Below are 113,802 nucleotides of genomic sequence, written 5' to 3'. Positions count from 1 at the left end.
TCATCGCCTCGACGCGGTCCTCGAGCAGCTCCCGCTGGGTGTCGGCCTCCCGCAGGTGCCCGGCGGACCGGGCCCGGGACCCCGAGTCGAGGATGGACTGCGCGGCGCGGCGCAGCGGCGTGCGGTGCAGCGTCATGTCCGCGGCGCGGGCGGCCACGTACCGGGCGGCGCCGGCGATGTCGACCTTCGCCATCTCCTTGCCGTAGTCGGTGAGCAGCCGCTTGCCGACGAGCTGGAGCAGGACGTTGTTGTCGCCCTCGAAGGTGACGTAGACGTCCATGTCCTGGCGCAGACCGACCAGGCGGTTCTCCGCCATGAACCCCGCCCCGCCGCAGGCCTCGCGGGCCTCCTGCAGGGTCTCGAGCGCCAGCCACGTGTTGATCGGCTTGGCGGCGGCGGCGAGCGTCTCGAGGTCCTGGCGGTCCTCGTCGGTGTCGTGCTCGCCGGAGAAGACGCCGTGGAACCGCTCGAGCAGCTCAGCCTGGGCGAACGTGGCGGCGTAGGTGCGGGCGAGCAGCGGCAGCAGGCGCCGCTGGTGCTGCTGGTAGTCGAGCAGGACGACCTCGCTGTGCTCGTCCGCGCCGGTGAACTGCCGGCGCTCGGAGCCGTAGCGGACCGCGACGGCGAGCGCCATCTTGGACACGCTGACGGCGGCGCCGGAGAGCGACACCCGGCCCTGCACGAGGGTGCCGAGCATGGTGAAGAACCGGCGGCCGGGGCTCGCGATGGGCGAGGAGTACGTGCCGTCGGGGGCGACGTCGCCGTAGCGGTTGAGCAGGTTCGTGCGCGGCACCCGCACGTGGTCGAACCACAGCCGACCGTTGTCGACGCCGTTGAGGCCACCCTTGTGGCCGTCGTCCTCCCCCGCCACGCCGGGGGAGGAAGCGCAGGCCGCCCTCGCCGTCGTCCTCGCGCAGGGGGACGTAGAAGGCGTGGACCCCGTGGTTGACGCCGCGCGTGATCAGCTGGGCGAAGACCACGGCGGCGCGGCCGTGCACGGCCGCGTTGCCGATGTACTCCTTCCGGGCGGCCGTGATCGGCGTGTGGACCACGAACTCCTCGGCGTCGGCGTCGTACGTGGCGGTGGTCGCGATGGAGGAGACGTCGGAGCCGTGGCCGATCTCGGTCATGGCGAAGCAGCCGGGCACGGACAGGTCCATGATCCCCGGCAGGAACCGCCGGTGATGCTCCTCGGAGCCCAGGTGCAGCACCGCGGAGCCGAACAGCCCCCACTGCACGCCGCCCTTGATCTGCAGGGAGGGGTCGGCGACGGCCAGCTCCTCGAAGCCGGCGATGTTGCCGCCCGGGTCGTCCTGCCCGCCGAGCTCGACGGGGAACGCGCGCAGGACCTCTCCCACCTCGACCAGCCGGTGCAGCTGGCCGAGCACGCGCTCCCGGTGCTCCGCCGTCGGCAGACCCTCGATCTTCTGCAGCTCGGGGTCGAGGGCGAGGTCGCGGGCCCGGCGGCGCAGCTGCCACCAGCGCCCGTCGAGCAGCCGGCCCAGGGCGGTGACGTCGAGGCGCCAGCCACACGGCGGTGCGGTCGCCAGCGGACCAGCGGCCGAGCGCCGCGGCGCCGAGCAGTGCGGCGCCGAGGCCGAGCAGGCAGGCCAGGGCACCCGCGCCGAGCCGTGAGCGTGACGCGTACGCCCGTCCGAGAACGTCGAGCGCCTCGCGCCGGAGCGGGGCGACGGTGTCGTTCGGTGACAGCGGGTCGACGACCTGGGCCGTGGAGAGGTAGGTCCGGGCTGGCTGCGGCACGAACGGCACCGACTGCCCCTCCTTCCCTGTCGTTTCCCGGGCCGACGTCCACGTCCGGCGACGGCGGCGGGCACGGCCCACCGTCCGTGCCTCTGCGGCTCGGGAGGCGGGCTCGCCGGACCGGACGCGAGACGACCGGGGCGGACGGTCCGTAGCTCCCCCTGCGTGCCACGAGTACCGCCCGGCCCCGGCCGGCCGCCTCTTCGCCGTGCGGGTCGCGAGGGTGTCTCCGCGCCCCTGCGCGCCCGACGCCCCGACCGGCCGGTCAGATGCCGGCGGCGAGCTGCGCGTCGGTGTCCGCCAGCGCCTGCGCGGCGTTGGTCAGGTACTGCGAGAGGTCCTGCAGACCCTCGATCGTCTGCTGCGCCCCGGTGGTGAACTGCTGGTAGGACTCGTTGAACCGCACCGAGGCCTGGTCCGTGACGAACCCGGACTCCACCAGCCCCTGGATCTGCGCCTGCAGCCGGTTCAGGTCCGCGATGATCTGGTCCTTCGCCGTGACCAGGTTGTTGGCCTCGCGCTGCATCTCGTCGTAGGAGACGTTGATGTTCGACATCGTGCGTCACTCCCCCTCGTGGGATCGAGGACCCGCCGCCTGCCGGCGGGATCCGCTGGGAACATTCCTACCGGTCCGAAATGCGCCTTGTCGCCCACCGACCATGGGGACAACTCCCCTACCGCCCCGCTCGGGCGGGGAGAACTCCCCCGCGCCTCGTCAGGTGGGCGTGGCGAAGACGGACGCAGCACGACGATCGCCGCACCGGTCGCGCACCGCGGCGACGAGCGCGGCGGCCGGTGCGACGGCGAGCCAGGCCCAGAAGGCGGCCGGCGGGCCGCGCTCACCCGAGCAGCGGCACCTGGACCTTGCGGACCTTGCCCTTGGCCACGTACATGCCTCGCCCCGGGGGGAACTCCTTGCGCTGCACCCGCGGGAACGAGGTGCGGAACAGCGAGTCGCCCTCGACCGACTCCGGCTGCAGCGCCAGCCCGCGCCGGCCGTTCCGGACCTCCGCGAGCAGCGGCCAGGACGAGCCCCAGGTGGACGTCTCGCCGTCGGCGATCACGAGGTGCTCGTTGCGCTTGACGTTCTGGATCAGCTCGGTGACCGGCTTCTCCGCGGGGCTCGAGAGGAAGTCGGACAGGTTCTCGATGACGAGCACGACGCCCGGCTGTCCACGCTCCGGCGGCGCGGCGAACAGCGGCAGCACCTCCTTGGCGAGCTCGGCGACGTCCGCGGCGCCCGTCGCGGTCCGCTCCCACAGGTCCTGGCCGGCGAGCACGGAACGCCGCGCCCCGAGGTAGACGAACCGGGTGGCCGGCTCGGCCTCGGCGAGCGCGTGGGTGAGCCAGCGCAGCGCGTTCGTCCGGCCTGACTCCGCCGGGCCGGCGAGCAGGAACGTGCCCACGGGCTCGAACCCGACGGGTCCGAGCGTGTCGTCGGCCAAGCCCAGCGCCGGCAGCCCGTCGACGTGGGCGGGCATGTCCTCCGAGGGCACGACCTCGGGCAGCCGGCGCACCGGCGGCGCCTCCGGCGTACCGGTGCGGCGAAGCGTGCCCGCCAGCTTCTCGATGGCCCGGACCTGCTCGGCCAGGCTGGACGTTCCGCCCAGCACCGCGATCTGCATCTCGAGTCCCGACGGCGTGATGGCCCGTCCGGGCGCGGACGCGGCGTCCAGGACGTCCTTGGGCGCGCCGAGCTGCTGGTACGCGTTCTCGTCGGCCAGGCGCATGATGACGCGCCTGGGCAGCGAGCCGGTGACCGAGGTGGGGATGGCGCCGGGGCGGTCGGCCGTCACGGCCACGTGCACGCCCACCGAGCGGCCGTCCACGAGCAGCTGGAGGAAGAGCTGGTACCACGGCGCCCGCCCGATCACGGTCTCCCACTCGGCGCGGAAAGCGGCGAAGCCGTCCACCAGCAGCAGGATGCGGGGCTCGTCGGCGCGACCGGTGATGTCGCGGTACTCCGCGACGTTCCCGGCACGGGCCTCGGCGTACCGCACGGACCGCTCCTCCACGAGGTCCCGGAGCATCCCCAGCAGGCGCTGGACGCGTTCGCCGTCGTCACCGTCGATCACCGCGCGACGTGCGGCAGCCCGGCGAGCGGTGCCAGACCGCCGGAGGAGAAGTCGAGACCGTAGACGTGGACCGGCCCGCCCTTGGGGGTGATGCCCGCGCCGACGGCGAGGGTGCGCAGCGCGGTCGACTTGCCCGAGCCGCCCGCGCCGTAGAAGACGATGTTGCCGTCGGTGTCGGGCCGGTAGAACGTGGTGACCTGGCGCTGGTGGGCGGGGTCGTCCACGACGCCGAGCACGAGCGCGGAGTCCGTGCGCGGCCGCAGCGCGGAGAGGTCCTGGACCTCGGCGAGCGTGGGCAGCCACGGCTTGCGGGCGCCGGCACCCCCGCGACGTCGGCGGCGGCGCGCACGCAGGAGACGATGCGCGCGATGTCGGTGGGCCCCTCGTCCCCGCGGTCGGCGGCACGCTCCTCCTCCGGCCGCTCGGGCGCTCCCACCGGACCCCGGCGCCCATGGCGAGGGTCTCGACGTCGACCTTGGACCTGGGAGCGGCGTCGGTGGTGCGGCCGCCGGCGTAGCCGGCCTGGAACATCGTGATCCGGCCGGGTCCCGTGCGGGCGGCGCCGCGGCCGGGTGTGCCGGGGTCGAAGTGCGCGGCCATCGGCAGGCCGAGGACGTCGGACGAGTCGTTCTCGTCGGCCATGCGCAGGGCGACGCGCAGGTTCGTGTTGGCGCGCAGGTTGTCCTTGATGACGCCGGCGGGCCGCTGCGTCGCGAGCACCAGGTGCAGCCCGAGCGAGCGGCCGCGCTGGGCGACGTCCACGACGCCGTCGACGAACTCCGGGACCTCGGTGGCCAGCGCGGCGAACTCGTCGACGACGATGATGAGGCTCGGCGGCGCCTCCGGGTCGCCGGTGCGCTCGAGGGTGACGAGGTCCTTCGCGCCCTTGCGGTTCAGCAGGTGTTCGCGGTGGTGCAGCTCGGCGCGCAGCGAGGTCAGCGCGCGCCGGACCAGGTGCGGGGAGAGGTCGGTGACCAGCCCCACCGTGTGCGGCAGGTGGACGCAGTCGGCGAACGCGGAGCCGCCCTTGTAGTCCACGAACAGGAAGGTGACCCGGTCGGGGCTGTGCGCCGTCGCCATGCCGAGCACCCAGGACTGCAGGAACTCCGACTTGCCGGCGCCGGTCGTCCCGCCGACGAGCGCGTGTGGGCCCTGGGTGCGCAGGTCGAGCGTGAACGGCTCGGTGGCGCCCTGGCCGATGAGCGCCCGGAGGTTCGCGTCGTGGCGGCGTCGCTGCGGAGGGCGTCCGTCGCGCGGGGTGAGGGAGCCGTTCTCCTGCCAGCGCTCGAGGATGCCCTGGGCGCCCTGGGCGACCTCCGGGCCGACGAGCGCGAGGTAGGAGACCCGCCCGGGCAGGTCGGAGGCGTCGTCCACCGGGGCGCCGGCGTCGCTGACCGCGGCGAGATGCGTGGCCAGGGCGGCGACCTCGCCCTCCCCGAGGGTCTCGCAGGCCATCGGCGTGACGGCGGTGCCGTTCCTGACGTAGCCGGCGGCGCCCGAGTCGGTGGAGCCCGTGACCGCCACGAAGGTGCGGCACACGGCGGGCAGCCGCTCGACGGCGCCCGCACACCAGATCACGTGGACCCCGGCGGAGGGCCCCTCCTCGGCGAGGCGCACGAGGCGTCCACGCTCGATCGGGGCGTCGTCCTCGACCAGCAGCACCACGACGGGCAGGTGCAGCGTCTCGGCGGACCGGCGCGCGGCCCGCCGCTCGTCCACGAGACCCTCGAGGCGAGAGACCAGCTGAAGGACCCCGGCCTGGTGGGAGCCGATGTGGGGGCCGTCCAGCGGCGAGTGGACGGAGCCGACGTGCGGCAGCCACTTCGTCCAGTCCCACCGGGCGGCGCTGGCCGCGGACGTGGCCACGGTGAGGACGAGCTCGGCGGGCGAGTGCACGGCGACCAGCTGGGCGACGACGGCGCGGGCGGCGTCGTCCAGGACCTGCCTGGGGCCGGCGAGCCCGACCGCCCCGCACTCGCGCAGGTCCGCGGTGACGGGGACGCCGTCGACCATGAGCATGTCCTGCCTGAGCGCGGTGACCTGGTCCCAGAACTCGTCGAGGGTGTTGCCGCGGTTGGGCACCTTGACCTCGGTGCGCGAGGGCACGGTGCCCACACCCAGGCGCAGGGTGAGGAACAGGTCGTGCTCGGGCCGGCGGGTCCACAGCAGCGGCTCGAGATTCATCGCGGCCCGGTGCAGCTCGCCGGCCGCGGGGTGCTCGGCCAGTCGCATGGTGCGCTCGGTCTCGCGCCGGGCGTCGAGGTCGGCGCGCACGGAGGCCATGGTCCTCCCGAACTGCTCGACCTCGGCCCGGAAGTTCCGCCGGTTGGTGACCCGCTGGTCGATGTACGTGCCGATGACCATCAGCGGCATCATCGCCATGAAGGCGAGCATCATCGGGTTGCGCCCCATCATGAGGAAGATCGGCACCATGATGAGCGGGACGAGGAGGATGACGATCGGGAACTTCGCCGGCTTCTCGGGAGCAGGAGGCTTGGGCGCCTCGACCTCCTCCCCCACGAAGACCGGTGCCAGGCGCGGGGACCGGTTGAACTCCACGACCGCGGCGTCGGGCCGGGCGTGACGGGAGGCGGCGATCCGCTCGACCCGGATCGTGGTGTCGCCGAGCGTCACCTCGTCCTGCGGGAGCAGGACGGCGCGCTGGACCTGCCCCTCGCCCATGAGCAGACCGTTCGCGGAGCGCAGGTCGGCGATCTCGACCACGTCGGTCACCGAGAGCCGGGCGTGCTCCTTGGAGACGGTCGGGTCCGCCAGCCGGACGTCGCACCCCTTGCCGCGCCCGACGATCGTCGTGCCCTCGGGCACGTCGACCACGCGTCCGGCCTCGGGCCCCTCCGTGACCGTGATGCGGGCCACGGGCGGCGCCTGGGGGTCGCGTCGCTCGAAGCGCTGCGTGGCCTGGGCGAGGGAGACGACGGTCCCCGGACGGACCGTCTGCGCGGCAGGGGCGTCCGGGTCGAGCAGGCGGGTGTGCTCCGGCGCTCCCCCGCGGCCGTGCCGGCGCAGCGTGAGGTTCGCGACCTCCGGCGCGCTGAGGGTCGCCGGCACGGGGTCCGCCTCGTAGAGGTTCCGGGCGACGTCCGCCACCGTGGCGGTGCCGTCCACGGTCACCGCCAGGTCGACCGGCTCGGCGCTGGTGCGCAGGAGCGTCAGCTTGATCCGCACGCTCAGTCCTCCGAGGAGGGCCAGCAGCGAGACGAGCGCCCACCTCGCCGGGCCGGCGTCCCGTGCGGCCGCGAGGAGCGCCGCGACCTCCTCGCGCGAGAGCCCGATGAGGCGCGTCTCGTCGCGGCGCACGACCGGCACGACGAGGCGGCGTGCCGGGGACTCGTCGACGAAGCCCTCCTCGGCGGCGTACCTGTAGAAGGCCCGCACGCACCGGAGCCGCGCCGCGACGGTCCCCCGGGCCGTTGCCTCGCTCCTTCTCGAGGTAGTGACGGAACAGGTCCAGGTGCACCCGGCGCACGTCGAGGGGGTCGAGCTGCACGGTCCGGCACCAGCCGAACAGGATCCGCAGGTGCTGGGAGTAGATGACGAGCGTCCGGCCCCGGAACTGGGCGAGGTAGCCGGCCGCCGCGAGCTCGGCGCCGCCGGGGATCCGGGCCGGCGGCGTCAGCTCCGCGGACATGCGAGCTCCTCTCCCCCCGCGGCCCCGGGTCGGTCGCCGCCGTGGCGGTGAGGTTAGGGCGGCGGGGGCGCCGGGCGTTCCGCGCATCCCCAAATCGGGGCGAGCTCCGGCGTCGTCCACAGCCGCCCGGGGAACGCAGCAGCCCCCGGCCGCAACGGCCGGGGGCTGCTGTCGCCGAGCTTCTCAGCGCAGGCCGAGCGCCTGCTCGATGGGCCCGATGGCGAAGTAGACGACGAACAGCACCGCGACGATCCACATGAGCCAGTGGACCTTGCGCGCCCCGCCCTTGCGGGCGGCGGAGAGCACGACGTAGGCGATGAAGCCCGCGCCGATGCCGACGGTGATGGAGTACGCGAACGGCATGAGGATGATCGTCAGGAACGCCGGGATCGCGATGGCGGCGTCGCGCCACGGGATGTCCGTCACCTGCATCATCATCAGGAAGCCGACGATCACCAGCGCCGGGGTGGCCGCCTCGTAGGGCACGAACGCGGTCAGCGGGGAGAGGAACGTCGCCAGCAGGAACGCGATGCCGGTGACGATGGAGGCGAGACCGGTGCGGGCGCCGTCGCCGACGCCGGTGGCGGACTCGATGTAGCTGGTGTTGGAGGAGACGCCCGCGGCGCCACCGGCGGCGGCGGCGATGGAGTCGACGACGAGGATGGAGCGGGTCCGGGGCGGGTTGCCCTCCTCGTCGAGCAGGTTCCCCTCGGCGCCGATGGCGACCATCGTGCCCATGGTGTCGAAGAAGTCGGCCAGCATGATCGAGAAGACCAGCAGGATGGCGGCGATCGGGCCGAGCTTCTCGAACGCGCCGAAGAGGGAGAAGTCGCCGAGGGTGCCGAAGTCCGGGGCCTGCACCGGCGAGCCGGACAGCGCCGGGACAGTCAGCGCCCAGCCGCCGACGTTCGCCTCGGGGTCGGCGGCGCCGACCTTGGCGACGGCCTCGACGATCGCGGCCATGACCGCGGCGACGACGATGCCGATGAGGATGGCGCCGCGCACGCCCTTGACCATGAGGAAGGCGATGACGAACAGGCCGACGACGAACACCACCGCCGGCCAGCCGGTCAGCGAGCCGTTGACGCCGAGCTGCAGCGGGGTGCCGCCGGGCCGGACGATGCCGGCGTTGACGAGCCCGACCAGGGCGATGAACAGGCCGATGCCGACGGAGATGGCGACCTTGAGGGAGTGCGGGACCGCCTTGAAGACCGCCTCCCGCAGGCCGGTGAGGACCAGGACGAGGATGACGAGGCCCTCGAGGACCACCAGGCCCATGGCGTCGCCCCAGGTCATGCCGGGCAGGTTGACCACGGTGAAGGCGAGCAGGGCGTTGATGCCCATGCCGGCGGCCAGCGCGAGGGGGTAGTTCGCGACGGCGCCCATGAGGATCGACATGAGGCCGGCGACCAGCGCGGTGCCTGCGGCGACGGCCGGCAGGTTCGGCTCGGAGCCACCGCCGAGGAACGCGCCGGTGGAGTCCGGCGTAGACAGGATCAGCGGGTTGACCACGAGGATGTACGACATCGCGAAGAACGTGACCAGGCCGCCGCGGATCTCGCGGCCCACGGTCGAGCCGCGCTCGCTGATGCGGAAGGTCCGCTCGAGCCAGCTGTCAGAAATCCTGGGGGGGCGCGCTCTGCGCAGGAGTGCTCACAGAGGCGGATTGTCGCAGAACGTCCGCCTGACGGGAACCAATATCTCATTACGGACGTTGTCCGAGATCACGTCCGGTGGAGCACCGTTCTCGTCAGCCGCCGACGGTGGTGTCGAGCACCCCATAGGTCTGCGCGATCCACGGGAAGACCCACGTGAAGAGCGCCCAGACGACGGCGAGCGCCAGCACCAGCGCCTCGACCGCCTTGAACCAGCGCGGCCCGGGCAGGAGCCGCCAGATCGCTGCGTACATCAGCTCACCTCCAGGAGATCGGCGGGCATGCCCTCGCTGCGCGGCACCCAGCCCACCAGCTCGGCGTGGGTGATCCACCGGTCCTCGGTGCCCCACAGCGGGTGGCAGGTGGTGAGGGTCAGCAGCCGGTCCGTCGGCTGGGCCTCTGGCTGGCGCGGCACCGGGGCGATGACGTCGGTCTCGGTCTTGTGGACCACGTAGTCGTCGAAGACCTCGTAGACCAGCCACGCCTCGCCGGTCTCGACGACGATGCGGTCGCCGTTCTCGAGCTTGTCGACGTGCCGGTACGCGGCGCCGTAGGACATCCGATGGGCGGCGGTGGCGAAGTTGCCGACGGCGCCCGGCATCGCCGTCTCCGGGTAGTGCCCGATGGCGCCGGTGTTGAGGACGTCCCACATGCCGACGCCGCTGAGCACCGGCACCTGGTAGTCGGCGCCCCACCGCGGCACCCGCAGCGTGGCGAACCCCTCCCCCTCCGCGACCGGCTCCAAGGCGGGCGGGTCGTCCGTGCGGAGCTCGGCCTCCTGCTCGACCACCGGCTGGTCGAAGCGCTCCTGGATCTCCGACACCGCGGAGGCCTGGTCGTCCCGCACCGCGACGTCGGTCCAGAACACCTGCCAGACGACGAAGAGCCCGACGAGCACGCCCGCCGTCAGCAGGAGCTCTCCGACGACGCCCGCGATCCGGGCGCCGACGGTGGGACGACGGCGCCGCGCGGCCCTGCGTCGTTCTGACCGCCCCGCGGGGGTGCCCGCCGGCGCGTCGAGGGTGTCGGTGCTCACAGGGGTGGACTGACTCACATGAACAGCGCGGCGACGAGCACCACGGTGGCGATGACCATCGCGCCGAGGGCTACGTACTCCACCCGTCGCCAGTAGCGCTGACGTTCGCTGTACGACATCTTCTTGCGGGCCATACCGGCATCCTCCCAGACGGCGAAGACTCGCCGCCACGACAACCTACCGGTCGCGAGCGTGACCTGCGTGTGTTTCGGAACGCCGGAGTACGAATCAGAGGGCACGCTCTACCGCCTCTGGCTTCGAGCGCCGATTATGGGAGACTGGCGCAGGCTATTGACCAAACGGGGGACGTCCGTGGAACTGAACGAGTACATCAGCATCCTGCGCAAGCGCTGGATCAGCGTGGCGATCATCGCCCTGGCCACGCTCGCGGCGACCGCCGCGGTCACCCTGCTGATGACGCCGAAGTACAGCGCCACGAACCGGATGTTCTTCGCCGTGGAGGCGGGCGAGTCCGTCTCCGACCTCGCCCAGGGGTCCACGTTCACCGAGAAACAGATCACCTCCTACGCCGAGGTGGCTACCACCCCGCTAGTTCTCGGGCCGGTCATCGACGACCTCGGCCTCGACACGACGCCCACCGGCCTGAAGTCAGCTCTCACCGTCACCGTCCCGCCGGAAACGGTCATGGTGGACATCACCGCCACGGATGAGCAGCCCGAGCGGGCGGCCGATATCGCTAACGCCGTCGCCGAGCAGCTCAGCGTCGCCGTCGGTGAGCTCTCCCCCGAACGGCAGGACGGCGCGGAGGCGGTTCGCGCCACCGTCACGACCCCGGCCGCCGCCCCCGACTCGCCCTCGTCCCCCAACGTCACCCGCAACCTCGCGCTCGGCCTTGTCCTGGGTCTCATGCTCGGCGTCGGCGTAGCCATTCTCCGCGAGATGCTCGACACCAAGGTCCGCAACGAGAAGGACATCAACGCCGTGACGGACAGCTCCGTCATCGGGACCGTGGGCTTCGATCCCTCGGGGGATCGAGCATCCCGTGTTCATGTACGACGACCCGACCGGCCAGCGCGCCGAGGCCGTTCGCCGGCTGCGCACCAATCTCCAGTTCGTGGATCTGGCCGACCGGCCGCTCGATCGTCGTCGCCTCCTCCGTGCCGGGCGAGGCAGTGACGGCCTCGAGCACCGCGCCGGGCACCGCGTCGGCGACGCCGAGGGCCGTGCGCAGGGCCGCCGTGGTCGGGGCCCAGGTCCGCGCGAGGAGGTCCCCGGCCGCGCGGACGGGAGCCGGGCGTGCCTCGGCACGGAATTCCTTCATCACCTTGCCGGTGTCGATGCCCACGGGGCACGCGGTCACGCACAGCGAGTCGGCGGCGCAGGTCTGGACGGCCTGGTAGTCGTACTCGCGCCGGAGCGCCGCCCGCCGCTCCGGCGAGGACAGCGCCATCTCGCGCAGCAGCACGATGCGCTGGCGCGGCGTGGTGGTGGTGTTGCGGGAGGGGCACACCGGCTCGCAGTAGCCGCACTCGACGCACCGGTCGAGCTCGGGATGGGCGGCGGGGAAGGTCTTGAGGTGCTTCAGGTGCGCCTCGGGGTCGTCGCCGAGGACCACGCCGGGGCTCAGGATCCCGGCGGGGTCGCACAGGCGCTTGATCTCGCGCATGACGTCGTACAGCTCGTCGCCGAACTGCCGCCTCACGTACGGGGTCATGATGCGGCCGGTGCCGTGCTCGGCCTTGAGGGAGCCGTCGGCGCCGAGGATGAGCTCGACGAGGTCCTCGGTGAAGGCGGCGAACCTGCCGAGCTCGGCGCGGTCGTCGAGCCGCGGGTTGATCTGGAAGTGCAGGTTGGCGTCCTTCGCGTGGCCGAAGATCACCGCGTCGTCGTAGTCGTAGCGGCGCAGCAGCACGCCGAGGTCGCGGACGGCGCCCGGTAGCGCGGGCGGGGGGACGGACGATGTCCTCGAGCAGCGCCGTCGTCCCCTCGGGGCCGCGCGCCCGCGACGGCGGCGTAGAGAACCTTGCGGGTCACCCACATCCGGGCCCGGGCGGCGGCGTCCGTGGTGAGCTCGGCGGGCGCGGCGAGGTCGAGACCGCCGACGACGGGACGCAGGCGGTCCGCAGCAGTGGCGAGCCCCTCGGCGGTGGCGTCCTGGACCTCGACCAGCAGCGCGGTGTGCTCACGCACGTGCAGCGCCCGCATGAGGTCAGGGGCCTTGGGGTCGCGCTGGGAGACCCGCAGCGAGGAGGCGTCGAGGAGCTCGACGGCGACGGCGCCCGCCTCGGTCAGCGGGATGATCGCGTCGGTGGCCCGGTCGATGGTGTCGAAGACGCACAGGGCGGTCGCGGCGTGCGGCAGCGCGGGCACGGTCCGCAGCGTGACCTCCGCGACGTAGGCGAGCGTCCCCTCCGACCCCACGACGAGGTGGGCGAGGATGTCGGCGGCGGAGTCGTGGTCCAGGAGGGCGTTGAGGGCGTAGCCCATCGTGTTCTTCATCGAGAACTGGTGCTCGATCCGCGCGCGCAGGGCGGCGTCGCCGCGCACGCGGTCCCGCAGCCGGAACAGCCCGGCGTACAGCTCCGGCTCCAGGGTCCGCAGCAGGTCGTCGGCATCGCGGCGGCCGGTGTCCACCACCGTCCCGGACGGCAGGACGAGCACCATCGACTCCAGGGTCCGGTAGGCCGTCGCGACCGTCCCGGACGTCATCCCGGAGGAGTTGTTCGCGACGACGCCGCCGATCGTGCAGGCGATCTCGCTCGCCGGGTCGGGGCCGAGGCGGCGCCCGTACCGGGTGAGGGCGGCATTGACGCGGCGCAGCACGGCGCCCGGCTCGCAGCGCACGCGGGCGCCGTCGTCGATGACCTCGACCCGGGCGAGGTGGCGGCGCACGTCGAGCAGCACGCCGTCGGTCACCGCCTGCCCGGACAGGGACGTGCCGCCGGAACGGAAGGTGACGGGGGTGCCGCTGCGGGTCGCGGCTGCCAGCACCGCGGCCACCTGCTCGGTCGGAGGTCGGCGGGTGAGCGACGGCGGCGGGCGTGAGCAGGAAGTGGGAGCGTCGTGGGCGAGGCGGGCACGGTCGACGACGGCGGTCGAGACGTGGTCCCGACCGGCGGCCCTGGTCACGGCGGCGAGGCCGGCTGCGCCCGCGGCGCCGCCCGGGTGGGGTGGGTTGGTCACGGTGTCGTGGGCACGAAAGGTCGCGGGCTGGGCCGGGGTGCGGACGGTCATGGATCCCTCTCGGTGCTCGCCTCGTCGCGTCGACGCCCACTCTGCCACCCACGGGCGGCCGGTGAGCGTCCGGATCAGGCCTGATGCCGCCTATCCGCGTCTTCTTATCGCTGCGGCGGGATGGGTGACGGGGGCCGGTTCTGAAGGACGACGCCCCGCTCGTCCCCGACCGACAGGATCGTGTGGGCGTCGAGGTTGAGAGTGTCACCGGGATGCAGGTTGTGGGTCGCGCCGGTCCGGCGCACCCCGTTGATGGCAATGAGATAGGAGAGGTTGACGCAGAAGCGCTCGGCGATGAAAGCCCCCACGTCGCCCGCGGACACGGTGTAGGCCACGGGGGGTGCCGTCATCGTCCACGCCGGCCGTGCCGGTCGCGAACTTCCGAGGTCCGGCGTCCACGGGAGTCTGCTGCCTCCAGCCGGCCACCGCCTCCGGATCCCCCGGATCCGCGTACTCCAGGTCCGGGCACTCGCCGCCCTCAGCCGCCGGAGCCCTCGTGGCGGGCGCCGCAGACGAGGGCTCGGGCCGGCTCGCAGCCGGTGCCGGGTCGGGGGTGCTCGGTGCCGCACTGGTGGCCGGGGCACCGGTGTCCGGGGCGGTGCAGGCTGACAAGACGAGCGCAGCGGCACACACCAGCGAGATGCACGTCAGCCCTGGGCGCATCCGATCTCCCCGGCCCTCCGATCCGTATCAAACGACAGGTTCAGTATTTCACGAGCGGGACACTTCTGCGTCACTGCTTACGCTGACTCAGGGGAAACTGCTCAGCGATTTCAGCACCTCGCCACCGCCCTTTTGCAGAAGGCACTGACGTCACGGGTGCAGCAACAGCGGCCTCCCTGCTGATGGAACTACCATGCTGAGAAATTTCCTGCCGGGTATCCCGGAACAACGGAACTGCGGCACCGGTTCAGAACCTCCACTGGCATCACTTATTCCACGGTGCGAGACATTGTTGAGGCTAGCCGGTAATGTTCCCGCCACCAGGCGATGACGACTGAGGATGGGGTGTCCGGCTATCTTGCTCAGGAAGACGAAGGCAATCCCGGCAGCTGGGATCGTTCTTGCGGTATTGCTCGGCGGGTGCTCCTCCTCGGCTCCGTCGGAGCCCCCCGCAGGTGGCAAGGCCGATGCGCTGACCGATGTGGACGTGTCGGACGCGTCGGCGGAGCAGGCCGCGGAGATCAGTGACCGGATGGCGACGGCGGATGAGTACCGGGCGGCGTTCCAGCGGTACCGGGAGTGTTTGAGCGCGGCCGGTTTCGAGCTGACGGACCTGGATCCCACGGGCTCCGTGTACGAGTACGCAGTGCCCGATGCGGCGGTGGAGGACGGCGCCGACGCCGAGTGCTACGACGCGGAGTTCAGGTACGTGGACATGCTCTGGCAGACCGCCGAGGACGTCCAGAACAGCTCCGATACCGCTCAGCTCCATCGGGAGTGCCTGCAGGAACGCGGCATCGAACCGGCAGACACCCTGGAGCAGATGAGCGAGCAGCTGCGAGAAGCGGGGATCGAGCTGCCCGAGTGCCTCTCGTGAGGCGTTGCCCATGACCCGTGGCGTGCACCGCTGGTGAAGGGCGCGAATGGTGAGGGCCGGCGAGGGCGGCGGGTCGATTTCTCGGGTCGGCCCGTGGATACGGCTGGTGGCGTTGCGGGCGGTGACGGTCCGGGTCGCGACCGGCGCCGCTCGCCGGTTCGCCACCATCCCGGACCAAGGTTCCCGGGCGCACGAGTCCGACTTCCCGACCGTTCCCGGGTGCTCCCGGAAGACTCCCACCGGGTTCCCGCCGACGGCCGGAGCGTAGGGGGATCTCAGGGGTAGCCGTGGCCGTTCGAGGGGATGATCCGCAGCGTCGTGGTCCGGCCCGGAGGGCGATTGTGGTGACCCGTGCGCACGACTACCGTTGGAGTGACCGGGGGATCACCGAAGCGTTGAGAAACTGTCACGCTGGAGCCGAGATGGTGTCCGAGAGCGTCCGGGGCCCGAAGCAGCTGACCGAGCTGAGGTGCCTGCCCACCTTCGAGCTTCGGGTCGCGGGCCAGGCGGTACCGCTCGCGCACCGTTCGCAGCGCGTCCTCGTGCTGCTCGCCGTGCGCGGCGGCCCGGTCGACCGGGCGGAGCTGGCCGGCACCCTGTGGCCGGACGTGTCGGCGTCCCGCGCCTACTCCAGCCTGCGCTCGACGCTGTGGGGGCTGGCACGGATCGGCCCTAGCCCGGTGACGGCCGTGGGCACGAGCGTGCAGCTCAGCCGGGACGTGCGGGTGGACGTGGAGACGGCCCGCCGCCTGGCGATGCGCATCATCGACCGCGGCCCGGGCAAGATCTCGGCGTCGACGGCGCTGGCGACGCTCCGCCACGACTTCCTGCCGTCGTGGTCCGAGGAGTGGCTCACGGCCGAGCAGCACCACTACCGCCAGCTGCGGCTGCACGCCCTGGAGGTGCTGAGCCGGTACCTGAGCGAGCGCGGGGACCATGCCCACGCCGTCGAGGCGGGGTTGCTCGCCCTGGCGGTCGAACCCCTTCGCGAGAGCGCGCACCGCACCCTGATGCTCGCTCACCTCGCGGAGGGCAACAGGGCGGAGGCCATCTGGCAGTACCACCGGTGCCGGGACCTGCTGGAGACCGAGCTCGGCCTGGCGCCCAGTCCGGAGATGCAGGCGCTGCTCCAGAAGGCACTGCAGCACGGCCCGGTCGACCTGACGGACGGCGGAGGCGGCGGGCCCGCGGGGACGAAGCAGCGACCGGCCCGGTCGCCGGACGACCGGGCCACCGGCAGGGCCGGTGCACCGTCCGGCGAGCGTCCTCGGGCCGACGATGCAGTCTCCGGCGACGACGGCCCGGAGCAGGCGGCCGCCGCAGGGGGCTAGAGGCCGGGACCATGGACATGCTCTGGACCCCGCCGCTCTCGGACGCGAGGCCGTGTCGAAGGCTCTTCTGTCGCACAAGGATCGGGGCGACGGGTTCCGAGGTCCCCGCACGACGCCACCCAGGCTCGAGCGGCGGATCTCACCGCCGCCGACGACCGACAGGTCCGGAACTGCCCGCGGCTGGTGCCTGTGCTCAGACGTCCTTGAGCGCGGAGACCACCTTGGTCAACGACTCCTTCGCGTCCCCGAAGAGCACCTGGGTGCGCTCGGCGAAGAGCAGCTCGTTCTCGATGCCGGCGAAGCCCGGCCGCATCGACCGCTTGAGGAAGATCGTCTGCCCCGCCTGGTCGGCGTTGATGATCGGCATCCCGTAGATCGGTGCCGAGGGGTCGGTGCGGGCGGCGGGGTTGACGACGTCGTTCGCGCCGACCACCACGACCACGTCGGTCGACGGCATGGCGGCGTTGACGTCGTCGGCCTCGACGAGGAGCTCGTAGGGCACGTTCGCCTCGGCGAGCAGCACGTTCATGTGCCCCGGCATGCGCCCGGCCACCGGGTGGATGCCGTAGACGGCGTCCACGCCCCGCTGACGCAGCGCGGTCACCAGCTCGGCCACCACGTGCTGCGCCTGCGCGACGGCCAGCCCGTAGCCCGGCACCACGACCACCCGGTTCGCGTACGCCAGCGTGATCGCGACGTCCTCGGCCTGAGCGCGGCGCACCGGACGGTCCGAGACCTGGGTGGAGCCGGCGGTCGAGCCGCCCTTGAGGGCCCCGAAGAGGATGCCGCTGACGGACCGGCCCATCGCCGTCGCCATCGCGAGGGTCAGGATGGTGCCGGAGGCGCCGACGAGGGTGCCGGCCACGAGCAGCAGCGTCGAGCCCATCGCCCAGCCGGAGGCCGCGACGGCCAGCCCGGTGAACGCGTTGAGCAGCGAGATGACGATCGGGACGTCCGCGCCGCCGACGGGCAGCACGAGCAGCGCGCCGAACCCCAGCCCCAGCACGGCCAGGACGACGCCGAGCCGAACGTCGGCGGTCAGCGTGACCGCGACCGCGGCGCCGATGCCCGCCCCGAGCGTGGCGACCATCAGGACCCCGGCCCCGGGCAGGACGACCGGCCGGGAGGTGATGGTGCCCTGCAGCTTGCCGAACGTCAGGAGCGAGCCGAGCAGCGAGGTGGAGCCGACGAACACCGCGAAGGCGGTGGTGCCGGCGACGACGAGGCTCATGTCGCGCCCGGCGTGCTCGGCGAGCTCCATGACCCCGACGATCGCGGCCGCACCGCCGCCGACGCCGTTGAAGATCGCCACCAGCTGGGGCATCTCGGTCATCTTCACGCGCCGGGCGGCCGGGACGGCGACGACGGAGCCGACGCCGACCGAGCCGAGCACGACGGCGAGGTTGGCGCCGGCGAAGTCCGTGGACAGCAGCACCGTGACGACGGCGACCGCGGCGCCCGCGGCGCCGAGCAGGTTGCCCCGGCGGGCGGTGCGCGGGGAGGACAGCCCCTTGAGGGCGAGGATGAAGCAGACGGCGGCCGCCAGGTAGGCCAGCTCCGTCACGGCGGGGGGCAGGACGTTCATCGCCGGTCGCTCCCCACCGGCTCCTGGGCGCTCCGCGCCGGCTTCCTGCCGGAGAACATCTCGAGCATCCGGTCGGTGACGACGAACCCGCCGACGAGGTTGACGGTGGCCAGGAGGGTCGCCAGCGCGCCGAGCACGAGGATCACCGGGGAGGTGGCGTGCGCGGTGACCATCACGGCGCCGACGAGGATGATGCCGTGGATCGCGTTCGCGCCCGACATCAGCGGGGTGTGCAGGGTGGAGGACACCTTGGACACGACCTCGACGCCGACGAACGCGGCGAGCACGAAGATCGTGAGGATGGTCAGCCCGGTCATCGCGACCCCTCCGCGTAGCTGTGGGTGGGCAGCTCCGCCGGTTCGCCCGGCGGAGGTTCCCCGTCGTCCCCGTCCTCGCCTTCGTCGTCGTCCGGGTCCTGCACGACGGCGGGCGTCACGGGTCGTCCCGCGGAGTCCCGGGTGACGCCGCCGTGGGTCAGCGCCATGCCGGCCACGATGTCGTCGTCGAGGGGGACGACGAGGGCGCCGTCGTCGCCGGTGAGCAGGGCGACGACGTTGGCGACGTTCCTGGCGAAGAGCCGCGAGGCGTCGGTGGGCAGGTCGGAGGCGGCGGAGGCGAGGCCGACGACGGTGACCGTGCCGCCGCCGCGCGCGCTCGGCACGGTCACGTCCATGCCGGGCGTCGAGCCCTCGACGTTGCCGCCGGCGCCCGCGGCGAGGTCGACGACGACGGAGCCGGGCCGCATCGCGGCGACCATGTCCGCGGTCACCAGCCGCGCGTCGTCGTCGGGCGCGGCCCCCGGGGCGGACGCCTCCGGCCCGGGGCGGGGCGGCGGACGGGAGGGGAGCGGTCACAGGGAGTGGACGAGCTCGACGACGCGGGTGAGGACCGTCGGGTCCGTCGTCGGCGGCACGCCGTGGCCCAGGTTGACCACGTGGCCGGGCGCGGACCGGCCCCGCTCGACGACGTCGCGCACGTGCGCCTCCAGCACCGGCCACGGGGCGGTGAGCAGGGCGGGGTCGATGTTGCCCTGCAGCGGGGTCTGCCCGCCCAGGCGGCGGTTCGCCTCGTCCAGCGGGATCCGGTAGTCCACGCCGACGACGTCCGCGCCGGCGTCCCGCATCGCCACCAGCAGCTCGCCGGTGCCCGTGCCGAAGTGCACCCGCGGGACGCCGAGGTCCTCGACGTGGCCCAGCGCCCGCGCGCTGAACGGGGCGGCGTGCGCCTCGTAGTCGGCGAGCGAGAGGGAGCCCGCCCAGGAGTCGAAGAGCTGCGCCGCGCGGCGCCGGCGAGGACCTGGGTCCGCAGGAAGTCGCCGGTGAGGTCCGCGGTCCAGCGCATGAGGCGCCGCCACGTCGTCGGGTCGGCGTGCATGAGGCCGCGCGCCGCCAGGTGGTCGCGGGAGGGCCGGCCCTCGACCAGGTACGCGGCGAGCGTGAACGGGGCGCCGGCGAAGCCGATCAGCGGCGTGGCCGCGCCGAGCTCGTCGAGGATGATCCGGATCGCCTCGACGACGGCGGACGGGTCGCCCGGGCGGTGGGTCAGGAGGCGGTCCACGTCGCTCGCGGTGCGCACGGGCTCCGCCACCACGGGGCCCACGCCGGGGACGATCTCCACCTCGACGCCGGCCAGCTTGAGCGGCACCACGATGTCCGAGAACAGGATCGCCGCGTCGACCCCGTGGCGGCGCACCGGCTGCAGCGTGATCTCGGCCGCGAGCTCGGGGCGCAGGCACGCGTCGAGCATCCCGACCCCCTCGCGCAGGCTCCGGTACTCCGGCAGCGAGCGGCCGGCCTGTCGCATGAACCACACCGGAAGGGTGTCGGGTCGGTCACCACGAAATGCCCGGAGCAGCGCGGGGGCGGGCATTTCCACGGATACGTCGGCGGGGGTGGTCGAATTCGTCACGGGGGCCATTGTGCCTGGCCGCCGGCGGAATGGTTCAATGTGGGTCTTGTGGTGCTTCTGATGCTCTCCGCCAACCACCACGACCTGGACCTCGCCGACATCGACCGCCTCAGCTCCGGTGCGAACGCCCTCGGCCGTCAGGTCGTGGCGGAAGACCCTGCCGTCAACGGGGCCGTCGTGCTGGCCACGTGCAACCGCTTCGAGGTCTACCTCGACGCCGACGAGGCCGGGGGCGAGGCCGCCGCCACCGCGGCCGCCTACCGTGCTGTCGCCCGCACCTCCGGCGCCGACGTCGACGAGGTCGCCCGCCTCATGCGGCCCGCGAGCGGCGAGCAGGTCGTGTCCCACCTGTTCGAGGTGGCCGCCGGGCTGGACTCGATGGTGGTCGGCGAGCGCGAGATCACCGGGCAGGTCCGGCGCGCGCTCGCGGCGGCCCGCGCCGAGGGCACCACCTCCCCGTTGCTCGAGCAGACCCTCCAGCACGCCACCCGCACCTCCCGCAGGTCGCCGTCGCCACCGACCTCGCCCGCGCGGGCCGCTCCGTCGTCTCCGTCGCCCTCGACCTCGCGGCGGCGCGCTTCGCCGCGTCGGCCTGCGAGCGCGACGTCGCCGGCCGGCCCGCCGACCCGCACGGGCGCCGCACCGCCCCGCGCAGGCCCCCCGACCCCGGCGGCGCTGATGACGCTCTGCGAGGAGCTGGCGCGTGCGGCGGGCGACCACGTGCGCGCCCGCACCGGCGACCACGGGGGCGTCGCGCGCACGAAGTCCTCCGCCGTCGACGTGGTCACCGCCGTCGACGAGGAGGTCGAGGCGCTGCTGCGGGCGAGGATCGCGGCCGCCCGCCCCCACGACGGCGTCCTGGGCGAGGAGGAGGGGGTCGCGGCCGGCACCTCCGGACTGACCTGGGTGGTCGACCCCATCGACGGCACGGTGAACTTCCTCTACGGCATCCCGTCGTACGCGGTGTCGGTCGCCGTCGTCACGGGAGGTACCGACCCGCTCGGGTGGACCCTCCAGGCCGGGTGCGTGCACGCCGTGCCTGACGGCACCACCTGGACGGCCGGGCGCGGCCTGGGCGCCTTCCGTGACGGGGAGCGGCTCGGCCCGCGCACCGCGCCGCCGCTCGGCGAGGCGCTCGTCGGCACGGGGTTCGGCTACACGGTCGACGAGCGCACCCCGGGAGGCGGCCGTCGTCGCGCGCGTGCTTCCCCAGGTGCGCGACATCCGCAGGATCGGGTCGGCCGCCATCGACCTGTGCCTGGTGGCGGACGGACGGCTCGACGCCTACTACGAGAGCGGCCTGAACCCCTGGGACATGGCGGCCGGCTCGCTGGTCGTCGCCGAGGCGGGCGGAGCGGTCCAGGGGCTCGACGCCGGACCCGCCTCGCGCGCCATGACCGTCGCGGGCCCGGCGGCCCTCGTGGACGAGCTCGCCGCGGCCCTGCGCCGCGCCGGCGCCTGACCCCTGTGAAGTCGGTCACCGACGGCCCCGGAACGGGGGAAACGCCTGTGCGTGCGCGCGGTCCGTGGTGCACAATCCGTTGACCTCGGGAACAAACGTGCCGTCCGGACGTTGACCCGGGGGACGCGGCCGCACGGCCGACGACCACCCATGACGATTCGAAGAACCGGAGCGTGACGCCGAGATGGCGACAGACTACGACGCACCGCGCAAGAACGAAGAGGACCTCTCCGAGGACTCGATCGAGGAGCTGAAGGCTCGGCGCGCGGAGAAGAACTCCCCCTCGGTCGACGAGGACGAGGCAGAGGCCGCCGAGGGGTTCGAGCTCCCCGGCGCCGACCTGTCCGGCGAGGAGCTCTCGGTGCGTGTCCTGCCGCGGCAGGCGGACGAGTTCACCTGCGCGAAGTGCTTCCTGGTGCACCACCGCAGCCAGCTCGCGTACGAGGACCAGGGGCAGCTCGTCTGCTCCGAGTGCGCGGCCTGACCCCTCAGCGCCCGCCCAGCACGGCCAGGAGCCGGCTGGGCCGGCGCGTGCACACCAGCCAGTAGGGAGTGGGGTCCCGCTCGTCGACGACGGGCAGCCGGACCGCCGAGCGGACCCAAGCCCTGTGACACACGTAGGCGCGGACGTCCGCGTCCGGGCCCAGCGCCGAGCGCAGCTGCTCGCCGTCCAGCGCGACCCCCCGTGCCGAGGGCGTCGACCGGCACGAGCGTGCGGTCCGCGGCCCGCAGCCGGAGCGCGAACGCGAGTGACTTCTTGCCCTCCCCCCAGCTGGTCGCCGGTGTAGACGTCGAAGAGACGCACCTCCTCGGCCAGGTCCCCGGCACCCTCGACGACGGCCGCGAGCACGTCGGCGGCAGGCACGGAGTCGTCGACCACGAGCGCGACGTCCTCCTTCGCCAGCGGGAACGTCGAGACCGGGTCCACCTGGACCGGCTCGGCCGGGCCGGCGGCGAGGACGGCGTCGAGGTCGAGCTCGAACGCCACGGTCCGCTGCGGCAGCTCCAGCGCCGCGCTCACCTTGGGGTGCAGCTCGCCGGCGTGGCCGACGACGGAGCCGCCCACGACGAGCTCCGCGCAGCGGCCCGGGTGCCACGGCGCGGAGTCGCCGGCGCGCACGGTGAGCTCGGCGCAGCGATCCTCCGGCCGGACGGCAGGGTCGTCGTCGGGCTGCCCAGCCCGCCCGTGCACCTGGTGTCCCGGCCCGTCCTGCACGCGGCACTGCTCGACGGCCTGCCCGCCGGGACGGTCGAGTGGAGCACGCCCGTCCGGGACCTCGCGGACCTCCCGGAGGCCGACGTCGTCGTCGGCGCCGACGGCATCCACAGTGTCGTCCGCGCCGCCGTGACCCCCGTGGCGCCACGCCCGCTGGGAACGGTCGCCCTCCGGGGAACCGTGCCGGGTGCTGTCGCCTCCGTCACGGAGACGTGGGGCAGGGGGCGGATCTTCGGGATCACCCCCCAGGCGCCGGACAGCACGAACTGGTTCGCCTGCTTCCGTGCAGACCTGCTCGACCGCCGCCCGGCCGGGCTGAGCCAGGCGCAGTTCCTCGGAGAGCTCTACCGCGACTGGCACCCCGCGGTGCGCCGCGTCGTCGGCGCCGTCACCGACGACGGGATCGACCGCCGCACCCTGCTCGACCTCCCGCCGCTGCCCACCTACGTCGACGGGCGGCACGTCCTGGTCGGTGACGCGGCCCACGCCATGGCGCCGAACCTCGGCCGAGGAGCCTGCGAGTCGCTCGTCGACGCCGTCTGCCTGGCCGACGCCCTCGCTGCGGCCTCCTCCGTCGAGGAGGGCCTGCGCCGGTACGACAGCCTGCGACGTCGTCGCACCCGTCCCGTCGTGCGGCTCTCGCGCCTGCTCAACAGGGTCAGCACCACTCGGCTCCCCGGGCGCCGCGGCCCGGTCCTGACCGGAGTGCCCTGACCGACGCGCCGTCGCCGTCGCACCCGCGGGTCACGGGGTGGTCGGCGGCTCCGGAGGAAAGAGCCGGGGAAGGACGATCAGGCTCTTGCGCGCGTAGGCCTCGCGGCCGGACCCGACGCCGTACGCCAGGTCCTCGAGCAGGCCGCACCGGGCGTAGAAGCGGGCGCGCCCGCGCAGACCGTCGGCGTCGGTGCGGGCGTCCGCACCCTGGCGGGTGCGCATTGCCGCGAGCGAGGCCTCGAGGCCGTCGTCGCCGAGGTCGCGGAGGATCAGCCCCAGGTCGCGCGCCGGGTCCACCAGGGCCGCGTCGGCCCAGTCGATGACGCCCGTCACCTCGCCCGTCGCCCGGTCGACGAGCACGTGCTCGATCCCGAGGTCGTTGTGCGAGAGAACCCGGCGCGCCGCCGCCGGCGGCGGCGGCGCGTCGAGGAAGGCCTCGACGGCGCCCCGGCACGCCGCCGGGATGCAGGACGCCACCTCCGCGTAGGTCTCCTGGGCCTCCTCCAGCCAGGCGGTGGGCGGGGTGTCGTCGTCGTCGACGACGTCGCGCCAGTCCTCCGGCGGCTGCTCGTGGAGCACCGCGAGCAGCTCGCCGAGCGCCGCGCCGACCGCCCCGGCGCGCACGGCGGTGTCCGGAGCGCCGAGGAGCGGATCGCCGGGGAGCTTGCGGTAGGCGAGCAGACCGCCGTCCGGGTCGGTGAGCAGCGGCACCGGTACCGGCAGCGGGCTGATCCGGGCGACGCGCCGCAGCAGCTCGGCCTCCCGGCGCACCTCGCTGGACCGTTCGGCCCGGTCGGCGTCGGTGGAGAGCCGGACGACGAGGTCGCCGTCGACCTCGAAGGCGGTGTGGTCCAGCCCCGACCCGAGCGGACGGACCGACCGCGGGTGGTGGCCGTGCCCGGCGAGCAACCGGTCGATGGCCTCCCGCGCGTCAGTCACGTCTCAGCTCCCGCCTCGCCTCCGTACCAGCATGGCACGTGGCGCGGCGCGGACGACGACGATCCGCGCGGGCCCGCGGCTGCGCCCGTCCGCGCACGGGTGCGCCGACCAGGTCGACCTCCTCGCGCGGGTGCTCGCGGGCGCCCGGGTGTGACGCATCTCCGGTCCTGCGAGTGGCGGACGGAACTGCCTGCACCCATCGTTTTCGGATATACCGGGTGAACCAGCCCGCCTGACGTCGAAGGACCAGAAGGATGACCGACCCCACCGCCAGCATGCACGTCCACACGACGCCCGACGGTCACCACTACCTCGTCGACGGCCCCGAGGAGACCTGTCCCGCCGCGGAGCACAGCAGGCTCGGCGCCGCGCGGCGCCGGAAGGCCGCACGGACTGCGGGAGCGGGCGGACGCAGGCGGTCCCACGCCGTCGTCGAGATCGCCGCGATCGCGCTGGTCACGTACGCCGCCGCCCGGGGGCTGATCCGCGTCGGCACCGCCATGTTCGGCGACACCCGGAAGCGTTAGGCGCGGCTCAGCCCCGCAGGCGCGCGACCGCCGCCCGGAGGAGCATCCGGCCCACCGCGGCGGGGCTGTGGCGGACGCCGTTCTCGTACGGGCCCTCGCCGCGCAGCACCGCGTCGGCGCCGCCGTCGACGAAGAGCACCTGGCCCGTCATGGAGGCGTTCTCCTCGGCGAGCGTCCAGGCGATCGCGCTCGTCACGGCGCGGACCGGCCCCGGCATGCCGAGCGGCTGGGGCAGCCCGAGCGCGAGGAACTGCGCCTGCGTGGCCGTGCCGGATCTCGTGCCGGCGGGGGAGTCGACGACGCCGGGCGCGACGGCGTTCAGCGTGATGCCGGCACTGGCCCACCGGGTCTCCGCGGCCTGGCGGCGGACCCAGCGGTTCAGCGCGATCTTCGTCGACCGGTAGACGACGCTGCCGCGGCCCTGGACGACGGCGACCCCCGCGGAGGCCCTCGCCGTCGCCTCGTCGCCCGCGAGGCAGGCGTCGACGATCTCCAGGTCCCCGGCCGACAGCGCGGCGGCCGAGGTGACCACCGTGGCGCGAGGCGCGGGCCGGCGGGCGAGGAGCGGACGGAGCCCCTCGAGCACCGCGACGGTCCCGAAGTAGTTCACGGCCACGCTCGCCGGACCGGGCGTGTCGGTCTCCGCCACCAGGGCAGCGCCGTCGAGGCCCTCGGGCGCGAGCCGCGCGACCGCCGCCACCAGCGAGGCGCGCCCGCGTGCGGTCCCCAGCTCGGCGCGCACGTCCACCGCGTCGCCCGTCCCGCACGTGATCACCCGGTCCCCGGCGGAACGGAGCAGCTCGACCAGATCGGCCCCCCACCGCCGAGTCGGCGCCGGTGACGACGTGCGTGCGGACGGGTGCGGCGGGGACGGCGAGGTCGGTCACCGTCCCACCCTCTCAGCCCCGTCCTCGCCCGTCGAGCGGTCGGCCGGTCCTCGGCGCACGCAGAGGGACGGGCCACCAGTGCGCGACGGCGGGTGCCGTGGTCGGAGCACCCGGCCCGGTTTCGCCCCCGAAACCGGTTGACCCACGGACGCCGCACCAGGAGCATGCCGCCGTGACGTACGAGTTCGACGCCGACCTCTGGCAGTGGGAGGCCCGGCGCACCGACAGCTGGACGTTCGTGTCCGTGCCCACCGACGTCGCCGACGAGGTGCTCGAGCTGACCGCCCCGTTCGCGCGCGGCTTCGGGTCCGTGCGGGTGGAGGTCACCGTGGGCGGGACGGTCTGGCGCACCTCGATCTTCCCCGACAGCAAGCGGCGCACCTACGTGCTGCCGATCAAGAAGGCCGTGCGCACGGCCGAGCGGCTCGAGGTCGGCGACAGCACCCGCGTGCGGCTCACGCTGGTCGACGTCGGGCCGGACTGACAGCATGCGGGGATGAGCGACGACGGCGGGACCCACCGCAAGCGCATCGGCTTCCTCTCCTTCGGGCACTGGCAGCCGGTGCCCGGCTCCCGGACCAGGACGGCCGCCGACGCGCTCCTGCAGACCGTCGAGCTCGCCGTCGCGGCGGAGGAGCTCGGCGTCGACGGCGCGTACGTGCGGGTGCACCACTTCGCCCGCCAGCTCGCCTCCCCGTTCCCGCTGCTCGCCGCCGTCGCGGCGCGGACGAGCCGCATCGAGATCGGCACCGGGGTGATCGACATGCGCTACGAGAACCCGCTGTACATGGCCGAGGAGGCGGGGGCCGCGGACCTGATCAGCGGCGGGCGGCTCCAGCTCGGCGTGAGCCGTGGGTCCCCGGAGACGGCGCTTCGCGGGTACGAGTCGTTCGGGTACGTGCCGGGGGAGGGACAGACCGACGCCGACATGGCGCGCGGGCACACCGAGATCTTCCGCGCCGCGATCGCCGGCGCCGGGGTGGCGCGCGCCGATCCCCGCCGGACCGGCACCGACGCGCCGCTCGCGGTCCAGCCGCTCTCGCCGGGCCTGCCGGACCGGATCTGGTGGGGCTCCGGCACGCGCGCCACCGCCCGGTGGACCGCGGAGCAGGGGATGAACCTCATGAGCTCCACGCTCCTCAGCGAGGACACCGGCGTGCCGTTCGACGAGCTGCAGGCCGAGCAGATCGAGGTGTACCGGAGCACGTGGCGCGACTCGGGCTGGGAACGGGAGCCGCGGGTCTCCGTCAGTCGCAGCGTCATCCCGATCACCACCGACCTGGACCGTGCCTACTTCGGCGACCGCGACGACGAGCAGCACGACCAGGTCGGGATGCTCGAGGGCGTCCGCGCCCGGTTCGGCAAGAGCTACTCCGGGGAGCCGGACGTCATCGCGGAGGAGCTGAGCAGGGACGCCGCCGTGCTCGCCGCGGACACCGTCCTGCTGACCGTGCCGAACCAGCTCGGGGTGGAGTACAACGCGCACCTGCTGGAGAGCATCGTCCGCCACGTGGCGCCGGCGTTCGGGTGGTCGCCGGCCGGCGCGCTCTAGCTCGGCGCCACCAGCCGGGACTCGTACGCCAGCACGACCGCCTGCACCCGGTCGCGGAGCCCCAGCTTGGCCAGGACGTTGCTGACGTGGGTCTTGACCGTGGTCTCGCTGACCACGAGGTGCGCGGCGATCTCCGCGTTCGACATGCCGCGCGCGACCAGCAGCAGCACCTCCCGCTCGCGCTCGGTGAGCTCCGAGAAGTCGGGGGCCGCCGTCGGGGCGGCGGCGGAGGGGAGGTGGTCGGCGAACCGGTCGAGCAGCCGGCGGGTGACGCTCGGCGCCACGATGGCCTCGCCCCGGTGCACCACGCGGACCGCCTCGACGAGGTCGTCCGCCGGGACGTCCTTGAGCAGGAAGCCGGACGCGCCGGCGCGCAGCGCCTCGACCACGTACTCGTCGTGGTCGAACGTCGTCAGCACCAGCACCTTCGGCACGGAGCCGGCGGCGGTGATCCGGCGCGTGGCCTCGATCCCGTCCATGTTGGGCATCCGGATGTCCATCAGCACGACGTCGGGCTGCAGCGCCCTCACCTGGGCCAGCGCGACCGCGCCGTCGGCCGCCTCGCCGACGACCGTCAGGTCGGGCTCGCACTGCAGCACCATCGAGAACCCGGTCCGCAGCAGCGGCTGGTCGTCGACGAGCAGCACCTTGATCACATCTGGCTCCGTCCTCGTGAGGTGTTCGAAACTGCTCCGGCGGCGGCCGGGACGGCGGCGGTCACCACGAATCCTCCACCCCGCCGCGGCCCCGCCGTGAGCTCCCCGCCGTAGGACTCGACCCGCTCCGTCAGCGACAGCATCCCCCGTGCCCGGGGCGGAGTCCGCGCGCCAGCTCGGCGCGCCGCGACCGTCGTCGCTCACGCTGACCTCGACGTGGCTGCCGGTCCGGCGGAGCTTGACGACGACGCGCGCGGGCCCGGCGTGCTGCGTCGCGTTGCGCAGCGCCTCCTCGACCACCCGGTAGACCGTCAGGCCGGCGCCGGCCGGGACCGGTGAGTCGAACCCGGACATCTCGAGCTCGACGTCGAGGCCGTCGCTGCGCGCGGCGTCGACGAGCTCCTCGATCTGGTCCAGGCCGGGCTGCGGGCGGGTCTCGGCGTGCGCGTCGTCGCCCAGCAGCCCGAGGACCCGCCGCACCTCGTCGATCGCGGTGCGTCCGAGCCCCTCCACCTGGGCGAGCGCCGCGTCGGCGGCCTCCGGGTCCAGGGCAAGGAGACGCCGGGCGGCGGTCGCCTGGACCGTCATCGCCATCACGCTGTGGCCGACGACGTCCTGGATCTCGCGCGCGACGGCGCCGCGCGCCTCGACGAGCGACGCCCTCGCCTGCGACTCCCGGGCCTGCAGCAGGGCGGCGTTGCGCTCCTCCAGCCCCCGCACGTAGCGGCGGCGGGTCTGGGACCAGGCGCCGGCGCCCCAGAACAGGGCGGCGGCGAGCAGGTTCACGGCCACGTCGACGACCGCGACGTCCGGCACCGGCACGATTGCCAGCGCGACGGCGATCACGACGAGCGTGGCGATGCCGACGGGCAGGCTGGTGCGGCGGGGCCGCAGCGCGGCGACCGAGTACAGGCAGAACAGAGCGCCGAGGCCACCGTTGACCTGCGCGTACCCCAGGCCGAACACCGTCAGGGACGCCAGCAGGGTCACGGCGAGCGTGGCGATCGGTGCGGCCGAGCGGATGACGACCGGCAGGCCGCTGAGGAGGACGAGGACGACGCCGAGCAGGTCGGGGGAGTGCTGGCCCGCCCGCGCGGCGGTGAGCGAGACGAGGCCCAGCAGCGTGACGAACGCGGCGAGCAGGACGTCGACCAGCACCGGCGACTGCCCGAGCCACCTGCGGTGCCGCTGCCAGAACTCCGATCTCACGCGCCAAACGTAGGCGGAGATACGGAGCGGAACCTCATCCTCAAGGATGATCGGAGGTACTAGCATCCGAGCGTGGTCCACGGGGTCTCCGCCGAACCGCCGCAGGGAACCCTCGACAAGGTTCGGCCTCCGGCGAGTCACGAGGTGCTGCGCTCGCTCGGGATCGACGTCCTCGTCGAGATCATCGAGAAGAGCTCCTACGGCGTGTGCATCACGGGCGACGAGCACACGTGGCTCTATCTCAACCCCGCCGGTGCCAGCCTCGTCGGCAAGCCCTTCGAGGAGCTCTACGGCAAGGACTACCTGCTCTCGTTCGCGCCGCACGAGCGCGACGCCCTGCTCGCGCTCGAGTCGGACCAGCGGGACGGCGACACGGGGTTCTACACCAGCACCGTGGTGCGCGACGACGGCACCGAGCGCGAGATGACCTGGTCCGGGACCGTGGTGCGGACACCGCTGGGCGAGGTGGCTCCGGCCATCTTCCACGACACCAGCCGCATCCGCCGGGCCCAGCGGGAGGCGTCGGCGCTCGCCGGTGCCGCCGCCCGGCTGGCCGAGGGGAGCGACCCCCGCGGCATCATCAACGCTCTCGCGCAGGCCGCCGTGGCCACCACGCGGGCGTTCGCCTGCCTCGTCCTCGCCGCGTCGGACGCGGTCACCGGGGACGGCCTCGGGCCGCTGCGGATCATCGGGCACAGCGACGACGCCGGAACCTGGGGCCCCGCGCTCGTCTCCGCCGTCGAGGGGCTCGGGCTGCCGCTGACGGAGTTCCCGGAGCGGCACCTGCTGACCGGGCGCCGGCCCGTGCTTCTCGCCGACCACCGGCGGCGGCTCCTCGCGGACTCCGCGACGGCGGCGCTCGTCGGAGGCACGGCGACGCCCTGGCGCAGGGGCGCGGCACGCAGGGCGGCCTCGACGGGTGGGTCGTCGCCGTGCGCAGCGCCAAGGAGGTGGTGCGGGTCAACCCGGCCCTGCGGGCCGAGCGGGCCACCATCGCGGAGCTCGGCAGGATCACCACGCTCGCCGACCGCGCGATGCGCAACGCCCGGGTGGTGTGCCGCCGCGCCGTCGTGGCGATCGAGGAGGACGGGGCGTCGCCCGACATCGCCGCCGACGTCGAGACCATCACGCTGGCGCTGAACTCGCTCGCCGCCGCCATCGGCAGCGGAGACCCTCCCGAGCACGCCCGCGCGACCCTCGTGCGCGTCTCCCGGGACCTCGACCCCGAGCTGCACGCGCACGAGGGGTGGCGCAAGCAGACGCTGGTGTCGCTGCTGCGCTCGCTGGTCGTGGACTCGCTGCAGATGACCGGCATGTCCCGGGGGCAGGCCCTGGGTCAGCTCCCGGAGGGAGACTCCCGGATCAGCTGAGCACCACGTCACCGTCGACGACCGTCACCGGTACGGGCGGCAGCGGCCGGCCGGCCGGCCCGGTGACCACGCTTCCGTCGGTGAAGGAGAACTCCGACCCGTGGCACGGGCAGGTGATGTCCGTGCGGCCGATCTGGACGACGCAGCCCTGATGGGTGCACACCCCGCTGAACGCCTTCGCGGTGCCCTCCTGGGGCTGCACCACCACCACGGACGCGCCCTGCACCTCCAGCACGACGCCGGAGCCCACGGGGACGTCCGCCAGGCTCAGCAGCCTCGTGCCCGCCGCCGACGACGGAGGAGCGGCGCGGGAGTCCTGGGCGTCAGCGTCACCACCGTCACCACCGTCACCACCGCTGCCGCCGCACGCGGCGAGCAGCGGGACGGTGAGCAGTCCGGCGCCGGCCGCGAGCACGCCACGACGGGCCGGGCCGGTCGAAGGTGTGAGGTCCACCCACCCATAGTGCCCTGCCGCGGTGCCGGGGCCGCCGCGCGACCGGCTCTCGTTACGCTGCGGGAGTGATCGCCAACGTGCAGGTGCTGCTGTTCCTCGTGCTCTCCCTGATCCTGCTCGGGATCGAGCTCTGGGCGCTGCTCGACGCCGCCCGGCGCCCCGCCGGTGCCTTCACCTACGCGGGCAAGCGCACGAAGAGGTTCTGGGTCCTGCTGACGGGGGCCGGCGCTCTCGTCGGCTTCATCGCGATCCCCCCGCCGCTGGGCCTCGGCATCTTCGGCACGTTCGCCATGTTCGTCGCCGTCGTCCCCGCCGGCGTCTACCTCGCCGACGTCCGGCCCGAGGTCCGCAGCTACGGGGGCGGGCGGCGGGGGCCGCAGGGCGGCGGCTGGTGAGGGCGGTCCTCCAGCGGGTCACCCGTGCGTCGGTGACGGTCGGCGGGGAGGTGGTCGGGGCGATCGACCGACCGGGCCTGCTCGCCCTCGTGGGCGTCACGCACGACGACGGCCCGGAGCAGGTCGCGCGGCTCGCCCGGAAGGTCGCCGAGCTGAGGATCCTGCGCGACGAGCGCTCCGTCCTCGACGACGGTGCCCCGGTCCTCGTGGTCTCCCAGTTCACGCTTTACGCCGACGTGCGCAAGGGCCGGCGGCCGACCTGGAACCACGCCGCCCCCCGGCGCGGTCGCGGAGCCTCTCGTCGACGCCGTCGCCGACGCGCTGCGCGAGCGTGGTGTGGAGGTCGCCACCGGCAGGTTCGGCGCCGACATGGCGGTCGAGCTCGTCAACGACGGTCCCGTGACGCTGCTCGTCGAGGTCTGAGCGGCGTGCGGCCGGCGTGGGTCGTGCGCCGGGCGGAGGCTGCAGGGACCGGCCCGACGCTGTCCCGTCCGCGCGCTGGTGGTCACGCGCGGCCCGGGGTCCACAGGGCAGGCGCGGGTCAGGTGGGCCGTGGACGGGCCGGTCCGGCCGGCCGCGGACACGAGAGGATCCGGACATGAGGATCGAGGCCGTCAGGGGCGACATCACCCACGAGGACGTCGACGCGATCGTCAACGCCGCCAACTCCTCGCTGCTGGGCGGCGGCGGCGTGGACGGGGCGATCCACCGGGCGGCCGGGCCGGAGCTGCTCGCGGAGTGCATGGAGCTGCGCCGGACGGAGCTGCCCGACGGGCTGCCCGTGGGCGGTGCCGTGCCCACGGCGGGGTACCGGCTGCGCGCCCGCTGGGTCATCCACACCGTCGGCCCGAACGCCCGCCGCGGGCAGACCGACCCCGACCTGCTGGCCTCCTGCTTCACCAGCTGCCTCGTGGTGGCCACCGAGGTCGGCGCCCCCCACCGTCGCCTTCCCGGCCGTGAGCGCCGCGCCTACGGCTGGGACGTCGACGAGGTGGCGCGCATCGCCGTCGGGGCGGTCGGCGCCTTCGGCTCCCGCCAGGAGAACCGGGACGGCGTCGAGGTCTGCGGCACGGACGTGCGGGAGGTCGGGACGACCGCCGTCGAGCTGGTGCGGTTCGTCCTGCACGACGACCGGGCGCTGGAGGCCTTCAGCCGCGAGCTGGGGTAGGGCCGCCGGCGGTGAGGTCCCCGTCGAGGCGCTGCCGGGCCCGCAGCCGCGCCGTGAGTGTGCCCCACCGCGCTACGCGCGCGAGCGGAGCGTGCCGCGTCACGCCGGTGGCGAACACGGGCAGTTCCGCGCCCCTCCCGCCGTTAGCCTTGACGAACGCTGCCCAGACCCCGTGCTGCCGAGCACCGGCCGAGGTAGCCGCCCGTGAGGAGTGCACATGTTTGAACGATTTACCGACCGTGCCCGTCGTGTGGTCGTCCTCGCCCAGGAAGAGGCGCGGATGCTCAACCACAACTACATCGGCACCGAGCACATCCTCCTCGGCCTGATCCACGAGGGAGAGGGCGTCGCCGCCAAGGCGCTCGAGGCCCTCGACATCTCGCTCGAGGCGGTGCGTGCGCAGGTCACCGAGATCATCGGCGAGGGGCAGCAGTCCCCGTCGGGCCACATCCCGTTCACGCCGCGAGCCAAGAAGGTCCTCGAGCTGTCCCTGCGCGAGGCGCTGCAGCTCGGCCACAACTACATCGGCACCGAGCACATCCTGCTCGGCCTCATCCGCGAGGGCGAGGGTGTCGCCGCCCAGGTGCTCACCAAGCTCGGCGCGGACCTCAACCGTGTCCGCCAGCAGGTCATCCAGCTGCTCTCGGGCTACCAGGGCAAGGAGCCCGTGTCGGCCGGCGGCCCCACGGAGGGCCAGCCCTCCGGCTCCGCCGTCCTCGACCAGTTCGGGCGCAACCTCACCCAGGCCGCCCGCGAGGGCAAGCTCGACCCCGTCATCGGCCGCAAGCAGGAGGTCGAGCGGGTCATGCAGGTGCTGTCCCGCCGCACCAAGAACAACCCGGTGCTGATCGGCGAGCCGGGCGTCGGCAAGACGGCCGTCGTCGAGGGCCTCGCCCAGGACATCGTCCGCGGCGACGTGCCGGAGACGCTGAAGGACAAGCAGCTCTACACCCTCGACCTCGGCTCCCTGGTGGCCGGGTCGCGCTACCGCGGTGACTTCGAGGAGCGCCTGAAGAAGGTGCTCAAGGAGATCCGCACCCGCGGCGACATCATCCTGTTCATCGACGAGATCCACACACTCGTCGGGGCGGGCGCCGCCGAGGGCGCCATCGACGCGGCCAGCATCCTCAAGCCCATGCTGGCCCGTGGCGAGCTCCAGACCATCGGGGCGACCACCCTCGAGGAGTACCGCAAGCACATCGAGAAGGACGCGGCCCTCGAGCGCCGGTTCCAGCCGATCCAGGTGGCCGAGCCGACGCTCGCGCACACCATCGAGATCCTCAAGGGCCTGCGCGACCGGTACGAGGCGCACCACCGCGTCTCCATCACCGACGAGGCGCTCGTGGCCGCCGCCACCCTGGCGGACCGCTACGTCTCCGACCGGTTCCTGCCGGACAAGGCGATCGACCTCATCGACGAGGCGGGCGCGCGCCTGCGCATCCGCCGCATGACGGCCCCGCCGGAGCTGCGCGAGCTCGACGAGCGCATCGCCGAGGTCCGCCGCGAGAAGGAGTCGGCGATCGACGACCAGGACTTCGAGAAGGCCGCGCGCCTGCGCGACCAGGAGAAGACCCTGGGCGAGCGCCGCCTCCAGCGCGAGAAGGCCTGGAAGAACGGCGACCTCGACGCGGTCTCCGAGGTCGACGAGGAGCTCATCGCCGAGGTGCTGGCGATGTCCACCGGCATCCCGGTCTTCAAGCTCACCGAGGAGGAGTCCTCGAAGCTCCTCCACATGGAGGACGAGCTGCACAAGCGCGTGGTCGGCCAGGACACGGCCATCCGGGCGCTCTCGCAGGCGATCCGCCGCACCCGCGCCGGTCTGAAGGACCCCAAGCGCCCCGGCGGTTCGTTCATCTTCGCCGGCCCCACCGGCGTCGGGAAGACCGAGCTGGCCAAGGCGCTCGCCGAGTTCCTCTTCGGCGACGAGGACGCGCTCATCCAGCTCGACATGTCGGAGTTCTCCGAGAAGCACACCGTCTCGCGGCTCTTCGGCTCCCCGCCCGGGTACGTCGGCTACGAGGAGGGCGGCCAGCTCACCGAGAAGGTGCGCCGTCGTCCGTTCTCGGTGGTCCTGTTCGACGAGGTGGAGAAGGCCCACGCGGACATCTTCAACTCGCTGCTGCAGATCCTCGAGGACGGTCGCCTCACCGACTCGCAGGGCCGGGTGGTCGACTTCAAGAACACCGTCATCATCATGACGACGAACCTCGGCACGCGGGACATCGCCAAGGGCCTGCTGACCGGCTTCCAGGCGCAGGGCGAGCTGTCCAACAGCTACGAGCGGATGAAGACCAAGGTCAACGAGGAGCTCAAGCAGCACTTCCGGCCCGAGTTCCTCAACCGTGTGGACGACGTCATCGTCTTCCCGCAGCTGTCCGAGGCCGAGATCATCCAGATCGTCGACCTCATGATCACCCGCCTGGACACGCGCATGCGGGACCAGGACATGACGATCGAGCTCACGCCCGCCGCCAAGGAGCTGCTCGCCGAGCGCGGGTACGACCCGGTGCTCGGGGCCCGTCCGCTGCGTCGCGCGATCCAGCGCGAGATCGAGGACGTGCTCTCCGAGAAGATCCTCTTCGGTGACGTCAAGCCCGGTCAGAAGATCCTGGTCGACGCCGAGGGCGAGGGCCTGCTGGGGATGTTCACCTTCACGGGTGTGCCGGCCGGCGAGATCGTCAAGCCCGAGCCGGTCGCCGTCGGGCACGGCTCGACCGTCGAGCAGCGTGACATGCCGACGGCGCCCGACGGGGGCGGCGCCGGCGGTGGCGGTCAGCTGCAGCCCGGTTCCTGACGGACCAGGCGCTCCGCACGGGAGAGGAGCCCGGCGACCCACGTGGTCGCCGGGCTCCTGCCGTTCCGACGGGGGGCTGCGGCGCGCCACGCCGACCGGCGTCGTCGCCCGCTTCGGCGACGGCGTCGTCTCTCGTTTCGTCGACCCGACGTCGTCTCTCGCTTCGTCGACCCGACGTCGTCTCTCTGGCTCCGCCGGGCGACGCGACGCCCGCGACCACGCCCTGGGTCCCCGTCGGGGAACGCGGACGGGAAGTTAGGGCATGGTCGCGGGCGCGGCTGTCGTGACCGCGGAGGGTGACGCGATGGCGGCGGCTACGGTCATTGCCGGGCCGCGGTGACCGCGGCAGCGGTGGAGACCGCGCCGGCTCGCCGCACGCGCGGCTCCGTCGCGCCGTCGCGATAACGCTCGACGAAAGCCCGCACCACGGCGTGGGAGGCGCTGACGTCGGCCGGGGCGATCCGCTCGATCACCGAGTCGGCCTCGTGGGCGGGGAAGTACCCGGAGTCGCGGTAGACCTTGATGCGCATGATGGCCGCTTCCCGGTCCATCTCGGGATGGAACTGGGTGACGTACTGGTTCGAGCCGAGACGGATCATCTGCACCGGGCAGGCCTCCGACGTGGCCAGCACCACCGCGCCGGGCGGCAGTGCGGTGCACGCCTCCTTGTGCCCGACGTAGGCCTCGAACGTCTCCGGCAGGTCGTGCAGGAGCGGGTCGGCGCGGCCGGCCTCGGTCACCGTCACGCGCACGGCGGCGGTGCTCTCCGCGTACGTGCCGTCGACCGTGCCGCCAGCGCGGGGCACCAGCGTGCCGACTCCGTAGCAGACGCCGAGGAACGGCAGGTCACGGCCCAGCACCTCGTCGAGGACGTGCGCGAGCTCCGCCTCCACCCGTCGCTGCGTAGCACTCTTGAGGCCCTCGGGCACCGAGGTGGTGAAGGGACTGCCGCCGAGGATCACTCCGGCGAAGCGGTCGAGGTCCAGCGGCGTGAAGGTCCCGGCCTCCATGCGCACGCGCACCAGCTCGTCCGGTCGGAGGCGGCCGTGGCGGAGGTAGGACTCGTACTCGTCGTCGGCCGCGACGTCGTCGGCGCGGGACGCGAGGAGCGCGAAGGGCCTGCAGGGCATGCGATCAGTTGAGCATTCCGGGGCGTCCGGCGTCAGGCCGTCCGCACAGTGTTCTTCGCGACGTTCACGTCCGGGCGGGCGTCCGCATGCCGGGACGACGCCGGAGAACGGTTGAGCCGCCGTCCGAGGCGGCGTACCCCCGGCGGATCCGGCGCAGCGCCCCGGGGACGGGCGGGGGGCGACGCCTCCCGGTGCGGCGGGCGACGCCTCCGGGTGCGGCGGGCATCGCCCCGATCTACGGTGGAAGCGTCCCCGGGAAGGGGGCCGGAGCGCGCCCCGGCGGGGGCCCCAGAGGAAGGAGCCACCATGGGTCTGGACGACAAGGTCGGTAACGCGGCCGAGAAGAACGCGGGCAAGCTCAAGGAGGGCGTCGGCAGGGCGACCGACGACGAGAGCCTCGAGGCTGAGGGCAAGTCCGACCAAACCAAGGGCAGCCTCAAGCAGGCAGGCGAGAACGTCAAGGACGCGTTCAAGTAGACCCCACGCACGAGTGACGGCCGGGGCCCCGCAGGACGTGATCCTGCGGGCCCCGGCCGTTTGTGCTGCCACGGGCTTTCCCGTACGGAGGGACCGGGGCGCCGACCGCGGTCGTACCGGCGCCGCCTCGTCGCCCGAGCGGCCGCCGTCGGCCGTGCCGGCGCCCCCTGGTTACCGGAGCGAGACGCCGCCTAGCTGTACCCGGTCAGGAGGTTGGTGACACTCGCGGTGGGTCGTTGAAGTGAGGAGGACCTCCGGGTGAGGTGTGGCTTGTCGAGAGTCACAGCTACTGCCCGGAGGTCCTCGTGTCCCACCGTAATGCCCGCCTGACCGTCCACGGCCGCCGGCTGCTGGTGCAGCGAGTCCGCGAGGAGGGCTGGGCGGTGGCCCACGCCGCGAAGGCGATGGGCATCTCGCGCCAGTGCGCCCACCGCTGGCTCAGGCGCTACGACGAGCACGGCCAGGACGGGCTGCGCGAGCGCTCCAGCCGCCCCCGCCGCAGCCCGCGGGCGACCCCGCCGGCCCGCGGGCGGCCGTGGCGTGGAGCTCCTGCGGGAGACCGCCACGAGGACGACCGCCACCAGGGCCAGGACCGCCAGGCCGAACGGGAACCAGCCGCCGCCCCAGTAGTCCCAGCTGCCCCACCAGGTGCCGGGGCGGGAGATGCCGACGACGGCGAACGCGACCGCACCGGCGAGCGCCGCGTCGACGTTGCCGCGCAGCGCCTCCTGGAGGTGGATGCGGCCGTCGGACTCCTCGGGCAGCAGCGCCCAGCCCAGGCCGTACAGCAGGAGGCCCAGGCCGCCGAAGAACGACATCACGACGAGGACGCCGCGCACGAGGAGCGGATCGACGTCGAGGCGCCGCGCCAGTCCGGCGGCGACACCTCCGATCCACCGGTCCTGCCCGCGCCAGACGCCGGTGCGGCGCAGCGAGTCGAAGAACCCGGCGGTGCTCTCGTGCCGCGGCGGGCCCGCCCAGGTCGGCTGCTGCGGGGGGACGGTGCCGTGCGGGGGGCACAGCACCGTGCGGGGGGACGGCGCCGTGCGGGGGCACAGCACCGTGCGGCGGGACGCCGGTGCCGCCCGTGGGCGGCTGCTCCGGGCGTCCCCGCTCGGGGGAGCTGTCATTCGTGGTCATGGAACCAGCCAACCGCGCCGGCAGGGGCCGCGACCATCGGGGACGACCCTGGTCCGACCCTGAACTTCCCGGGTCGCGACCCTGGAACGGGCGGAGGGCCCGGTACGGCCGGCGTGGGACGTGTGACGATGGGCCCGTGAGTGCCACCTCCGTGCCCGGCGCCGGACGCCGGCTGCCGCTGCGCCGCCCCCGCGAGGGCCGGTGGGTCGCCGGCGTATGCACGGGCGTGGCCGCGCACCTCGGCGTGCCGGTCGGCTGGGTCCGTCTCGTGCTTGCCCTGACCACGCTCGGCGCCGGGGCCGGGGCGCTGATGTACCTGTGGCTCTGGGTCACGGTGCCGGCCGGGGACCCCCTGGAGGCCGTGCGGCCGGCCGGGCTGAGCCGGCTCGCCCCCCCGCCTGCGGCTGGGCCAGCTGTCACCCGCCGCACGCGACGTGACGATCGCCGTCGTCCTCCTGCTCTCCGCCGTGATCCTGCTGCTCGTGCGCACGGACGTCGCCGTGCCCTCGAGCTGGCTCGTGCCCGCCCTCTTCGTCGCGGCGGGTGCGGCGCTCGCCTGGGGGGGAGCTCGCCGCCGCCGCCAAGGACGACGGCGTACGCACGACCCGGGGGGAGGATCGTCCTGCGGGTCGGCGGGGGAGTTGCGCTCGCCGTCGTCGGCGCGCTCCTGCTCATCGGCCCGGGCGGGTCGCCGTTCGAGCTGGTCCAGGCCACCCTGTCCGGGCTCGCCGTCGTGGCGGGGATCGCTGTCGTCCTCGCCCCGCTGGGTCTGCGCCTCGTCCGCGAGCTCGGCGCCGAGCGTGAGGCCCGGGCCCGGGAGGCCGAGCGCGCCGACATCGCCGCGCACCTGCACGACTCCGTCCTGCAGACCCTGTCGATGATCCGCTCGCGCGCCGGGGACAACGAGGAGGTGGCGCGCCTCGCCCGGGCGCAGGAGCGCGAGCTGCGCGAGTGGCTCTACACCGACCGGCCCGCGCCGGGGACGTCCACCGCCGACGCCGTGCGGCAGGTGGCCGCCGAGGTCGAAGACCTCCACGGCGTCGCGATCGACGTCGTCACCGCCGGCGACGCCGAGCCCGACGCCGGCACCGAGGCGCTCGCCGCCGCCGCCCGCGAGGCGCTGTCGAACGCCGTGCGCCACGGTCGCCCGCCGGTGAGCCTGTACGTCGAGGTGACCCCGGAGCAGACCGAGGTCTTCGTGCGCGACCGCGGCGACGGTTTCGAGATCGACGCGGTGCCCGCGGACCGGCACGGTGTGCGACAGTCCATCATCGGGCGGATGGACCGCCACGGCGGGCGTGCCGCGGTGCGCACGCGAGCCGGCGGCACGGAGGTCCACCTCGTCATGCCACGGAAGGGGCAGCAGTGAACGACCAGCAGATCCGGGTCCTCCTCGTCGACGACCACGCCCTCGTGCGCACCGGCGTGCGGGCGGAGCTCACCAAGCACGCGGCCGACATCGCGATCGTCGGCGAGGCGGAGGACGTCGAGGGTGCCGTGGCCGCCGTGCACGCGCTGCTGCCCGACGTCGTCCTCCTCGACGTCCACCTGCCGGGCGGGCGCGGCGGCGGGGGTGCCGAGGTGGTCACGGCCTGCGCGGACACCCTAGCGACGACGAAGTTCCTCGCCCTCTCCGTCTCCGACGCCAGCGAGGACGTGGTCGCCGTCATCCGGGCGGGCGCCCGCGGCTACGTCACCAAGGCCATCAGCGCCGCCGACCTCGCGGACTCCGTCAGGCGGGTCGCCGCCGGCGACGCCGCGTTCTCGCCGCGACTGGCCGGGTTCGTGCTCGACGCCTTCGGCACCGCCGCCGCCGACGTCGCCGTCCACGACGACGAGCTCGACCGTCTCACGGCCCGCGAGCGGGAGGTCATGCGCCTGATCGCCCGCGGGTACACCTACAAGGAGGTCGCGAGCGAGCTGTTCATCTCGATCAAGACGGTGGAGACCCACGTCTCGGCGGTGCTGCGCAAGCTCCAGCTCTCCTCCCGCCACGAGCTCACGCGGTGGGCGGCGGCCCGGCGCCTGCTCTGACCGCGCCCGGCGGCCGAGCGCGAGGGGTGGCCGCGGCCCTGTGAGCGCCGTCACGGACCCCTGGTTCGGTGACGCGGTGTCGCCAACCGTAGCTCGCGGGCATGGACATCCTGGCCGGCATCTTCGTCGTCATCCACATGATCGGGTGGGCCATCGTGCTCGGCGGTGCCCTGACCAGCATGCGCGAGCCCCGCATCGCCAGGGGCGTGACGCACGGCGCGCTGACCGCGCTGGTGGCCGGCGTGGTCGTGGTGGGTCTGAGCGAGATGAGCGGCGGCGACCTCGACAACATCAAGATCGCGGTCAAGCTCGTCGTCGCGCTCGTGATCACCGCGATGGCGTTCTGGGGCGCCAAGAACCAGGAGCGCGTCACCCGGGGCTTCCTCGGCGGCCTCGCCGGGCTGACCGTGCTCAACATCGCCGTCGCCGTCCTCTGGAGCTGAGGCGGCGCGCGGCCGGCCGGCAGGGCAGGATGAGGCACCGTGGACCCCATCGCTGAGCTGATCGTCGGGCTCGTCATCGTCGTCGGGCTGGTCGGCGCCGTCATCCAGGTCTACCCGGGCAGCATCATCGTCGCCGCCGCCGTGGCGGTGTGGGGCGTCGTCACGGGCGGGACGGTCGGCTGGCTCGTCGCCGTCGTCGGCGTGCTCGCCGTCGCCGTCGCCGGGGTCGCGAAGTACCTCTACGCCGGGCGCTACCTCAAGAGCGCCGGCGTGCCGAACCGGACACTGCTGGTGGGCGCCGTGCTCGGCGTCGTCGGGTTCTTCGTCATCCCCGTGATCGGGCTGCCGATAGGGTTCGTGCTCGGCGTCTACCTCTCCGAGATGGGGCGCCACCGTGACCACGGCGGCGCCTGGCGCTCCACCGTGGCTGCCATCAAGGCGACGGGGCTGACGATCCTCATCGAGCTGGCCGGCGCCCTGATCGCCACCGGCGCCTGGGTCGCGGGCCTGCTGGCCACCTGATGACCGAGGCCGACGGCGCCGCCCGGAACGGTCTCGCGCTCGTCGCCGAGCACCTCGCCTGCCCGGTCTGCCGGTCGCCGCTCGCTCTCGAGGACCGGGTCGTGCGGTGCGGCGCCGGGCACACCTTCGACGTCGCCCGCCAGGGGTACGTCTCGCTCCTCGCCGGCGGGCGGCGGACCGTGACGGGCGACGACGCGGCCATGGTCCAGGCCCGCGAGGCGTTCCTCTCCCGCGGCCACTACGCGACCGTCGCCCGGGCGGTCGCGAAGATCCTGCCGGCGGGCACCGCGGGCCTGTGCGTCGATCTCGCCGGCGGCACCGGCTACTACCTGGCGGCCGTCGCCGACGCGCACCCGGGGCTGGTGGGTCTCGCGGTCGACCTCTCGACCGCCGCGCTGCGCCGCGCGGCCCGCGCCCACGGGCGGGTGGCCGCCGTCGGCGCGGACGTGCGGCAGCCGCTGCCGCTGCGCGACGGTGCGGCCGACGTCGTGCTCAGCATCTTCGGCCCGCGCAACGTCCCCGAGATCGGCCGGATCCTCGCGCCGCGGGGCACGCTCGTGGTCGTCACCCCCCACGCCGCGGCACCTGGAGGAGCTCGTCCGGACGCTCGGCCTGGTGACGGTGGAGCCCGGCAAGGCCGCCCGCCTCGCGCAGCAGCTCGCCGGCTTCGACGATGTGCGCACCGTCGCCGTCGAGTACACGGCGCGGCTGTCCCACGGCGACGTGGTCGACGACGTCGTGATGGGACCGAGCGCCCATCACGTCGACCGGGCGACGCTCCTGCCCGCCGTCGCGGCCCTGCCCGAACCCGTCGCCGTCACGGTCTCTGTCACCGTCACCGCCTACCGGCGGGCGGACGCCGCGGCCTGAGCGACGTGTCACTGTGCACGGGGGCCGCCGGTGTCGGCGCGGACGCATAGCATGGCTGGGACATGATCTCTCTGTTCGACAACCTGCCCCTGCCCGGTCTCGCCGGCGCCGGCCTCCCGCCGCTGCCCGCCGCGGTCCCGCCGCGGGACGACGACGGCAGGGGCACGACGCCGCCAGCCCAGGGCGAGGTGGCCGGCGCGCTCGTCGTGCCGCTGCCCGACGGCGACGCCCTCGCCCTGTTCCGCCGCGAGGTCACCCGCGAGGTCGCCTGGGGCGGCAACCCGGACGAGAAGCCCCTCACGGTCGACGACGACGGCGTGGGGCACCTCGGTCCGCGCCGCTCGTTCTCCAAGTGGCAGCAGGTGCTGCGCGGCACCTCCCGCCCTTGGTCCGCCGATGACGTCGAGGCGGCCGCCGCGGTGCGCCGCCTCGTCGTCGAGATGCTCTACCGCCGCACCCGGCCCGACCTCGGCGCTGCCCTCGCGCTGCAGCGCTCCTCCCTGCCGCAGCGGCTGCCGCAGCCGGACGGCTGGCAGATCACGGCGCGGTACCGCCCCGCTGACGGCGGACGGGTCGGGGGGAGACTGGTACGACACCTTCGAGCTTGCCTCGGGGAAAGTGGCCCTGGTGGTCGGCGACGTCGCCGGCCACGGGCTGGCGGCGGCGTCGTCCATGAACCAGCTGCGCAACGGCCTGCGCACGCTCCTCGTGGCGCACGACGGCGCCGTCGGGCCGGCGCTCGAGGCGCTGGACCGGCTGGCCAAGCAGCTGCTGCCCGCCGAGATGGCGACCCTGTGGGCCGGCGTGCTCGACCCGGCCACCGGCGTCATGGACTACGTCTGCGCCGGCCACCTCGCGCCGCTGGTCCTGCACGATGGCGAAGCGAAGTTCGCCGACGTCGTGCGCAACCCGCCGCTGGGCTTCCTGCGCGAAGGTCCCGAGGTCGGCCGGCTCACCATCGGCCCGGGGGAGTCGCTGCTGGTGTTCAGCGACGGGCTCGTCGAGCGCCGGCACGCGGAGCTCACGCGGCGCCTGGCGGAGCTGCGGTCCACCGCCGCCGTCACGCTCGATCTCGAGGTCCTGGAGCACCGGATGACCGGGCTGGAGTCCGAGGACGACGCCACCATGCTGCTGGTGACCGCTTCGTAGCTGTCGGAGTTAGCCGCCCGCTGGCCGGTGGGGCGGCCGGCAACCCGCGAGCGGGCAGCCGGTCTCAGTCAGCCGCCGCCCGTGGCTGGTCCCATACGCCCGGCGCCGGCAGTACTTCGCCGTCCTCCTGGACAGCCACGACGGCGTAGGAGGTCTCACACTCTCGGCACCGCCATCGGGGAAGGATGCCGGGTGGCAACACACAACCGGCGAGGATGACGTCGTCGTCCTCGCACGCGTTCGGGCCGGGGTAGCCCCACTGAATCTCCTGGGGCCAGCGGGACCCGCAGCGAGGGCAGGCGGGCCGGGCTGCACCGCGCAGCTTTGCCAGCGAGGGGCCGTGGCACAAGCCGTGACAGCCGCTGCAGAGCAGCGCCGCCTCGTCGACGTGGTCCTGAATCTCCAGCTGGATGTCCTGAGCCACCGGCCGGAAGTAGTGCAGCTCGGTGGCGTCGGTGCTGGTGTCGCAAGCCGCACACCGCTCGCCGTCCGCCCCCGCACCGTCCTGGAGGATGCGGGTGACGTGCACCGCCGTGCCGCGGTCGGGGTGGCTCGGCCCGCATGCTCCGGCGGTGACGAAGATCGGCGCCGGTGTCTCGACGAGCTCCCGCAGGATCTCGAGCACGGCGTCGGCCTGGGCGTCCTCCATCGTGTGGGAGCGGCGTGGCAGTCGGGCGTCGATGCGGGCCTCGATCTCGGCCACGGCGACGGGGGCGGAGAAGACCCAGGACGGGCCCACCGTGACGTCCGCGTCGGAGACGTCGTGGACTACCTCGAGGGCGGCGACAAGAGCCGGGTCGCAGCCAAGTGCGGTGATGAGGTGGTCGCCTGGCTGGATGTCGACGCCGGAGAGCCGCCAGTGCTTGTCGGAGATGTCGGTGGCGAGAGCCCACGCGGCCAGCTCCCAGTCGCTCTGCCAGATCACGTGCACCTTCGATCGACGCAAGAACAGGCGCCCGTCCGGGGCTGAGGTGCCAAAGTCCGGCCGTCGAAGGGGGTAACGATCGACCTCGTCCCACGCGTCGTTAACGGCCTCGGCCTGCGCATCGAGGAGGGCATCGATCATCTTGGCGCGGGTCAACGACCGGAGGTAGTCCTCGTCGAGCGCGGGGAACGCGGGCCGCATGAGGTTGAGCAACGCGAGCCGGTCCAGCCGGTGCAAGGTCATGAGGTAGCGGTACCTGCGCGCTGCGCTCGACGAAGCCATGCTGTTTCCTCCCCGTTGCGGTCGGGTGGTGCGTCGCACAACCCGGCATCCGTGCAGATGCTAGGGGAGTCACACATAGCTTGCTTCCAGTCGGACGTGGCGCAGAAGTATTCCGGTCATTGAAATTATCGCCCCGCCGACCTGTCACTTGCATGAACGTGCACGAGTTGACGACACCGACGGTGCTGGGCGCGTTGGGATGCACCACGATCCAGCCACGCACCTCGGCTGCCGGAATGAGTGCGCGGACGCGCTCGATCGCCGTGCCGAGGCTCGTGTGGTAGCCCGCGTGCGTCTGCTTGTTGCCAAGGATCTTCCGCCACGGGTCCAGCTCGTAAAGGGCGGGCTTCCATAGCTTGGAATCGATGAGCGCTACCCGGTTGCCGGCAACCACAGCGTGGTCGATGTCCGCGCGTACGGAGCCGGGAAATCGCAAGCCATGCACGAGGCGCACGCCGAGCATTCGGCAGAGGTGCTCCAAGAGGCTCGCGGTGAAATGTTCACCTAGCGTGCCGAGCGCGACATTGCGCTCTCCGAACCGGGAGAGCGAGCGGACCAGGCCAGCGCCCGGGGCACCGAAGGTGCGCTGCTCGGGGTCCCAGCGGGGATCGAGCCGGGCGGCTCGCTGCCTGAGTGCCACGACATCACCGACAGCCGCCGCGTGGGCCGTCATTCGGCGCCAGACTCTGCGTAGCAGCATGAGGTACACAGCCACGGACACAAGTGCCACGAGGATCATAGGGTGTGGTGGCGTACCGGAGACCAGACGGTCATCCCGACGCCACTGGAGATGAACGAGACCAGGAGCGCGGCCGTGACGGCTGCGTACGTCAGGCCGGTTGTACGCGGCGCTCATCCACGCGCGCGCAGGGATACGCATCCGACCGCGCCTCCGACCAGCGCCAGGCCGAGGGTTGTCTCCACCCGTCCAGGTTCGTCAGCCACGAGACCCGAGGCTGTGGCCACCAGACTGATCGTCCCGAGAGCCGCAAGTTCTCTGCCGGCGGCTCGATCGATTGCGGGAGGGTCGATTTATGTCGGCCGGATGCTGGGTCGATGCGCCCAGGGCAATTGATGCCACCGCATCGAAACAACGTCGACCACCGGCGTAGGCACGTTCTCGCCGGTGACGGCTTTCTGCTCCATGGCCGTCGTCCTGAAGGGAGAGAGATTGGAAGTTCATGGCGGTCAGTAACCCCTCTGAGACGGTTTATCGGAGAGGCCACCTGACTTCTGGAGTGGCGTCTGGGTGGAAGCTGGCGATGCTCCGGTATGGCGTTCAGCGCTGTTTCGCCCAGGATCGCGTGAGCCATTTCGGTTCCGTGCCCGCCTCGTTCTGGTGCGATGACCGGTAGATGCCCCTGTGGTCGAGTTTGATCACCAGGCTTGCCAGTGCAGCCTGCAACTCGCGCAGCCTTTCGCTCGAGGCGGCGTCGGCCGACTTGAGGTCCTCGCCGAAAGGTTCGAGCCACCTCGCGAACCGGCTCTCGTAGACCGAGGCGAAGTCGGCGAAGCCGAGAGTCGCAGCCGGTTGTCCCCCCCGCATCCATGGAACGCATCAGCTCACCGATCGCACGTTGCTCCTCCCGCCAGAGCATGAAGCGGGGGGCCGTCGCCGTTTCCACGGTCGAGTCTGTCGGTAGCGAAGGTCCTACCGATCCGCTTGAGCGCGCGTGCCACGTCCTTGGTGTCGTTGTCGTTGGAGAACTTCATCCAGTTGGTGTCTGCATAGAGGATCTCGAGCTTGGCGAAGTACTTCGCGAGACGGTAAAGCGTAGTGAGAATGGCCAAGTCACGGTGGCGCTCCGTCCCGAGATAGGACAGAAAACGACCGTGGAGGATGTTGTCGAGCCGTTCGCCGAGCTCCGCCGCGGCAAGCATTACGGGCTCACGGTGAAGGTTTAGTTGCTCCTTCGCCTCCTGATGGCGAAGTTCGACCTGCTCCGACTGCTTCAACCGCGCCTGGAGGCGAGCCAGGCTATGTTGCTGTTGCGCCGACCATGCCGCCGCGATTACGGCCGCGAACCCGGCGATCAACGCGACGGCTAGTTCACCGCTCATCTGAGGTATCTCCACTTGTCAGGGTGCGTTGCCCATCCAACACGAGCCAAGCGGGTCGTGAGTCCGAGTCGGCGTGGGCGGGACAATAGCCAGGGGGGCGGGCGAGGTCGTGGAACGGCAACCGCTGCAACGATTCGGTCAGCGTAGGGATCATTCATGGTGGATTTCCACAACGTGACCCGAGATCACGTGCTGGCGGCAATGGCTGAGTACGACCGCATGGGCGCCGACGACTTTCTCGAGCGGCATGGGTTCGGCCGCGCCCGTGAGTACGTGCTGTGGTCGGACGGTCGCAGTTATGACTCGAAGGCGATTCTCGGGGTGGCCTATCAGCGTGCCACCGGACTGCCGTTGTCTGCGGACGGCTTCTCGGGAGGCAAGTGCGGCGCTGCCCGGGTGCTCCGCGACCTCGGTTTCGACGTCACCAGCCCTGAAGTCACCGCGGAACTGGATGATCTTCCGGAAACTGGGCGCTGGAGGAGTGTCGCGGACGTCGGCAACGAGTCGGCCCGGGCTTCATGGGCAGACGCCGCGCGGTCACTCCTTCTCGACACCGCCCGCCACTACCATTCAGTTATCACCTACAAGGAACTCGCCGACGGCGTCCAGCTCCGGACCGGGGTTCGGACCAAGCAGCTCCTGCACCACTGGATAAGCGACGTTCTTCTGCGCGTCGCGAAGAACTGCGCGGCCCGGGGGGGAGCCAAACTTGTCGTCCCTGTGTGTAAACGCCGCCGGAAGCGTCGGCGACGGGTATAGCGGTGCCGTCGCCTCTACCACTGGGCAACGGCCTGACGACCCGGACGACCACGCAGCACACGCCCGGCTGAGCTGCTATCGGTACTTCGGCGCCCCCGACCTTCCTGCGGACGGAGGGGTCCCGGCACTTAGCCCCAAACTCGCGAGAACGCGATCGCGGGCGGGTAAGGGCCCTCGGCAGACGCAGATTGTCCTGACCTGCGCGAGTTGTCACATGGCGCTGCCAGCGACGCAGCGGTGCGATCGGTGCGACTAGCACTCCCGCCCCGGCGGGAGCCCTCCCCTGGGCCTCACGCGACGCCGGCATGTGGCGGAACCGCAGGGTGTGACCACCAGCTCGGGGATCGCCTCCGCCCAGCTGCCGACGGGTTGCTGCTCCTCAGGTCACCGCGGCCGGCGGGGGGAGGGCGTCAGCGGGCGGTACAGCGACCGAGGCGGAGGGTAACGCGACCGAAACGCACCCCTTACGGACGGGCAACGCGGCGGTGGGACGGTTCACCGGTCCGCACCGATCGTCCAGGGGGAGCGACCCATGACCACCACCAACCTCTCCGACATCGACGGCGAGCTCGCCGCCCGGACGCTGCGGCGCGGCATCGGCCGCCGCGGCCTGCTCCGCGCCGCCGGCGGTCATCGAGGCGGCGCCCGAGGAGCGACTCGTCATCGTCGCAGGACCCGGAGCGGGCAAGACCGCCGTCATTGTCGAACGGGTCCGCGCGCTGATCGAGGACGGCGGCCTCGACCGCCCGGGCGACATCCTGGTGGTGAGCTTCTCGCGGGCCGCAGTCGGCGTGGTGGCCGACCGTCTGGCCGGCGTCGAGGACGCGGACAGCGTCGAGGTCCGCACCCTGGACTCCATCGCCGCCGAGATCTTGGACGAGGAGGGGGTCGACGGCTGGGAGAGCATGTCGTTCGACGCACGCATCCGACGGGCGCTCTCGGAACTGAGAGATGGCTCCGAACCGCGCATCCTAGATGTCGCCCATCTGATCGTCGACGAGGTGCAGGACATCGTTGGCGAGCGGGCCGATCTTGTGATCGAGGCCCTGAGGAAGCTCGACGACGACGCCGGCTTCACACTGCTCGGCGATCCCATGCAGGCGATCTATGACTTCCAGCTCGGGCCAAAGGGGGGCACGGGCTGGAAGGGGCTGATGGCCGCGGCCACGAACGACCTCGGCGGCCGGCAGACACAGCTGAACGGTGACTACCGGTCCAAGGACGATCAGATCCGCAACGCGGTGCAGGCGCGCAGGAAGCTGTCGTCGGTGGACGCGGTACCGCGGCAGGCGCTTGCGCTGGCGCACGTCCTCAACGAGTTCCCGAGCGCCGGGTCTGTCGAGGCATTCGCCCGGTACGTGCCGCGCTGGGCCGGATCGACAGCCGTGCTGACATGGACCAACGGAGAGGCGCTCTCGGTCTGGGATCAGCTCTGGCAGGCCGGCGTGCCGGCCCGACTGCAACGGCGAGCCGAAGAGGTCGTTCTGGTCCCCTGGATCGCGTCTGTCATGAGCCAGGTCCAGGGCCACTTCGTCGATCGCGAACGGTTCCTGTCCTTGGCAGCCGCCACCGAAGAGGTACCCGACGACGCCTGGGAGAAGCTCCGCCGGGCCAGCCCCGGCTACAACGACGAGATCGATGTGGCGGCGCTCGCTCGCAACCTCCGCCGTGGCGATCCACCCCCGGGACTGGAAGCGCGTGGTGACGGCGTCGTCGTCTCCACCATCCACCGCGCGAAGGGCCTGGAGTTCGACAACGTCGTGCTCGTCGGACCCGCGCAGCAGCTCTCACCGGCCCGCAAGCCCACGGAGCAGACTGTCCGAGAGGCATACGTCGCCATGACCCGCGGGATGGCGAGGCTCGTCGTCGCCGAGTGGACGCGCGACCTTCGGTTGCGCAAGGAACCACGGACGGACCGGTGGTACGTCCCGGGATACGAGAAGTGGATGACCCGCGGCTTCGAGGTTCGCGGCGGCGACACTGCGGTGCCCGCGGGCGACGACGTGGAGTGGGCGAACTCGCAGGAGTACCTGCGTACCGCCGTGTCCCCCGGTGACGTCGTCGAGCTTGCTCTCGACCCCCGGCGGTCGTTCGAGGTCCCGACCTACCGGGTGCTTCACGAGGGCACCCCCGTCGGCCGGACGAACCCGGACTTCGGGGCCGCACTCAGTGCGAGGGTGCGCATGCGCCAGGCGTCGGGACGCGCCTGGCCCGAGCTGGTCGGGGCCCGCGTCGAGGCGCTCGAAACCCGAACCGGGGCCGGGGGCGGAGCGGAACGACCGTACTTCTGGCTGAACCCACGCGTGGCCGGCTTGGCAAACCTGGAGTGGTGAGATGACAGACCTCGATCCGTGGTACGCAGCGCGTCGGCTCATGGCCGACGCGCTCGAGGCGGACCTCGTAGGAACGGATGCCGACGACGAGCTGGACGAGCGCCCGCTGAGCCGCTTCGCCGTAGGAATCCTCTACCCGCAGGAGCGGGCCGCCGAGGCGGCTCCGGCGGTCGAGGAGGAGGACGCCCTCGGAGGCACCGACGTCGAGGTGCCGGGCGAGGCGGAGTCCGACCAGCCCGTCGCCCTCTCGCATGTCAGGTACCCGGCATCCATGGGGCTCACCTTCGCCGTGCGGGTACGGGACAACGCGGTGACCGTCGAAGCGTCCGTCGACGCCTACGTCCAGGTCGCCCGGCAGTCTGACGAAGCGTCCGTCGACGAGGTCATGACCCGGCGCGGAGCGGCCGACGAAGGAGGCCGGTGGGAACGCCACGCGTTCCGTAGCGGGCGGCTGCCCCTGGACGTCAGCCGGCCCGTGACACAGAGGGAGCGACTGACCGACGGGCTCGAGCTGCACACGGTCGTCCGCCCCGCCCGGGGTGAGGTGTCCTCCGTGACCGTCAGCCTGGTCAACACCCACCGCCCTGCCAAGGGCGAGAGCAGGGACGAGGCATCGTGGTTCCGTCCGAGGCTCGTCGTCCGGAGCTCGGAACCGTTCGTCGACCGGCCTTTGCCACGCGCCTACGGGATCGACGACGAGGATCTCGAGAGTCACGCGCTCCTTTTCCGTGACGTTCCCAACCTGGCGGTGGGGCACGGGTGCGCGGTGACGTGGACGGAGGAACGCGACGTCACAGAGGTTTCGACGACGTTCCTTCCCCGGCACGAGCTGCGCCTGGCGGAACCGTCAGGGGGTGCGGACGAGTCCGGGCGGCACCTGTTGGAACTCGACATGGAACAGCTCGCTCGTTCCACCTCGTACGAGGAGCTCAGAGCTCTCGTCGCCGACTACAGAAGCTGGATCGAGGGCCAGGCGGGCCGCATCGACGAGCTGGAGGAAAGTCAGCGTCAGACCGCACACCGGCATCTGGAGCGAGCCCGGAAGGCGGCCAGGAGGATCGAGGCCGGGATCGATCTCCTCGAGTCCGACCCGGTGGCTGCACGTGCCTTCGCCCTCATGAACACGGCGATGAAGGAGCAGCGGCAGCGGCAGGAGCGGCTCCGGGCGGAGCAGCACGCGACCGACTACGTCCCGACCCCACAGCGCTGGCGTCCCTTCCAGATCGCGTTCATCCTCCTCAACCTCGTCGGACTCACGAACGAGGAATCGCCGGAACGGGATGTCGCCGACCTGCTGTGGTTCCCGACCGGCGGTGGCAAGACCGAGGCTTACCTCGGCGCCATGGGGTACGTGATCTTTCTGAGGCGGCTGCGGAACTCCTCCCACGGAGGAGTTTCGGTGATCATGCGGTACACCCTGCGACTGCTGACCACACAGCAGTTCGAACGGGCCGCCGGCCTGATTTGCGCGCTGGAGCTGCTCCGCCGCCGGGAGCTGCCTGACGCCGAGCCGATCAGCCTCGGACTGTGGGTCGGCCAGGGAGCCACCCCGAACAACGTCGCAGACGCGCGCAGGGCCCTCAGGAAGCTCGCCAACGGCGACGAGGCCGAGGAGGGCAACCCGATGCAGCTGCTGAAATGCCCCTGGTGCGGGAAGTCGCTTGGTCACGAGCAGTACTACGTGCCAACCGCGGTTGACCGCCTGATCGTCAGGTGCAAGGACCCGCAGTGCCCCTTCGGAGACCAGCTGCCCGTGCACCTCACGGACGAGGACGTCTACCGCGAGCGACCATCGCTCGTCATCGGGACCGTCGATAAGTTCGCGATGCTCGCCTGGCGCGAGCAGGCGGCAACTCTGTTCTCCACCGACGGGCGGCACCCCGCGCCCGATCTGATCATTCAGGACGAGCTCCACCTCATCAGCGGTCCGCTCGGCACACTGGTGGGTCTCTACGAGACCGCCGTCGACGCGGCGACGACGCGAGGTACCCGCCCCAAGCTCATCGCCTCCACGGCGACGATCCGACGTGCACGGTCCCAGGTCAAGGCGGTGTTCGACCGGGAGAGCGAGCAGTTTCCGCCGCCGGGCATCGATCAGTCCGACTCGTACTTCGCCCGTTCGGCAGACCCAGCCCAGAAGGGCACCCGGCAGTACCTTGGCGTACTCGCACCGGGGATCAGCCACGCGACCCTCCTCGTCCGGTCGTACGCGGCGCTCCTCCAGCGTGCCTCGACCATGGATGTCTCGGACTCCGTGCGGGACGCGTACTGGACGCTGCTCGGGTACTTCAACAGCCTCCGAGTGCTCGGAGGCTCCTACATGCAGGTCATCGACGACGTCCCTGACCGTATGAAGCTGCTCGCGACCCGCAATCACGAGGAACGCCGTGAGCTCAAGGAACCTCGCGAGCTGACCTCGCGCCGCAAGTCGACCGAGATCCCGCGCGAGCTGGAGATCTTGGGCAAGCCGTGCACGGATCCGGACGCGGCGGACGTCGTGCTCGCGACGAACATGATCTCGGTGGGCGTCGACGTCGACCGGCTCGGACTCATGGCCGTGATGGGGCAGCCGCAGACCACCGCGGAGTACATCCAGGCGACGAGCCGGGTCGGACGGCGTTACCCCGGCCTCGTCGTCGTCCTGTACAACGGCGCGCGGTCGCGGGACCTCTCCCACTACGAGAACTTCACCACGTACCACCGCTCGCTCGATCGTCAGGTCGAGGCGACCGGCGCCACTCCCTTTGCGGCCCGGGCACGTGACCGCGGGATGCACGGCGTGCTCGTGGCGATGACGCGCATGCTCGTTCCGGGTGCCGGCGCCAGCGAACGGGCGGGTCGGGCATCCGCGTTCGAGGCGGGGCTCCGGCAGCAGCAGCAGGCGATCGTCCGCCGGGCGCAGTCCGTCTCCGCAGGTGAGGTGTCAGCCCTGGAGACCCAGCTGGAGGAGCTGATCCACAACTGGCTCCGGGCGGCAGAGGACGGGGAGCTCGAGAAGTACGAGGGTTGGCGCAGCGCGGACGGTGCCCTGCTGGTCCCCGCCGGCACGTCGATCGCGGCGGACGCACGCGAGTTTCCCGTGGACGCGGCGCCCTGGGCGACTCTCACGAGCCTGAGAAACGTTGACACCGAGACTGACCTGCGCGAGGTCCGCGCCAGGCGCAAGCCACGAAAGAAGACCAATGCCGAGTAGTCGACTGCAGGCCAAGGCACGTACCTCTCAGCTCGTCTCGACCTACGGTGTCGGGTCGATCTACCCGGCCGCTGCCGAGAGCTACCTGGTCTGCGGCATCGACGAGTGGGACGAGAAGAACTGCGCGCCCGTGCCGGAGCCCCGGCTGGCCGCAGCCCTCGGTGTGGAAGTGTTCCGCCAGCCGCCCGCGTCAGGCAGAGGAAGGGGCATCCCCGTCCTCCGATTCCCCGAGTGGTACTACTGCCCCAAGTGCCGTGCGCTCGGCCCGTACTGGAAGCTCGGTGACAAGAAGTCCGGCAGATGTCGGGAGTGTGCGCTCGAGCTCGTCCCGTCCCGGTTCGTGGCCTGCTGCCCGGCCGGGCACATCCAGGACTTCCCGTACTTCCGGTGGCTCCACCGAGCCCAGGGGTATGAGGAGGATGCCGGTCACGCGATGCGAATCAGGTCCCGTGGACAGACGTCCTCCCTCGCCGACATCGAGCTCAGCTGCAGCTGCGGGGTGCGGCCCGTCGTGCTGGCGGGCGCCATGCAGCAGGGTGCGTTGGCGGACGTCACGAAGTGTTGGGGACAGAAGCTATGGCTACCCGACTCGGACGACGACGCCTGTGAGGAGATCCCACGCGCGCTGCAGCGAGGTTCCTCGAACGTGTGGTTCCCGGTCGTGAGATCTGCCATCTCCATCCCGTCGTGGATGGACACGATGCCCCAGGGCATCCGTGACCACTGGGAGCTGGTGAAGAACGCCGGCGAGGATCAACTGCCGATGGTGGTGCAGATCGCCGCGCCCGACCTCTCGCAGAACGAGCGAGACCAGCTGGTCGAGGCGATTCTGGGGCAGCGCGGATTCGACTTCGGTGACGAGGCCGTCGCCGAGACCCAGCTGCGCCGTCAGGAGTACGACGCACTGAGGATCGGAAGGCCCGAGACCGATCCGCAGCAGAACTTCGTCGCCACGTCGGTCCCAGTCTCCGGGCGCCTCGACTCGGTCGTCTCTCAGGTGATGGCGGTGCCACGCCTCCGAGAGGTCCGAGCACTCCAGGCATTCACGCGCGTAACACCGTCCGGCGGTCCCGAGGACCGAAAGAGATATGCCCCTCTGGCGGACCGACGCACACGTTGGCTGCCCGCGATCGAAGTGCTGGGGGGAGGGCATCTTCCTCGGGTTCGACGAGTCGACGCTCTCCGCATGGGAGGTCACTCCGTTCGCGGCCACGCGGACGGGCAAGATCCAGCGGGCGCTCGATGACCGCGCCATCGAACGCAATTCCGTGGCCCGGCAGCTCCAGCCACGGGAGGTCCTGCTTCACACGCTCGCACATGTCTTCCTCGAGGAGCTCTCCCTGGATGCGGGCTATCCGGCTTCGTCGCTCCGGGAACGCGTGTACTCGGACGAGGGCATGGCCGGGCTCCTTGTCTACACCGCTACCGCAGACGCGGCGGGCAGCCTGGGCGGGCTGGTCGCGCAGAGCGAGACCGACCGCCTTGCCGCCGTGCTGCACAGCGCCGTCGAACGCTCGGCTTGGTGCACGCAGGACCCGGTGTGCATCGAGTCCGTGGCCGGCGGATCCGGAGGGCTCAACCTGGCGGCCTGTCACGCCTGCGTGCTGCTGCCTGAGGTCAGCTGCGAGAAGCAGAACACTCTTCTGGACCGTGCCGTGCTCATCGGCACCCCCGAGGAGCCGGATGCCGGGTTCTTCTCCGGGCTCGTGGTGGCGCGTTGAGCGCTCCAGCCCCTTCGACCGAGCTCGAGGCAGATGATCCGTCGGACCGCGCTGGGAAGGTCGCACCGTTCCGTGTGCTCGACCTGTTCGCCGGCGTCGGAGGACTTACCCGCGGGTTCCACTCGACGGGATCTCCGTACCGGATCGTCCGTGCGGTCGAGATGGACGCGGCGGCCGCACGTGGGTATCAGGCCAACTTCGGCGACGTCGTCTACACCGGCGACATTCAGCGTTGGCTGAAGGATGAGGTGGTGCCGTCCGTCGACGTCGTCGTCGGAGGACCGCCGTGCCAAGGCTTCTCGCGCCTGGGCAAGCGAGACCCCCGGGACCCGAGGAACGCCCTCTGGCGGCAGTACCTCGAAGCAGTACGGCGGGCGCGGCCCAAGTACTTCGTTCTGGAGAACGTCCCGGCCTTCGCAGTGTCGGAGTCCGCTGAGTCGCTGCTCGCCGAGACCGCGCAGAACGGCCTGCTATCGGACTACGCGATAAAGCTCAAGATCCTGAACGCTGCGGACTACGGCACTCCTCAGGTCCGGAAACGGGCGGTCCTCATCGGACATCACCGCGACCTCGAGAACCCGGGTTTCCCGCAACCCACCCATGCCGGGTCCCACCGCACCTTGCGAGACGCACTCCGGGGCGTGAAGAGATGGGTCGGCGAGACGGAACTGCCAGGCCGCTGGGTCGAACTCGACGGCCGGTCGGTACCGGGTGTGTTCCGCACCAGAGACCTGCACGTCGACCGTCACTACTCATCGGTGATGAAGGCGCGAATCCGTTCCGTGCCGCCTGGCGGCTCTCGGCTCGACGTTGCCGATCGACTTCTCCCGCGCTGCTGGCGCGAACACACGGCCGGGGCGGGTGACGTACTGGGAAGGCTCTCCTGGGACCGCCCGTCGGTCACGCTCCGAACCGAGTTCTCCAAGCCGGAGAAGGGAAGGTTCCTCCATCCCGACGAGGACCGGGCCCTGACGTTGATGGAGGGGGCGCTGATCCAAGGCTTCCCCAAGGAGCACCGGTTCGTCGGTTCGAAGACCGCCATCGCACGACAGATCGGCAATGCAGTGCCCGTTCAGTTGGCAGAGGCGCTGGGGCGACATATCGCTCATGCCTTGGTGTCGACGCCCTGACGCCTTCGAACGCCTATGAAACGGACAGGGGCGGGGATGTTCGCGCTGGGAGGTCGCTATCCGAGGTTTAGGAACCCTTTGGCGAGTCTCGAGAACCTGTATCCGCTTCTTTCATCAGTTAGTCCTTCGCCCCTGGCGTGGCAGCCCGCCACGGGCTGAAAATGGCGCGGTGGTCGCTCGTCGACGCCGTTGCTCCTTGGTCCGATCGAGGCCGTCAGTTAGTCGGGCGCCGGGAGCTGTGCTGTGGGCCCGTCACTGTTGCTTCGAGCACGAGGGTTAGATTTCTCCTTGCCCTATCAGCTCCTACAGGCGGTCACTGCTGTCGGGAACCTGACACGGGGGAGGTGTCGGCCGTCATGGAGGTTGCAGCGGACGAGGAGCAGATCGTCGAGCGCGTCGCGGCGCTGGACATCGGCAAGGGTGAGGTGGTGTGCTGCGCGCGGGTCCCGGGCCCGCACCGGCGGCGGATGCAGGAGGTCCGCACGGTCGCCACGATGACCGCGGACCTGCTGGCGCTGGCGGACTGGCTCGGGGGGCCCGGGGGTGACCCGGGCAGTGATGGAGGCGACGTCCGACTACTGGAAGCCACCGTTCTATGGGCTCGAGGCGGCCGGGTTTGAGACATGGCTGGTCAACGCCCGGGACGTCAAGCACCTGCCCGGACGCCCCAAGACCGACCGGCTCGACGCGGTGTGGTTGTGCAAGGTCGCCGAGCGGCAGATGCTGCGCCCCTCCTTCGTCCCGCCCGCACCGGTGCGCCAGCTTCGAGACCTGACCCGCTACCGGGTCGACCTGGTCCAGGCGCGCACCGCCGAGGAGCAGCGGGTGGAGAAACTGCTGGAGGACGCCCCGATCAAGCTCTCGAGCGTCATCTCCAACATCTTCGGAGTCTCCGGGCGCAAGATGATGGCCGCGCTGGTCGCCGGCGAGCGTGACCCGGAGGTGCTGGCCGAATGGCCGGGGGCGCATGCGCAAAAAGTCCGCGAAGCTTCGGCAGGCTTTCGAGGGCCGGTTCAACGACCACCACGCCTTCCTGCTCAGAACGATGCTCGGTCGCGTCGACGCGATCAACGCCGACATCGCCTCCGTGGAGGCCCAGGTCGGTGAGCAGCTCGTTCCTTTCGCCCGGGAGGTCGAGCAGATCGATGAAATCCCAGGTCTCGGGCTCGTCGGCGCCGAGGCGATCATTCCCGAGATCGGCCTGGACATGACCCGCTTCCCCACCCCGGCGCACCTGGCCTCCTGGGCCCACTTCGCCCCAGGGATCAGCGAGTCCGCGGGGAAGAAGAAGGGGAACGGGGCCACCGGGCACGGCAACCGCTATCTCGCCCGTGTCCTGGGCCAGGCCGCCGTCAACGCCGCACGCACCAACACCTTCCTGGGCGAGTGGTACCGGCGCATCGCCCGCCGGCGAGGCAAGAAGCGCGCGATCGTGGCGGTCGGCCGTTCAATTCTCACCATCATCTGGCACCTGCTCAGCGACCCGCAGGCCCGGTTCACCGACCTCGGCCCGGACTTCTACGACTCCCACGTCAACCACAACCGACCCATCCGCAACCACGTCCACGACCTGGAGAACCTCGGCTACAGGGTCACGCTCGAGAAGGCCGCCTAACCGCCCCGCCGACGCACCTCGCTCGATCGGCTCGCCTGAATTTCGGGTTAGGTCGTAGGTCACCTCGACGCTCTCGGCCTAGAGTTCCTTCGCGGCGGGAGGGGGCAAGCCATGTTTCTACATCACGGCAGCGAAAAAACGCCCGCCTGACAGCTTGGAGCGCGCGTCACGCTTAGGAAAGACTCGGCCGCGTTCACGCTTAGGAAAGACCCGACCGCGGCCCTATGATGACCATGGATGCCTTGGCCAGCGTGTGTGCCGCTAGGTCATGGAGTACTGGCTTGGTCCGCAGCTGGAGTGAATTGTTTCCGTGGGTTGTGCTTGTCGAATGTTCGGTGGACTGTAAGGTGTGGCGCAACGCAGTCCCAGCGAGCGTGACCAGTTTTGGCGTGCGGCCTGAGTTGGTTCGCAGTCTCTAATCGCTCCAAAACATTGATGGAAAGAACGAACGAAGGTCGAGAGGTTTCGCATGAGAACCCAAGGGTGGGAACTGTCGAGGGCGAAGCTAAGTTTCTGGACCCTTATCGCAATCGTGCTAGGTATTGTTCTAATAGCGCTGGCCCCAAATGCTTCATCGTCGACTGTCGGGAATTTATCGGTTGCCGTCGGCTCGGCGTCAATCTCGATCGCGGGTGCGCTTCTCATTACAGAGTACTTCCTTAAACCTGCATATACTCGCGACACCGCCGCGATGGTGGGCCTTAAATATGAGTTACAGCAAGAGGGGGGTACAGGCTCTTCGGCTAGAGTCGAAGGTAGATTGGGGGGAGTCACTACGAGAATGCGAACCGCATTGTTGCGATCCTCTCGGAGCCTCAGAGTTTTAGGCAGTTGCATTGGCCGGAAATAGTGCAAAGGGCGCGCTCGGCAGGCGTCTCCATAACCATTCTCGTGCCGCTCATATCGCGAGCCAACGCATCCTTGGCTGGATATGGGGACGACGAGGCTTCCTATGGTGTCGCGATGCGCGAAGTTACGACGGCCATCGAGCATGAGTGGAAGCGAGTCGCTACGGCAGGTGAGCTCAACAGCAAGGCTGCTCTCACGATTGATCCTGTCGCGTTCGTCCCGGCGTTTGGTTTGTACTCCACAGATAGGGCTCGTGCGCTCGTCGTGAATGCGCTCCACTCTGATCGCACGTCCAACCGATTAGCGTGCGTGTTACGCACCGGTAGTGGCGCAATGGTCGAACGATGGGTACGCGAGAGGTCGCGACTCATATCGGATTCGAGAGAGGCGCCGATATGGAGGTCTCCAAATTGGGGTGAGGAAGAAAACGTGGTGGAACTGTAATGGCCCGTGCAACACATGCCGACGACCTCTTATTGGAAGACCTGCTGCAGAGCATCGAACAGGGTACCCTCGGCTTGCCGAATTTCCAGCGAGACTTCGACTGGACAGACCAGGACGTTCGAGCACTGTTGGGCACGGTGTTGAGCGGTTGGCCAATTGGAAGCTTCCTGCTCATTGAGGTTGACCAGACCACGCGTGACTTCTATCAGCCGCGACATTTTGACTCGGCGCCGGTTCTCTCGGACGACGTAGATCTAGTGGCGCTGGACGGGCAACAACGCCTTACAGCACTCTTCCAAGCGCTCACAGGATCTGGTCGAACGCGTTATGCGCTCCGTATTCGCGAAGACTTCGTCGTCGGTGACGTTGATTCGCTTGACTCGTCGATAGTTGCGATGGCGGCTGACGTCTGGGAGAAGAAGTATTCCGATGTCGAGATCCAGTGGGAGAATGGGTACGTCCCGCTCACAGCGCTCAGGTCGGCTTCTTCCTTCTATGAATGGCGCGACCAGGCCATGCAAGCCGGTTCTGAGGACTCCGAGCGGTTAACAAGCATCTATCGCGAGATGGTCTCAGGGCTTCACGTTTACCGGATCCCAAGCGTAATCGTAAATAGGAAGATTCCGCCGCAAGCGGTTGCGCGAATTTTCGAACGGGTAAATCGTCACGGTCGCACACTGGGCGCCTTCGACCTGGTTGTAGCGCGGAGCTTTACGGGGACATTCAATCTCAGAAAAAAAATGGGAGGATGCGCTCGAGGAGTATCCAAATATCCGCAATTTCCAGAAGGATGACGGCCTTCCCATCCTTGCTGCGCTTGCGCTCCGACAGCAGGAGGATGTACGGCAATCTGCGGTCCTCAACCTGAAGGGTGGGGCGATTCGTGACGGGTGGGATGAAGCCGTGCGCCATTACTCCGCCGCAGTGGCTTTCCTGGGAGCGGAGCTAGGGGTGGTTACGCCTGATTTGCTGCCCTACAAACAGATTCTTACAGTGTTGACTGCGCTCGATTTTGAGCGGCCATTGTCGCAAATAGCGGAGACTGTAAGGCACTGGTTCTGGGCCACTGGTTTCGGCCAGCGATATTGGGGCGGCCTCGAACACCCGGGCGGTGAGCGACTATCGCGCCCTCATGGATGGTTCGTGGCGAAGGCATTTAAGCTTGCAACTCGAACGGAGTGCTCTTAGGGAGAGTACACGTCAGCAGCAAGGGGGCGTTCCATAAGACATTTCTCGCGCTGATGACGTGGAAGCTGGAGTCGACCGTTGAGGTAAGTTCGCCCGGAACTACGGAAGCGACCGAGAAATACTATTCTTATTCCATTTTCCCGCGTGAATCAGATGGTGGCGGGTGGGATCCACCTTTGCATCTCCGTACGCTTGGATTCGTAGTTGATGCGTCCGATGGCAATGAAGATGATTGGATTGCATACGAATTCTTGCCGCCAGCATGGCGTGAGTTGGACCCGGTTCATGTCTTAGATTCGCGGGCAGATGGGCTCATCGAATTTTTGCAGGGTAATTTTGGGCTCCGGGTCAGTGTTGTCGAGGAATCGGATGAGCCCAGCGAGGAGGCGGAACAGTCTTAAGGCGCCCTGTGTCTTGTGGACACTACAACTTGGCGCGATATGTGGGCCCTATGGGCATGCTCTTCGATATATTGCCATCGTGTGCCAGTGAGGCGGCGCGCATCAGAGATAACGCCGATCAGTTCTGTGTCGTCGCGAGCGCCCGGGTAGTGAGGCTTCAATCGAGTGGATCGCAGACGCGTGTCCAAATCGCGTTGCGGCCAGGGTGCGGGGTACCGCCTCTTCGACCGCGCGTTGTGCGCGTCAGGCTCGTCCAACTTCATCGGCTTCCTGGAGATTTCATTGAACCGAACTGGTGGTCGAATTGCTCCTTGGATATGTCAATTTCTCTGGAACGTCGAACTCGGCGGCATGTCGAGCGAGGTACGCCGTGGAGAGCAGCCGATAAGCAGACCAGGCGGATAGCCTGGCGCGGTTGGTGCCCCTGATACGGTCGCTCAGTTCGCGTTGTCCATCGTGGGGAGTTCCCTCTAGTGAGTCCCCGCCTCGACGCCCCCCCTGTCAGAGCAACTGCGTGAGGGGACGCGCGCCGAGCACCGGGCGGCAGAGTCCCAGGCCTTCGTGGACAAGCTGCTCGCAGGCGGGCTCGACGTCACCGCCTATGCTGACCTCGCCGCGCAGCAACTCGAGATTTACAGCGCTCTCGAGGACGTCGGCGACCAGATCCGACGGGACCCACGCGTAGCAACCCTTGGTTTCACTGAGCTCAAACGCGTCCCTTCCATCAAGCGCGACCTCACCCATCTCTACGGCCCGGACTGGCGCGCCGAAATCCGCATCCTCCCCGCCACCCGCACCTACGCGGCCCGGCTCCGCGCCGTCGTCGGCCGCCTTCCCGAGTACGCCGCCCACGCCTACACCCGCTACCTGGGCGACTTCTCCGGCGGCCAGATCATCAAGCGCATGATGCAGCGCCACTACGGCCTCGGGACCGACGGCCTCTCCTTCTACGACTTCCCCGAGATCCCGAAGGCCAAGCCATTCAAGGACCTCTACCGCGAGCGTCTCGACGGCCTCGGCCTTGACGCCGCGGAGACCGCCCGCGCCGTCGCCGAGGCGCAGGAAGCCTTCCGTCTCAACCGCGCAGTGTTCGCCGAGCTCGGGACGATCCACATCAACCGCGTGCGCGAGGCGAAGGAAGCAGTGGCATGACCATCGAGGACCAGACGACGACGGACGAGATCGACCTGCAGGCGTGCGAGGACGAGCCCATCCACGTGCCGGGCGCGGTCCAGCGCCGGGGCGTGCTGCTGGTGGTGGACGAAGGTGTCGTCGTCCAGGTCTCCGACAACCTTCCCGACCTCCTCGGCGTCCCGGTCGAGCATGCGCTCGGCCGCCCCCTCGCCGCAGTACTCGGCGACGACGCGGCGTCGAACCTTCGCCTTCCCCGAACTCGGTCCGGCGGCCCGCTCGGCGACGCCCTCCAGCATCTGACCATGCACGGGCGCGACTGGCTCGTCGCCGCCCACCTCGGAACCGACGGGTCGGTGCTCGTCGAGGCCGAGCCCCTGCCCCGTGCGGAGGACGACGGCACCCCGGTCGCCACCGTCTTCCAGCAGGCCCACGCGGTGCTCCGGGAGGCGGCCGGGGCGTCGACCGTGGAGGACATCTACGAGCTGGCCGCCCGCGGCGTGCGCCGGCTGACCGGCTTCGACCGCGTGATGGTCTACCGCTTCGACCGCGACTACAACGGCCAGGTGGTCGCCGAGGACCGCCGCGACGACCTCGAGCCCTACCTCGGCCTGCACTACCCGGCGTCGGACATCCCCGCCCAGGCCCGCGCGCTGTACGAGAAAAACCTCATCCGGCTCATCTCCGACACCGAGACGCCCACCGCCCGCCTCGTCCCGACGCTGCACCCGCGCACCGGCGCACCCACCGACCTCACCTACTCCACCCCTGCGCGCCGTCTCGCCCCGTGCACGTGCAGTACCTGCGCAACATGGGCGTCAGCTCGTCGATGTCCATCTCCCTGCTCGACGACGGCCGCCTCTGGGGCATGGTCGCCTGCCACCACGTCTCCGGCCCGCACACCCCCCTCGCTCGAGGTCCGCGCCGCCACCGAGACGCTCGCCGCCGGCCTGTCCCTCCAGGCCGTGGTCCGCGCCGCCGCCGACCGCGCCCGCCACGCCCAGACCGTCGCCGACGAGCTGCGGCGCCTGACCGGCATGACCGACGACGTGCCGCTCGCCCAGGCCGTCGCCCAGCCCCGCCTGCTCGAGCTCCTCGACACCGACGGGCTGATGGTGCGCGTCGGCGGCACCGCCGCCACCGTCGGCGTCGTCCCGCCCGACCCGAGCACACCCGGCGGCAGCGGGGCCGCCGGCGCGGCGTTGAGCACCACGCGCCCGCGGGCCTCGGCCGCCACGAGCTCGACGGACTCGAGCGGGATCTCCAGCTGGAGGACGACGACGGCGGCCCGGTCCCACGTCCCGCGCACCTCCTCGAGCATCGCGGGGGTGACGTGCCGGTTGGCGCCCGGCGAGACGATGATCGAGTTCTCGCCGTCCGGGGTGACCATGATGGTGGCGGTGCCGGTCGGGGCGTCGACCGTGCGCAGCACGTCCAGCTCCACCCCGGCGGAGGCCAGGGAGCCGCGGAGCAGCGTGCCGTGGTCGTCGTCGCCGACGCAGCCGACGAAGGCCACCGCCCCGCCGATCTTCCCGGCGGCGACGGCCTGGTTGGCGCCCTTGCCGCCCGGGGTGGTGACGACGTCCGAGCCGATGATGGTCTCCCCGGGCGTCGGCCGGTGGTCGATGTCGAGGACGAGGTCGGCGTTGGCCGAGCCGACGACGACCACCTGCGATCCCTGCATGGGTTGACTCCCTCCGTCACGGTTGCTGCTGCCACATGCTCCCATCCCCGCACGAGACATCCGCACCTCGCGACGACTGCCGGCCGTACCCTCGGCGCATGCCCGCTCGTCCACCGGAAGCTGCAGTCCTTCGCAACGCCGTCGTGGAGCTGACGCCTCTGACCCCCGACGACGCCGCGGACCTCTTCGCCGCCCTCGACCACCCTGAGGTCTGGGCCGCCGGGTACGGCGGCGGTCCGGCCGGTCGGCCGAGCGACGTCACCGCGATGCGCCGCTACGTGACGGGTCGGCTGCTCGGTGCCACGGACCGGGTCTCCTGGGCGGTGCGCCTGCGCGGCGGCGGCGAGCTGGTGGGCACCTCGAGCCTGGGCGATGTCGACCTGGCTAACGAGCGGGCGCACCTCGGGTGGACCGCGTACACGCCCACGGTCTGGGGCACGGCCGTCAACCCCGCCACCAAGCTCGCGATCCTCGCCCACGCCTTCGAGGACTGCGGGCTCGGCCGGGTCCACCTCCAGACCGACGTCCTCAACACCCGCTCCCAGGCGGCGATCGCCCGGCTCGGCGCCGTGCGCGAGGGCGTGGCCCGCAGGCACCGACGCCGCGCCGACGGCACGTTCCGCGACACCGTCCTGTTCTCGATCCTGGCCGACGAGTGGCCCGCTGTGAGGGCCGGCCTGGAGCGGCGGATCCCGGACGCGGGCTGACGCCGGGCGCCGGCCGGGATCATCCCGGACGGTCCGGTGCCGCCGGCGGGCCGGTCCGCCGGGGTGGGCCGTGGCCGCCGATTTCGGCGGAATGACGCGCATTCTTCGGTTCGGCGAACAGTGTCGGATCCCACCGCGTCGCCGGTTGGGCGCCCCGGTGCCGGCTGCCACGATGGTCGTCATGCCGCCATCAGCACCCTCCGACGGGCCCGAGAGCCGTTCCGCCGCGCCGGTGCCGCGCCCCGCCGCACCGGGCCCGGCCAGGTCGGCGTCGCACCCGCCCAGCCGTGAGCAGATCCGCCGGTGGCGGCGCTATCTCGCGGACGAGCGCGCCGAGGGTGCCGTCTACCGCCACCTCGCCTCGCGGCGGGACGGCGAGGAGCGGGAGATCCTGCTCGGCCTGGCCGACGCCGAGAGCCGTCACGAGCAGCACTGGCGCGACCTCCTCGGCGACGACGTCGGCCGCGTCGGGAAGGGCGCGCTGCGCACCCGGTTGCTCGGCTGGCTGGCCGCACGTTCGGCGGGGTCTTCGTGCTCGCGCTCGCGCAGCAGGCCGAGTCGCGGTCCGCTACGCCGAGGACGAGGACGCCACCGACGCGATGGCCGCCGACGAGCGCGTCCACGGTGAGGTGGTCCGCGCGCTGGCCACCCGCGGCCGGGCGCGGATGTCCGGGACGTTCCGGGCCGCCGTCTTCGGCGCGAACGACGGGCTCGTCTCCAACCTCGCGCTCGTGCTCGGCGTCGGCGCCACCGGCGTCCCGGCCGGCACGGTGCTGGTCACCGGGATCGCGGGCCTGCTCGCCGGCGCGCTGTCCATGGGGGCGGGCGAGTACGTCTCGGTGCGGTCCCAGCGTGAGCTGCTCGAGGCGTCCATCCCGGACCCCCGGGCCCGCGAGTCGCTCCCCGCCCTCGACGTCGACGCCAACGAGCTCGCGCTCGTGTACCGCGCCCGCGGGATGACGCCGGCCGAGGCGGAGGAGCACGCCGCCGGCGTCCTCGCCAGCGTGCACGCCGGGGAGGGGCTGCCGCCGTCCGTCGTCGCCCACGCCTACGAGGAGATCGGCAACGGCTGGTCCGCCGCCCTCTCGAGCTTCTGCTTCTTCGCCTCCGGCGCGCTCGTCCCGATCCTGCCGTACCTGCTCGGGCTGAGCGGGCTGCCCGCGGTGGCGGTCGCCGCCGGCCTGGTGGGCCTGTCGCTGCTCGGCACCGGCGCCGTCGTCGGCGTCCTCTCCGCCGAGCTCCTCGCCCGCGCGGTCCTCGCCGCGCCGGGAGGCGGGCCGGAGCAGCGGGAGGCCCTCGGCGAGTACGAGGCCACCCGTGACCGGCTCACCCGCCCGCTGCTCGAGGCCACCGAGCCGCTGGCGGGATTCGGCTGGGACCTGCTCCAGGTCCGGGCGCTGCTGCGCGGGCTGGCCGCGGCGATGTCCGACGAGGTCGACGAGCTGCTCGCACTCGAGCCCCTGCCCGCGGTCTGAGCATCCCGGGCGCTGCCCGCGGTCTGAGCATCCCGGGCGATGCCCGCGGCTGGAGCGACCCGCCGCTATCCCACGCAGGTGTGCTGGCGCTTAGGGCTCGATGGCTGGAGGGGGCGCCTCGCGCGGCCCGGGCTCGCTGTCGTCCCCCCTCGCTCGGGCATAGACACATTTCGGGCGGCTTCCCGGGCTGCGGGACCCATGCCAGCCGACCACGCAGCTCTCCACCTCTGCTCACGCGTGCGAGTGACGTGCATCCGCTGCGACCGCCACTGGCGCCTGTCCAGCTTGGCGCGTACGTGCGCGCAGAACGGGATCCCGACGAGGCCTGCTCGCGCCGGTCCTGATTCGCGCACAGTCCGGAAAAGGGTGTTGTCGCCGCGAAATCCGTGAGGCTCTCGCGGCCCTGGCCCGCTAGGCCCGCTAGGGGAGAGGGAGGTGACCGCGCGAGGGAGAGGTTGGTCCGACCGGTCGCCTTCCCCCTTCCTGCGGGTGCGGCGGCGGACGTAGCATGCTGTGGCGAATCGAGGTGGCGGTGGGCGTCAGGATCGCGCTGCTCGGTGACTTCTCGGTCGAGGTGGACGGGGAGTCGGTGCCGCACGCCCTGTGGAGCCGCCGGCACGCCTCCCGCCTGGTGCAGCTGCTCGCCCTCGCCCCCGGTCACCGGCTCCACCGCGAGCAGGTCATGGACGCGCTGTGGCCCGAGCTCGACGTCGACTCCGCGGCGCCGCGCCTGCACAAGGCCGCGCACTACGCCCGCCGCGCGATGGGCCCGGGCGGCTCGCTCGTCCTGCACGACGACGCGGTCCAGCTGGGGGGCCGGCGCCGGGCTCGAGGTCGACGTCGAGATCTTCGAGCGCGCCGCCGTCGACGCCCTCGCGCGCGGCGACTCGGACGCTGCGGCCGGGCGGCGGACCTGTACGCCGGGGACCTCCTGCCGGCGGAGCCGTACGAGGAGTGGGGTGGAGCAGCCGCGCGAGCGGCTGCGCACCCTGCACCTCGACCTGCTCCGGGCGGCACGGCGGTGGGCCGCTGTGGTCGACACCGACCCCGCCGACGAGGACGCCCACCTCCACCTCGCCGCCGACGCCCTGCGCGCGGGGCGACGCCACGGCCGCGCTGCGGCAGTTCGAGCGGCTGGAACGGGCGCTGCGCCGCGAGCTGGGGGGCCGCCCCGAGCCCCCGCGCCCTCGCACTGCGGCAGAAGGCGCAGGAGCTCTCCCGCGGCGCCGCCGTCGTCGCACGCCACGACCCCGAGCTGCTCGGCCGGGAACGGGAGCTCGCCCGGCTCGACCGGCTGCTGACCGAGGTCCAGCAGGGCCGCGGGCAGGTCCTGCTCGTCTCGGGCCCCCCGGGGATCGGCAAGTCGGCGATGCTCGTCCGCCTCGAGCACGGTGCGGCGGACCGCGGGATGCGGGTGGGCACCGGCGTGGCCGCGCGGACCGAGGCGGACTGGCCGTACGCCCCCGTGCTCGAGGCGCTCTCGGACCTCGCCCGGCACCACCCCGCGCTCCTCGACGGTCTGGCGGACACCCCGCGGGAGGAGATCGAGCGGGCCATCTCCGGCCGCCACCAGGAGTGGGACGGCACCAGCGGCCACCAGCGCCTGTACGTCGCCGCCGCAGAGCTGCTCCGGCTCGCCTCCGCCGGGCCCGGCGCGGTCCTGACCATCGACGAGATCGACGAGGCGGACCAGGCGAGCCTGCGCCTGCTGCACTACCTCGCCCGGCGACGGCGGGGGGAGCGGACGCTGCTCGCCGTCGCCCACGGCACGGGTCCGCCGCCGGCGCTGGCCCAGGCGCCGGTTCTCGCGCCTAGGATGGACGGGGTCCGCGGCCCGCGCCGCGGGCCGAGCCGCGCGCCGTCGGCCGCGGTGCCCCTGTACCAGCACTACGGAAGGTTCTCGATGACGGTCCGTCGCGTCGCCCTGCTCACCGCCGGGGGATTCGCCCCCTGCCTGTCCTCCGCCGTCGGCGGGCTGATCGAGCGCTACAACGAGATCTCGCCCGAGGTCGAGATCATCGCCTACCAGAACGGCTACCACGGGCTGCTGACCGGCACGAAGGTGGTCGTCGACGACGAGGCCCGCAAGCACGCCGCCGTCCTGCACCGCTTCGGCGGCAGCCCGATCGGCAACTCCCGGGTCAAGCTCACCAATGCGAAGAACCTGGTCGAGCGCGGACTCGTGAAGGAGGGCGAGAACCCCCTGGCGGTCGCGGCGGAGCAGCTGCGCGCCGACGGGGTGGACGTCCTGCACACCATCGGCGGCGACGACACCAACACCACCGCCGCGGACCTGGCCGCCTATCTGGAGGAGAACGGCTACCACCTCACCGTGGTCGGGCTGCCGAAGACGATCGACAACGACATCGTCCCGATCCGCCAGTCGCTCGGCGCGTGGACCGCGGCGGAGGAGGCCGCGGAGTTCGCGCAGAACATCGTCGGCGAGCACCGCGTCAGCCCGCGGATGCTCATCGTCCACGAGGTCATGGGCCGGCACTGCGGGTGGCTGACCGCCGCCGCCGCCCGCTCCTACCGCGCCTGGCTCGACACCCAGGAGTGGGTGCCCAGCATCGGCCTCAGCCGCGAGCGGTGGGACATCCACGCCGTCTTCGTCCCCGAGGCGAAGATCGACCTCGAGGGCGAGGCCCGCCGGCTGCGCGGCGTCATGGACGAGCTCGGCAACGTCAACATCTTCCTCTCCGAGGGCGCCGGCGTGCCCGAGATCGTCGCCGAGCTCGAGGCCCGGGGCGAGGAGGTCGAGCGCGACCCCTTCGGCCACGTGAAGCTCGACACGATCAACCCCGGCGCCTGGTTCGCCAAGCAGTTCGCCGAGAAGATCGGCGCCGAGAAGGTCATGGTGCAGAAGAGCGGCTACTTCTCCCGCTCCGCGCGGGCGAACGCCGAGGATCTGCGGCTCATCAAGTCGATGGTCGACCTCGGCGTCGAGTGCGCCCTCAGGGGCGAGTCGGGCGTCATCGGCCACGACGAGGAGGACGGCGACCGCCTCAAGGCCGTCCCGTTCCCGCGGATCGCCGGCGGCAAGGCCTTCGACATCGGCCAGGAGTGGTTCCGCGGGCTCATGGCCGACATCGGCCAGCCGGTCGAGGCGGCGGCGCCGGCCGCTCACTGACAGCGTCGCCGGCACGCTGGCGTCGCGCAGTCAGCGTGCCGGCGGCACGCCGGTCCGCCCACGGCCGGCGGCGGAGACTCCCCGGCCGGCATGCGGACACCCGACGGCGCTCCGTTCCGGGCCGGCACGCAAGCACCCGACCTCTCAAGGTCGGACCGGCCGGACGCCCCCTGGGGTGGTCACCGGCAGTCCACCGACACCACCGGAGCGGCCGCGGGGCGAAGCTACGACGTCAGGGTGGTCCTGCCGGGCGCGCTCACGCCCCGTCGCCCGGTCCCGCCACGTCGAAAGTCTTCGTCCCCGTCGCCGTTGCCTCAGCAGGCGCTCCCCGCAGAGGCCGAGCGTCCGGACGGCTCGCGCACGACCCGTCCCCGGGGTCCTCACCCGGGCCAGGGCCGCCGACCCGCGAGGCCGCGCCGGTTCCGCCGCTACTACGGCTTCGCCGCATGGATGGTGCTCGGGCTCGGGATCGGCGGGATCTTCCTGGTCGGGGTCGCCGTCGACCGGCTCGGTGCGTGGAACCACGAGGTGCCCCTGCAGGACGACGCCGAGCTGTCGTTCCCCCGCTCGGCGGAGCGCTGGATCTGGCTGCCGGAGGACCGGACGGGCGACATCGTCTGCACGGGCACCGACGGCGGTGGTGCCGACCTGCCGATGCGGCCCGCGCTGGGCTACGACCACGACGACTACGCCTCGGCGTTCCGGTTCCCCACCGGCGACGGTGAGGTCACCCTCCGCTGCGACCCGGCCCCCTCCCCCACGGTGGGCTGGACCCCGAGCGGCACCGAGACCGTGCGGGTCGCCGAGCCCGTGGACCGGGTCCGGGACGTCCCCCTCCTGCAGGCCGCGTTCGTCGTCACCATCGGCGGCCCCGCGCTCGGGGTGCTGGTGCTCGTGGGCACGTTGCTCGCGCACATCGTGGCCGGCGTCGAGAGGATCGCGCGGAGGCGGGCGAAGAGGCGGGAGCGAGGCCCCGCGGCGGTGCCGCGGTAGCCCGAGGAGCGACGGCGATCGGCCGGGAACGGCACGACGCCGGACGGAGCGGTCCGTCCGGCGTCGTCATGTCGCGAGGCCCCGGAGCGGTTTCCGCCCGGGGTCGGCCCGCCCGTCAGTACCCGTCAGTAGAGGGCGCCGTCGTGCTGCTCGCCGCGGGAGATCGCGGTCATGGTGTCGCGGTGGACCACCTTGATGCGCTCGCGCGGTCCCTCGGCGAACTCGGCGCCGAGCGACTGCTCGTACTCGTCGAGCAGCTCCCAGCCCTGCCAGGTGGTGTAGCGCACGCCGGCCCCGTCGAGGGCGGCGAGCATCGCGTCGTGGCCGACCTCGGCCTCGTCGTCGGTGCGGGCGTGGAGGAGCCCGGCCTCGGCGTCGGCGACCACGTGGCCGATGGTCTGGCGCGCGTCGGACTTCGTGGAGCCGATGAGGCCCACGGGCCCGCGCTTCACCCAGCCGGTGGCGTAGACGCCCGGGAGGTACTCGCCGTCCTCGCCGAGGACGCGGCCCTCGATGTTGGGGATGACGCCGCGGATCTCGTCGAAGGGCAGTCCCGGGACCGGCGAGGAGAAGTAGCCGACGGCGCGGTAGACCGCCTGGACGGGCGTGTCGACCATCTCGCCGGTGCCGCGTACGTTGCCGTCCCCGGTGAGCTCGGTGCGCTCGGTGCGCAGGGCCTCGACCTTGCCGTCGCCCAGGATCTCGACGGGGCGGTGCAGGAAGTGCAGGTGGATCCGCCGCTCGGCGGTGAGGTCCTCCTTCTCCTTCAGCGTCCAGTCGATGAGCGTCTTGACCACCTGCTTGGTCTGGTTGGAGGAGCGGATCGCCTCCTCCGAGCCCTCGTCGAACTGGAAGTCCTCGTCGTAGACGATGACGTCGACGCCGGGGACCTGGCCGAGCTCACGCAGCTCCAGCGGCGTGAACTTCACCTGCGCGGGCCCGCGGCGGCCGAACACGTGCACGTCGGTCACGGGGCTGTGGCTCAGGCCCTCGGCGACGTTGGCGGGGATCTCGGTGGGCATGAGGTGCTCGACCGGCTTGGCGAGCATGCGGGCGACGTCGAGCGCGACGTTCCCGACGCCGATCACCGCGATCTCCTTGGCCTCCAGCGGCCAGGTGCGCGGCACGTCGGGGTGACCGTCGTACCAGGAGACGAACTCGGAGGCGCCGTAGCTGCCCTCGAGGTCGACGCCGGGGATGTCCAGCGGGGCGTCGCGGTCGGACCCCGTGGAGAAGATGACGGCGTCGTAGTGCTTCTGCAGCTCCTCGAGCGAGACGTCCTTGCCGACCTCGACGTTGCCGATCAGTCGCACGTCCCCGCGCTGGAGGATCTTGTAGAGCGCCACGATGATCTGCTTGATCCGCGGGTGGTCGGGCGCGACGCCGTAGCGCACGAGACCGAAGGGGGCGGGGAGGCGCTCGAACAGGTCGATGTTCACGTCGAGGCCGGACTTCGACAGGATGTCCGCGGCGTAGATGCCGGCCGGGCCGGCGCCCACGAGTGCCACGCTCAGCGGGCGGGAGCTCGTCACTGGTACCTCTCGTCTGGGGTGTGCCGCCCGAGCGTGCACACGCACGCGTCCAGGGCGGAGCTTTCCGCCGTCCAGTGTATGGGCACCGGGCGTGGCACCACCGCCGCAGGGACCGAGATCACATCCCTCACCGGCCGGATCGGGACCGACGACGGCGGAGCAGGTCCTGATCGCGGGCGCTGCGCCCCCGGCAGGGTCGTCGACGAGCTCTTCTGCACAGCGCGCGGGACGACGGCGTGCCACCCGCGTGCGACGTGGCGTGCCGGCCTCGCGCACACCGTGCCACCGCGACGGGGCGTCGGTCCGGTTTCTCGGCCGGCCGGCGTCGTGCAAGAGTGCGCAGAGTGACCGCGCCCTCGCCCGCCGACGACGGACCCGGCCTGGACCGGACCGGCCTCGCCGCCGGGCTCTCGGCATACCTGCTGTGGGGCGCGTTCCCGCTGTTCTTCCGGCTGCTGGAACCCGCGACCGCGGTCGAGATCGTCGCGCACCGCGCCACGTGGTCGCTGGGCTTCTGCCTGCTCGTGCTCGCGGTGACGCGCTCGCTCCGCTCGGTGCTGCCCGCGGTGCGCGACCGGCGCACCCTGGCAACCATCGCCGTCGCCGCCGCGCTGATCGCGGTGAACTGGCTGACCTACGTCTACGGGGTGAACTCGGGCCGCACCGTCGACGCGGCGCTCGGGTACTTCATCAACCCGCTCACGACGGTGCTGCTCGCGGTGGCGGTGCTCGGCGAGCGGCTCCGACCCGCCCAGTGGGCCGCGTGCGCGACCGGCGCGGCGGCGGTGGTCGTGATCGCGGTCGGGTACGGGGAGCTGCCGTGGATCGCGCTGTGCCTGGCGGCGTCGTTCGGCCTCTACGGGCTGGCGAAGAACCGGGTGGGGCGCACGGTCGGGGCGCTGCCCGGTCTCGCCGTGGAGACGGCCGTGCTCTTCCCGGTCGCTCTCGCCTACCTCGGCTGGCTCGCCGCGACCGGGCAGGGGGCCTTCGGCGACGCCGCCGGCCACAGCGTGCTCCTCGCCCTCTCCGGCCCGCTGACGGCGGTGCCGCTGCTGCTCTTCGGGGCGGCGGCCCGGCGCCTGCCGCTGAGCGTGGTCGGGATGCTGCAGTACGTGACGCCGGTGCTCCAGCTCGCGGTGGGCGTGCTGGTCTTCCACGAGCCCATGCCGCCCGAGCGGCTGGCCGGCTTCGTCCTGGTGTGGGTGGCGATCACGATCCTGAGCGTCGACGGCTACCGTCACCGCCCGCCGCGCGTCCCGCGCACCCGGAAAGCCTGAGCCGCGCAGGCCGCACCCGGAGTCTGCGCCTCAGGCGAGGCGGTCCACCAGCAGCCCGGCGAAGGCCGCCAGCGCCTCCTTGACCGGCGAGTCGGGCAGCGGGCCCAGCTCGGCCACCGCGTCGCGGGCCCACGTCTCCGCGAGCTCGCGGGCCTGGTCCACGACGTCGTGGTCGCGCAGGTCCTGCACCACGGCGCGCAGCGCGTCGTCCGAGGCCAGCTCGTCGGCGCGGAGCCGCTCGAGCACGGCGGAGCCGCGGGCATCGAGCGTCCCCGCCGCCGCCCGCTCGCGCAGCAGCAGCACCGGCATGGTGTCCACGCCCTCGCGCAGGTCGGTCCCCGGGGTCTTGCCCGTCACGGCGGAGTCGGAGGAGAGGTCGATGACGTCGTCGGCCAGCTGGAACGCCACGCCCACCTTCTCGCCGTACCGCGCGAGAAGGTCGGCGACGTCGGGGCTCGCGCCGGAGAAGGACGCGCCGTAGCGGGCCGACGTGGCGATGAGGGACCCCGTCTTGTCGGCCAGCACGCTGATGTAGTGCGCGACCGGCTCCTGCCCGTCCGCCGGCCCGAGGGTCTCGTGCAGCTGCCCGAGGCAGAGCCGCTCGAACGTCTCGGAGTGCACGCGGACGGCGTCGGGCCCGAGGTCGGCGACCATGCGCGAGGCGCGGGCGAAGAGCAGGTCCCCCGTCAGGATCGCCACCGAGTTGCCCCACACCTCGTGCGCGGCCGGCGCCCCGCGCCGGAGCGGCGCGGAGTCCATGACGTCGTCGTGGTAGAGCGTGGCCAGATGGGTCAGCTCGACGGCGACGGCGGCGGTGCGCACACGGTCGTTCGCCCCGCCCCCCAGCTGTGCCCCCAGGAGGGTGAGCAGGGGGCGCAGCCGTTTGCCGCCGGCGGCGGCCAGGTGGGAGGAGGCGGGGTCGACGAGGGAGTCGGCGCCGACGACCGCGCGGGCGAGCCGCTCCTCGACGTCGGTCAGCTCGGGCTGCAGCCGGGCTTCGAGCTCGGCGTCGCCCAGGGGGAGCATGGAGGCATTCACAGAAGGAACCGTACCTACGGCAGGAAGGTCTGGGCCTGCGCGGCCAGGTCGAGCACCGGTCCGGGCAGCACGCCCAGCAGCACCGTGCCCACCGCGCAGACGCCCACGGCCACCGTGGTCAGCCCCTCGGAGGACACGACCGCGACCGTCTCGCCGTCGGGCTCCGTGAAGAACATCAGGACGATCAGCCGCACGTAGAAGAACGCCGTGGCCGCCGAGGCCAGCACCGCGAGGACGACGAGCACGGTCTGCCCGCCGTCGACACCGGCGGTGAAGACGGCGAACTTCCCCATGAAGCCGGCGGTGAGGGGGATGCCCGCGAAGGAGAGCAGGAAGAGCGTCATGGCGACGGCGGCAACCGGGTTGCGCCGGCCGAGACCGGCCCACTGGGACAGGTGGGTCGCCTCGCCGGTGACGTTCCCGGCGGTGTCCCGCTCACGGACCAGCGTGACGACGGCGAACGCGCCGACCGTGGCGAGGCCGTAGGCGAGCATGTAGAAGATCACGGCGCCGATGCCGGAGGACTCCAGCGCTGTGATGCCGATCAGGATGAACCCGGCGTGCGCGATGGAGGAGTACGCGAGCATGCGCTTGACGTCGCTCTGGACGATGCCGACGACGGTGCCGACGAGCATCGTCAGCACGATGACGGCCCAGAAGAACGGCGTGAGGTCCCAGGAGAGGTCGGGGACGACGACGTAGACGAACCGCAGCAGCGCCGCGAACGCGGCGAGCTTGGTCGCGGCGGCCATGAACCCGGTGACCGGGGTGGGGGCACCGGTGTAGACGTCGGGCGTCCAGGCGTGGAAGGGCGCCGCGCCGACCTTGAAGAGCAGGCCGACGATCACCAGGATCGTGCCGGCGAGGAGCATCCCGTCCATGCCCAGGGTCACCGGGACGGCCTCGGCGAGCCCGGAGAAGCGCACCGTGCCCGAGTAGCCGTACAGCAGGGCGATGCCGAAGATCACGAACGCCGAGGTGAAGGCGCCGAGGAGGAAGTACTTCAGGGACGCCTCCTGCGAGAGGAGACGACGGCGGCGGGCCAGGCCCGAGAGCACGTACAGCGGGAGCGAGAGCACCTCGAGGGCGATGAAGAGGGTCAGCAGGTCGCCGGCCTGGGCGAAGACGAACATGCCGGCGAGGGCGAAGACCGTCAGCGGGAAGACCTCTGTCTGGACCAGGCCGGACCGGGTCGCGTCGGCCTCCTCGACGGAGCCGGGGCGGGCCGCGGCCTGCGCCACGAACGCCCCCTCGCCGGACTCCGTGCGGTCGGCGATGACGAGCAGGCCCACGAGCCCGACGAGGGCGAGCACCGCCTGGGCGGCCAGCGCGGGGCCGTCCTCGATCACCGAGCCGCCCGACGACCTCGCGCGGGCCGTCCGTGCTCACGACGGTCCAGCGCCACACGACGGCGACGAGCGCCACCGCGGTGGCGAGCAGACCGAGCACGAGCTGGACCACCCGGCGGCTGCCGCGCGGCGCGAAGGCCTCGACGAGCACGCCGGCCACGGCGGCCCCCGCCAGGATCAGCGTCGGGGCGAGCGCGGCCCAGTCGATTTCCGGGGCGACGAACGTGTTCACTTGCTGCTCCCCTCCTCCGCGGCGCCCGCCGGGAGGTTTCCGCCGTCGGCGGTGTCGATCGAGCTTGGCTGGGTGATGGCGAGGTCGGCCGCCACCGGGGTGACGGCCTCGATGACGGGCGCCGGGTAGAAGCCGAGGAAGAGCATCGCCGCGACGAGCGGCGCCAGCACGGCCTTCTCCCGGCCGCCGAGGTCAGGCGTGCGCAGGAGCTCGGGCCGGGCGGCTCCGGTGAAGATCCGCTGGTAGGGCAGCAGGATGTACACGGCCGCGATGATGACGCCGAGCACCGCCACGGCGGCGGCGACGATGGACACCCGGTAGGTGCCGAGGAGCACGAGGTACTCCGGCACGAAGCCGCTCAGCCCGGGCAGGGCGAGGGAGGCCAGGCCGGAGACCAGGAAGGTGCCGGCCAGCACCGGGACCACCCGCTGCATGCCGCCGTAGGCCGGGATCTGCTGCGTCCCGCCCCGCTGGGTGAGGAAGCCCGAGACGAGGAAGAGCGCGGCGATGGAGACGCCGTGGGCCACCATGTAGAGCATCGCCCCGGTCAGCGCGACCTCGTCGCGGATGAAGATGCCGAGCACGATGAAGCCGAAGTGGCTCACGGAGGTGAACGCGACCAGGCGCATGATGTCCCGCTGCCCGACGGCGAGCAGCCCGCCGTAGATGATCGAGACCAGGGCCAGGGCGATGACCACCGGCGCCGCCCACCGGGAGCGTCCGGGAACAGCGGCAGGCACAGCGTGATCATCCCGAACGTGCCGACCTTGTCGAGGACGCCCACGAGCAGCACCGAGGCACCCGGGGGGCGCCTCCTGCGCGGTGTCCGGCAGCCAGGTGTGCACCGGCCACATGGGTGCCTTGATCGCGAAGGCGATGAAGAACGCGAGGAAGAGCAGCCGCTCGCCGGTCGCGGAGGTCTCGACGTTGCCGACGAGGTTGTCGATGAGGAAGCCCTGCTCCCCGCCCGGGCCGACGAGGTAGAGCGCGACCACGCCGACGAGCATGACCAGGCCGCCCGCCAGGGAGTACAGCAGGAACTTCAGGGCGGCGGTGCGCCGGCGCGGGCCGCCGTAGTTCCCGATGAGGAAGTACACCGGGACCAGCATGGCCTCGAACAGGATGTAGAAGAGGAACACGTCCCGGGCGGCGAAGACGGCCACCATGAGCGCCTCGAGGGCCAGCACCAGGGCGACGAAGCCCATCTGCCGCCGCTCGAGCACCGCGCCGGCGGGGACGGCCTCCTGCTCGCGCCAGGCGGCCGCGAGGACCAGCGGCACCAGGAACACCGAGAGAAGCACCAGGCGAGGCCGAGCCCGTTGACGCCCAGGGCGTAGGAGACGCCGAGCTGCGGGATCCAGGAGGCGAGCTCGGTGAGCTGGACCTCGCCGGCGGCGCCGAGGTCGAACTGGGTGGCCATCGCCACGGCGCCGACCAGGACCACCAGGGACACCGCCAGCCCGTACGGGCGGGCGACCTTGTGCAGCGGGCGGACCAGCCAGAGCACGGCCGCCGCCGCGAGCGGCACCACGATCAGCAGCGTCAGCCAGGGCAGGGCTGCCTCGTTCATCGCATTCATCAGTTTTCCTCTACCTCTTCCCGGACCTCAGACTCGCGAGGCGAGGACGACGACCAGGCCCAGGACGACACCGCCGAGAACCATCCCGGCGTAGGAGCGGACGTACCCGTTCTGGACCCGGCGCAGCAGGCCGCCCATCCCGGAGGTGCCGCGGGCGACGCCCATCACCGCGCCGTCGACGACCGCCGCGTCCGCGTAGACCAGGGACCTGGTCAGGTACTGGGAGGGCCGCATGAAGGCGCCCTCGTTGACGTTGTCCTGGTACAGGTCCTGGCGGGCGGCCCGCGTGAGCGCGGACCCCGCCGGGGCGACGACCGGCACGGGGCGGGCGCCGTACATGCGCCACGCGACCAGCGCGCCGACCAGGACCAGGACGATGGTGGCGACCATGATCACCGGCACCGGGAGGACCGGCTCGTGGTGCTCCGCGTGGCCGGTGACCGGCTCGAGCCAGGTGACGAATCCGCCGCCGAGGTTCATGAGGAACCCGAGCGCCACGGAGCCGACGGCCAGGACGATCATCGGGACGGTCATGAGCAGCGGCGCCTCGTGGGGGTGCTGCTCGGCGCCCTCCTCCGCCGTCGTCCATCGCTTCTCGCCGTGGAAGACCATGAAGAACAGCCGGGACATGTAGAACGCGGTGATCCCGGCGCCGACCAGGGCGACGGTGCCGAACACCCACGCCTGCCAGCCCTCGGAGGCGAACGCCGTCTCGATGATCTTGTCCTTGCTCCAGAAGCCGGACAGGCCGGGGAAGCCGATGATGGCGAGCCAGCCCATCATCATGGTGATCCACGTGATCTTCATGTAGCGGCTGAGAGCGCCGAAGCGGCGCATGTCGACCTGGTCGCTCATGCCGTGCATGACGGACCCGGCACCGAGGAACAGGCCGGCCTTGAAGAAGCCGTGGGTGACGAGGTGGAAGATCGCGAACGCGTAGCCGACCGGGCCCAGACCCGCGCCGAGCATCATGTAGCCGATCTGGGACATGGTCGAGGCGGCGAGCACCTTCTTCATGTCGTCCTTGGCGGATCCCACGATCGCACCGAAGAGGAGCGTGACCGCACCGACGATCGCGACGACGAGCAGCGCCGTCGGGGCGCCGTTCAGGATCGGGCCGGAGCGGACCATGAGGTACACGCCTGCGGTGACCATGGTGGCGGCGTGGATCAGCGCGGAGACCGGCGTGGGGCCCGCCATGGCGTCGCCCAGCCAGGCCTGCAGCGGGAACTGCGCCGACTTTCCGCACGCGGCGAGCAGCAGCAACAGTCCGATGGCCGTGAGCACGCCCTCGTTCGCGCCCTCGGCGGCGGGCAGCACGGTGGCGAGGTCGACGGCGCCGAAGCCGGCGAACATCGTCATCATCGCCAGCAGCAGGCCCACGTCGCCGACGCGGTTCATGATGAACGCCTTCTTGGCGGCCACGGCGTAGTCGAGGTTGTGGTTCCAGAACCCGATGAGGAGGTACGAGGCCAGGCCCACGCCCTCCCAGCCGACGAAGAGCAGCGCGTAGCTGTCCGCCAGCACGAGGAGCAGCATCGCCGCCACGAAGAGGTTGAGGTAGGCGAAGAACCGGCGCCGGTCGACGTCGTGCTCCATGTACGCCACCGAGTACAGGTGGATGAGGGAGCCGACGAAGGTCACCAGCATGACGAACGTCATCGACAGCGGGTCCAGGCGCAGCCCGGCCTCGACGGTCAGCTCGCCGGCGGGGATCCAGCTGAACAGCCGCTGGTCGATGACCCGCTCCTCCGCGGGCAGCCCGAGCAGCTGCACCAGCACCGCCAGGCCGACGGCGAAGGAGACGACCGGGGCGAGCACCCCGAGCCAGTGGCCCCAGCGGTCGGAGCGGCGTCCGAGCAGCAGGAGCACGCCGGCGGAGACCAGCGGCGCGGCGACCATGAGCCAGGCGAGGGTGGCCGCACCGGTCGGCGCGGCCGCCGCGCGGCACCCGGTGCGCACGGAACGCCGCCCGCACCCGGCGGAACGCCCGCACCCGGCGCTCGCCCGCGCCCGGCGGAACGCCCGCTCCAGGCGCAGGTGCCTGCACCGGCCCAGGTGCCCGCACGCGGGACACCCGGCGCACCGGGCCGGACAGCGGCAGTGCGAGGATGGCAGCCATGACCGAGTCGCAGACCCCCACTCCCGAGGAGCAGCCGCTGACCGAGCGTGGCTCCAACCGCTCCCAGCGCCCGACGAGCCAGGCGTTCCGCACGTTCATCGCCGACGGCTGGGGCTCGCGTCCCGACGCCCTCCCCGAGCGCTCCCCCGCCGCCGACCACGCCGCCGCGCGCCGGGCCGCGCTCGGGCGGCTCTTCCCCGGGGAGCGGCTCGTGGTTCCCGCCGGGCAGCTGGTCACCCGCAACAACGACAACGACTACCGCTTCCGCCCGCACTCGGCGTTCGCGCACCTGACCGGGCTGGGCACCGACCAGGAGCCGGACGCCGTGCTGGTCCTGCACCCCCTCGGCGAGGACGACGGCGCCGCCACCTCCGCCGCCGGCGGCGCCTCCCCCGACGACACCCCCACCCACGAGGCCGTCCTGTACTTCCGGCCGCGCGCGGGCCGGGACACCGAGGAGTTCTACGCCGACTCCCGCTACGGCGAGCTGTGGGTCGGGGTGCGCCCCTCGCTCGAGGAGATCTCCGCCCTGACCGGGCTGCGTGCCGAGCACGTCGACTCCCTCGCCGACGCCCTCGCCAAGGACGTCGGCGCGGGCCAGGTCCGGGTGCGCGTGGTCCCGCAGGCCGACGCCGCCGTCGAGGCCCAGGTGGCCACCTTGCGCGCCCAGGCAGGGCTGAGCGAGGGCGCGGCGGACTCGGACGCGGCCCTGGCGGAGGCGCTGTCGGAGCTGCGGCTGCGCAAGGACACGTACGAGATCGGCGAGGTGCGGGCGGCCGTCGCCGCCACGGCGAAGGGGTTCGAGGACATCGTGCGCAGCCTGCCTCGCGCCGTCGACCATCCCCGCGGCGAGCGGGTCATCGAGGGCGTCTTCGGCGCCCGGGCGCGCGAGGAGGGCAACGGCCTCGGCTACGACACGATCGCCGCGGCGGGGAACCACGCGAACACGCTCCACTGGATCCGCAACGACGGCGCCGTCCGAGCTGGCCAGCTGGTGCTGGTCGACGCCGGGGTGGAGGTCGACTCGCTCTACACCGCGGACGTCACCCGCACCATCCCTGTGGACGGCACCTTCACCGAGGCCCAGCGCAGGGTCTACCAGGCGGTCCTGGACGCCGCCGACGCCTCCTTCGCCCGGGCCGGGCAGCCGGGGGTGAAGTTCCGTGACCTCCACGCCGCCGCCATGGAGGTCCTCGCGGCCCGTCTCGCGGAGTGGGGCATGCTGCCCGGCACCGCCGAGGAGTCGCTGGATCCCGAGGGGCAGTACCACCGCCGCTGGATGGTCCACGGCACCAGCCACCATCTGGGCCTCGACGTCCACGACTGCGCCCAGGCTCGCCGCGAGATGTACCTGGACGCGGACCTCGAGCCCGGCATGATCTTCACGATCGAGCCGGGGCTGTACTTCCGCGAGGACGACCTCAAGGTCCCCGAGGAGCTGCGCGGCATCGCCGTGCGCATCGAGGACGACATCCTGGTGCGCGAGGACGGCTCCGTGGAGAACCTCTCCGCCGCCCTTCCCCGTACCCCGGACGACGTCGAGGCATGGATGGCCCGGCTGCGCGGCTGAGGCCCGGGCCGGACCCCGAGGCTCAGCCCTCCTCGGGGGCCGGCACCACGGGGCCCGACCCCGAGGCTCAGCCCTCCTCGGGGGTCAGTGCCACGGGGCCCGGGCCCCGCTCACGTGCACCCGACTCGAGGTGCTGCCGCGCGAAGGACAGCGAGTCCGCCAGCGCCGACCGCCGCCCCACCGAGGACATCTTGCGGGTGTTGACCTCGACGACGACGGCACCGTCGAAGTCCCGGGCGCCCAGCATGTGCAGCACCTCCGCACAGGGCTGGTCCCCCTGCCCGGGCACGAGGTGCTCGTCCATGAAGCTCACCGTGCCGTCGGCGAGGTGCAGGTGCGCGAGCCGGTCGCCGAGCTCGTCGGCCATCGCCAGCGCGGCGTCCGCGTCCATGCCGGCGGTCGCCGTGTGGGAGAGGTCGAGGGTGACGGAGCGGTAGTCGTGCTCGAGCGGGTCCCAGCCGGGCAGGTAGGCCTGCATGACGCGCTCGCGCTTCTTGGAACGCGCCCGCCACGGGAACATGTTCTCGACGGCGAGCCGCATCCCGTCCAGGCGCTCGCGCTCCGCGACGGCGCCGACGAAGTGCTCGGCGTACGAGCGCTGCCACCGGAACGGCGGGTGCAGCACCACCACGTCCGCCCCGACGTCGTGCGCCAGCTCCGTCGCCCGGTCGACCTTGTCCCACGGGTCGTTGCCCCAGACGCCCTGGGTGAGCAGCAGCGTCGGGGCGTGGATGCTCAGCACCGGCAGCTCGTACTGGTCGCTCAGCTCCCGCAGCCGGCGCTCGTCCTGGCTGTCCGGGTCCCGCAGGACCATGACCTCGACGCCGTCGTACCCGAGCTGGCTGGCGAGGGTGAAGGTCTCCTCGACGTTGCCGGGGTAGACCGACGACGTCGACAGGCCCACCGGTATCCCACGGCTCATGCCCGCGGGCCCGCCTGCCCCGGCGTCTCTCCGTCCTTGCCGGCGTGACGCTCGAGGTCTTCCAGGCGCAGCCCGTACCGGGGCCGCTCGTCGGGTCGTGAGCCGAACTCGGTCGGCTTCGTGGCGCCCTCCTCCGCGCCGGAGGGCGGAGCGGCGGGTGCCTGCACCCCGGCTGCGTCGGCCGGTGCCTGGCCCGGTGACGGGGTGGCCTGGACGGGCGACCCGCCCGCGTGCCGGCCGTGCGGCGCCTGCTGCCCGTACGGACCCGGCTGCCCGGACGGCGCCTGCTGCCCGTACGGACCGGCTGCCCCGACGGCGCCTGCCGTCCGTACGGACCCGTCGGCGCGCCGGGGGGCCCGCCGCGCTCCGGGCGCTGGAGACGGTCGAGACCGCCCACGGGCTCTCCCGCGCGGACGCCTTCGCCCTCGAGGATGACGCGCTCGTCGATCTCGTGATGAGCGACCAGCTGCGCGCGGGGCTGTACGCGTTCGACCTGCTCACCCGCCGTGCGAAGAAGCCCGCCGGCCGTCCTGCGGACGTCGAGCCGCGGGAGATCCGGTCGGTGGGCGTGGCCGGTGCGGGCCTCATGGCCGGGCAGCTCGCCCTGCTGCTCGCCCGGTCGCTCCGCGTGCCGGTGACCATGCGCGACCTCGACGACGAGCGGGCCCGGAAGGGCCTGGCGGCAGTCAACGCCCAGATCGACCAGGACGTGACCAAGGGGCGCCTGACCGAGGAGGACGCCGACCGCCTCCGTCCGCTCCTGCGCGCGACGTCGGACCTCTCCGAGCTGGCCGGCGCAGACCTGGTGATCGAGGCGGTGTTCGAGGAGCTCGAGGTCAAGCGGCGGGTCTTCGCCGAGCTCGAGGACGTGGTCGCACCGACGGCCGTGCTCGCCACCAACACCTCCGCGCTGTCCGTCACGGCGATGGCGGAACACCTGCGCCACCCCGAGCGGGTGGTGGGCCTGCACTTCTTCAACCCGGTCGCGATGATGCCGCTGGTGGAGGTGGTCCGCGCGGAGTCCACGGACGAGACCAGCTACGCCACCGCGTTCGCCGTCGCGCAGGCGTGCCGCAAGACCGCGGTCGCGGTCGCCGACGCGCCCGGGTTCGTGGTGAACCGGCTGCTGATCCGGCTGCTCGGAGAGGTCCTCGGGGCCCTCGAGGAGGGCACGCCCGTCACCGAGGCGGACGCGGCGCTGCGGCCCATGGGGCTGCCGATGGGCCCCTTCCAGCTGCTCCAGCTGGTCGGGCCCGCCGTCGCCCGGCACGTGCTGGTCTCGCTGCGCGAGGACCTCGGCCCGCGGTACCCCGACTCTCCCGGCCTCGCCGCGGTCGTGGCGTCGGGGCGCAGCTTCGTCGTCGGCGAGGGACGCCCGAGCGCGACCTCGCCGCTGGACCCGGCGGTCGGCGAGCTCTTCGGCGCGCGTCGGGCGCCGCGGCCGCCGGACGCGGACGCGCTTCTCGACCGGGTGCGCAGGGCCCTGGCGGAGGAGACGAGGCTGCTGCTCGACCAGGGGGTCGCCCGGGACGCGCAGGACGTGGACCTCGCGATGATCCTCGGCGCCGGCTGGCCCCTGCACCTCGGCGGGATCACCCCGTACCTGGACCGCACAGGCGCCGCCGAGGCGGTGACCGGCAAGCGCTTCCACGAGCCGGGGGTGGCGAGCCTGCCGGCTCAGTAGACGCTCAGCTCCCGCTCACGGAACTGGCCCCGCACGCGCTCGACCAGCTCCGGCTCAGGCGCGGGCGTGTCGCCGAGCTCGTACGTCATGCCGAGCCTGTCCCACTTGTCACGCCCCATCTGGTGGAAGGGCAGGACCTCGACCCGCTGCACGGTGGCGAGCGTGGCCACGTGGTCGGCGACCGCCTCGACGTTGTCGTACGCGTCGGTCAGTCCCGGCACGAGCACGAACCGGATCCACATGGCGGTGCCCCGCTCCGCGAGCCGGCGCGAGAAGTCCAGGGTCGGCTGCAGGTCCCGGCCGGTGGTGCGGCGGTAGGTCTCGGGCAGCCCCGACTTCACGTCCAGCAGGACGAGGTCGAGGTCGTCGAGCAGCGCCTCCGACGCGTGGGCGCCGAGGAACCCGGAGGTGTCGATGGTCGTGTGCACGCCCATCTCCTTGGCCCCGCGCAGCAGTCGACCGAGGAAGGCAGGCTGCATGAGCGGCTCGCCGCCGGAGACGGTGAGTCCGCCGCCCGTGGCCCGGAACACGGGCAGGTAGCGGCGCACTCGGGACAGCAGGGTCTCGACGGCGACCGGCTCGCCGTCCTTCATCTTCAGCGTGTCGGGGTTGTGGCAGTACAGGCACCGCAGCGGGCATCCCGCGAGGAAGACCGTCAGGCGGGTGCCCGGGCCGTCGACGGCGGTCACCAGCTCCCACGAGTGCATGGAGCCGATCTGGCCCGCGCGCACCGCCGCGAGGTGCTCCGCGTGGGACGTCTCGCCGGCGACCGCGATCCCGGCGGTGCCGGCCGAGCGGCGCAGCCGGGGGGACGTTGTCCTCGGGCACCGGCTCGTAGAAGCCGTTGATGCCGTCGGGGGCTACGACGCCGGTGGCGGGGGCGCCGAGGATGGCGGTCATCGTTCCTCCTGGAGGGTCGGGCTGCGCGGGCGGTGCGGTACCTGTGCGGCCGGCCGCCGGCCGCGCCGACGGGTGGTACCTGGAGGACCGGAGCCGGCCCGCCCCGGTGAGGGTACGGGGCGGGCACGGCTCCGGCGTCGTCGGGTCAGACCGTGCCGTGGAAGGTGCGCGAGATGACGTCGAGCTGCTGCTCGCGCGTCAGCCGCACGAAGTTGACCGCGTAGCCGGAGACCCGGATGGTCAGCTGCGGGTACTTCTCCGGGTTCTCCATCGCGTCGTAGAGGGTGTCCCGGTTCAGCACGTTGACGTTCATGTGGTAGCCGTCCGAGCCGGTGTAGGCGTCGAGGAGCCCCACCAGGTTCGTCGTCTGCTCCTCCGGCGTGCGGCCGAGGCCCGAGGGCACCACGGTGTTCGTCAGGGAGATCCCGTCCTGCGCCTCCGAGTACGGAAGCTTCGCCACCGAGAGCGCCGAGGCGAGCATGCCGTGGGAGTCGCGGCCGTTCATCGGGTTGGCGCCGGGCGCGAACGGCTCGCCCGCGCGGCGGCCGTCCGGCGTGTTGCCGGTGTGCTTGCCGTACACCACGTTGGAGGTGATGGTCAGGACCGACTGCGTGTGCACGGAGTCCCGGTAGGTCGGCAGCGCACGGATCTTCTCCATGAACTTCTCGACGATGGCGACCGCGATCTCGTCGACCCGGTCGTCGTCGTTGCCGAACATCGGGAACTCGCCCTCGACGTCGTAGTCCACCACGAGCCCGTCCTCGCGCCGCACCGGGCGGACCGTCGCGTAGCGGATGGCCGAGAGCGAGTCGGCGGCGACGGACAGACCGGCGATGCCGCAGGCCATGGTCCGGAGCACGTCCTTGTCGTGCAGCGCCATCTCGAGCCGCTCGTAGGCGTACTTGTCGTGCATGTAGTGGATGCAGTTCAGGGCGTCGACGTACGTCTCGGCGAGCCAGTCCAGCAGACTGTCGTACTTCGCAGCGACGTCGTCGTAGTCCAGGACGTCACCGGTGACCGGCTCGGACGCCGGCGCGATCTGCTTGCCGGAGATCTCGTCGCGGCCGCCGTTGATCGCGTACAGCAGCGCCTTCGCCACGTTGACGCGGGCACCGAAGAACTGCATCTGCTTGCCCACGGCCATCGGAGAGACGCAGCAGGCGATGGCGGAGTCGTCGCCCCACGCGCCGCAGATCTGTGCGTCGGACTCGTACTGGATTGCCGAGGTGTCGATGGAGACCTGCGCGCAGAACCGCTTGAACCCCTCCGGCAGACGGTCGCTCCACAGCACCGTGAGGTTCGGCTCCGGGGCGGGGCCGAGGTTGTAGAGGGTCTGGAGCATCCGGAAGGAGTTCTTCGTGACGAGCGTGCGCCCGTCCTCACCCATGCCGCCGATGGACTCGGTCACCCACGTCGGGTCGCCCGAGAACAGCTCGTCGTACTCCGGGGTCCGCAGGAACCGCACGATGCGCAGCTTGATGACGAAGTCGTCGATCAGCTCCTGCGCCGCGGACTCGGTGAGCACGCCGTCGGCGAGGTCGCGCTGGAGGTAGACGTCGAGGAAGGTCGAGGTGCGGCCGAGCGACATGGCGGCGCCGTTCTGCTCCTTCACGGCACCGAGGTACGCGAAGTAGAGCCACTGAATCGCCTCGCGGGCCGTGGCGGCCGGCCGGGAGATGTCGTAGCCGTACGAGGCGGCCATCTCCTTGAGCTCCTCCAGCGCCCGGATCTGCTCGCTGTTCTCCTCGCGGTCGCGGATCACGTCCTCGACCGAGCGCTTCGCGTCGAGCTCGGCCCGCTCGGCCTGCTTGGCGGCGACCAGCGCGTCGACGCCGTACAGGGCGACGCGGCGGTAGTCGCCGATGATGCGGCCGCGGCCGTAGGCGTCGGGCAGGCCCGTGACGATGTGCGCGCTGCGGGCTCTGCGCACGTCCGGCGGGTAGACGTCGAAGACGCCGGCGTTGTGGGTCTTGCGGTACTTGGTGAAGATCTCCTTCACGACCGGGTCGACCTCGTAGCCGTAGGTCTTCAGCGCTGTCTCGACCATGCGCCAGCCGCCGTAGGGCATGATCGCGCGGCGCAGCGGGGCGTCGGTCTGCAGGCCGACGATCAGCTCGTCCTTGCGGTCGATGTAACCAGGCGCGTGGGCGGTGATTCCGGCCGGGGTCCTCGCGTCGACGTCGTAGACGCCCTTCTCGCGCTCCTCCGGGAACATCCCGGACAGGACGTCCCAGATGTGGGTGGTTCGCGCGGTTGGCCCGGCGAGGAAGCTGGCGTCACCGGTGTAGGGCGTGTAGTTGCGCTGGATGAAGTCGCGGACGTCGACGGCGTCCTGCCAGGCGCCCGGGGCGAACCCCCGCCAGGGCTGCGCCGGCACGTCCGGCGTCCCCGCGTGGTTGACGGTCGTGGTGGCCATGTTCCTGCCTCCTCGTGCGGGCCCGCAGCTCTTGCGGCCCTCTCGAGAACAACGCTAGGAACCGGGCGGATCGGACACGTGGGACCAACGACCGGGACCCGGCGTGGGGCTCCTCACACGGGGCCGAGCGCCCCAGGTTCCGTGCGTCTGCTGCTGGAGGGTGTCGCCACAGCGTTGCGCGGTGAGGCGGCCCGCTCGAGGTCCGCAGGGTCAGCCGGCCGGACGCTCCACGGGACTGGTCTCCGCGGCCCCGGCGAGGGCAGCGACCGCCGACGCCGTCTCCCGGGCGATGTCCTGACCCCGCAGGTGGAACTCCTCGACGAGCTGCGCCCGGGAGGCGTGCTCGAGGAACGCGTGCGGGATCCCGTGGCTGCGCACCGGCACGTCGGCCCCGGCCGCCGCGAGCGCGTCGCGCAGGGCGGAACCGACGCCGTTCGTCACCAGCCCGTCCTCGACGGTCACCACGAGGTCGTGCTGGCGGGCGAGGGACAGCAGGTCCGCGGGCACGGGAAGCAGCCAGCGCGGGTCGACGATCGTCGACCCGATGCCCTGTGCGTCGAGAGCTGCGCCGACCTCGACCGCGGTGTGCGCCATGACCCCGACCCCGACCACGAGCACCCTCGGGACGCCGCCGTGGCGGGCGAGCACGTCCACCGAACCCTGGCGACCGACGGCGGGCAGCGCCTGCGGCAGCGCGCCCTTGGGATAGCGGAGCACCGTGGGCGCGTCGTCGACGGCGACCGCCTCGCGCAGCTCGGCGCGCAGGGAGTCCTCGTCGCGCGGTGCCGCGAGGCGCAGACCGGGAACGGTGCGGAGCATGGCCATGTCCCACATGCCGTTGTGGGAGGCACCGTCGTCCCCGGTCAGGCCGGCGCGGTCGAGCACGAAGGTCACACCCGCCCGGTGGAGGGCGACGTCCATGAGCACCTGGTCGAACGCCCGGTTGAGGAAGGTGGCGTACAGCGCGACCACCGGGTGGAGCCCTGCGAACGCCATCCCCGCGGCGGAGGTGACGGCGTGCTGCTCGGCGATGCCGACGTCCACGACGCGGTCCGGGAACTCCTCCGCGAAGGGCGCGAGACCGACCGGCGCGAGCATCGCCGCGGTCAGCGCCACGACGTCGCTGCGCCGTCGTCCGATCTCGACGATCTCCTCGGCGAAGACCGAGGTCCAGCCGAACCGGGAGGGGGCCACCGGCAGGCCGGTCTCCGGGTGGATGACGCCGACGGCGTGGAACCGGTCGGCGACGTCCGTCTCGGCCGGCGTGTACCCGCGTCCCTTCTCGGTGATGGCGTGGACGATCACCGGGCCCCCGAAGGCCTTCGCCCGCGCGAGCGCCGTCTCCATGGCGGCGACGTCGTGGCCGTCGACCGGGCCGATGTACTTGATACCGAGCCCCTCGAAGAGGCCCTGGGGAGCGATGACGTCCTTGATGCCCTTCTTCATCCCGTGCAGGGCGTCGAAGGCCATCTTCCCGGGGGTGCCGGAGCGCTGGAGGGTGCGCTTGCCCCAGTCGAGGACCTTCTCGTAGCTCCTGGTGGTGCGCAGCGCGTCGAGGTGGTGCGCGAGCCCGCCGATCGTCGGAGCGTAGGAACGGCCGTTGTCGTTCACCACGATGACGACCGAGCGGTCCTGTCCCTCGGCGATGTTGTTCAGCGCCTCCCAGGCCATGCCGCCGGTCAGGGCGCCGTCACCGATGACCGCGACGACCGACCGGTGGCCGAGGCCACGCAGCTGGTTCGCCCGGGCGATGCCGTCCGCCCAGCTCAGCGCGGTGGAGGCGTGGGAGTTCTCGACGACGTCGTGGTCCGACTCCGCCCGCGAGGGGTACCCGGAGACGCCGCCGCGCTGGCGCAGCTCGGAGAAGTCCTGCCGCCCGGTCAGCAGCTTGTGCACGTAGGCCTGGTGCCCGGTGTCGAAGACGACGTGCTCGGCCGGGGAGTCGAAGACACGGTGCACGGCGAGGGTCAGCTCCACGACGCCGAGGTTGGGACCGAGGTGGCCGCCCGTGCGCGAGACGGACGCGACGAGGAAGTCGCGGATCTCCTTCGCGAGCACGTCCAGCTCCGGGGTGCTCAGCTTGCGCAGGTCGGCGGGACGCCGGATCCGCTCCAGGTGGCTCATGGTGCTCCTTCCTCGTGGCGCCCGGGCACGCGCCAGCCCACCACTGTAGAACCGTAGGCGCCGCCGGGCGACGTCGCCGCCCGGGGGCCCACTAGGGTGGCGGCCATGATCGACGACGACGACGGGCGTGAGGAGGCTCCCTACGGCACGTGGGAGTCGCCGGTCGGCGCCCGCACCCTCACGCAGCGGACCGTGGGTCTCAGCCTGCCGCAGGTGGACGGGGCGGACGTGTACTGGCTCGAGGAACGCCCCGAGGAGGGCGGGCGCAGCGTCCTCGTCCGCCGCCGGGCGGACGGCACCGTCGGCGACGTCCTCACCACGATGCCCGGCGGCGAGCCCGTCGACGTGCGCTCACGGGTGCACGAGTACGGCGGGGCAGCCTACGCCGTGCGCAACGGCGTGATCGTCCTCTCGCACGCCGCGGACGGGCGCCTGTACCGCGTCGGCGTCGGCGGTGGGCGGGGCAACCACGCCTCCGCCGCGCCGCGGCCAGAGGCGGTGCCGCTGACTCCCGCCGGTCCGTGGCGGTTCGCCGACCCGGTCATCGACCTGGTCCGCGAGGTCGTCTACGCGGTCCGGGAGGACCACGGGCCGGTGGAGCACGGGGACGAGCCCGTCAACGAGCTGGTCCGCATCCCCCTGGACGGCTCCGCCGCCGTCGCGGGCACCGCGGAAGGCACGTCGGACGGCGGCGCGGGGGCCACCGCGGACGGGACGTCGGACGGCACCGCCCGGCGCGGCGCCGTGACGGTCGTCGCGACCGGGTCCGACTTCGTCATCTCCCCCGCGCTCAGCCCCGACGGCGCCCACCTCGCCTGGGTCGCGTGGGACCACCCGCACATGCCGTGGACGAGCTCGGTGCTGCACGTGGCCGCGCTCTCCCCGGACGGCCTGCCGGCGTCGGAGGAGGTGCTCGCCGGCGGTGACGGCATCAGCGTCGCGCAGCCCGTGTGGACGCAGGCCGGGGACCTTGTCCACGTCGACGACCGCACCGGCTGGTGGAACCTGTACCGCACCGAGGGGCTGCGCGCCGGCGGCCGGCGCCGCACCCGGGCGCTGCACCCCGCGACGATGGAGTTCACCGGCCCGCAGTGGCGCTTCGGGCCGCGCACGGTCGCGGTGCTCGACGACGAGCACCTCGTCTGCGCCCGTCGTCCCGCCCTTGCGGCGCAACGGCCTGGCCGCCGCCCGCAGGGCCGAGTACGCGACCGCGCCGGCGAGCACCCACGGCCCGGCGACGATGACCGGGTCGAGCCACATGTGGTTGACGTCAGCACGATTCTGCCCGAACCGGGACGCGAGCGGGTGGCGCCGCGGCTCGGCGAGCACCCCGGTCTGGGTGACGGGGTTGTCCGGCCGGAGCGTCAGGAAGGACCGGAGGTGGCTCTCCTGGGCGTCGACGCGGTCGGCGGCGAGCAGGAGCAGCCAGTGGGCGGCGCGGCCCTCGCTGTAGCGGCGGTACGCGAGCTTCCGCATGGCGCCGGAGAGCCCGCGCGGGGGCGCCGACGTCCCGAAGACCGGGGTGAGGAACTTGTGCTCGATCGACCGCTCCCGGGGCCACGTCTCCGGCTGCCGCTCGGGGAAGTCCCAGTGCGCGCCGGTGGGCTCCATCCGCTCGCGGGGCACGGAGGGCCGGTCGGCGGGGTCGAGGTCGGCGCCCCAGCCGGGGATGCGCGCCCGGAGCTCCTCGGACGACGGCGCGAGCGCGGGCTTGTCGGCGGTGTAGGTCATCGTCTCGTTCCTCTCAGGCGGCGCTCGGCACGATCAGCGGCTTGATGACGCCGTCGAGCTTGGCGGAGAAGATGTGGTAGCCCTCGGCGATGTGCTCGAGCGGGATCCGGTGGGTGACGAGCTCGTTCGGCTTGAGGTAGCCGTTGCGGATGTGCTCGAACAGCCGCGGCCACTGCCGCTTGACCGGGCACTGGTTCATCCGCAGCGTGAGGCCCTTGTTGAGGGCGTCGCCGAACTTCACGGCGCTGAACATGGGGCCGTACGCGCCCATGACCGACACGGTTCCGCCCTTGCGCACCGAGTCGATCGCCCAGTTCAGCGCCACCGGCGAGCCGCCCTGCAGCTTGAGCTTCGCCGAGGTGACGTGCTGGAGGAAGTTGCCGTCCGCCTCCGCCCCGACCGCGTCGATGGCGACGTCCGCGCCCAGGTGGTCGGTGGCTTTCTTCATCTGCACGACGATGTCGTCGTACTCCGTGAAGTTGTACGTCTCGGCGAACGCGAACGTGCGGGCCTTCTCGAGCCTGTACTCCAGATGGTCGATCACGATGACCCGCCCGGCGCCCATCAGCCAGGCCGACCGGGCGGCGTACAGGCCCACGGGGCCTGCGCCGAAGACCACCACGGTGTCGCCCTCCACGATGTCGCCGAGCTGCGCGCCGAAGTAGCCCGTCGCGAGCGCGTCGGTGAGCAGGACGGCGTCCTCGTCGTCCAGCCAGTCGGGGATGAGCGTCGGACCGACGTCGGCGAAGGGCACGCGGACGAACTCCGCCTGCCCGCCGTCGTAGCCGCCGCACGTGTGGGAGTAGCCGTAGATCCCGCCCACGGCGGTGGCGTTGGGGTTGACGTTGTGGCAGTTGGAGTACAGGCCCCGGGCGCAGAAGAAGCACGAGCCGCAGTAGACGTTGAAGGGGACCATGACCCGGTCACCGGGCCTGAGGTTCTGCACCGACGGGCCCACCTCGTGGACGACGCCGATGAACTCGTGCCCGAACGTCGTCCCCACGCGGGTGTCGGGCATCATGCCGTGGTAGAGGTGCAGGTCGGAGCCGCAGATGGCGGCCAGCTGCACGCGGACGACCGCGTCGTTGGGGTGCTCGACCGCCGGGATGTCCTTCTCCTCGACGCGGACCTTGTACGGGCCGCGGTACACCATCGCCTTCATCGGGCGCCACCTCCGGGACCGGGTAGGGAGGTCTCCCAGGCTCGCACGGACGACGGCGGAGCGCCGCCCGGGTGAGTCGGCCGAGGGGCGGGACCCGTTGCGCTGGTCGCGCAGGTCCGGCAGGGGCTCGCCCCCCGGGACCTCCGTCGCCTCAGGCGGCGGACGTCACCGCTGCCGGGACAGCTCGTCCCAGAGGCAGGCGAGGGTCGCCGCGCCGGCCCGGAGGACGTCGGTCGCCATGCTCTCGTCGCTGTCGTGCCACCGGTCCTCCACGAGGCCGGTGCCGAAGAAGACCACGGGGGCGCCGAGCGTGTCGGCGAGCAGGACGGCAGGGCCGCCGCCGGCGTTGCCCATCCTCCCGACCCGCCCGTTGCGGAAGCCGGCGGCCATGGCGCGCTCCAGCGCGCCGACGGCGGGGACGTCCGGGGTCACGTACGGGTCCTGGGCGGTCTTCTCGGAGATCCACAGGTCGAAGTCGACCGACGGGCTGATCCGCTCGGCCACCCACTGCCGGAGCTGGTCGGCGATCGTGCGGGCGTCCTGGTCCGGGACGTACCTGATGCTGAGGTCGGCCTCGGCGTTCGCGGGCACGGCCGCCCGGGGGAGGTCGTACGGGTCGCCGGCCACGAGCATCAGCACCTCGATGGTCGGCCGCAGCCAGAGCCGCTCGAGGAGGGTGTAGCCCGACTCGCCCGCGACCCGCCGCGTCCCCGACCGTGCGAGCCAGTCGGCCTCGTCGAAGGGCAGGGCGGCGAGCTCCGCGCGCCGCCGCCCGTCCGGCTCCGCCACGTCGTCGTAGAAGCCGGGCAGCGTCACCCGGCCCTCCGGGTCGTGGAGCTGGGCGAGCAGGTTGCACAGCTCGAGGGCCGCGTTGGGGGCCGCGCCGGAGACGGCGCCGCTGTGCGCGTCCACCGCCGTCCCGCGGACGGACACGTGGGCGAGCATGGTCCCGCGCATGCTCGTGCAGACCGCGGGGTGGTCCGCGTGCCACAGGAGCGTGTCGGAGAAGACGACCAGGTCCGCGCCGAGCCGGTCACGGTTCCGCTCGAGCAGGGTGGCGAGATGGGGCGATCCGGACTCCTCCTCGCCCTCGACGAGGATCTTGAGGTTGACCGCCGGCGCTGATCGCCCCGTGGCGGCCAGGTGGGCCCGCACGCCCCACACGTGCGCCAGCACCTGCCCCTTGGCGTCCGAGGTGCCACGACCGTAGACGCGGCCGTCCTGGAGGGCCGGCTCGAAGGGCCTGGTCCGCTCCCAGTTCTCCTCCTTGGCCGCCCGGACGTCGTGGTGGGAGTACACCAGGACGGTGGGGGCGTCCGCGTCGGGGCACCACTCCGCGTAGACGGCGGTGGTCCCGCCGGAGGGCCACCGCTCGACCGTGGGGAAGCCGGCCCCCTCCAGCGCGTCGACGAGCCAGCGTGCGGAGTGGTCGAGGTGCTGCTCGTCGTCGTCGGCGCCGACGACCGAGGGGATCGTGCACCACTCGACCAGCTGGGCCACCATCTCGTCGGTCACGCCCCGGAGGTACGCGTGCACGCGCGCGGCCGTCGACGCCTCGACCGACGCCCGGGCGGGGGCCGCGGCCGACGCCTGGGAATCGACGGTGCGGTCGGGGTCGGCCATGCGGCCGCTGCTCAGAGCTGACCGGCGCCGCCGGCGACCGTGCCGTCACGGCGGTCCGGCCACAGGGCGATGACGAACCCGGCGAGCGCGCTGAACACGTGCAGCCAGTTGTCGGCCTGGTTGATGTTGAGGATGTTGGCGTCGGGGTTGTTCACGACGAGGAAGCCGTAGACGGCGGTCGCGCCGTAGCCGACGCCCAGCAGCCAGCCGTAGAGACGCGCCCCGTTCCGGGTGCGCCACAGCAGGACGCCGGCCAGACCGATGATCACGTGCACGACGTTGTGGAGCGGGTTCACGGCGAAGCCCAGCAGGGTCTGCGTGTGGTCGTGCTCCGTGAAGTTGCTGAACCCCGTGGCGAAGAACCCGGCGATCCCCACCACCAGGTAGACGACGCCGATGATCAGCGCCAGCGTCTGGTAGGGGGCCTTGGTACGACTTGCGGTCGGTGTCTGCGACATTGCGACCTCCGCACTCGATGGTGAGAAGCAGGAACCGCTTGCCCATCAAGCATCACCGACGCCCCTCCGTTCCGCACCTGGGCGGCGGTGGACGGCGGACCGTGCACGGCCCGGGCCGCCAGGCGGCAGTCAGCTGTCGGTGATCTCGGCCCAGACGTGCTTGCGGGGAGTGCTGTTCGTGTCGACGTACCAGCCCCAGCGCACGGACAGCATCGAGACGATCAGGAGACCGTTGCCGCCGGACCGGCCGGGCTTCGGCAGCTGCGGCCGCGGCGCCTGGTCGGCCCGTCCGTCGGCGACGTCGACCATCCAGCCGGTCGGCAGCCGGTGCAGCCTCACGACGCCGGGCCGGACGCCGTACTTCAGCGCGTTCGTGGCCAGCTCGGTGGTGACCAGGGCGAGGTTGTGGTGCACGGAGGAGTTCGAGAGCTCGTCGGTGTTGAGCTCCACCGACCGCGCCGCCGCCTCCATCACCGCACGCCGAAGCACCGGCAGCTCGTCTGCGTCGGTGAACTCCCAGCGGCCGGCAGGGCGCGCCGACCGGACGTCGGGCCGGTGGTCCGTCGTCGGGGGCGTTCGCTCGGGAAGCTGGTCAGTACGCATTTTCAGGTCCACGATACGGGGGGACGGGCGGCCAGGGGGGCTGACCTGAGTCACGTGATCTTCTACAGTGCCAGGCTTCAATACTGGCACGAGGGTACGGGCCGACGGGCGTGCTCGCCCGTCGGGGCGGCGACGCGCGGGCGTACGGCGGGTTCTCGACATGTGCCCGGACTCAGACGGCGTCGCGCTGGCCGCCGAGTCCTGCGGCGTCGGAGGCGGGGTCGCCGTCCGGGAATCCGGGGTCGTTCTCGACGACGTCGAGCACCTCGTCCATGCGCGTGACCTCCAGGAGGAACAGGACGAAGTCCGGGGGTTCGATCAGCCGTGTCCGCGTCGTCGAGCTCGTCGCGAGGCGGACGATCTTGCTCAGGCCGCTGGAGTCGAGGAAGGTGACGTCCCGGACGTCGACGTCCACCGGGAGACCGACCGCGAGAACGTTGTCCACCGCCGCGGAGAGCTCCTCCGCGAGGCTCATGTCGACCTCGCCGGACAGCACCAGCCGGGACCGTGTCGGCGACGTTCGCACCGTGACCGATCCGATAGGTTCGCTCATGGCCGTCTCCCCGCTGCTAGTCGGCCCCTCCGGGACCGGTCGATCGGCAACTCCGTTGCCGGAGCATCTCACCCTAGGGGGCGGATCCTTATGGTGTAAGCGCCCCCACCCTACGGTGTATGCCCCGGATCCCGAAACATCCGTGGGGCGGAGCGGGCGTCCTGTCCGGAATCTGCCCCTACGCTGACGACCCATGACGTACTCGACCGACCTTCACGACCAGATCCTCGCCGAGGAGGCCGAGCTGCGGGTCGACGCGTTCGGCCTCGACGACGCCTGGGCGCTCGGGTCCCGAATGCGGCAGGCAGCCGCCGAGCGTGGCCTGCCGGTCGCCGTCGGGATCGTCCTCGGCCGGCAGCGCGTCTTCCACACGGCGCTGCCAGGCTCGTCGGCGGACAACGACGACTGGCTCGAGCGCAAGACGGCCGTGGTCCTGCGCTACGGCCGCAGCTCGCTCGGGGGTCGGGGAGCAGTTCCGCGTCGACGGCAAGGACTTCGACGTGGCCAGCCGGCTCGACCCCGCGACTTACGCCGCGCACGGCGGCGTCTTCCCGCTCGTGCTGCGCCGGGGCGGCGCGCTCCTAGGCGCCGTCGGCGTCTCCGGCCTGCCGCAGCGCGAGGACCACGCGTTCGTCGTCGAGCAGCTGCGGGCGTTCCTCGCCGCCTGAGGAAGGCCGGGGCCGCCTCGCCCACGGGCCTCGCCCTCGAGCCGTCCTCAGGCCTCGTGCCCGAAGATGAACTCCTTCGCGTGCGCGACGGCCTTGCGGAAGGCGTCGTTGCGCAGCATCGCCTGTTCCTCGGTGACCGCCCCGCCGGCCTCGACGTACTCCGTCAGGCCTGGGCGCAGCACCCAGATGTCGCCGGCGGGCGGCAGGTAGAACACCCCGAACGAGCGGTGCCGGCCGTCCTCGTCGGCCCAGATCGGCACGACGGCCACGGCGGCGCCCGTGTCGACGTTGATCCACTGCGCGCGTGGCCGGGGCTGGTCCTCGAAGAACACGCCCGGGTCCAGGAACGGGGCGGAGCCCTTTCCCCACTTCTCCTCGAAGCGCTCGTGGAAGATCGGGAACAAGGTCGCGTCGTAGCGACGCCAGCTGGCCATGGTCCTCTCCGGTGAGTCGACGGGTCGGTGACCACACTGATAGCACCGGCCGGCCGTCTCCGCGAGCGTTCCCCCGCCCTATTTCGGAGGCGTCCCGGCGGACGGCACGAGAGACTGACGCCCATGCGCGGCTCCCGCTCCCTCCTCGTCCTCGCGAACGCCGCCGCGGGCTCCGCCGACGACGCCGCCGTGCGCGCCGCGCTCGCGGTGCTCCGTGCCGGTGCGGACGTCGAGGTCGTGGTGCCCGACGGCCCCGAGGGCACCCGCGAGGCGCTGAGCCGCGCGGCCGGCCGCGAGGTCGTCGTGCTCGGGGGAGACGGGTCGGTGCACGGCTGCCTCGACGCGCTCGTCCACCTGCGCCTGCTGGCCAGGACCGGCCCGGTGTCGATCGTCCCGCTCGGCACCGGCAACGACCTCGCCCGCGGCCTCGGCCTCCCGTCGGACCCGGAGGAGGCCGCGCTCGTCGCCCTCCAGGGCGCCGTGCGGCCCATGGACCTCCTGCTCGACGACGAGGGCGGCGTCGTCGTCAACGCCGTCCACGCCGGGGTCGGGGCCGAGGCCACGGGCCGGCGCCGAGAACGTCAAGGGGATGTTCGGCACGGCGGGGTACGTGATCGGCGCGCTCCGGGCGGGCGTGACGGCGACCGGCTGGTGCCTGCGGGTGAGCGTCGACGGCGAGGTGGTGCACGACGGCGCGGAGCGCCTCCTCATGGTCACCGTCGGCCTGGGACCGACCATCGGCGGCGGGGCGCGCGCAGTGCCGCAGGCCGAGCTCGGGGACGGGCGATGGCGTCCTCGAACACCGCGGCCGCGCCGGGGGCGACGCCGAGCGCCTCCGCCGCGGCGAGGAAGGTGTCCGGTGCGGGCTTGCCCGGCAGGTCTCGCTCGCGGGCCACGACCCCGTCGACCACCACGGCGAAGCGGTCCGCCAGCCCGGTGACCTCCAGCACCATGGCCGTGTTGGCGCTGGAGGAGACGACGGCGAGCGCCAGGCCCGCCGCACGGGCGTCGTCCACGTACCGGCGGCTGGCCGGGTAGACCTCCACACCTTCCGTACGCATGAGCCGCTGCACCAGTTCGTTCTTGCGGTTGCCGATCCCGTTCACCGTCTCGGCGTCGGGGGCGTCCTCGGGCTCCCCCTCCGGCAGAGAGATGTCTCGGCTGGCGAGGAAGGCCCGCACGCCGTCGGCCCGCCGCCTGCCGTCCACGTGGGCGGCGTAGTCGGCCTCGCCGAACGGCACGTACGGGGTGCCGGTCCGGGCGGCCCGGGCGGCGAGGTACTCGTCGAACGTGCGGGTCCAGGCCGTGACGTGGGTGCGGGCCGTGTCCGTCAGGACACCGTCGAGGTCGAACAGGCACGCCCTCACGCCGTCCGGCAGTCCCAGCACGCGCAGCCCTTCCCGTCGGTAACACGGTTCCGGGGACCACTTTCGCACCGCCCGCCGGGCGGCACGATTCGAGAGCGCCACGGACCGGCGACGGTGCCTCAGCGCCGCGGCGCCCCGAGAGCGAGAGCGGCGTGACCGCTCAGGCAGGCGACGGCCACCACGCCCGCGCTGGCCCCGCCGTACGCGAGCAGCTGCTCGGGGCGCGAGTCGCCGCCCACCTGGGACACGACCAGCATCGCCGCCAGGGCGACCAGCCCCGCCGTCAGCCCGGCGACGGCGAGGAAGGGCCGGGTGAGCGCGTCGGCCCGGCGGCACCACGCCGGGGCGGCGCGGCCGCTGTCGTCCGTCCCGGCGATGGCCAGGGGCCAGGTAGACCCACGCGGCGACGACGAGGAGGGCGGCGACGACGTCGGAGGCGCGGTGCCAGCCGCCGACCATGGTCGCGACCCCCCGTGCCGCCGGCGTAGGCCAGCCCCACGAGCAAGGCGAGCCAGCGCCACCGCGGCGGCGTCGCCAGCAGGGCGGCACCGGCGACCGTGGCGGCCACGGTGGTGTGCCCGCTGGGCAGCGAGTTCATGCCGGCCTCGGAGATTCCCAGCTCGGGCCGGGTGAAGACGTGGTACTTCAGCAGCTGGGTGGTCACGTTGGCCCCGCCGACGACGGCCGCCACGGCGACGGCAAGCATGAGACGGCGGCGGAGCAGCGCGACCGCCCCGGCGACCACGACGACGAGCGCCAGGAACGGGACCGAGACGACGTCGAGGACGGTCTGGGCGCCGCCGTCGAGACGGCTGCGCCCGATCCGGGAGCCCAGGTAGGCGATCTCGTCGACGCGCTGGCCGCTCGGCGTCGTCACGAAGAACCACCAGACCCCCACGACCGCCGCGGAGGCCAGGACCGCGAGGAGGACCCCGGCGGCCCGACGGGCCAGGAGCGGGGGTGCCGTGGGTGCGTCGGTCTTCGTCACCGGACCACGGTATCCGCGCACGGATACACTTCGAGGGCCTCACCCGACGACGTGTGGAGGTTCACGCGATGACCACCCTCGCCCGCCCGAGCGAGAAGCAGGAGACGACCAGCCCGCTGCGGTTCGTCACGGCGGCAGGGCTCTTCGACGGCCACGACGCGTCCATCAACATCATGCGGCGCCTCATCCAGGACCGGGGCGCGAGGTGATCCACCTCGGGCACAACCGCTCGGTCGAGGACGTGGTGCGCGCCGCGCTGCAGGAGGACGCCGACGCGGTCGCGCTGTCCTCCTACCAGGGCGGGCACGTGGAGTACTTCCGCTACATGGTGGACATGCTCGCCGAGCGCGGCGCCGGGCACGTGCGCGTCTTCGGCGGGGGCGGGGGGACGATCACCCACGAGGAGATCGCCGAGCTCGAGGCCTACGGGGTGGAGCGGATCTACCACCCGGACGACGGGATGAGGCTCGGCCTGACCGGGATGGTGGACGACGTCGTCGCCCGCGCCGCCCGTCACCGGGCGGCGGTTCGGTCGTCCGTGCCGCCGCCCGACCCGACCGCCGTGGCGGGCGAGGACGCGGCCGTGGGGCGGGTGCTGAGCGCGATCGAGGACGGTGCGTGGGACGGTGCCGAGCTGGCCCGCCACCGCGAGGCGTGGGAGACCCGTGCCGCCGGCGTCGTCCCGGTGGTGGGCGTGACCGGCACTGGCGGCGCCGGGAAGTCCTCGGTGATCGACGAGCTGATGAACCGGTTCCTCGTCTCCTTCCCGCGGGTGCGGGTGGCGGTGCTGTCGGTGGACCCGACCCGGCGGCGCACCGGCGGCGCGCTCCTCGGGGACCGGATCCGGATGAACTCGCTGCGCAGCCCCCGGGTGTACATGCGGTCGATGGCCACGCGGGCCCGGCACGTGGCGGTCAACGCGGTGCTGCGCGACGCGGTGGCGTTCCTCCGGTCGGCCGGGTTCGACCTGGTGGTGGTGGAGACGGCCGGCATCGGGCAGGCCGACTCCGCCGTCGTGGAGCTGGTGGACGTGCCCGTGTACGTCATGACCAGCGACTACGGGGCACCCAGCCAGCTCGAGAAGATCGACATGCTCGACTACGCCGAGCTCGTGGTGCTGAACAAGTACGACCGGCGGGGCGCCGAGGACGCGCTGCGCGACGTGCGCAAGCAGTGGCGGCGCAACCGGCTCGCGTTCGACCTGCCCGACGACGAGATCCCCGTCTACCCGACCATCGCCAGCCAGTTCAACGACCCCGGCGTCACGTGGATGTTCGCGAACCTGTGCCGCCTGCTCCGCGAACGGGTCCTGGCGCCCGCGGAGCACGGCGCGGCCGGGACCGACGGCGGGCAGCGCCGCGCCCCGAGGGTGGACTTCCGGCCCGAGGTCGACACCAGCCTGCGGGAGCCGCGCGCCACCGTGCTGATCCCGCCGAACCGCGTGCGCTACCTCGCGGAGATCGCGGAGGGGGGACGGGCGACGAACGCCGCGCTGGGTGAGCAGGCCGACGCGGCCGACCGGGCCCAGGCGTGCTGGACCGCGCTGAAGGACCTCCGGCGACCCCCGCCTGCCCGGCCCGCTGGAGGACTACGGGCCCGCCGACCTGGCGCCGGCCGCGCCGTCGGCAGGCGACGACGGGGCGCCGGCACACGAGGAGCAGAGGACGCCCGGCGGCGACGATGCGGACGCCCACGAGGCGGACGCGACGCTCCTGCGGCTCCGCCGCCGGTACTCCGACGCCCTGCGCACGCTGTCCCCCGAGTCGCTCGTGCTGCTGCGCGGGTGGCCCGAGCGGCTGCGCTCGGTCACGGAGGACACGGCGGAGTACCGGGTGCGCGAGCGGACGATCCGGGTGGAGAACTACCGCGAGTCGCTCAGCCACCTGCGGGTGCCGAAGGTCGCGCCGCCGAGGTACCGGAGCTGGGGCGACCTCCTGCAGTTCCTCGGCATGGAGAACCTGCCGGGCCACTACCCGTACACGGCCGGGGTGTACCCGTACCGCCGCACCGGGGAGGACCCCACGCGGATGTTCGCCGGCGAGGGCACCCCCGAACGCACCAACCGGCGCTTCCACTACCTCTCCCGCGGGCAGGACGCCGTGCGGCTGTCGACCGCGTTCGACTCGGTCACCCTCTACGGGGAGGACCCGGCGCCACGGCCGGACATCTACGGCAAGGTCGGGAACTCGGGGGTCAACGTCCCGACGCTGGACGACATGAAGAAGCTGTACTCCGGCTTCGACCTGTGCTCGCCGACGACGTCCGTGTCGATGACGATCAACGGCCCGGCACCGATCATCCTGGCGATGTTCCTCAGCACCGCGGTCGACCAGCAGGTGGAGAGGTACCTGCGCGCGGACCCCGAACGGTGGACCCGGGCGCAGCGAACGCTCGAGGAGAGGTTCGCCGGCCGGGAGCGGCCGGTGTACGCGGGCGACCTGCCGCCGGGGCACGACGGGCTGGGCCTCGCCCTGCTCGGCGTCACGGGCGACGAGCTCGTCGACCCGGCCACCTACGCGCGGATCAAGGACGCGACGCTGCGGGTGGTGCGCGGCACGGTCCAGGCCGACATCCTCAAGGAGGACCAGGCGCAGAACACGTGCATCTTCAGCACCGAGTTCGCGCTGCGGATGATGGGCGACGTCCAGGAGTACTTCACCCGGAACGGGGTACGGAACTTCTACTCCGTGTCGATCTCCGGCTACCACATCGCCGAGGCGGGCGCGAACCCGGTCAGCCAGCTCGCGTTCACCCTCGCCAACGGGCTGACCTTCGTCGAGTACTACCTCGCCCGCGGGATGGCGGTCGACGACTTCGCCCCGAACCTGTCCTTCTTCTTCTCCAACGGGATGGATCCCGAGTACACCGTCGTCGGGCGCGTGGCCCGCCGGATCTGGGCGCGTGCGATGCGCGACCGGTACGGCGCAGGCCCGCGCAGCCAGATGCTGAAGTACCACATCCAGACGTCGGGGCGGTCGCTGCACGCCCAGGAGATCGAGTTCAACGACATCCGGACCACGCTGCAGGCTCTCTACGCCCTGTTCGACGCGACGAACAGCCTGCACACCAACGCCTACGACGAGGCCGTCACCACGCCCACCGAGGAGAGCGTCCGGCGGGCCATGGCGATCCAGATGGTCATCACGAAGGAGCTGGGGCTCAGTGCCAACGAGAACCCGTGGCAGGGCAGCTTCGTCGTCTCCCAGCTCACCGACCTGGTCGAGGAGGCGGTGTACCGGGAGTTCGACGCGATCAGCGAGCGCGGCGGCGTGCTCGGCGCGATGGACACCATGTACCAGCGCGGACGCATCCAGGAGGAGTCGCTCTACTACGAGCGGCGCAAGCACGACGGCTCGCTCCCGATCGTCGGGGTGAACACCTTCCTGCCGGCCGAGCACGCCGGCGAGATCGCCACGCCCGTGAAGCTCATCCGGTCCACCGAGGAGGAGAAGGCCCAGCAGATCGCGGGCGTCCGCGCCTTCCAGTCCGCCCGCAACCCCCTGGCGCCGGTGGGCGCGACGTCGTCCCGGCATCTCCCGGCCGACGGCGACCGGCCGCCGGAGGAGGCTGTCGCCGACGGCGGACGGGGCGACGGCGGACCGGCCGACGGGGCGCACGGGCTCGCCTTCCTCCAGCGTGCCGCGCGCGAGCGCCGGAACGTCTTCGAGGCGCTGATGGAGGCGGTGAAGACCCACAGCCTCGGCCAGATCAGCCACGCCCTCTACGACGTCGGCGGCGAGTACCGCCGCAACATGTGACGGTCACCGCGCGCGGCGCCTGCCCGACACTCAGAACACGGGCTTGCCACCCGTGACGCCCAGCACGGTGCCCGAGACGTAGCTGGCCTCGTCGCTCGCCAGGTACACGAACGCGGTCGCGACCTCGATCGGCTGCCCGGCGCGGCCCAGCGGGGTGTCCGAGCCGAAGCCGTCGACCTTCTCCTCCGGCATGGTCGCGGGGATCAGCGGCGTCCAGATGGGCCCGGGCGCCACTGCGTTGACCCGGACGCCCCGGGGGCCGAGCTGGGCGGCGAGATTGACTGTGAGGTTGTTCAGCGCGGCCTTCGTGGCGGCGTAGTCCAGGAGCGGCTCCGAGGGCTGGAAGGCCTGGATCGACGTCGTGTTGATGACGGACGCCCCCTCCTTCAGGTGCGGCGCCGCGGCCTTGGTGAGCCAGAACGTCGCGAACACGTTGGTGGCGAAGGTCCGCTCGATCTGCTCGCCCGGGAAGTCCTCGAGCTCGGGGTGCGTCATCTGGAAGCCCGCGTTGTTGACGAGGACGTCGAGTCCGCCGAGCGCGTCGACGACCTTCTTCACGAGGTCCACGTTGGCCTGCTCGGTGCGCTGGTCGGTGGGGCACAGCACGCACTTCCGTCCCGCGGCCTCGACCTGCTTCCGCGTCTCCTCGGCGTCGTCCTGCTCCTCGGGCAGGTACGCGATGGCGACGTCGGCGCCCTCCTTGGCGAAGGCGATCGCGACCGCGCGGCCGATCCCGGAATCACCGCCGGTGATCAGCGCCTTCCTGCCGGCCAGGCGGTCGTGCCCGGTGTAGGACGTCTCGCCGTGGTCGGGCGCGGGGTTCAGGGCCGACGTCGTGCCGGGCCACTCCTGGCGCTGGACGGGGATGTTCGACATGTCGTTGCTCATGTCCCATGGTTGCCGGAGGGGGTCGCTGCCCGCACCTCGGGCCGGTCCTCACTCCAGGCGGAGGAACCCGTCGACCGCCAGCTCGCGCACCGCGGGCAGCAGCTCGGCGGCGACGTCGTCGGCCGGCACCTCGAGCAGCGTCGCCAGCGCGCTCGCGATCTCCCCGACGGTCAGGTCGCCGTCGCAGGCCCCGACGGGCCTGCGTCGCCGCCGAGGACACTCCCGCGGGCCTGAGCGCCGCACTGGGTGCCGGTGTCGGCCTGGTGCTGGGCGTCACCACGTCGCACGAGGCACGCACTGCGGGCGGCGGGCGGCCCACGACGCGGTGGAGGACCTGCGCGCTGGTGCCCTGAGCGAGGGGGCACACCGGGTCGACACCGGGTGTCGAGAACCGCCGGATGCTGAATGTCGTCCTGCCGCCGGGTGCGGGTCTCCGCGCCGGGTGCGGGTCGTTCCGCCGGGTGCGCACGGCCTTCCGTGCGCACCCGGCGTAGGGACCCGCAGTCGGCGACCTGGACGTTCCGGGTCGGCGGGTGCTGTCAGGCGCTGGCCCGGTCCGCCTCCTGCGCCCGGACGGCGCGGCGGGCGGTGTCGAGGTTCTCCACCACGAGGCGCCGCAGCGCGGGCGGCGCGTCGGCGTGGGCGTCCAGCCACTGCTGGGTCAGCTCCACGACGTCCACCTCGTGCTCGGCGGCCAGGCCGGCCAGCTTGCCCGGGTACAGCCCGATGACGATGTTCTGCGCCATCTCGTTCGTCCGGCCCGACCACACCGGCTCGAGCGCCGCGAAGTAGCGCTCCGCGAAGGGCACCAGCAGCCCGCGGTCGTGCACCTGGGTGAACCCCCCGATGACGTTGGACTGCACCGCGTTGGGCAGCGTGTCGGAGTCGACGACGTCGGCCCACGCCCGCTCCTTGTTCTCCGCCGTGGGGATCGCGGCCCGGGCCCGGGCGGCCTGCTGCTGGCCGGTCGCGGTGGCGTCGAGCGCGAGCTCGGCGTCGATCTCCGCCGCCGCGACGCGCCCGCCGGCGACCAGCCCCTGCAGCAGCGTCCACCTCAGGTCGGTGTCCACCGCGAGCCCCGGCAGGTCGGCCGAGCCGTCGAGCAGTCCCACGAGCAGGTCAAGGTGCTCGGCGGCCACGGCGTGGGCCGCCAGGGCCCGTACGAGCTGCAGCTGGGTGTCGGAGCCGGCCTCCGCCTCCCGTGCGAGCCCGAGCAGACGCTCCGCGACGTCGTGCGCGACCTCGTCGCGCCGCTCGGGGGCGACGTAGGACCCCAGGGCCGTGGCGACCTGGCGCAGCAGCACCATGACCACGGTGGAGTCGGTCTCGGTGGCCACCGCCCGCAGCGCGAGGTCGATGAACTGGCGCGCCGACCACTCGCCGTCCCGCGTCATGTCCCAGGCCGCGGCGAGCACGAGGGCACGGGGGAGGGACCCGGTGAACGCACCGAGGTGCGCCGTCGCCGCCTGCAGGGAACGCTCATCCAGGCGCACCTTGGCGTACGCGAGGTCCTCGTCGTTGAGCAGGACGAGGTCGGGGCGGCGGCGGCCGGCGAGCTCGGGGACCTCGGTGCGGGCGCCGTCGACGTCGAGCTCGACGCGCACCGTCCGCTCCAGATGGGCCTCGGCGCCGTAGCCGACGACGTCGTAGCCGCCGACCACGAGGCGGTGCGGGCGGAGCGTGGGGTGGTCGGCCGGGGCCTCCTGGAGGATGGCGAACGAGGTGATCGTCCCGCCGTCGTCCTCGATCTCGGGACGCAGCAGGGTGACCCCCGCCTCCTCGAGCCAGACCTTCGACCAGGCGGTCAGGTCGCGGCCGGAGGTGTCCTCCAGCTCGACGAGCAGGTCGCGCAGCTCGGTGTTGCCGAACGCGTGCTTGGCGAAGTACCGCCGGACCCCCGCGAGGAACGCGTCCCGGCCCACCCAGGCGACGAGCTGCTTGAGCACCGAGGCGCCCTTGGCGTAGGTGATGCCGTCGAAGTTGACCTCGACGTCCTCGAGGTCGTTGATCGGGGCGACGATCGGGTGCGTCGAGGGCAGCTGGTCCTGGTTGTACGCCCAGGACTTCTCCAGCGAGGAGAACGTGGTCCACGCGCTGGTCCAGCGGGTCGCCTCGGCCGTGGCCAGGTGGGAGGCGTACTCCGCGAACGACTCGTTGAGCCACAGGTCGTTCCACCACCGCATGGTCACGAGGTCGCCGAACCACATGTGCGCGAGCTCGTGCAGGATCGTCACCGCGCGGCGCTCGACGGTCGCCTCGGGCACCTTGGAGCGGAAGACGTAGTTCTCCAGGAACGTCACCGCGCCGACGTTCTCCATGGCACCGGCGTTGAACTCCGGCACGAAGAGCTGGTCGTACTTGGCGAACGGGTACGGGCGGTCGAACGCCTCCTCGTAGAACGCGAACCCGGCCCGCGTGATGTCCATGATCTCCTCGGCGTCGAGGAACTCCGCGAGCGAGGCGCGGCAGTACACGCCGAGCGGGATCGTGCGCCCGTCGCGGGAGGTCAGCTCGCCGGTGACCTTGTGGTACGGGCCCGCCACGACCGCGGTGAGGTAGGACGAGATGACCTCGGTGGGCGCGAACCGCCAGGTCAGGGACTCCTCGCCCGGCTCGGCGACGGGCTCGGGGGCCACCACGGGCGTGTTCGAGACGACGGTCCAGTGCGCCGGGGCGGTGACCGTGAAGGAGAAGACCGCCTTGAGGTCGGGCTGCTCGAACACGGCGAAGACACGGCGGGAGTCCGCGACCTCGAACTGGGAGTAGAGGTAGACCTCGTCGTCCACCGGGTCCACGAACCGGTGCAGGCCCTCGCCCGTGTTCATGTACCGGCACGTGGCCTCGACCACGAGCTCGTTGTCCACGGCCAGGTCCGTCAGCGCGACGCGGGCACCGTCGAACGCGGCGGTGTCCAGCTCGCGGCCGTTGAGCACGATCCGCTCGACCGACTCGGCGACGAGGTCCACGAACGTGCCCGCGCCCTCGGCCGCCGAGAAGCGGATGGTCGTCGTCGAGCCGAAGACCGCCTCCCCGCGGGTGAGGTCCAGGACGACGTCGTAGGCGGACGTCGCGACGGTGGCGGCCCGTTCCTGGGCCTCGGCGCGGGTGAGGTTCTCTCCTGGCATGGGTCTCCTTGACGCGTGCGTGACGGCCCCTCGGCCGTCGTCCGGGCTGCGCCGGCGGCGCACCGTCCTCGATCCTGCCACCCACGTGCGGCTGCGGCCGAGCTCATTCGCGCCGGTTGCGGCGCCCACGGGCCCGGGACACGCTGAGTCCGGTCCCGGACCGTGACTCACGCCGGGAGACGACGAAGGAAGGACGGACCGAGATGGACAGCGAGACCCCGCGCGAGACGGCGGACCGCGCCAAGGACCTGGCCGACGCCGCCGCTGAGAACCTCGAGCACACCCGGCCCGACGACGAGGAGCTCGCCGAGGCCGACGTCGACACCGCCGGCGGGCCGGGCGCGCCCGGCCACGACGAGCAGCTCGACCCCGAGGGCGAGGGGGAGGACCTGGTCGGGCCGGGCTCGCCGATGCCCTGAGAAGGACGGCGGGCGGCAGCCGCCCGTTCGTGGTGGCGCCGCCCGACGAGGTCAGCCCGTCGGCAGCGCCGCGCCGCCCTGCTCGACCTGCTCGGTGCGGTACACCTCCAGGCCGCGCGCCCGGTAGTTCGACAGGGCGCGCGGGCTGTCGAGGCTGCACGTGTGCAGCCACACCCGCGCCGCCGGCGGCAGCTCCGGCCAGCGCGCGGGCAGCGACCACGCCCGCCCGAGCACGTCCGCAAGCACGTGCCCGCCCAGCCCGCGTCCGGTGAACGCGGGCAGCAGCCCGAAGTACCGGGCCCGCCCGCACCTCCTGCCCGGGCGGCACGGCCTGGCCGCCGTACGCTCCGGGACCACCGTGGGCGGAGGGTCCGCTGCTCCAGGGCTGGGGCCCGCTCCGCGGTGCCGGTGGCCTGTCACGGGCAGCTCCGCGGGAGGCGGACACGATGAGCGCGAGGGCCCCCCGCGAGGGCCACGAGCCCGACCACCAGCGCCACCACCGCCACCCAGGGCAGCCAGGGCAGGGTGGCGCCGACGTCGACGCGGGCGTCGATGCCCGGTGCGGCGTCGGGCGACATCACCACGAGCGCCCACCGCCCGCTCGTCAGCTCGTCCACCTCGAGGGCCTGCACGCCCGGTCCGGCCGCCTCCTCGAGCCAGAAGTCCTCCTGCGTCGGCGGGCCGGCGGGGGCACCGCCGTCGTGCTCGATGCTCCACCGCGGTGACTCGCCCACCTCGTGGTGGTGCACGCCGTCGAGGTAGCGGCGGGCCTCGAACGCCGGAGCGATGCCGACGAAGATCTCTCCGCCGTCGAGCGACTCGGCGCGGACCCGCACGTCACCGAGGAACCGGCCCGGCCAGTCGGCCGGCAGTCCGACGGTGTTGACCTCCGCGTCACCGAGGATGACGGCGTACCCCTCGCTGCTGACGTGCTCGCCCGGGCTCGTCACGTAGCCGTCGTCGCGGGTGACGACGTGGAAGAAGCCCGTGGTCAGCCCCGTGCCGAGCGCGCCGAGACCGAACATCGCCAGCAGCACCCCGAGCAGGACGGCGACGATGCGCGCCCCGGTCCAGGCGGACGGGCGTGGCGGCTGGCCCCAGTAGGCCTCGGGGCCGTAGTGCGTCGACGGCGGGGGCGGGCCGCCGTCGGGCCATGCCCTTCCCTGCCGTCCGGGTGCTTGAGCCGGCCCGGGTGCCGACTGGTTCGTCGTGGCCATGGCTCCTCCTCGAGCCCATCCTCCGGCGTCGTTGCCGGAGACTTCATCGTCCGCCCGCGGCCTGGTGGTGACAAGGTTCGAAGGTCCTCGTAGGCGCCACGGTCCTCACAGCACCACCGCGGTGGCCACCACGAGGTAGATGGCAACGGTCAGGACGTCCTGGACCACGGTGGCCAGGGGTCCGGAACCGAAGGCCGGGTCCTTGCCGAGCCGGTGGATCAGCCACGGCAGGACGAGCGCGATGAGCGAGGCGATCGACGACGCCGCCAGCAGTGCCAGCGCGACCGCCGCGGCGACGTCGGCCCTGCCCCACAGCGCCCACACCATCGGCAGGGCGAGCGCCCCCAGCAGTGCGCCGAGGAGCACGCCGGTGAGCGTCTCTCGCAGCGCGATGCGTCGGACGCCGATGCCCAGGGACAGCCCGCGGATGACGAGCGCCTCCGTCTGCGTGCCGACGGCGTCGGCCATGTAGACCACGCCCGGGACGAAGTAGGCGATCAGCACCTCGCTGGCGAGCTGCTCCTCGAACCGCCCGACGATGGCCGCGGCCAGCAGCGCCCCGGCGAGCCCCACCAGCAGCCACGGGAGCCGATGGGCGAGGCGACGCCGCACCGGCTCCACGGTGGCGGTGCGCGCGGACGCGGACGAGCCGCCGAAGCCCGCGAGGCGCGCCATGTCCTCGTCGTGCTCCTCGAGCAGGACCCCGAGGAGCGTGGGTGCCGGCACGAGCCCGGCGAAGCGGCCCGCGTCGTCGACGACGGCGAGGGTCGGCTCAGCGTGCTGGACGGCGAGCCAGGCGGCGCGCTCCTGGGCCGTCGAGGGCGCGACAACGGGCGGCGCGTCGTCCATGTGCGCGGTGTCGGGGACGTCGGGCGCGGGCCGCGGTCCCGTACCGGTCGCCGAGCGCGTCCGTGCGGCGATGGCGGCGGTGGACCGCCGCGACTTCCTGCCCGAGGACCAGCTGCGCTTCGCCCACGCGGACATGCCGCTGCGCATCGGCCACGGCGCGACGTGCTCCCAGCCGAGCACCGTCGCCGCGATGCTCGAGATCCTCGATCCCCGCCCGGGCGACAAGGTCCTGGACGTCGGGTCCGGGAGCGGCTGGACGACCGCGCTGCTCGCCCGTCTCGTCGCACCCGGCGGGAGCGTGGTCGGCGTCGAGCTCGTGCCCGAACTCGTGGAGACCGGCACCGGCAACATCGGCGCGGCCGGCGTCGTGGAGGCGCGGATCGAGCAGGCCGAGCCCGGACGGGTGGGCCGCGCCGAGGAGGCGCCGTTCGACCGGATCCTCGTCTCCGCCGAGGCCCGTCACCTCCCGGAGGGGCTCCTGGCCCAGCTCGCCGACGGCGGCCGCATGGTGATCCCGGTGCGCGGGCGTCTGCTCGTGGTCGAGCGCGACGGGGCCGAGGTCAGCACCCGGGCGCAGGGCTCGTTCAGCTTCGTCCCGCTCCGCGCGGCGGAGTGAGGGCCTTGGCCGCGCTCACACCGCCGCAGACAGCCGGCTGCGGAACTGCCGCACCACGTCGGCCACGTCGTCGGAGCACAGCAGGCTCCACTCGAGGTCCGGCGGGATCCACAGCAGCGCCATCAGCAGCTCGGGGACCGACGGGCCGCCGATCGGCCAGTCCACGGTGCCGTCGGGCCCCTCGACGCGTCCGACGCCCACACCCCGAAGTGCGCGCGCACCTGCTCCATCGTCGCGCGCATGCGCACCGTCGCCTCGTACCGGCGCGAGGTCGCCCCGTGCGCGGCGAGCACGAACTCGGCCGCGTCCTCCGCCGGCAGGTCGCGCGGCGGCACGCGCACGCCCGTGCTCAGGAGCCCGCCGAGCCGGTCGATGCGGAAGGTGCGCCAGTCCGCCCGCTCCACGTCCCAGGCGACGAGGTACCAGCGTCGCTCGCGCGGCACGAGCGAGTGCGGCTCCACCAGCCGGGAGCTCTCGGCCCCGCCGCGGGCGGTGTACCGGAACCGCACCCGCTCGTGGTCGCGGCAGGCGAGCGCCAGCTGCGCGAGCACGTCGGCCGCCACCCGCGCCTCGGGCCGCACCGCCGGGATGGTGTGCTCCTGCAGCGCGGAGACGCGCCGGCGCAGGTTGCGCGGCAGCACCTGCTCGATCTTCGCGAGCGCCCGCAGCGACGTCTGCTCCCCCTCCCCGACCCCCCTGCACCGCGGCCGTCCGGAGCCCGACGGCGATGGCGACCGCCTCGTCGTCGTCCAGGAGCAGCGGGGGCAGGGTGGCTCCGCCCTCGAGCTGGTACCCGCCGGCAGCGCCGGACTGTGCCGCCACCCGGTAGCCGAGCTCGCGCAGCCGGTCGACGTCGCGGCGCAGCGTCCGCTCGGACACTCCCAGGCGGCCGGCCAGCTCCGGGCCGGACCAGAACCGATGGGTCTGCAGCAGCGACAGGAGCCGGAGCGCCCTCGCGGTCGGATCGGACATGCCTGGAAATCTACGCGCCGTCGCGGTCAGGATCTGACCGCAACGGTCCGTAGCGTGCCGGTCATGGGTACTCCACCGATCATCGCCGCCCGAGGCCTGCGCAAGGAGTTCCGCGCGCCGGGCGGGCGCACCGTCGTCGCCGTCAGCGACCTGACCATGGACATCGAGCCGGGGTCGCTCACCGCCTTCCTCGGGCCCAACGGGGCAGGCAAGTCCACCTCGCTCCGCATGCTCACCACCCTGCTCGAGCCGACCGGCGGCACCGCCACGGTCTGCGGGTACGACGTGACCCGCAGTCCCGCCGAGGTGCGGGCACGCATCGGCTACATCGGCCAGAAGAACGGCGCGGGCCAGTACCAGCGGGTCCGCGACGAGCTGCTCAGCCAGGGGGCGTTCTACGGGCTCGGCCGGGCGGAGACCCGCCGCCGGGCGGACGAGCTCATCGAGGCGCTCGGCCTGGGCGAGGTCGCGGACCGCCAGACGCTGAAGCTCTCCGGCGGCCAGCGGCGGCGCGTGGACATCGCCCTCGGGCTGATCCCGGGGCCCGGCCTGCTGTTCCTCGACGAGCCCTCCACCGGGCTCGATCCGCAGTCGCGGGCGAACCTGTGGGAGCACATCCTCCGCCTGCGTGAGCGCTACGGGATGACGCTGCTGCTCACCACCCACTACCTCGACGAGGCGGACCAGTTCGCCGACGCGTCATGGTCGTCGACCGCGGCGAGCTCATCGCCGACGACACCGCGCCCCGCCTCAAGGCGACCCTCGCCGGCGACCGCATCACCGTCGTCGTCGACGGCGACCACGACGGCGCCGTCGACCTCGCCCGCCGGGCCGCCGAGGACTCGGGGGCGGCGCACCCGGAGCCGACGGCGGAGCGCACCGGCGAGGGGACCCGCGTCGCCGTCGCCGTCAACCACGGCGACCGCGTGCTCCCGCTGCTGCTGCGCGCGCTGGACGCCCACGGGCACACGGTGCTCGCGGCCGAGCTGACCCGGCCCACTCTCGACGACGTCTTCCTCACCCTCACCGGGCGCAGCCTGCGCGAGGAGAACCAGGCGTCCGGCACCACCGCCCCCGAACCCGCCGCCGCAGGAGCCCCCCGATGACCGCCGTGACCGCACCGACCGCCGGGACCGGACCGGCCACCCGCCCCTCCGGCGTCGTCCACGACTCCGTCAGCGTCTTCGTCCGCGAGCTGCGGCCGATGCTCCGCGACCCGTTCAGCCTCGTGTTCTCGCTCATGCAGCCGCTGATGTTCCTGGCTCTGTACGGGCCGCTGCTCGGCGGCATGACCGGACTGCCGATCGCGCAGGCGTTCCAGTGGTTCGTGCCGGGCATCGTGGTGATGATCGCGCTGTTCGGCACGGTGATGACCGGGTCGAACCTGCTCTACGAGATCCAGTCAGGCGCGCACGAGCGGGTGCTGGTGGCGCCCGTGTCCCGGTCGGCGCTGCTGATCGGTCGCGCCTGCAAGGAGATGGTGCCGCTCGTCCTGCAGTCGCTCGTCATCACGGGCATCGCGGCGATCTTCGGGTTCCGGCCCTCCGTCCCGGGGATGGCCGCGGGCCTCGTGCTGCTCGCCGTCTTCGGCATGGGGCTCGGGGCGCTCAGCTATGCGCTCGGCATCGCCAGCCGCGAGCGCGACTGGATGTTCTGGACGGTCCAGCAGGGCCTGCTGTTCCCGCTCATGCTGCTCTCCGGGATGCTGCTGCCGCTGGAGTCGGGGCCCGGCTGGATGCAGGCACTGGCCCGGCTCAACCCGCTGACCTACATGGTCACCGCCGAGCGGGCCCTGTTCAACGGCGCATTCGGCGACGCGGCCGTGGGGCAGGGCGCCGCCGCCGCCGTGCTCGTCGCCGCGGTCGGGCTGACGGTGGGCATCCGCGCGATGCGGAACAGCATCTGAGACGGCTCCCAGCACCCTGTGCCGAGTGCGACGTCTTTCGCCGTACGACACTCGTACAGCCAGGAAGACGTCGCACTCGGTGGTCTGCTCAGCCCCGGTCCGGGCAGCTCGCGGCGTCGCTCGCCCCGGGGCGTCGCTCGGCCCGGGCGTCCGCTCAGCCCGCCGTAGGGCCGTTCCAGTCGACCAGCTGGACGATGACGCCGTTGGGGTCGCGGACCTGGAACGCGCGCTCGCCCCACTCCTCCGCGGTCAGCGGCATGGTGATCTCGACTCCCTCGCCCTGCAGGCGGGCGAGCTCCGCCTCGAGGTCGTCGACGACGAACGCGAGGATCTGCCCCTGGGCGTGGACGTCCCGCTGGTCGTCCGGGAGGGTCGGCATGCCGGTGCCCAGGTAGACGACGTTGAAGCCGGCGTCCGGCCGCGCGAGAGAGTGGAACCCCTCGGCCGACATCTCCTCGCTGAAGCCGAAGTGGTCGACGAGGAACCGCGCGGAGGCCGCGGGGTCGGCGACGTTGAGGCTGATGGCTGACGCAGTGATGTTCATGAGGGCTCCTCAGCTGGTTGACCGGCTGCACCGTTTCTCAGTACACCGTACGTCGTACAACGTACGGTGTACGAGAATATTCCGCATGGCCTCCCCGCGGACGAACACAGGTGACCCCGCCAGGACCATCGCGCTCCTGTGGCGTCAGTCCGTGCCGGAGCAGGGCCGGAGCACGGCGCGCGGACCTCGGCAGGGACTGAGTGTCGACGCCATCGTGGAGAAGGCGGTGGCCCTCGCGGACGCCGAGGGGCTCGACGCCGTCACCATGCGTAAGGTCGCCGCCACCGCCGGGACGGCGCCGATGACGCTGTACACGTACGTCCCGGGCAAGGCGGAGCTGCTCGACCTGATGCTGGACCACGTCTACGGGCAGATGCCGCGAGGGACGACGGCGGAGCTGCCGTGGCGGGACCGGGTGCGCGCCGTGGCGCTCGAGAACCGCGCGCTCTTCGACCGCCACCCGTGGGCGGCGTCCGTCTCGACCACCCGGCCGGCGCTGGGGCCGGGCGCGCTGGCCAAGTACGACCACGAGCTCGCCTCCCTCGACGGCCTGGGCCTCGACGACGTCACGATGGACTCGGCCCTGTCCTGGGTGCTCGCGTTCGTCCAGGGCTGGGCACGGACGGCGGCCGACGCCGCGGCCGCGCGACGCGAGTCCTCCCTCGACGAGCAGCAGTGGTGGGAGTCGGCGGGGCCGCTGCTCGAGCAGGTGCTCGACCCGGGGGCGTTCCCGCTCGCCTCGCGGGTCGGCACCGCGGCGGGGCAGGCGCAGGGCGCCGCGTGGGACGCGGGGCGTGCGTTCGACTTCGGGCTCGCGCGGGCGCTCGACGGGCTGGCGGCGCTGATCGGGCGCTGACCCCGCCGGCTCCGTCAGCCTTACGGCCCCTGTCGACCGGCGGCGGCGCGACCACCTCACGCAGCCGCGGCGCCCTCGGTCGCCGACCCCACCGGTGCAGCACGCCGACGGGTCCGCCGCCGGCGGAGCGCCACCCGGTCACTGGGCCGTGGTGCGAACGGGCGTGCCGGCGCGCGGCTCAGCGCACCACATCGCTGCGTCGGGCCTCGAGCTCGAGGCGGCGGGCCTCGACGGCAGCGCTCGTGTCCTCCTCGACCAGGTCGGCGTTGAGGTGGGCCGCCGCGGTGGCACCCGCCGCGGCGGCGGTGCCGACCTGTGCGGCGAGGTCCGTGACGTTCCCCGCCGCCCACACCCCCGGCACGTCGGTCCTCCCGGTCGGGTCCGCAGGGATGTACTCGCCGAGGCCGGACTGGTGCTGCACGGCCCGCAGCCCGAGTCCCTGGAGGAACGGCGCACGCACCGTCATCCGCGAGGAGACGACGAGCGCGTCGCGTGCCACCACGGTGCCGTCGGCCAGCCGGACGCCGGTGAGGCGGTCCTCGACGACCTCGACGGACACCACCTCGCCGGCGACCACGGAGATCCCCCGGGCGGCGAGCTGCTCGGCCTGCTCCTCCACGGGCGCCTGCGCGGTGTGGACGAACAGCGTGACGTCGTCGCTCCACTGCCGGAAGAGCAACGTCTGGTGCACCGACATCGGGCCTCTGGCCAGCACGCCGATCGCCCGGTCCCGCACCTCCCAGCCGTGGCAGTAGGGGCAGTGCAGCACGTCCTTGCCCCAGCGTTCCCGCAGGCCGGGCACGTCGGGCAGCTCGTCGGCCACGCCGGTGGTCACCAGCAGGCGGCGCGCCGTCGTGGCGCGGCCGTCGGTCAGCCCGACGGCGAAGCGGTCGCGTCCCGCTCGACCGTGCCCACCTCGCCGCGCACCACGCACCCTGCCGCGAGAAGCACCCGGCCGGTCCGCCGTCGTCCCAGGGCCACCGCCACAGCCCCCGGCAGGAGCACGATGACGTACGCGACGACCCCGAAGAACGTCCCGGTGGTCCCGGCGTCGGGGCGGTCGCCGGACGCGAGAGCGATGAACCGCAGCAGCCACACGGAGACCCCGCCCGCGACCCCGCCGACCCCGAGCGCGACGACGACGGCGGCCAGGATCCGTGCGCCACGGGTCGTCATTCCAGGACGGCAGCCGCCGGACCGGGCCGCCGCCGGGCGAGCAGCGCCGCGCCGATCCCGCCCACGGAGAAGGTGAGCGTGGCGCCGAGAACCAGGAGGAGGGGTGCGGTCCAGCCGCCGGTCGCGGAGCTGAGCGCCCCCGCCAGGGGTGCGGCGAACGTGGCGGCGACGTACCCGCCGGCATGCACGCGCGCGGACATCGAGGCCGTCTCCTGGTCGGTGCGGGCGACGCGGGCCAAGATCGACAGGATGGCGACGTATCCGCCGCCCTGGGCGATGC

At 72.3% G+C, this 113,802-nt stretch carries 98 protein-coding genes and 21 pseudogenes (2 of these 119 only partly in view); 58 read left to right on the top strand and 61 right to left on the bottom strand.

From position 1 onward, the window contains the following. The 7 genes and pseudogenes from DA06_RS14210 to DA06_RS14180 all read right to left on the bottom strand — a co-directional run. Window positions 1–1,550, bottom strand: a pseudogene (locus DA06_RS14210) (acyl-CoA dehydrogenase); it reaches 530 nt to the left of the window's first position. A gap of 476 nt (window positions 1,551–2,026) precedes the next feature. Next, window positions 2,027–2,317, bottom strand: coding sequence for a WXG100 family type VII secretion target (locus DA06_RS14205; RefSeq protein ID WP_043501166.1), 291 nt, complete (start codon window positions 2,315–2,317; stop codon window positions 2,027–2,029). Window positions 2,318–3,832: 1,515 nt separating this feature from the next. Further along, window positions 3,833–4,060, bottom strand: a complete 228-nt coding sequence (locus tag DA06_RS14200; protein WP_418608020.1) for an FtsK/SpoIIIE domain-containing protein — start codon at window positions 4,058–4,060, stop codon at window positions 3,833–3,835. A gap of 484 nt (window positions 4,061–4,544) precedes the next feature. Further along, window positions 4,545–6,713 (bottom strand): annotated as a pseudogene (locus DA06_RS14195) (FtsK/SpoIIIE domain-containing protein); the annotation flags it as partial. 955 nt (window positions 6,714–7,668) lie between these two features. Then, entirely contained in the window at window positions 7,669–9,054 is a 1,386-nt protein-coding gene (locus tag DA06_RS14190) for an NCS2 family permease (RefSeq protein ID WP_418605301.1), read from the bottom strand. Between the two features lie 181 nt (window positions 9,055–9,235). Beyond that, entirely contained in the window at window positions 9,236–9,394 is a 159-nt protein-coding gene (locus DA06_RS14185) for a hypothetical protein (RefSeq protein WP_043501156.1), read from the bottom strand. Then, on the bottom strand, window positions 9,394–10,176 hold the full coding sequence (locus DA06_RS14180) for a class E sortase (protein WP_418605299.1): 783 nt from the start codon (window positions 10,174–10,176) through the stop codon (window positions 9,394–9,396). Before DA06_RS14180 ends, DA06_RS14185 begins: the two co-directional genes overlap by 1 nt. Before the next feature lie 270 nt (window positions 10,177–10,446). Between DA06_RS14180 and DA06_RS14175 the strand changes: the two are divergent. Next, window positions 10,447–10,743, top strand: a pseudogene (locus DA06_RS14175) (Wzz/FepE/Etk N-terminal domain-containing protein); the annotation flags it as partial. A gap of 391 nt (window positions 10,744–11,134) precedes the next feature. On the opposite strand, the gene DA06_RS14170 reads toward DA06_RS14175, so the two are convergent. From DA06_RS14170 to DA06_RS14160, 3 genes are all read right to left on the bottom strand, one after another. Beyond that, window positions 11,135–12,049, bottom strand: coding sequence for a (Fe-S)-binding protein (locus DA06_RS14170; RefSeq protein ID WP_418605297.1), 915 nt, complete (start codon window positions 12,047–12,049; stop codon window positions 11,135–11,137). Beyond that, entirely contained in the window at window positions 12,013–13,371 is a 1,359-nt protein-coding gene (locus tag DA06_RS14165; protein WP_052436762.1) for an FAD-binding oxidoreductase, read from the bottom strand. The genes DA06_RS14170 and DA06_RS14165 overlap by 37 nt, the downstream gene beginning before the upstream one ends. A gap of 104 nt (window positions 13,372–13,475) precedes the next feature. Further along, a complete protein-coding gene (locus DA06_RS14160; RefSeq protein WP_043501149.1) occupies window positions 13,476–13,706 on the bottom strand; it encodes a LysM peptidoglycan-binding domain-containing protein in 231 nt (76 codons plus the stop codon). Between the two features lie 686 nt (window positions 13,707–14,392). Here DA06_RS14160 and DA06_RS14155 point away from each other — a divergent pair. Together DA06_RS14155 and DA06_RS14150 are read left to right on the top strand one after the other, a co-directional pair. Further along, a complete protein-coding gene (locus DA06_RS14155) occupies window positions 14,393–14,911 on the top strand; it encodes a hypothetical protein (protein ID WP_418605296.1) in 519 nt (172 codons plus the stop codon). Between the two features lie 422 nt (window positions 14,912–15,333). After that, complete coding sequence (locus tag DA06_RS14150; RefSeq protein ID WP_052436761.1) at window positions 15,334–16,242, top strand: bacterial transcriptional activator domain-containing protein; 909 nt, start codon at window positions 15,334–15,336, stop codon at window positions 16,240–16,242. 193 nt (window positions 16,243–16,435) lie between these two features. On the opposite strand, the gene DA06_RS14145 is transcribed toward DA06_RS14150, so the two are convergent. The 4 genes and pseudogenes from DA06_RS14145 to hemE form a co-directional block, all read right to left on the bottom strand. Beyond that, window positions 16,436–17,827 carry an NAD(P)(+) transhydrogenase (Re/Si-specific) subunit beta gene (locus tag DA06_RS14145; protein ID WP_043501142.1) on the bottom strand — a complete coding sequence of 464 codons (1,392 nt, stop codon included), beginning with the start codon at window positions 17,825–17,827 and terminating at the stop codon, window positions 16,436–16,438. Beyond that, a complete protein-coding gene (locus tag DA06_RS14140) occupies window positions 17,824–18,144 on the bottom strand; it encodes an NAD(P) transhydrogenase subunit alpha (RefSeq protein ID WP_043501140.1) in 321 nt (106 codons plus the stop codon). Before DA06_RS14140 ends, DA06_RS14145 begins: the two co-directional genes overlap by 4 nt. Continuing rightward, window positions 18,141–18,596, bottom strand: a complete 456-nt coding sequence (locus DA06_RS14135) for a hypothetical protein (protein ID WP_418605295.1) — start codon at window positions 18,594–18,596, stop codon at window positions 18,141–18,143. The genes DA06_RS14140 and DA06_RS14135 overlap by 4 nt, the downstream gene beginning before the upstream one ends. 81 nt (window positions 18,597–18,677) lie before the next feature. Further along, window positions 18,678–19,696, bottom strand: a pseudogene (gene hemE, locus DA06_RS14130) (uroporphyrinogen decarboxylase). Between the two features lie 99 nt (window positions 19,697–19,795). Here hemE and DA06_RS14125 point away from each other — a divergent pair. The 3 genes and pseudogenes from DA06_RS14125 to DA06_RS14115 all read left to right on the top strand — a co-directional run. Then, a pseudogene (locus DA06_RS14125) lies at window positions 19,796–20,857 on the top strand (inositol monophosphatase family protein); the annotation flags it as partial. Next, complete coding sequence (locus tag DA06_RS14120; protein WP_418608018.1) at window positions 20,820–21,197, top strand: inositol monophosphatase family protein; 378 nt, start codon at window positions 20,820–20,822, stop codon at window positions 21,195–21,197. The pseudogene DA06_RS14125 and the gene DA06_RS14120, both read left to right, overlap by 38 nt. A 184-nt stretch (window positions 21,198–21,381) precedes the next feature. Then, entirely contained in the window at window positions 21,382–21,681 is a 300-nt protein-coding gene (locus tag DA06_RS14115) for a DUF4193 domain-containing protein (RefSeq protein WP_043501130.1), read from the top strand. Between the two features lie 4 nt (window positions 21,682–21,685). Here DA06_RS14115 and DA06_RS14110 read toward each other — a convergent pair whose 3' ends face one another. Together DA06_RS14110 and DA06_RS14105 are read right to left on the bottom strand one after the other, a co-directional pair. Continuing rightward, window positions 21,686–21,844 carry a DUF3093 family protein gene (locus DA06_RS14110; protein ID WP_418608016.1) on the bottom strand — a complete coding sequence of 53 codons (159 nt, stop codon included), beginning with the start codon at window positions 21,842–21,844 and terminating at the stop codon, window positions 21,686–21,688. Between the two features lie 167 nt (window positions 21,845–22,011). Beyond that, window positions 22,012–22,317: pseudogene (locus DA06_RS14105) on the bottom strand (phenylalanine--tRNA ligase subunit beta); the annotation flags it as partial. On the opposite strand from DA06_RS14105, the gene DA06_RS14100 reads away from it, so the two are divergent. Continuing rightward, the gene (locus DA06_RS14100) at window positions 22,225–23,127 is read left to right on the top strand and encodes an FAD-dependent monooxygenase (protein WP_418605294.1); all 903 of its coding nucleotides are present in this window, start codon (window positions 22,225–22,227) and stop codon (window positions 23,125–23,127) included. The pseudogene DA06_RS14105 and the gene DA06_RS14100 sit on opposite strands and share 93 nt — an antisense overlap. A gap of 30 nt (window positions 23,128–23,157) precedes the next feature. Here the strand turns inward: DA06_RS14100 and DA06_RS14095 are convergent, their stop codons facing one another. Further along, entirely contained in the window at window positions 23,158–24,066 is a 909-nt protein-coding gene (locus tag DA06_RS14095; RefSeq protein ID WP_418605293.1) for a phosphotransferase family protein, read from the bottom strand. 31 nt (window positions 24,067–24,097) lie between these two features. On the opposite strand from DA06_RS14095, the gene DA06_RS14090 reads away from it, so the two are divergent. After that, on the top strand, window positions 24,098–24,220 hold the full coding sequence (locus DA06_RS14090) for a hypothetical protein (RefSeq protein ID WP_418605292.1): 123 nt from the start codon (window positions 24,098–24,100) through the stop codon (window positions 24,218–24,220). A 100-nt stretch (window positions 24,221–24,320) separates the two neighbouring features. Next, window positions 24,321–24,593, top strand: coding sequence for a hypothetical protein (locus DA06_RS14085; RefSeq protein ID WP_043501112.1), 273 nt, complete (start codon window positions 24,321–24,323; stop codon window positions 24,591–24,593). A gap of 7 nt (window positions 24,594–24,600) precedes the next feature. On the opposite strand, the gene DA06_RS14080 is transcribed toward DA06_RS14085, so the two are convergent. Next, window positions 24,601–25,335, bottom strand: coding sequence for an SDR family oxidoreductase (locus DA06_RS14080; RefSeq protein WP_418605291.1), 735 nt, complete (start codon window positions 25,333–25,335; stop codon window positions 24,601–24,603). Between the two features lie 317 nt (window positions 25,336–25,652). Here DA06_RS14080 and DA06_RS14075 point away from each other — a divergent pair, with 317 nt between their 5' ends. Then, a complete protein-coding gene (locus tag DA06_RS14075) occupies window positions 25,653–25,964 on the top strand; it encodes a DUF1905 domain-containing protein (RefSeq protein ID WP_043501110.1) in 312 nt (103 codons plus the stop codon). A gap of 12 nt (window positions 25,965–25,976) precedes the next feature. After that, a complete protein-coding gene (locus DA06_RS14070) occupies window positions 25,977–27,032 on the top strand; it encodes an LLM class flavin-dependent oxidoreductase (RefSeq protein WP_043501108.1) in 1,056 nt (351 codons plus the stop codon). Here DA06_RS14070 and DA06_RS14065 read toward each other — a convergent pair. Beyond that, window positions 27,029–28,897 carry a response regulator gene (locus DA06_RS14065; protein ID WP_418605289.1) on the bottom strand — a complete coding sequence of 623 codons (1,869 nt, stop codon included), beginning with the start codon at window positions 28,895–28,897 and terminating at the stop codon, window positions 27,029–27,031. The genes DA06_RS14070 and DA06_RS14065 overlap by 4 nt on opposite strands. A gap of 72 nt (window positions 28,898–28,969) precedes the next feature. Between DA06_RS14065 and DA06_RS14060 the strand changes: the two genes are divergently transcribed. Together DA06_RS14060 and DA06_RS14055 are read left to right on the top strand one after the other, a co-directional pair. Continuing rightward, window positions 28,970–30,037, top strand: coding sequence for a PAS domain S-box protein (locus tag DA06_RS14060; RefSeq protein ID WP_418605288.1), 1,068 nt, complete (start codon window positions 28,970–28,972; stop codon window positions 30,035–30,037). Continuing rightward, complete coding sequence (locus DA06_RS14055) at window positions 29,968–30,267, top strand: hypothetical protein (protein ID WP_418605287.1); 300 nt, start codon at window positions 29,968–29,970, stop codon at window positions 30,265–30,267. Before DA06_RS14060 ends, DA06_RS14055 begins: the two co-directional genes overlap by 70 nt. On the opposite strand, the gene DA06_RS14050 is transcribed toward DA06_RS14055, so the two are convergent. Further along, on the bottom strand, window positions 30,260–30,721 hold the full coding sequence (locus DA06_RS14050) for a Rieske (2Fe-2S) protein (RefSeq protein WP_043501099.1): 462 nt from the start codon (window positions 30,719–30,721) through the stop codon (window positions 30,260–30,262). The genes DA06_RS14055 and DA06_RS14050 overlap by 8 nt on opposite strands. 65 nt (window positions 30,722–30,786) lie before the next feature. Here DA06_RS14050 and DA06_RS14045 point away from each other — a divergent pair, with 65 nt between their 5' ends. The 4 genes and pseudogenes from DA06_RS14045 to DA06_RS14030 all read left to right on the top strand — a co-directional run bounded on the left by DA06_RS14045 (window position 30,787) and on the right by DA06_RS14030 (window position 35,078). After that, window positions 30,787–31,116: a DUF2516 family protein gene (locus DA06_RS14045; RefSeq protein ID WP_043501098.1), complete on the top strand. Its 330-nt coding sequence runs from the start codon at window positions 30,787–30,789 to the stop codon at window positions 31,114–31,116. Beyond that, window positions 31,113–31,539: pseudogene (gene dtd, locus DA06_RS14040) on the top strand (D-aminoacyl-tRNA deacylase). The gene DA06_RS14045 and the pseudogene dtd overlap by 4 nt, the downstream one beginning before the upstream one ends. 175 nt (window positions 31,540–31,714) lie before the next feature. Next, entirely contained in the window at window positions 31,715–32,284 is a 570-nt protein-coding gene (locus DA06_RS14035; RefSeq protein ID WP_043501096.1) for a macro domain-containing protein, read from the top strand. A 217-nt stretch (window positions 32,285–32,501) separates the two neighbouring features. Then, window positions 32,502–35,078 (top strand): ATP-dependent Clp protease ATP-binding subunit, encoded by a 2,577-nt coding sequence (locus tag DA06_RS14030; RefSeq protein WP_043501094.1) that lies wholly within the window; start codon window positions 32,502–32,504, stop codon window positions 35,076–35,078. Window positions 35,079–35,398: 320 nt separating this feature from the next. Here the strand turns inward: DA06_RS14030 and DA06_RS14025 are convergent, their stop codons facing one another. Both DA06_RS14025 and DA06_RS14020 read right to left on the bottom strand, forming a co-directional pair. Next, the gene (locus DA06_RS14025; RefSeq protein ID WP_043501091.1) at window positions 35,399–36,208 is read right to left on the bottom strand and encodes a glutamine amidotransferase; all 810 of its coding nucleotides are present in this window, start codon (window positions 36,206–36,208) and stop codon (window positions 35,399–35,401) included. Window positions 36,209–36,272: 64 nt separating this feature from the next. Next, a complete protein-coding gene (locus DA06_RS14020) occupies window positions 36,273–36,434 on the bottom strand; it encodes a hypothetical protein (RefSeq protein ID WP_418605285.1) in 162 nt (53 codons plus the stop codon). 80 nt (window positions 36,435–36,514) lie between these two features. On the opposite strand from DA06_RS14020, the gene DA06_RS14015 reads away from it, so the two are divergent. Together DA06_RS14015 and DA06_RS14010 are read left to right on the top strand one after the other, a co-directional pair. Beyond that, window positions 36,515–36,685 (top strand): CsbD family protein, encoded by a 171-nt coding sequence (locus DA06_RS14015; RefSeq protein WP_043501088.1) that lies wholly within the window; start codon window positions 36,515–36,517, stop codon window positions 36,683–36,685. 305 nt (window positions 36,686–36,990) lie between these two features. After that, window positions 36,991–37,218 (top strand): annotated as a pseudogene (locus DA06_RS14010) (leucine zipper domain-containing protein); the annotation flags it as partial. 231 nt (window positions 37,219–37,449) lie between these two features. Here DA06_RS14010 and DA06_RS14005 read toward each other — a convergent pair. Beyond that, window positions 37,450–37,815, bottom strand: a pseudogene (locus DA06_RS14005) (PspC domain-containing protein); the annotation flags it as partial. 146 nt (window positions 37,816–37,961) lie between these two features. Between DA06_RS14005 and DA06_RS14000 the strand changes: the two are divergent. The 7 genes and pseudogenes from DA06_RS14000 to DA06_RS13970 all read left to right on the top strand — a co-directional run bounded on the left by DA06_RS14000 (window position 37,962) and on the right by DA06_RS13970 (window position 42,843). Further along, window positions 37,962–39,194 (top strand): ATP-binding protein, encoded by a 1,233-nt coding sequence (locus tag DA06_RS14000; RefSeq protein WP_052436757.1) that lies wholly within the window; start codon window positions 37,962–37,964, stop codon window positions 39,192–39,194. After that, window positions 39,191–39,859, top strand: a complete 669-nt coding sequence (locus tag DA06_RS13995) for a LuxR C-terminal-related transcriptional regulator (protein ID WP_043501074.1) — start codon at window positions 39,191–39,193, stop codon at window positions 39,857–39,859. Before DA06_RS14000 ends, DA06_RS13995 begins: the two co-directional genes overlap by 4 nt. 101 nt (window positions 39,860–39,960) lie before the next feature. Continuing rightward, on the top strand, window positions 39,961–40,302 hold the full coding sequence (locus tag DA06_RS13990) for a hypothetical protein (protein WP_043501072.1): 342 nt from the start codon (window positions 39,961–39,963) through the stop codon (window positions 40,300–40,302). Between the two features lie 39 nt (window positions 40,303–40,341). Then, complete coding sequence (locus DA06_RS13985; protein ID WP_418605283.1) at window positions 40,342–40,824, top strand: DUF456 domain-containing protein; 483 nt, start codon at window positions 40,342–40,344, stop codon at window positions 40,822–40,824. Then, window positions 40,824–41,744 (top strand): putative RNA methyltransferase, encoded by a 921-nt coding sequence (locus tag DA06_RS13980; protein ID WP_418605282.1) that lies wholly within the window; start codon window positions 40,824–40,826, stop codon window positions 41,742–41,744. Before DA06_RS13985 ends, DA06_RS13980 begins: the two co-directional genes overlap by 1 nt. A gap of 12 nt (window positions 41,745–41,756) precedes the next feature. Then, window positions 41,757–42,092, top strand: a pseudogene (locus DA06_RS13975) (hypothetical protein); the annotation flags it as partial. Further along, window positions 42,091–42,843 carry a PP2C family protein-serine/threonine phosphatase gene (locus DA06_RS13970; RefSeq protein WP_418605281.1) on the top strand — a complete coding sequence of 251 codons (753 nt, stop codon included), beginning with the start codon at window positions 42,091–42,093 and terminating at the stop codon, window positions 42,841–42,843. The pseudogene DA06_RS13975 and the gene DA06_RS13970, both read left to right, overlap by 2 nt. Window positions 42,844–42,907: 64 nt before the next feature. Here DA06_RS13970 and DA06_RS13965 read toward each other — a convergent pair whose 3' ends face one another. The 4 genes and pseudogenes from DA06_RS13965 to DA06_RS13950 form a co-directional block, all read right to left on the bottom strand. Beyond that, window positions 42,908–44,050, bottom strand: coding sequence for a hypothetical protein (locus DA06_RS13965; RefSeq protein ID WP_043501066.1), 1,143 nt, complete (start codon window positions 44,048–44,050; stop codon window positions 42,908–42,910). Window positions 44,051–44,360: 310 nt separating this feature from the next. Then, window positions 44,361–44,723 (bottom strand): annotated as a pseudogene (locus DA06_RS13960) (nuclease-related domain-containing protein); the annotation flags it as partial. A 606-nt stretch (window positions 44,724–45,329) separates the two neighbouring features. Beyond that, on the bottom strand, window positions 45,330–45,596 hold the full coding sequence (locus DA06_RS13955) for a hypothetical protein (protein WP_043501063.1): 267 nt from the start codon (window positions 45,594–45,596) through the stop codon (window positions 45,330–45,332). 17 nt (window positions 45,597–45,613) lie between these two features. Then, window positions 45,614–46,111 carry a hypothetical protein gene (locus DA06_RS13950; protein WP_043501061.1) on the bottom strand — a complete coding sequence of 166 codons (498 nt, stop codon included), beginning with the start codon at window positions 46,109–46,111 and terminating at the stop codon, window positions 45,614–45,616. A 156-nt stretch (window positions 46,112–46,267) separates the two neighbouring features. On the opposite strand from DA06_RS13950, the gene DA06_RS13945 reads away from it, so the two are divergent. The 13 genes and pseudogenes from DA06_RS13945 to DA06_RS13885 all read left to right on the top strand — a co-directional run. Beyond that, window positions 46,268–46,870, top strand: coding sequence for a hypothetical protein (locus DA06_RS13945; protein ID WP_418605280.1), 603 nt, complete (start codon window positions 46,268–46,270; stop codon window positions 46,868–46,870). A gap of 632 nt (window positions 46,871–47,502) precedes the next feature. Further along, window positions 47,503–49,203, top strand: a complete 1,701-nt coding sequence (locus DA06_RS13940) for a UvrD-helicase domain-containing protein (RefSeq protein ID WP_418608014.1) — start codon at window positions 47,503–47,505, stop codon at window positions 49,201–49,203. Window position 49,204: 1 nt separating this feature from the next. After that, a complete protein-coding gene (locus tag DA06_RS13935; RefSeq protein ID WP_043501055.1) occupies window positions 49,205–52,396 on the top strand; it encodes a helicase-related protein in 3,192 nt (1,063 codons plus the stop codon). Next, window positions 52,386–53,642, top strand: a complete 1,257-nt coding sequence (locus DA06_RS13930; RefSeq protein ID WP_052436755.1) for a hypothetical protein — start codon at window positions 52,386–52,388, stop codon at window positions 53,640–53,642. The genes DA06_RS13935 and DA06_RS13930 overlap by 11 nt, the downstream gene beginning before the upstream one ends. Window positions 53,643–53,664: 22 nt before the next feature. Beyond that, window positions 53,665–54,117: a DUF1998 domain-containing protein gene (locus DA06_RS13925; RefSeq protein ID WP_052436754.1), complete on the top strand. Its 453-nt coding sequence runs from the start codon at window positions 53,665–53,667 to the stop codon at window positions 54,115–54,117. Window positions 54,118–54,191: 74 nt separating this feature from the next. Further along, a complete protein-coding gene (locus DA06_RS13920) occupies window positions 54,192–55,247 on the top strand; it encodes a DNA cytosine methyltransferase (protein ID WP_043501053.1) in 1,056 nt (351 codons plus the stop codon). 356 nt (window positions 55,248–55,603) lie between these two features. Next, window positions 55,604–55,867, top strand: a complete 264-nt coding sequence (locus tag DA06_RS13915) for a hypothetical protein (protein WP_418605279.1) — start codon at window positions 55,604–55,606, stop codon at window positions 55,865–55,867. Then, window positions 55,806–56,354, top strand: coding sequence for an IS110 family transposase (locus DA06_RS13910; RefSeq protein ID WP_418605278.1), 549 nt, complete (start codon window positions 55,806–55,808; stop codon window positions 56,352–56,354). Before DA06_RS13915 ends, DA06_RS13910 begins: the two co-directional genes overlap by 62 nt. Beyond that, on the top strand, window positions 56,293–56,862 hold the full coding sequence (locus tag DA06_RS13905) for a transposase (protein ID WP_418605277.1): 570 nt from the start codon (window positions 56,293–56,295) through the stop codon (window positions 56,860–56,862). The genes DA06_RS13910 and DA06_RS13905 overlap by 62 nt, the downstream gene beginning before the upstream one ends. A 1,325-nt stretch (window positions 56,863–58,187) precedes the next feature. Then, complete coding sequence (locus tag DA06_RS13900; RefSeq protein WP_418605276.1) at window positions 58,188–58,949, top strand: DUF262 domain-containing protein; 762 nt, start codon at window positions 58,188–58,190, stop codon at window positions 58,947–58,949. 1,293 nt (window positions 58,950–60,242) lie between these two features. Further along, a complete protein-coding gene (locus DA06_RS13895) occupies window positions 60,243–60,896 on the top strand; it encodes a heme oxygenase (biliverdin-producing) (RefSeq protein ID WP_043501049.1) in 654 nt (217 codons plus the stop codon). Further along, window positions 60,893–61,240: pseudogene (locus tag DA06_RS13890) on the top strand (hypothetical protein); the annotation flags it as partial. The gene DA06_RS13895 and the pseudogene DA06_RS13890, both read left to right, overlap by 4 nt. After that, a pseudogene (locus tag DA06_RS13885) lies at window positions 61,195–61,716 on the top strand (hypothetical protein); the annotation flags it as partial. The pseudogenes DA06_RS13890 and DA06_RS13885, both read left to right, overlap by 46 nt. On the opposite strand, the gene DA06_RS13880 reads toward DA06_RS13885, so the two are convergent. Then, window positions 61,633–62,559, bottom strand: a complete 927-nt coding sequence (locus DA06_RS13880; protein ID WP_418608012.1) for a PfkB family carbohydrate kinase — start codon at window positions 62,557–62,559, stop codon at window positions 61,633–61,635. The pseudogene DA06_RS13885 and the gene DA06_RS13880 sit on opposite strands and share 84 nt — an antisense overlap. A gap of 143 nt (window positions 62,560–62,702) precedes the next feature. Between DA06_RS13880 and DA06_RS13875 the strand changes: the two genes are divergently transcribed. The 5 genes and pseudogenes from DA06_RS13875 (at window position 62,703) to DA06_RS13855 (ending at window position 68,864) form a co-directional block, all read left to right on the top strand. Next, window positions 62,703–63,266, top strand: coding sequence for a GNAT family N-acetyltransferase (locus tag DA06_RS13875; protein WP_418605275.1), 564 nt, complete (start codon window positions 62,703–62,705; stop codon window positions 63,264–63,266). Between the two features lie 181 nt (window positions 63,267–63,447). Continuing rightward, a pseudogene (locus tag DA06_RS13870) lies at window positions 63,448–64,741 on the top strand (VIT1/CCC1 transporter family protein). A 508-nt stretch (window positions 64,742–65,249) separates the two neighbouring features. Continuing rightward, window positions 65,250–66,467 (top strand): annotated as a pseudogene (locus tag DA06_RS13865) (AAA family ATPase); the annotation flags it as partial. 177 nt (window positions 66,468–66,644) lie between these two features. Further along, window positions 66,645–67,871 carry a pyrophosphate--fructose-6-phosphate 1-phosphotransferase gene (locus DA06_RS13860; protein WP_043501032.1) on the top strand — a complete coding sequence of 409 codons (1,227 nt, stop codon included), beginning with the start codon at window positions 66,645–66,647 and terminating at the stop codon, window positions 67,869–67,871. A gap of 90 nt (window positions 67,872–67,961) precedes the next feature. After that, window positions 67,962–68,864: a hypothetical protein gene (locus DA06_RS13855; protein ID WP_418605274.1), complete on the top strand. Its 903-nt coding sequence runs from the start codon at window positions 67,962–67,964 to the stop codon at window positions 68,862–68,864. A 125-nt stretch (window positions 68,865–68,989) separates the two neighbouring features. Here DA06_RS13855 and DA06_RS13850 read toward each other — a convergent pair whose 3' ends face one another. Continuing rightward, window positions 68,990–70,396, bottom strand: a complete 1,407-nt coding sequence (locus DA06_RS13850) for an FAD-dependent oxidoreductase (RefSeq protein ID WP_043501023.1) — start codon at window positions 70,394–70,396, stop codon at window positions 68,990–68,992. Between the two features lie 344 nt (window positions 70,397–70,740). Between DA06_RS13850 and rarD the strand changes: the two genes are divergently transcribed. Beyond that, window positions 70,741–71,673 (top strand): EamA family transporter RarD, encoded by a 933-nt coding sequence (gene rarD, locus DA06_RS13845; protein ID WP_418605273.1) that lies wholly within the window; start codon window positions 70,741–70,743, stop codon window positions 71,671–71,673. A gap of 30 nt (window positions 71,674–71,703) precedes the next feature. Here the strand turns inward: rarD and DA06_RS13840 are convergent, their stop codons facing one another. From DA06_RS13840 to nuoL, 5 genes are all read right to left on the bottom strand, one after another. Further along, complete coding sequence (locus DA06_RS13840; protein ID WP_043501022.1) at window positions 71,704–72,699, bottom strand: polyprenyl synthetase family protein; 996 nt, start codon at window positions 72,697–72,699, stop codon at window positions 71,704–71,706. A gap of 26 nt (window positions 72,700–72,725) precedes the next feature. After that, window positions 72,726–74,060, bottom strand: coding sequence for an NADH-quinone oxidoreductase subunit NuoN (nuoN, locus tag DA06_RS13835; RefSeq protein ID WP_418605272.1), 1,335 nt, complete (start codon window positions 74,058–74,060; stop codon window positions 72,726–72,728). Between the two features lie 228 nt (window positions 74,061–74,288). After that, window positions 74,289–75,401 carry a complex I subunit 4 family protein gene (locus tag DA06_RS13830; protein ID WP_418608010.1) on the bottom strand — a complete coding sequence of 371 codons (1,113 nt, stop codon included), beginning with the start codon at window positions 75,399–75,401 and terminating at the stop codon, window positions 74,289–74,291. Beyond that, window positions 75,335–75,871 (bottom strand): hypothetical protein, encoded by a 537-nt coding sequence (locus DA06_RS13825; protein ID WP_418605271.1) that lies wholly within the window; start codon window positions 75,869–75,871, stop codon window positions 75,335–75,337. Before DA06_RS13825 ends, DA06_RS13830 begins: the two co-directional genes overlap by 67 nt. Window positions 75,872–75,898: 27 nt before the next feature. Then, entirely contained in the window at window positions 75,899–77,833 is a 1,935-nt protein-coding gene (gene nuoL / locus DA06_RS13820) for an NADH-quinone oxidoreductase subunit L (protein WP_418605270.1), read from the bottom strand. Between the two features lie 158 nt (window positions 77,834–77,991). Here nuoL and DA06_RS13815 point away from each other — a divergent pair, with 158 nt between their 5' ends. Continuing rightward, window positions 77,992–79,563 carry an aminopeptidase P family protein gene (locus DA06_RS13815; RefSeq protein WP_043501013.1) on the top strand — a complete coding sequence of 524 codons (1,572 nt, stop codon included), beginning with the start codon at window positions 77,992–77,994 and terminating at the stop codon, window positions 79,561–79,563. A 67-nt stretch (window positions 79,564–79,630) separates the two neighbouring features. Here DA06_RS13815 and DA06_RS13810 read toward each other — a convergent pair whose 3' ends face one another. Beyond that, complete coding sequence (locus DA06_RS13810) at window positions 79,631–80,485, bottom strand: sugar phosphate isomerase/epimerase family protein (RefSeq protein WP_052436752.1); 855 nt, start codon at window positions 80,483–80,485, stop codon at window positions 79,631–79,633. After that, window positions 80,482–80,652 (bottom strand): hypothetical protein, encoded by a 171-nt coding sequence (locus tag DA06_RS13805; RefSeq protein WP_418605268.1) that lies wholly within the window; start codon window positions 80,650–80,652, stop codon window positions 80,482–80,484. Before DA06_RS13805 ends, DA06_RS13810 begins: the two co-directional genes overlap by 4 nt. A 29-nt stretch (window positions 80,653–80,681) precedes the next feature. Between DA06_RS13805 and DA06_RS13800 the strand changes: the two genes are divergently transcribed. After that, window positions 80,682–82,169: a 3-hydroxyacyl-CoA dehydrogenase family protein gene (locus DA06_RS13800; RefSeq protein WP_418605266.1), complete on the top strand. Its 1,488-nt coding sequence runs from the start codon at window positions 80,682–80,684 to the stop codon at window positions 82,167–82,169. On the opposite strand, the gene pflA is transcribed toward DA06_RS13800, so the two are convergent. From pflA to DA06_RS13755, 9 genes and pseudogenes are all read right to left on the bottom strand, one after another. Beyond that, the gene (pflA, locus tag DA06_RS13795; protein WP_043501003.1) at window positions 82,163–82,972 is read right to left on the bottom strand and encodes a pyruvate formate-lyase-activating protein; all 810 of its coding nucleotides are present in this window, start codon (window positions 82,970–82,972) and stop codon (window positions 82,163–82,165) included. The genes DA06_RS13800 and pflA overlap by 7 nt on opposite strands. Before the next feature lie 242 nt (window positions 82,973–83,214). Beyond that, window positions 83,215–85,485, bottom strand: a complete 2,271-nt coding sequence (pflB, locus tag DA06_RS13790) for a formate C-acetyltransferase (RefSeq protein WP_043501000.1) — start codon at window positions 85,483–85,485, stop codon at window positions 83,215–83,217. A 210-nt stretch (window positions 85,486–85,695) separates the two neighbouring features. Further along, the gene (gene dxs / locus DA06_RS13785) at window positions 85,696–87,609 is read right to left on the bottom strand and encodes a 1-deoxy-D-xylulose-5-phosphate synthase (RefSeq protein WP_043500998.1); all 1,914 of its coding nucleotides are present in this window, start codon (window positions 87,607–87,609) and stop codon (window positions 85,696–85,698) included. A gap of 1,188 nt (window positions 87,610–88,797) precedes the next feature. Next, window positions 88,798–89,340: pseudogene (locus tag DA06_RS13780) on the bottom strand (hypothetical protein); the annotation flags it as partial. Between the two features lie 13 nt (window positions 89,341–89,353). Beyond that, window positions 89,354–90,502, bottom strand: coding sequence for a zinc-dependent alcohol dehydrogenase (locus tag DA06_RS13775; protein WP_043500985.1), 1,149 nt, complete (start codon window positions 90,500–90,502; stop codon window positions 89,354–89,356). 165 nt (window positions 90,503–90,667) lie between these two features. Beyond that, window positions 90,668–92,125, bottom strand: a complete 1,458-nt coding sequence (locus DA06_RS13770) for a M20/M25/M40 family metallo-hydrolase (RefSeq protein WP_418605265.1) — start codon at window positions 92,123–92,125, stop codon at window positions 90,668–90,670. Window positions 92,126–92,136: 11 nt separating this feature from the next. After that, entirely contained in the window at window positions 92,137–92,583 is a 447-nt protein-coding gene (locus DA06_RS13765; RefSeq protein WP_043500983.1) for a DUF4383 domain-containing protein, read from the bottom strand. A gap of 129 nt (window positions 92,584–92,712) precedes the next feature. Continuing rightward, window positions 92,713–93,186 (bottom strand): ATP-binding protein, encoded by a 474-nt coding sequence (locus tag DA06_RS13760; RefSeq protein ID WP_052436749.1) that lies wholly within the window; start codon window positions 93,184–93,186, stop codon window positions 92,713–92,715. A gap of 172 nt (window positions 93,187–93,358) precedes the next feature. Then, a complete protein-coding gene (locus DA06_RS13755) occupies window positions 93,359–93,739 on the bottom strand; it encodes an STAS domain-containing protein (protein WP_418605264.1) in 381 nt (126 codons plus the stop codon). Window positions 93,740–93,932: 193 nt separating this feature from the next. Here DA06_RS13755 and DA06_RS13750 point away from each other — a divergent pair. Next, window positions 93,933–94,136, top strand: a pseudogene (locus tag DA06_RS13750) (heme-binding protein); the annotation flags it as partial. 103 nt (window positions 94,137–94,239) lie between these two features. Then, window positions 94,240–94,407 carry a heme-binding protein gene (locus tag DA06_RS13745; protein WP_418605263.1) on the top strand — a complete coding sequence of 56 codons (168 nt, stop codon included), beginning with the start codon at window positions 94,240–94,242 and terminating at the stop codon, window positions 94,405–94,407. 47 nt (window positions 94,408–94,454) lie between these two features. On the opposite strand, the gene DA06_RS13740 is transcribed toward DA06_RS13745, so the two are convergent. Beyond that, complete coding sequence (locus tag DA06_RS13740; RefSeq protein ID WP_043500981.1) at window positions 94,455–94,841, bottom strand: hypothetical protein; 387 nt, start codon at window positions 94,839–94,841, stop codon at window positions 94,455–94,457. A 123-nt stretch (window positions 94,842–94,964) separates the two neighbouring features. Between DA06_RS13740 and DA06_RS13735 the strand changes: the two are divergent. Continuing rightward, window positions 94,965–95,282 (top strand): annotated as a pseudogene (locus DA06_RS13735) (acylglycerol kinase family protein); the annotation flags it as partial. A gap of 272 nt (window positions 95,283–95,554) precedes the next feature. Here the strand turns inward: DA06_RS13735 and DA06_RS13730 are convergent. The 3 genes from DA06_RS13730 to DA06_RS13720 all read right to left on the bottom strand — a co-directional run bounded on the left by DA06_RS13730 (window position 95,555) and on the right by DA06_RS13720 (window position 97,196). After that, entirely contained in the window at window positions 95,555–96,229 is a 675-nt protein-coding gene (locus tag DA06_RS13730; RefSeq protein WP_418605262.1) for a beta-phosphoglucomutase family hydrolase, read from the bottom strand. Between the two features lie 98 nt (window positions 96,230–96,327). Further along, on the bottom strand, window positions 96,328–96,465 hold the full coding sequence (locus DA06_RS13725) for a hypothetical protein (RefSeq protein ID WP_418605261.1): 138 nt from the start codon (window positions 96,463–96,465) through the stop codon (window positions 96,328–96,330). Window positions 96,466–96,491: 26 nt separating this feature from the next. Further along, window positions 96,492–97,196, bottom strand: coding sequence for a hypothetical protein (locus DA06_RS13720; protein ID WP_052436747.1), 705 nt, complete (start codon window positions 97,194–97,196; stop codon window positions 96,492–96,494). Between DA06_RS13720 and DA06_RS13715 the strand changes: the two are divergent. Together DA06_RS13715 and DA06_RS13710 are read left to right on the top strand one after the other, a co-directional pair. Next, window positions 97,174–98,319: pseudogene (locus DA06_RS13715) on the top strand (cobalamin-dependent protein); the annotation flags it as partial. The gene DA06_RS13720 and the pseudogene DA06_RS13715 sit on opposite strands and share 23 nt — an antisense overlap. A 742-nt stretch (window positions 98,320–99,061) precedes the next feature. Beyond that, window positions 99,062–100,954, top strand: a pseudogene (locus DA06_RS13710) (methylmalonyl-CoA mutase family protein); the annotation flags it as partial. A gap of 30 nt (window positions 100,955–100,984) precedes the next feature. Here the strand turns inward: DA06_RS13710 and DA06_RS13705 are convergent. The 3 genes from DA06_RS13705 to pepN form a co-directional block, all read right to left on the bottom strand. Then, entirely contained in the window at window positions 100,985–101,842 is an 858-nt protein-coding gene (locus tag DA06_RS13705) for an SDR family oxidoreductase (RefSeq protein ID WP_043500977.1), read from the bottom strand. A 48-nt stretch (window positions 101,843–101,890) separates the two neighbouring features. Then, a complete protein-coding gene (locus tag DA06_RS13700) occupies window positions 101,891–102,085 on the bottom strand; it encodes a hypothetical protein (protein ID WP_418605260.1) in 195 nt (64 codons plus the stop codon). Between the two features lie 296 nt (window positions 102,086–102,381). After that, window positions 102,382–104,967 (bottom strand): aminopeptidase N, encoded by a 2,586-nt coding sequence (gene pepN, locus DA06_RS13695; protein ID WP_043500972.1) that lies wholly within the window; start codon window positions 104,965–104,967, stop codon window positions 102,382–102,384. 203 nt (window positions 104,968–105,170) lie between these two features. On the opposite strand from pepN, the gene DA06_RS13690 reads away from it, so the two are divergent. Beyond that, window positions 105,171–105,386, top strand: a complete 216-nt coding sequence (locus DA06_RS13690; RefSeq protein WP_043500970.1) for a hypothetical protein — start codon at window positions 105,171–105,173, stop codon at window positions 105,384–105,386. A gap of 51 nt (window positions 105,387–105,437) precedes the next feature. Here the strand turns inward: DA06_RS13690 and DA06_RS13685 are convergent, their stop codons facing one another. The 3 genes from DA06_RS13685 to DA06_RS13675 all read right to left on the bottom strand — a co-directional run bounded on the left by DA06_RS13685 (window position 105,438) and on the right by DA06_RS13675 (window position 107,452). Continuing rightward, window positions 105,438–105,743 carry a hypothetical protein gene (locus tag DA06_RS13685; protein ID WP_418605259.1) on the bottom strand — a complete coding sequence of 102 codons (306 nt, stop codon included), beginning with the start codon at window positions 105,741–105,743 and terminating at the stop codon, window positions 105,438–105,440. A gap of 59 nt (window positions 105,744–105,802) precedes the next feature. Beyond that, window positions 105,803–106,603 carry a hypothetical protein gene (locus DA06_RS13680; protein ID WP_043500965.1) on the bottom strand — a complete coding sequence of 267 codons (801 nt, stop codon included), beginning with the start codon at window positions 106,601–106,603 and terminating at the stop codon, window positions 105,803–105,805. Between the two features lie 105 nt (window positions 106,604–106,708). Next, window positions 106,709–107,452: a magnesium transporter gene (locus DA06_RS13675; RefSeq protein WP_043500962.1), complete on the bottom strand. Its 744-nt coding sequence runs from the start codon at window positions 107,450–107,452 to the stop codon at window positions 106,709–106,711. A gap of 7 nt (window positions 107,453–107,459) precedes the next feature. On the opposite strand from DA06_RS13675, the gene DA06_RS13670 reads away from it, so the two are divergent. Continuing rightward, window positions 107,460–108,068 carry a protein-L-isoaspartate O-methyltransferase family protein gene (locus tag DA06_RS13670; RefSeq protein ID WP_418605258.1) on the top strand — a complete coding sequence of 203 codons (609 nt, stop codon included), beginning with the start codon at window positions 107,460–107,462 and terminating at the stop codon, window positions 108,066–108,068. 122 nt (window positions 108,069–108,190) lie between these two features. Here DA06_RS13670 and DA06_RS13665 read toward each other — a convergent pair whose 3' ends face one another. Next, window positions 108,191–108,709, bottom strand: coding sequence for a WYL domain-containing protein (locus tag DA06_RS13665; protein ID WP_052436746.1), 519 nt, complete (start codon window positions 108,707–108,709; stop codon window positions 108,191–108,193). Window positions 108,710–108,914: 205 nt separating this feature from the next. After that, window positions 108,915–109,040, bottom strand: a pseudogene (locus tag DA06_RS13660) (HTH domain-containing protein); the annotation flags it as partial. On the opposite strand from DA06_RS13660, the gene DA06_RS13655 reads away from it, so the two are divergent. Genes DA06_RS13655 through DA06_RS13645 form a run of 3 tightly spaced genes read left to right on the top strand, consistent with a single transcriptional unit; the run spans window position 108,987 to window position 110,946 of the window. Continuing rightward, window positions 108,987–110,030, top strand: a complete 1,044-nt coding sequence (locus tag DA06_RS13655; RefSeq protein ID WP_418608009.1) for an ABC transporter ATP-binding protein — start codon at window positions 108,987–108,989, stop codon at window positions 110,028–110,030. The pseudogene DA06_RS13660 and the gene DA06_RS13655 overlap by 54 nt on opposite strands. Continuing rightward, entirely contained in the window at window positions 110,012–110,146 is a 135-nt protein-coding gene (locus DA06_RS13650) for a hypothetical protein (protein ID WP_418605257.1), read from the top strand. Before DA06_RS13655 ends, DA06_RS13650 begins: the two co-directional genes overlap by 19 nt. Next, complete coding sequence (locus tag DA06_RS13645) at window positions 110,143–110,946, top strand: ABC transporter permease (RefSeq protein WP_043500954.1); 804 nt, start codon at window positions 110,143–110,145, stop codon at window positions 110,944–110,946. The genes DA06_RS13650 and DA06_RS13645 overlap by 4 nt, the downstream gene beginning before the upstream one ends. A 154-nt stretch (window positions 110,947–111,100) precedes the next feature. On the opposite strand, the gene DA06_RS13640 is transcribed toward DA06_RS13645, so the two are convergent. After that, window positions 111,101–111,490, bottom strand: coding sequence for a VOC family protein (locus tag DA06_RS13640; protein ID WP_043500952.1), 390 nt, complete (start codon window positions 111,488–111,490; stop codon window positions 111,101–111,103). Between the two features lie 85 nt (window positions 111,491–111,575). Here DA06_RS13640 and DA06_RS13635 point away from each other — a divergent pair, with 85 nt between their 5' ends. Further along, on the top strand, window positions 111,576–112,346 hold the full coding sequence (locus DA06_RS13635; RefSeq protein WP_043500950.1) for a TetR/AcrR family transcriptional regulator: 771 nt from the start codon (window positions 111,576–111,578) through the stop codon (window positions 112,344–112,346). 178 nt (window positions 112,347–112,524) lie between these two features. Here DA06_RS13635 and DA06_RS13630 read toward each other — a convergent pair whose 3' ends face one another. The 3 genes in view from DA06_RS13630 to DA06_RS13620 are tightly spaced (each overlapping or abutting the next) and all read right to left on the bottom strand, a layout consistent with a single transcriptional unit that may run on beyond the window. After that, complete coding sequence (locus tag DA06_RS13630; RefSeq protein ID WP_418605256.1) at window positions 112,525–113,280, bottom strand: NAD(P)/FAD-dependent oxidoreductase; 756 nt, start codon at window positions 113,278–113,280, stop codon at window positions 112,525–112,527. Further along, window positions 113,217–113,522, bottom strand: coding sequence for a hypothetical protein (locus DA06_RS13625; RefSeq protein WP_418605254.1), 306 nt, complete (start codon window positions 113,520–113,522; stop codon window positions 113,217–113,219). The genes DA06_RS13630 and DA06_RS13625 overlap by 64 nt, the downstream gene beginning before the upstream one ends. After that, window positions 113,519–113,802 carry the end of an MFS transporter gene (locus DA06_RS13620; RefSeq protein WP_043500941.1) on the bottom strand. The gene runs 982 nt beyond the window's last position, so the window shows 284 of its 1,266 coding nt (coding positions 983–1,266); its start codon lies beyond the right edge, outside the window; the stop codon is at window positions 113,519–113,521. Before DA06_RS13620 ends, DA06_RS13625 begins: the two co-directional genes overlap by 4 nt.

The sequence above is a fragment of the Georgenia sp. SUBG003 genome, from assembly GCF_000715355.2.
Classification (GTDB): Bacteria; Actinomycetota; Actinomycetes; order Actinomycetales; family Actinomycetaceae; genus Georgenia.
The sequence above is the reverse complement of the archived record's forward strand: the minus strand, read 5'-3'. Positions and strand labels throughout refer to the sequence as shown.

Coding starts and splice junctions, on each gene's coding strand:
- DA06_RS13810 (WP_052436752.1), bottom strand. CDS start 80,485: ATGAGCCGTGGGATACCGGTGGGCCTGTCGACGTCGTCGGTCTACCCC.
- DA06_RS13705 (WP_043500977.1), bottom strand. CDS start 101,842: ATGAGCAACGACATGTCGAACATCCCCGTCCAGCGCCAGGAGTGGCCC.
- DA06_RS13640 (WP_043500952.1), bottom strand. CDS start 111,490: ATGAACATCACTGCGTCAGCCATCAGCCTCAACGTCGCCGACCCCGCG.
- DA06_RS14035 (WP_043501096.1), top strand. CDS start 31,715: ATGAGGATCGAGGCCGTCAGGGGCGACATCACCCACGAGGACGTCGAC.
- DA06_RS13970 (WP_418605281.1), top strand. CDS start 42,091: ATGACGTCGAGGCGGCCGCCGCGGTGCGCCGCCTCGTCGTCGAGATGC.
- DA06_RS13635 (WP_043500950.1), top strand. CDS start 111,576: ATGGCCTCCCCGCGGACGAACACAGGTGACCCCGCCAGGACCATCGCG.
- DA06_RS13830 (WP_418608010.1), bottom strand. CDS start 75,401: ATGCTGGTCCCGGTGTACTTCCTCATCGGGAACTACGGCGGCCCGCGC.
- dxs (WP_043500998.1), bottom strand. CDS start 87,609: ATGAGCCACCTGGAGCGGATCCGGCGTCCCGCCGACCTGCGCAAGCTG.
- DA06_RS14150 (WP_052436761.1), top strand. CDS start 15,334: ATGGTGTCCGAGAGCGTCCGGGGCCCGAAGCAGCTGACCGAGCTGAGG.
- DA06_RS13915 (WP_418605279.1), top strand. CDS start 55,604: ATGGAGGTTGCAGCGGACGAGGAGCAGATCGTCGAGCGCGTCGCGGCG.
- DA06_RS13725 (WP_418605261.1), bottom strand. CDS start 96,465: ATGCTGGTCGTGTCCCAGGTGGGCGGCGACTCGCGCCCCGAGCAGCTG.
- DA06_RS14085 (WP_043501112.1), top strand. CDS start 24,321: ATGACCGACCCCACCGCCAGCATGCACGTCCACACGACGCCCGACGGT.
- DA06_RS13860 (WP_043501032.1), top strand. CDS start 66,645: ATGACGGTCCGTCGCGTCGCCCTGCTCACCGCCGGGGGATTCGCCCCC.
- DA06_RS13770 (WP_418605265.1), bottom strand. CDS start 92,125: ATGGCCGACCCCGACCGCACCGTCGATTCCCAGGCGTCGGCCGCGGCC.
- DA06_RS14205 (WP_043501166.1), bottom strand. CDS start 2,317: ATGTCGAACATCAACGTCTCCTACGACGAGATGCAGCGCGAGGCCAAC.
- DA06_RS14115 (WP_043501130.1), top strand. CDS start 21,382: ATGGCGACAGACTACGACGCACCGCGCAAGAACGAAGAGGACCTCTCC.
- DA06_RS13910 (WP_418605278.1), top strand. CDS start 55,806: ATGGAGGCGACGTCCGACTACTGGAAGCCACCGTTCTATGGGCTCGAG.
- DA06_RS14015 (WP_043501088.1), top strand. CDS start 36,515: ATGGGTCTGGACGACAAGGTCGGTAACGCGGCCGAGAAGAACGCGGGC.
- DA06_RS13775 (WP_043500985.1), bottom strand. CDS start 90,502: ATGAAGGCGATGGTGTACCGCGGCCCGTACAAGGTCCGCGTCGAGGAG.
- DA06_RS13755 (WP_418605264.1), bottom strand. CDS start 93,739: ATGAGCGAACCTATCGGATCGGTCACGGTGCGAACGTCGCCGACACGG.
- DA06_RS13645 (WP_043500954.1), top strand. CDS start 110,143: ATGACCGCCGTGACCGCACCGACCGCCGGGACCGGACCGGCCACCCGC.
- DA06_RS13740 (WP_043500981.1), bottom strand. CDS start 94,841: ATGGCCAGCTGGCGTCGCTACGACGCGACCTTGTTCCCGATCTTCCAC.
- DA06_RS13825 (WP_418605271.1), bottom strand. CDS start 75,871: ATGAATGCGATGAACGAGGCAGCCCTGCCCTGGCTGACGCTGCTGATC.
- DA06_RS13935 (WP_043501055.1), top strand. CDS start 49,205: ATGACAGACCTCGATCCGTGGTACGCAGCGCGTCGGCTCATGGCCGAC.
- DA06_RS14025 (WP_043501091.1), bottom strand. CDS start 36,208: ATGCCCTGCAGGCCCTTCGCGCTCCTCGCGTCCCGCGCCGACGACGTC.
- DA06_RS13880 (WP_418608012.1), bottom strand. CDS start 62,559: ATGCAGGGATCGCAGGTGGTCGTCGTCGGCTCGGCCAACGCCGACCTC.
- DA06_RS13990 (WP_043501072.1), top strand. CDS start 39,961: ATGGACATCCTGGCCGGCATCTTCGTCGTCATCCACATGATCGGGTGG.
- DA06_RS14020 (WP_418605285.1), bottom strand. CDS start 36,434: ATGCCCGCCGCACCCGGAGGCGTCGCCCGCCGCACCGGGAGGCGTCGC.
- pepN (WP_043500972.1), bottom strand. CDS start 104,967: ATGCCAGGAGAGAACCTCACCCGCGCCGAGGCCCAGGAACGGGCCGCC.
- DA06_RS13690 (WP_043500970.1), top strand. CDS start 105,171: ATGGACAGCGAGACCCCGCGCGAGACGGCGGACCGCGCCAAGGACCTG.
- DA06_RS13765 (WP_043500983.1), bottom strand. CDS start 92,583: ATGTCGCAGACACCGACCGCAAGTCGTACCAAGGCCCCCTACCAGACG.
- pflB (WP_043501000.1), bottom strand. CDS start 85,485: ATGGCCACCACGACCGTCAACCACGCGGGGACGCCGGACGTGCCGGCG.
- DA06_RS13680 (WP_043500965.1), bottom strand. CDS start 106,603: ATGGCCACGACGAACCAGTCGGCACCCGGGCCGGCTCAAGCACCCGGA.
- DA06_RS13965 (WP_043501066.1), bottom strand. CDS start 44,050: ATGGCTTCGTCGAGCGCAGCGCGCAGGTACCGCTACCTCATGACCTTG.
- DA06_RS13675 (WP_043500962.1), bottom strand. CDS start 107,452: ATGGACGACGCGCCGCCCGTTGTCGCGCCCTCGACGGCCCAGGAGCGC.
- DA06_RS14070 (WP_043501108.1), top strand. CDS start 25,977: ATGAGCGACGACGGCGGGACCCACCGCAAGCGCATCGGCTTCCTCTCC.
- DA06_RS14090 (WP_418605292.1), top strand. CDS start 24,098: ATGGCACGTGGCGCGGCGCGGACGACGACGATCCGCGCGGGCCCGCGG.
- DA06_RS13855 (WP_418605274.1), top strand. CDS start 67,962: ATGCGGACACCCGACGGCGCTCCGTTCCGGGCCGGCACGCAAGCACCC.
- DA06_RS14165 (WP_052436762.1), bottom strand. CDS start 13,371: ATGACCGTCCGCACCCCGGCCCAGCCCGCGACCTTTCGTGCCCACGAC.
- DA06_RS13950 (WP_043501061.1), bottom strand. CDS start 46,111: ATGAGCGGTGAACTAGCCGTCGCGTTGATCGCCGGGTTCGCGGCCGTA.
- DA06_RS13955 (WP_043501063.1), bottom strand. CDS start 45,596: ATGCGGGGGGGACAACCGGCTGCGACTCTCGGCTTCGCCGACTTCGCC.
- DA06_RS13905 (WP_418605277.1), top strand. CDS start 56,293: ATGCTCGGTCGCGTCGACGCGATCAACGCCGACATCGCCTCCGTGGAG.
- DA06_RS14140 (WP_043501140.1), bottom strand. CDS start 18,144: ATGACCGGGCTGACCATCCTCACGATCTTCGTGCTCGCCGCGTTCGTC.
- DA06_RS13945 (WP_418605280.1), top strand. CDS start 46,268: ATGGTGGATTTCCACAACGTGACCCGAGATCACGTGCTGGCGGCAATG.
- DA06_RS14145 (WP_043501142.1), bottom strand. CDS start 17,827: ATGAACGTCCTGCCCCCCGCCGTGACGGAGCTGGCCTACCTGGCGGCC.
- DA06_RS14030 (WP_043501094.1), top strand. CDS start 32,502: ATGTTTGAACGATTTACCGACCGTGCCCGTCGTGTGGTCGTCCTCGCC.
- DA06_RS13815 (WP_043501013.1), top strand. CDS start 77,992: ATGACCGAGTCGCAGACCCCCACTCCCGAGGAGCAGCCGCTGACCGAG.
- DA06_RS13980 (WP_418605282.1), top strand. CDS start 40,824: ATGACCGAGGCCGACGGCGCCGCCCGGAACGGTCTCGCGCTCGTCGCC.
- DA06_RS13760 (WP_052436749.1), bottom strand. CDS start 93,186: ATGCGTACTGACCAGCTTCCCGAGCGAACGCCCCCGACGACGGACCAC.
- DA06_RS13930 (WP_052436755.1), top strand. CDS start 52,386: ATGCCGAGTAGTCGACTGCAGGCCAAGGCACGTACCTCTCAGCTCGTC.
- DA06_RS13840 (WP_043501022.1), bottom strand. CDS start 72,699: ATGCTCCCCCTGGGCGACGCCGAGCTCGAAGCCCGGCTGCAGCCCGAG.
- DA06_RS13625 (WP_418605254.1), bottom strand. CDS start 113,522: ATGACGACCCGTGGCGCACGGATCCTGGCCGCCGTCGTCGTCGCGCTC.
- DA06_RS13655 (WP_418608009.1), top strand. CDS start 108,987: ATGGGTCTGCAGCAGCGACAGGAGCCGGAGCGCCCTCGCGGTCGGATC.
- DA06_RS14185 (WP_043501156.1), bottom strand. CDS start 9,394: ATGTACGCAGCGATCTGGCGGCTCCTGCCCGGGCCGCGCTGGTTCAAG.